The organism is Pseudomonas sp. DNDY-54 (assembly GCF_019880365.1).
GTDB lineage: Bacteria > Pseudomonadota > Gammaproteobacteria > Pseudomonadales > Pseudomonadaceae > Stutzerimonas > Stutzerimonas stutzeri_P.
Map to the genome: position 1 here is coordinate 4,288,274 of NZ_CP082271.1, position 115,343 is coordinate 4,403,616.

The 115,343-nt window shown below is 58.4% G+C and carries 100 protein-coding genes, 1 tRNA gene and 5 pseudogenes; 47 read left to right on the forward strand and 59 right to left on the reverse strand.

Annotated features, from left to right (window positions below; all coding sequences use genetic code 11):
* The first annotated feature begins 37 nt into the window (after positions 1-37).
* The 10 genes from K4O48_RS19855 (at position 38) to K4O48_RS19900 (ending at position 15,013) form a co-directional block, all read left to right on the forward strand.
* Positions 38-2,992, forward strand: a complete 2,955-nt coding sequence (locus K4O48_RS19855) for a PAS domain S-box protein (protein ID WP_222910095.1) — start codon at positions 38-40, stop codon at positions 2,990-2,992.
* 91 nt (positions 2,993-3,083) lie between these two features.
* Positions 3,084-3,491 carry a response regulator gene (locus tag K4O48_RS19860; RefSeq protein ID WP_222910096.1) on the forward strand — a complete coding sequence of 136 codons (408 nt, stop codon included), beginning with the start codon at positions 3,084-3,086 and terminating at the stop codon, positions 3,489-3,491.
* Positions 3,492-3,512: 21 nt separating this feature from the next.
* Positions 3,513-5,915: a PAS domain S-box protein gene (locus tag K4O48_RS19865; protein ID WP_222910097.1), complete on the forward strand. Its 2,403-nt coding sequence runs from the start codon at positions 3,513-3,515 to the stop codon at positions 5,913-5,915.
* Positions 5,912-6,301: a response regulator gene (locus tag K4O48_RS19870; RefSeq protein ID WP_222910098.1), complete on the forward strand. Its 390-nt coding sequence runs from the start codon at positions 5,912-5,914 to the stop codon at positions 6,299-6,301. Before K4O48_RS19865 ends, K4O48_RS19870 begins: the two co-directional genes overlap by 4 nt.
* Positions 6,294-7,934, forward strand: coding sequence for a diguanylate cyclase (locus tag K4O48_RS19875; protein ID WP_222910100.1), 1,641 nt, complete (start codon positions 6,294-6,296; stop codon positions 7,932-7,934). Before K4O48_RS19870 ends, K4O48_RS19875 begins: the two co-directional genes overlap by 8 nt.
* Before the next feature lie 166 nt (positions 7,935-8,100).
* Positions 8,101-10,977: a CHASE3 domain-containing protein gene (locus tag K4O48_RS19880; protein ID WP_222910101.1), complete on the forward strand. Its 2,877-nt coding sequence runs from the start codon at positions 8,101-8,103 to the stop codon at positions 10,975-10,977.
* The gene (locus tag K4O48_RS19885) at positions 10,974-11,363 is read left to right on the forward strand and encodes a response regulator transcription factor (protein WP_222910103.1); all 390 of its coding nucleotides are present in this window, start codon (positions 10,974-10,976) and stop codon (positions 11,361-11,363) included. The genes K4O48_RS19880 and K4O48_RS19885 overlap by 4 nt, the downstream gene beginning before the upstream one ends.
* Positions 11,360-12,502: a YaiO family outer membrane beta-barrel protein gene (locus K4O48_RS19890; RefSeq protein ID WP_222910104.1), complete on the forward strand. Its 1,143-nt coding sequence runs from the start codon at positions 11,360-11,362 to the stop codon at positions 12,500-12,502. Before K4O48_RS19885 ends, K4O48_RS19890 begins: the two co-directional genes overlap by 4 nt.
* The gene (locus tag K4O48_RS19895) at positions 12,492-13,616 is read left to right on the forward strand and encodes a HEAT repeat domain-containing protein (RefSeq protein WP_222910105.1); all 1,125 of its coding nucleotides are present in this window, start codon (positions 12,492-12,494) and stop codon (positions 13,614-13,616) included. The genes K4O48_RS19890 and K4O48_RS19895 overlap by 11 nt, the downstream gene beginning before the upstream one ends.
* Positions 13,613-15,013 carry a glycosyltransferase family 2 protein gene (locus K4O48_RS19900; RefSeq protein ID WP_222910106.1) on the forward strand — a complete coding sequence of 467 codons (1,401 nt, stop codon included), beginning with the start codon at positions 13,613-13,615 and terminating at the stop codon, positions 15,011-15,013. The genes K4O48_RS19895 and K4O48_RS19900 overlap by 4 nt, the downstream gene beginning before the upstream one ends.
* A 328-nt stretch (positions 15,014-15,341) precedes the next feature.
* On the opposite strand, the gene K4O48_RS19905 is transcribed toward K4O48_RS19900, so the two are convergent.
* Entirely contained in the window at positions 15,342-16,835 is a 1,494-nt protein-coding gene (locus K4O48_RS19905) for an aldehyde dehydrogenase (protein ID WP_222910107.1), read from the reverse strand.
* Positions 16,836-17,040: 205 nt separating this feature from the next.
* Between K4O48_RS19905 and K4O48_RS19910 the strand changes: the two genes are divergently transcribed.
* Positions 17,041-18,351 carry an aspartate aminotransferase family protein gene (locus K4O48_RS19910; RefSeq protein WP_222910108.1) on the forward strand — a complete coding sequence of 437 codons (1,311 nt, stop codon included), beginning with the start codon at positions 17,041-17,043 and terminating at the stop codon, positions 18,349-18,351.
* Between the two features lie 60 nt (positions 18,352-18,411).
* Here K4O48_RS19910 and rpmG read toward each other — a convergent pair whose 3' ends face one another.
* Positions 18,412-18,567, reverse strand: a complete 156-nt coding sequence (gene rpmG, locus K4O48_RS19915; protein WP_045423166.1) for a 50S ribosomal protein L33 — start codon at positions 18,565-18,567, stop codon at positions 18,412-18,414.
* A gap of 11 nt (positions 18,568-18,578) precedes the next feature.
* Entirely contained in the window at positions 18,579-18,815 is a 237-nt protein-coding gene (gene rpmB, locus K4O48_RS19920) for a 50S ribosomal protein L28 (RefSeq protein ID WP_019339373.1), read from the reverse strand.
* Positions 18,816-19,433: 618 nt separating this feature from the next.
* Between rpmB and K4O48_RS19925 the strand changes: the two genes are divergently transcribed.
* Positions 19,434-20,216: an IclR family transcriptional regulator gene (locus K4O48_RS19925; protein WP_222910110.1), complete on the forward strand. Its 783-nt coding sequence runs from the start codon at positions 19,434-19,436 to the stop codon at positions 20,214-20,216.
* Positions 20,217-20,326: 110 nt separating this feature from the next.
* On the opposite strand, the gene K4O48_RS19930 is transcribed toward K4O48_RS19925, so the two are convergent.
* On the reverse strand, positions 20,327-20,908 hold the full coding sequence (locus K4O48_RS19930) for a TetR/AcrR family transcriptional regulator (RefSeq protein ID WP_222910111.1): 582 nt from the start codon (positions 20,906-20,908) through the stop codon (positions 20,327-20,329).
* 98 nt (positions 20,909-21,006) lie between these two features.
* On the opposite strand from K4O48_RS19930, the gene K4O48_RS19935 reads away from it, so the two are divergent.
* Complete coding sequence (locus tag K4O48_RS19935) at positions 21,007-21,909, forward strand: alpha/beta fold hydrolase (protein WP_222910112.1); 903 nt, start codon at positions 21,007-21,009, stop codon at positions 21,907-21,909.
* A gap of 282 nt (positions 21,910-22,191) precedes the next feature.
* Here the strand turns inward: K4O48_RS19935 and K4O48_RS19940 are convergent, their stop codons facing one another.
* From K4O48_RS19940 to gabD, 4 genes are all read right to left on the reverse strand, one after another.
* Entirely contained in the window at positions 22,192-23,334 is a 1,143-nt protein-coding gene (locus tag K4O48_RS19940) for an acyl-CoA dehydrogenase family protein (RefSeq protein ID WP_222910113.1), read from the reverse strand.
* A 12-nt stretch (positions 23,335-23,346) separates the two neighbouring features.
* The gene (locus K4O48_RS19945) at positions 23,347-24,543 is read right to left on the reverse strand and encodes an acyl-CoA dehydrogenase family protein (RefSeq protein WP_222910115.1); all 1,197 of its coding nucleotides are present in this window, start codon (positions 24,541-24,543) and stop codon (positions 23,347-23,349) included.
* Positions 24,544-24,586: 43 nt separating this feature from the next.
* Positions 24,587-26,692 carry a 3-hydroxyacyl-CoA dehydrogenase NAD-binding domain-containing protein gene (locus K4O48_RS19950; RefSeq protein ID WP_222910117.1) on the reverse strand — a complete coding sequence of 702 codons (2,106 nt, stop codon included), beginning with the start codon at positions 26,690-26,692 and terminating at the stop codon, positions 24,587-24,589.
* 334 nt (positions 26,693-27,026) lie between these two features.
* Positions 27,027-28,475 (reverse strand): NADP-dependent succinate-semialdehyde dehydrogenase, encoded by a 1,449-nt coding sequence (gene gabD / locus K4O48_RS19955; RefSeq protein WP_222910119.1) that lies wholly within the window; start codon positions 28,473-28,475, stop codon positions 27,027-27,029.
* A gap of 425 nt (positions 28,476-28,900) precedes the next feature.
* Between gabD and K4O48_RS19960 the strand changes: the two genes are divergently transcribed.
* Together K4O48_RS19960 and K4O48_RS19965 are read left to right on the forward strand one after the other, a co-directional pair.
* Positions 28,901-28,977 (forward strand) — tRNA-Arg (locus tag K4O48_RS19960).
* A 420-nt stretch (positions 28,978-29,397) separates the two neighbouring features.
* Positions 29,398-30,548 (forward strand): IS3 family transposase gene (locus K4O48_RS19965; protein ID WP_222910120.1). Its coding sequence is split into 2 segments (ribosomal slippage): positions 29,398-29,641 and positions 29,641-30,548, totalling 1,152 coding nucleotides; the frame shifts between segments, so codons are not numbered across the junction.
* A gap of 1,017 nt (positions 30,549-31,565) precedes the next feature.
* Here K4O48_RS19965 and K4O48_RS19970 read toward each other — a convergent pair.
* The 4 genes from K4O48_RS19970 to K4O48_RS19985 form a co-directional block, all read right to left on the reverse strand.
* Positions 31,566-31,898, reverse strand: coding sequence for a hypothetical protein (locus tag K4O48_RS19970; RefSeq protein WP_231108010.1), 333 nt, complete (start codon positions 31,896-31,898; stop codon positions 31,566-31,568).
* A gap of 242 nt (positions 31,899-32,140) precedes the next feature.
* Entirely contained in the window at positions 32,141-32,425 is a 285-nt protein-coding gene (locus K4O48_RS19975) for a hypothetical protein (protein ID WP_222910121.1), read from the reverse strand.
* Between the two features lie 11 nt (positions 32,426-32,436).
* Entirely contained in the window at positions 32,437-33,597 is a 1,161-nt protein-coding gene (locus tag K4O48_RS19980) for a site-specific integrase (protein WP_222910122.1), read from the reverse strand.
* A complete protein-coding gene (locus K4O48_RS19985) occupies positions 33,590-33,823 on the reverse strand; it encodes a hypothetical protein (RefSeq protein WP_019341962.1) in 234 nt (77 codons plus the stop codon). Before K4O48_RS19985 ends, K4O48_RS19980 begins: the two co-directional genes overlap by 8 nt.
* Before the next feature lie 148 nt (positions 33,824-33,971).
* Here K4O48_RS19985 and K4O48_RS19990 point away from each other — a divergent pair, with 148 nt between their 5' ends.
* The gene (locus K4O48_RS19990; RefSeq protein ID WP_019341961.1) at positions 33,972-34,184 is read left to right on the forward strand and encodes a helix-turn-helix domain-containing protein; all 213 of its coding nucleotides are present in this window, start codon (positions 33,972-33,974) and stop codon (positions 34,182-34,184) included.
* Between the two features lie 17 nt (positions 34,185-34,201).
* Here the strand turns inward: K4O48_RS19990 and K4O48_RS19995 are convergent, their stop codons facing one another.
* A complete protein-coding gene (locus K4O48_RS19995; RefSeq protein ID WP_222910124.1) occupies positions 34,202-37,312 on the reverse strand; it encodes a hypothetical protein in 3,111 nt (1,036 codons plus the stop codon).
* Positions 37,309-39,810 (reverse strand): hypothetical protein, encoded by a 2,502-nt coding sequence (locus tag K4O48_RS20000; RefSeq protein WP_222910125.1) that lies wholly within the window; start codon positions 39,808-39,810, stop codon positions 37,309-37,311. Before K4O48_RS20000 ends, K4O48_RS19995 begins: the two co-directional genes overlap by 4 nt.
* A 379-nt stretch (positions 39,811-40,189) precedes the next feature.
* Here K4O48_RS20000 and K4O48_RS20005 point away from each other — a divergent pair, with 379 nt between their 5' ends.
* The 4 genes and pseudogenes from K4O48_RS20005 to K4O48_RS20020 all read left to right on the forward strand — a co-directional run bounded on the left by K4O48_RS20005 (position 40,190) and on the right by K4O48_RS20020 (position 43,170).
* A complete protein-coding gene (locus tag K4O48_RS20005) occupies positions 40,190-40,759 on the forward strand; it encodes a hypothetical protein (protein ID WP_019340971.1) in 570 nt (189 codons plus the stop codon).
* 152 nt (positions 40,760-40,911) lie between these two features.
* Positions 40,912-41,121: pseudogene (locus K4O48_RS20010) on the forward strand (type II toxin-antitoxin system HigA family antitoxin); the annotation flags it as partial.
* 433 nt (positions 41,122-41,554) lie between these two features.
* The gene (locus K4O48_RS20015; RefSeq protein WP_003291567.1) at positions 41,555-42,463 is read left to right on the forward strand and encodes a DMT family transporter; all 909 of its coding nucleotides are present in this window, start codon (positions 41,555-41,557) and stop codon (positions 42,461-42,463) included.
* 371 nt (positions 42,464-42,834) lie between these two features.
* Complete coding sequence (locus K4O48_RS20020) at positions 42,835-43,170, forward strand: YegP family protein (protein WP_003118434.1); 336 nt, start codon at positions 42,835-42,837, stop codon at positions 43,168-43,170.
* A gap of 922 nt (positions 43,171-44,092) precedes the next feature.
* Here K4O48_RS20020 and K4O48_RS20555 read toward each other — a convergent pair.
* Both K4O48_RS20555 and K4O48_RS20790 read right to left on the reverse strand, forming a co-directional pair.
* A complete protein-coding gene (locus K4O48_RS20555; RefSeq protein ID WP_260523675.1) occupies positions 44,093-44,614 on the reverse strand; it encodes a hypothetical protein in 522 nt (173 codons plus the stop codon).
* A 9-nt stretch (positions 44,615-44,623) separates the two neighbouring features.
* Positions 44,624-45,007 (reverse strand): annotated as a pseudogene (locus K4O48_RS20790) (hypothetical protein); the annotation flags it as partial.
* 734 nt (positions 45,008-45,741) lie between these two features.
* Between K4O48_RS20790 and K4O48_RS20030 the strand changes: the two are divergent.
* Positions 45,742-46,104, forward strand: a complete 363-nt coding sequence (locus tag K4O48_RS20030) for a histone-like nucleoid-structuring protein, MvaT/MvaU family (protein ID WP_014822230.1) — start codon at positions 45,742-45,744, stop codon at positions 46,102-46,104.
* A gap of 170 nt (positions 46,105-46,274) precedes the next feature.
* Here K4O48_RS20030 and K4O48_RS20035 read toward each other — a convergent pair whose 3' ends face one another.
* Positions 46,275-46,955 carry a heavy metal response regulator transcription factor gene (locus tag K4O48_RS20035; protein WP_014822231.1) on the reverse strand — a complete coding sequence of 227 codons (681 nt, stop codon included), beginning with the start codon at positions 46,953-46,955 and terminating at the stop codon, positions 46,275-46,277.
* A 417-nt stretch (positions 46,956-47,372) separates the two neighbouring features.
* Between K4O48_RS20035 and K4O48_RS20040 the strand changes: the two genes are divergently transcribed.
* The 7 genes from K4O48_RS20040 (at position 47,373) to K4O48_RS20070 (ending at position 54,075) form a co-directional block, all read left to right on the forward strand.
* A complete protein-coding gene (locus K4O48_RS20040) occupies positions 47,373-47,582 on the forward strand; it encodes a co-regulatory protein PtrA N-terminal domain-containing protein (protein ID WP_023444727.1) in 210 nt (69 codons plus the stop codon).
* A 604-nt stretch (positions 47,583-48,186) separates the two neighbouring features.
* Positions 48,187-50,040 carry a copper resistance system multicopper oxidase gene (locus K4O48_RS20045; protein ID WP_102845802.1) on the forward strand — a complete coding sequence of 618 codons (1,854 nt, stop codon included), beginning with the start codon at positions 48,187-48,189 and terminating at the stop codon, positions 50,038-50,040.
* 24 nt (positions 50,041-50,064) lie between these two features.
* Positions 50,065-50,355 carry a hypothetical protein gene (locus tag K4O48_RS20050; protein ID WP_178081553.1) on the forward strand — a complete coding sequence of 97 codons (291 nt, stop codon included), beginning with the start codon at positions 50,065-50,067 and terminating at the stop codon, positions 50,353-50,355.
* Positions 50,345-51,343 carry a copper resistance protein B gene (locus tag K4O48_RS20055; RefSeq protein WP_222910127.1) on the forward strand — a complete coding sequence of 333 codons (999 nt, stop codon included), beginning with the start codon at positions 50,345-50,347 and terminating at the stop codon, positions 51,341-51,343. Before K4O48_RS20050 ends, K4O48_RS20055 begins: the two co-directional genes overlap by 11 nt.
* A gap of 9 nt (positions 51,344-51,352) precedes the next feature.
* On the forward strand, positions 51,353-52,162 hold the full coding sequence (locus K4O48_RS20060; protein ID WP_222910128.1) for a cytochrome c: 810 nt from the start codon (positions 51,353-51,355) through the stop codon (positions 52,160-52,162).
* 478 nt (positions 52,163-52,640) lie between these two features.
* The gene (locus K4O48_RS20065; protein WP_041754615.1) at positions 52,641-52,970 is read left to right on the forward strand and encodes a four-helix bundle copper-binding protein; all 330 of its coding nucleotides are present in this window, start codon (positions 52,641-52,643) and stop codon (positions 52,968-52,970) included.
* A gap of 379 nt (positions 52,971-53,349) precedes the next feature.
* Complete coding sequence (locus tag K4O48_RS20070; RefSeq protein WP_014822238.1) at positions 53,350-54,075, forward strand: SDR family NAD(P)-dependent oxidoreductase; 726 nt, start codon at positions 53,350-53,352, stop codon at positions 54,073-54,075.
* Here K4O48_RS20070 and K4O48_RS20075 read toward each other — a convergent pair.
* The 11 genes from K4O48_RS20075 to K4O48_RS20130 form a co-directional block, all read right to left on the reverse strand.
* Positions 54,050-54,505, reverse strand: coding sequence for a DUF305 domain-containing protein (locus K4O48_RS20075; RefSeq protein ID WP_014822239.1), 456 nt, complete (start codon positions 54,503-54,505; stop codon positions 54,050-54,052). The two genes, K4O48_RS20070 and K4O48_RS20075, sit on opposite strands and share 26 nt — an antisense overlap.
* A 544-nt stretch (positions 54,506-55,049) precedes the next feature.
* Positions 55,050-56,717, reverse strand: coding sequence for a hypothetical protein (locus tag K4O48_RS20080; RefSeq protein ID WP_041754616.1), 1,668 nt, complete (start codon positions 56,715-56,717; stop codon positions 55,050-55,052).
* Positions 56,718-56,823: 106 nt separating this feature from the next.
* Positions 56,824-58,197, reverse strand: a complete 1,374-nt coding sequence (locus tag K4O48_RS20085; RefSeq protein WP_222910129.1) for a heavy metal sensor histidine kinase — start codon at positions 58,195-58,197, stop codon at positions 56,824-56,826.
* Positions 58,198-58,287: 90 nt separating this feature from the next.
* On the reverse strand, positions 58,288-58,518 hold the full coding sequence (locus K4O48_RS20090) for a hypothetical protein (RefSeq protein WP_222910130.1): 231 nt from the start codon (positions 58,516-58,518) through the stop codon (positions 58,288-58,290).
* 313 nt (positions 58,519-58,831) lie between these two features.
* Positions 58,832-59,149, reverse strand: a complete 318-nt coding sequence (locus K4O48_RS20100) for a co-regulatory protein PtrA N-terminal domain-containing protein (RefSeq protein ID WP_014822244.1) — start codon at positions 59,147-59,149, stop codon at positions 58,832-58,834.
* Between the two features lie 140 nt (positions 59,150-59,289).
* Entirely contained in the window at positions 59,290-59,646 is a 357-nt protein-coding gene (locus K4O48_RS20105) for a copper-binding protein (protein ID WP_014822245.1), read from the reverse strand.
* Complete coding sequence (locus tag K4O48_RS20110; protein ID WP_045423040.1) at positions 59,643-62,807, reverse strand: efflux RND transporter permease subunit; 3,165 nt, start codon at positions 62,805-62,807, stop codon at positions 59,643-59,645. The genes K4O48_RS20105 and K4O48_RS20110 overlap by 4 nt, the downstream gene beginning before the upstream one ends.
* Positions 62,804-64,255 (reverse strand): efflux RND transporter periplasmic adaptor subunit, encoded by a 1,452-nt coding sequence (locus K4O48_RS20115; RefSeq protein WP_064481002.1) that lies wholly within the window; start codon positions 64,253-64,255, stop codon positions 62,804-62,806. The genes K4O48_RS20110 and K4O48_RS20115 overlap by 4 nt, the downstream gene beginning before the upstream one ends.
* Entirely contained in the window at positions 64,252-65,505 is a 1,254-nt protein-coding gene (locus K4O48_RS20120) for a TolC family protein (protein WP_014822248.1), read from the reverse strand. The genes K4O48_RS20115 and K4O48_RS20120 overlap by 4 nt, the downstream gene beginning before the upstream one ends.
* 92 nt (positions 65,506-65,597) lie before the next feature.
* Entirely contained in the window at positions 65,598-65,978 is a 381-nt protein-coding gene (locus K4O48_RS20125; RefSeq protein ID WP_014822249.1) for a hypothetical protein, read from the reverse strand.
* 91 nt (positions 65,979-66,069) lie between these two features.
* A complete protein-coding gene (locus K4O48_RS20130; protein ID WP_064481001.1) occupies positions 66,070-68,433 on the reverse strand; it encodes a heavy metal translocating P-type ATPase in 2,364 nt (787 codons plus the stop codon).
* Between the two features lie 307 nt (positions 68,434-68,740).
* Between K4O48_RS20130 and K4O48_RS20135 the strand changes: the two genes are divergently transcribed.
* Positions 68,741-69,373, forward strand: coding sequence for an HAD family hydrolase (locus K4O48_RS20135; protein WP_036998676.1), 633 nt, complete (start codon positions 68,741-68,743; stop codon positions 69,371-69,373).
* A gap of 34 nt (positions 69,374-69,407) precedes the next feature.
* A pseudogene (locus K4O48_RS20560) lies at positions 69,408-69,533 on the forward strand (arsenic resistance protein); the annotation flags it as partial.
* Between the two features lie 193 nt (positions 69,534-69,726).
* Here K4O48_RS20560 and K4O48_RS20140 read toward each other — a convergent pair.
* Entirely contained in the window at positions 69,727-70,620 is an 894-nt protein-coding gene (locus K4O48_RS20140) for a cation transporter (protein WP_046163957.1), read from the reverse strand.
* A 94-nt stretch (positions 70,621-70,714) separates the two neighbouring features.
* Here K4O48_RS20140 and cadR point away from each other — a divergent pair, with 94 nt between their 5' ends.
* Complete coding sequence (gene cadR / locus K4O48_RS20145; RefSeq protein ID WP_082082189.1) at positions 70,715-71,119, forward strand: Cd(II)/Pb(II)-responsive transcriptional regulator; 405 nt, start codon at positions 70,715-70,717, stop codon at positions 71,117-71,119.
* 22 nt (positions 71,120-71,141) lie between these two features.
* Here the strand turns inward: cadR and K4O48_RS20150 are convergent.
* Positions 71,142-72,002, reverse strand: a pseudogene (locus tag K4O48_RS20150) (DUF4158 domain-containing protein); the annotation flags it as partial.
* A gap of 129 nt (positions 72,003-72,131) precedes the next feature.
* Here K4O48_RS20150 and K4O48_RS20155 point away from each other — a divergent pair.
* Positions 72,132-72,686: pseudogene (locus K4O48_RS20155) on the forward strand (IS3 family transposase); the annotation flags it as partial.
* Here K4O48_RS20155 and K4O48_RS20795 read toward each other — a convergent pair.
* Positions 72,683-72,952 carry a DUF4113 domain-containing protein gene (locus K4O48_RS20795; protein WP_409518913.1) on the reverse strand — a complete coding sequence of 90 codons (270 nt, stop codon included), beginning with the start codon at positions 72,950-72,952 and terminating at the stop codon, positions 72,683-72,685. The pseudogene K4O48_RS20155 and the gene K4O48_RS20795 overlap by 4 nt on opposite strands.
* A gap of 1,385 nt (positions 72,953-74,337) precedes the next feature.
* Between K4O48_RS20795 and K4O48_RS20165 the strand changes: the two genes are divergently transcribed.
* The gene (locus K4O48_RS20165; protein WP_260523752.1) at positions 74,338-74,541 is read left to right on the forward strand and encodes an MbcA/ParS/Xre antitoxin family protein; all 204 of its coding nucleotides are present in this window, start codon (positions 74,338-74,340) and stop codon (positions 74,539-74,541) included.
* 158 nt (positions 74,542-74,699) lie between these two features.
* Here K4O48_RS20165 and K4O48_RS20170 read toward each other — a convergent pair whose 3' ends face one another.
* From K4O48_RS20170 to K4O48_RS20180, 4 genes are all read right to left on the reverse strand, one after another.
* A complete protein-coding gene (locus K4O48_RS20170; RefSeq protein WP_197446095.1) occupies positions 74,700-74,936 on the reverse strand; it encodes an MbcA/ParS/Xre antitoxin family protein in 237 nt (78 codons plus the stop codon).
* Positions 74,937-75,402: 466 nt separating this feature from the next.
* Positions 75,403-76,167 carry an SIR2 family NAD-dependent protein deacylase gene (locus K4O48_RS20175; protein ID WP_031297248.1) on the reverse strand — a complete coding sequence of 255 codons (765 nt, stop codon included), beginning with the start codon at positions 76,165-76,167 and terminating at the stop codon, positions 75,403-75,405.
* Entirely contained in the window at positions 76,164-76,493 is a 330-nt protein-coding gene (locus tag K4O48_RS20605) for a BPSL0761 family protein (protein WP_307876490.1), read from the reverse strand. The genes K4O48_RS20175 and K4O48_RS20605 overlap by 4 nt, the downstream gene beginning before the upstream one ends.
* Before the next feature lie 40 nt (positions 76,494-76,533).
* Positions 76,534-76,713 carry a hypothetical protein gene (locus K4O48_RS20180; RefSeq protein ID WP_023444224.1) on the reverse strand — a complete coding sequence of 60 codons (180 nt, stop codon included), beginning with the start codon at positions 76,711-76,713 and terminating at the stop codon, positions 76,534-76,536.
* Positions 76,714-77,469: 756 nt separating this feature from the next.
* On the opposite strand from K4O48_RS20180, the gene K4O48_RS20185 reads away from it, so the two are divergent.
* Positions 77,470-77,715: an AbrB/MazE/SpoVT family DNA-binding domain-containing protein gene (locus K4O48_RS20185; protein ID WP_222910133.1), complete on the forward strand. Its 246-nt coding sequence runs from the start codon at positions 77,470-77,472 to the stop codon at positions 77,713-77,715.
* A gap of 805 nt (positions 77,716-78,520) precedes the next feature.
* Here K4O48_RS20185 and K4O48_RS20190 read toward each other — a convergent pair.
* From K4O48_RS20190 to K4O48_RS20205, 4 genes are all read right to left on the reverse strand, one after another.
* Positions 78,521-79,756 carry a CaiB/BaiF CoA transferase family protein gene (locus K4O48_RS20190; RefSeq protein WP_222910134.1) on the reverse strand — a complete coding sequence of 412 codons (1,236 nt, stop codon included), beginning with the start codon at positions 79,754-79,756 and terminating at the stop codon, positions 78,521-78,523.
* 208 nt (positions 79,757-79,964) lie between these two features.
* Positions 79,965-80,780, reverse strand: coding sequence for a TlpA disulfide reductase family protein (locus K4O48_RS20195; protein ID WP_222910135.1), 816 nt, complete (start codon positions 80,778-80,780; stop codon positions 79,965-79,967).
* A gap of 252 nt (positions 80,781-81,032) precedes the next feature.
* Complete coding sequence (locus K4O48_RS20200; protein WP_222910136.1) at positions 81,033-81,830, reverse strand: cyclic nucleotide-binding domain-containing protein; 798 nt, start codon at positions 81,828-81,830, stop codon at positions 81,033-81,035.
* Positions 81,831-81,876: 46 nt separating this feature from the next.
* Positions 81,877-82,314, reverse strand: coding sequence for a DUF6306 domain-containing protein (locus tag K4O48_RS20205; protein WP_222910137.1), 438 nt, complete (start codon positions 82,312-82,314; stop codon positions 81,877-81,879).
* 210 nt (positions 82,315-82,524) lie between these two features.
* Here K4O48_RS20205 and K4O48_RS20210 point away from each other — a divergent pair, with 210 nt between their 5' ends.
* The 4 genes from K4O48_RS20210 (at position 82,525) to ampC (ending at position 86,533) form a co-directional block, all read left to right on the forward strand.
* On the forward strand, positions 82,525-82,830 hold the full coding sequence (locus K4O48_RS20210) for a hypothetical protein (protein ID WP_222910138.1): 306 nt from the start codon (positions 82,525-82,527) through the stop codon (positions 82,828-82,830).
* 259 nt (positions 82,831-83,089) lie between these two features.
* Positions 83,090-84,844 (forward strand): potassium/proton antiporter, encoded by a 1,755-nt coding sequence (locus tag K4O48_RS20215; RefSeq protein ID WP_222910139.1) that lies wholly within the window; start codon positions 83,090-83,092, stop codon positions 84,842-84,844.
* A gap of 134 nt (positions 84,845-84,978) precedes the next feature.
* Entirely contained in the window at positions 84,979-85,347 is a 369-nt protein-coding gene (locus K4O48_RS20220; RefSeq protein WP_222912179.1) for a PH domain-containing protein, read from the forward strand.
* A 25-nt stretch (positions 85,348-85,372) separates the two neighbouring features.
* Positions 85,373-86,533, forward strand: a complete 1,161-nt coding sequence (gene ampC, locus K4O48_RS20225) for a class C beta-lactamase (protein ID WP_222910140.1) — start codon at positions 85,373-85,375, stop codon at positions 86,531-86,533.
* A 101-nt stretch (positions 86,534-86,634) separates the two neighbouring features.
* Here the strand turns inward: ampC and K4O48_RS20230 are convergent, their stop codons facing one another.
* The 4 genes from K4O48_RS20230 to K4O48_RS20245 form a co-directional block, all read right to left on the reverse strand.
* Positions 86,635-86,829, reverse strand: a complete 195-nt coding sequence (locus K4O48_RS20230; protein ID WP_222910141.1) for a hypothetical protein — start codon at positions 86,827-86,829, stop codon at positions 86,635-86,637.
* 274 nt (positions 86,830-87,103) lie between these two features.
* The gene (locus K4O48_RS20235; protein WP_222910142.1) at positions 87,104-87,541 is read right to left on the reverse strand and encodes a YqaA family protein; all 438 of its coding nucleotides are present in this window, start codon (positions 87,539-87,541) and stop codon (positions 87,104-87,106) included.
* 95 nt (positions 87,542-87,636) lie between these two features.
* A complete protein-coding gene (locus tag K4O48_RS20240) occupies positions 87,637-87,879 on the reverse strand; it encodes a hypothetical protein (RefSeq protein ID WP_222910143.1) in 243 nt (80 codons plus the stop codon).
* A gap of 241 nt (positions 87,880-88,120) precedes the next feature.
* Positions 88,121-88,549: a DNA methylase gene (locus K4O48_RS20245; RefSeq protein ID WP_222910144.1), complete on the reverse strand. Its 429-nt coding sequence runs from the start codon at positions 88,547-88,549 to the stop codon at positions 88,121-88,123.
* A gap of 372 nt (positions 88,550-88,921) precedes the next feature.
* Between K4O48_RS20245 and K4O48_RS20250 the strand changes: the two genes are divergently transcribed.
* The 4 genes from K4O48_RS20250 to K4O48_RS20265 all read left to right on the forward strand — a co-directional run bounded on the left by K4O48_RS20250 (position 88,922) and on the right by K4O48_RS20265 (position 93,373).
* Positions 88,922-89,875 (forward strand): TAXI family TRAP transporter solute-binding subunit, encoded by a 954-nt coding sequence (locus K4O48_RS20250; RefSeq protein WP_222910145.1) that lies wholly within the window; start codon positions 88,922-88,924, stop codon positions 89,873-89,875.
* 168 nt (positions 89,876-90,043) lie between these two features.
* Entirely contained in the window at positions 90,044-92,077 is a 2,034-nt protein-coding gene (locus K4O48_RS20255) for a TRAP transporter permease (RefSeq protein WP_222910146.1), read from the forward strand.
* Positions 92,074-92,475 (forward strand): DUF1850 domain-containing protein, encoded by a 402-nt coding sequence (locus K4O48_RS20260; RefSeq protein WP_222910147.1) that lies wholly within the window; start codon positions 92,074-92,076, stop codon positions 92,473-92,475. Before K4O48_RS20255 ends, K4O48_RS20260 begins: the two co-directional genes overlap by 4 nt.
* 373 nt (positions 92,476-92,848) lie before the next feature.
* The gene (locus tag K4O48_RS20265; RefSeq protein WP_222910148.1) at positions 92,849-93,373 is read left to right on the forward strand and encodes a DUF3617 domain-containing protein; all 525 of its coding nucleotides are present in this window, start codon (positions 92,849-92,851) and stop codon (positions 93,371-93,373) included.
* A 39-nt stretch (positions 93,374-93,412) separates the two neighbouring features.
* Here K4O48_RS20265 and K4O48_RS20270 read toward each other — a convergent pair whose 3' ends face one another.
* Positions 93,413-93,766 (reverse strand): NADH:ubiquinone oxidoreductase, encoded by a 354-nt coding sequence (locus tag K4O48_RS20270; RefSeq protein WP_222910149.1) that lies wholly within the window; start codon positions 93,764-93,766, stop codon positions 93,413-93,415.
* Positions 93,767-93,857: 91 nt separating this feature from the next.
* Here K4O48_RS20270 and K4O48_RS20275 point away from each other — a divergent pair, with 91 nt between their 5' ends.
* On the forward strand, positions 93,858-94,832 hold the full coding sequence (locus K4O48_RS20275) for a CobW-like GTP-binding protein (RefSeq protein WP_222910150.1): 975 nt from the start codon (positions 93,858-93,860) through the stop codon (positions 94,830-94,832).
* 6 nt (positions 94,833-94,838) lie between these two features.
* On the opposite strand, the gene K4O48_RS20280 is transcribed toward K4O48_RS20275, so the two are convergent.
* On the reverse strand, positions 94,839-95,213 hold the full coding sequence (locus K4O48_RS20280) for a DUF3301 domain-containing protein (RefSeq protein WP_029404713.1): 375 nt from the start codon (positions 95,211-95,213) through the stop codon (positions 94,839-94,841).
* Between the two features lie 85 nt (positions 95,214-95,298).
* The gene (locus K4O48_RS20285) at positions 95,299-95,706 is read right to left on the reverse strand and encodes an SMI1/KNR4 family protein (RefSeq protein WP_019340936.1); all 408 of its coding nucleotides are present in this window, start codon (positions 95,704-95,706) and stop codon (positions 95,299-95,301) included.
* 211 nt (positions 95,707-95,917) lie between these two features.
* Here K4O48_RS20285 and K4O48_RS20290 point away from each other — a divergent pair, with 211 nt between their 5' ends.
* The 4 genes from K4O48_RS20290 to K4O48_RS20305 all read left to right on the forward strand — a co-directional run bounded on the left by K4O48_RS20290 (position 95,918) and on the right by K4O48_RS20305 (position 101,685).
* On the forward strand, positions 95,918-98,176 hold the full coding sequence (locus tag K4O48_RS20290; RefSeq protein WP_222910151.1) for an ATP-binding protein: 2,259 nt from the start codon (positions 95,918-95,920) through the stop codon (positions 98,174-98,176).
* 13 nt (positions 98,177-98,189) lie between these two features.
* Positions 98,190-98,675: a response regulator gene (locus K4O48_RS20295; protein ID WP_222910152.1), complete on the forward strand. Its 486-nt coding sequence runs from the start codon at positions 98,190-98,192 to the stop codon at positions 98,673-98,675.
* A gap of 68 nt (positions 98,676-98,743) precedes the next feature.
* On the forward strand, positions 98,744-101,143 hold the full coding sequence (locus K4O48_RS20300; protein WP_222910153.1) for a hybrid sensor histidine kinase/response regulator: 2,400 nt from the start codon (positions 98,744-98,746) through the stop codon (positions 101,141-101,143).
* Positions 101,143-101,685, forward strand: coding sequence for a biliverdin-producing heme oxygenase (locus K4O48_RS20305; protein WP_222910154.1), 543 nt, complete (start codon positions 101,143-101,145; stop codon positions 101,683-101,685). The genes K4O48_RS20300 and K4O48_RS20305 overlap by 1 nt, the downstream gene beginning before the upstream one ends.
* A 50-nt stretch (positions 101,686-101,735) precedes the next feature.
* Here the strand turns inward: K4O48_RS20305 and glmS are convergent, their stop codons facing one another.
* The 13 genes from glmS to K4O48_RS20370 all read right to left on the reverse strand — a co-directional run bounded on the left by glmS (position 101,736) and on the right by K4O48_RS20370 (position 115,281).
* Positions 101,736-103,586 (reverse strand): glutamine--fructose-6-phosphate transaminase (isomerizing), encoded by a 1,851-nt coding sequence (glmS, locus tag K4O48_RS20310; protein ID WP_222910155.1) that lies wholly within the window; start codon positions 103,584-103,586, stop codon positions 101,736-101,738.
* Between the two features lie 2 nt (positions 103,587-103,588).
* A complete protein-coding gene (locus K4O48_RS20315; protein ID WP_222910156.1) occupies positions 103,589-104,371 on the reverse strand; it encodes a DeoR/GlpR family DNA-binding transcription regulator in 783 nt (260 codons plus the stop codon).
* Positions 104,372-104,446: 75 nt separating this feature from the next.
* On the reverse strand, positions 104,447-106,594 hold the full coding sequence (locus K4O48_RS20320) for a methyl-accepting chemotaxis protein (RefSeq protein WP_222910157.1): 2,148 nt from the start codon (positions 106,592-106,594) through the stop codon (positions 104,447-104,449).
* A gap of 108 nt (positions 106,595-106,702) precedes the next feature.
* Complete coding sequence (gene glmU, locus K4O48_RS20325; RefSeq protein WP_222910158.1) at positions 106,703-108,067, reverse strand: bifunctional UDP-N-acetylglucosamine diphosphorylase/glucosamine-1-phosphate N-acetyltransferase GlmU; 1,365 nt, start codon at positions 108,065-108,067, stop codon at positions 106,703-106,705.
* Positions 108,068-108,195: 128 nt separating this feature from the next.
* Positions 108,196-108,624 (reverse strand): F0F1 ATP synthase subunit epsilon, encoded by a 429-nt coding sequence (locus K4O48_RS20330; RefSeq protein ID WP_019340927.1) that lies wholly within the window; start codon positions 108,622-108,624, stop codon positions 108,196-108,198.
* An 80-nt stretch (positions 108,625-108,704) separates the two neighbouring features.
* On the reverse strand, positions 108,705-110,081 hold the full coding sequence (gene atpD, locus K4O48_RS20335; protein WP_222910159.1) for a F0F1 ATP synthase subunit beta: 1,377 nt from the start codon (positions 110,079-110,081) through the stop codon (positions 108,705-108,707).
* Positions 110,082-110,111: 30 nt separating this feature from the next.
* Positions 110,112-110,975 carry a F0F1 ATP synthase subunit gamma gene (gene atpG / locus K4O48_RS20340; protein ID WP_045422989.1) on the reverse strand — a complete coding sequence of 288 codons (864 nt, stop codon included), beginning with the start codon at positions 110,973-110,975 and terminating at the stop codon, positions 110,112-110,114.
* Positions 110,976-111,025: 50 nt separating this feature from the next.
* Positions 111,026-112,570: a F0F1 ATP synthase subunit alpha gene (gene atpA, locus K4O48_RS20345; RefSeq protein WP_222910160.1), complete on the reverse strand. Its 1,545-nt coding sequence runs from the start codon at positions 112,568-112,570 to the stop codon at positions 111,026-111,028.
* Positions 112,571-112,585: 15 nt separating this feature from the next.
* Positions 112,586-113,122 (reverse strand): F0F1 ATP synthase subunit delta, encoded by a 537-nt coding sequence (locus K4O48_RS20350; protein ID WP_222910161.1) that lies wholly within the window; start codon positions 113,120-113,122, stop codon positions 112,586-112,588.
* Between the two features lie 12 nt (positions 113,123-113,134).
* Entirely contained in the window at positions 113,135-113,605 is a 471-nt protein-coding gene (locus K4O48_RS20355; protein ID WP_222910162.1) for a F0F1 ATP synthase subunit B, read from the reverse strand.
* Between the two features lie 93 nt (positions 113,606-113,698).
* On the reverse strand, positions 113,699-113,926 hold the full coding sequence (gene atpE / locus K4O48_RS20360) for a F0F1 ATP synthase subunit C (protein ID WP_019340921.1): 228 nt from the start codon (positions 113,924-113,926) through the stop codon (positions 113,699-113,701).
* Between the two features lie 69 nt (positions 113,927-113,995).
* Complete coding sequence (atpB, locus tag K4O48_RS20365; protein WP_222910163.1) at positions 113,996-114,868, reverse strand: F0F1 ATP synthase subunit A; 873 nt, start codon at positions 114,866-114,868, stop codon at positions 113,996-113,998.
* A gap of 14 nt (positions 114,869-114,882) precedes the next feature.
* Entirely contained in the window at positions 114,883-115,281 is a 399-nt protein-coding gene (locus K4O48_RS20370) for a F0F1 ATP synthase subunit I (RefSeq protein ID WP_222910164.1), read from the reverse strand.
* Positions 115,282-115,343: the final 62 nt, after the last annotated feature.

Sequence of the window (115,343 nt, forward strand, 5' to 3'; positions counted from 1 at the left end):
GAGGTCAGGCAGCGCGGGCCGGTGCCCAAGAATGACCATGACTCCTACGCGTCCTCCGACTCACCCCTGCTGGATTCTCGGCCTCGGCAGCGTGATGTTGGCATTGCTATTCGGCGGCCTCGCCTTCAACGATTACCGAGCCCGGGACACGGTCTGGTCGTTGCAGGCCGCTCAGCAGGGTGAGCTGCAGGCGCTGGCCTTGCGCAGTGCCCAGCAGGGTCTGGAAGAACAGGCGCGGCTGATCGCCAGCACGCTCAGCGCCGGGCCCGAAACCCTGCGCCTGATCCGCCAGGCCGACCGTGCGGTTAAAGCCGGCGCTCAATGGCATGGTCCCCGCCTCACCCGTATTCGTCAGCAACTGACTCAGTCGCTCACGCCAACCTGGAAGGTGATGCAAGCACATGGCGCGCTTCAGCTGCAGCTGTTCTGGGGCGACGCCGGTATCGCGCTGTTACGCATGCAGGATCTTGACGCGTTTGGAGACGCCGTCGCGGATCGCAGACCGCTCCTCTACAAGGCCTTGTCACAGGGGCAGGTCGTGTCCGGCCTGGATGTTGGCCAGCACAGCGCCGGCAACCGCGCCATCGTGCCGATACGCGCCAGCAGCAACCCCGACAGCGAGGTCATCGCCGCCCTGGAGGTCGGATTCGGCATTCTTCCGGACCTGACCGATCTCGGCGAGCAGCTGAACGCCGGCCTGGGCCTGCTGGTTAACCGCGCCGAGCTGGAACACATGCTCTGGACACCCCCGGTCGGCATTCAGCTCAAGGGCCTGCGTGGCTGGCTGCTCGACACCCATTCAGCCCCGCAGATCCTGCATTGGGCACAGCAGCAATCGTTGCCGTCGCCCGAAGCTGGGCAAGCGCTGCGCATGCTCGAGTCGAACGGACGCAGTTTCCTGCTCAACCAGATCCCGCTGCATGACGTCATGGCCGAACACAACCCCGGGCGCCTGCCCATGGCGGTTGCGCTGGTCTGGCGCGACATCACCGCGGCACTCAGTGAGCAGCGGCAGGCGGAGCGGCATGTGCTGGTGAAGTGGACCTTGGCGTGGGCCATCGCCGAGGCTCTTCTGCTGGTTCTGACCTTTTTGCTACATCGCCGCGGCATCGTTCAGCGCATCCACCGCGTTCGCGATATTCGCCAAGAACGCAGCCGTCGACGGCTGCTCGAGCGGGGCCAGAAGATCGCCAGCCTGTTGCCGGGCATGGTCTACCAGTTGAAGCGTTCGCCGGAGGGCGTCTACAGCTTCGTCTATGCCAGTGACGGCGCCCGCGACCTGTACGGCATCACCCCGGAACAACTGATCGACGACGCCACCATCGCGTTCGCGGCTGTTTATGATCCCGATCGCCCGGGCTTGAGAGCCGCGATCGACCGCTCGGCCGCCACGTTGGGCAGCGGCACGACGCGCTATCGCATCCATAACCCGAACAAAGGCTTGATCTGGGTCGAAGTGCGCGCCACAGCCGAACGTCTACGCGACGGATTTGTGCTTTGGCACGGATTTATCGCCGACATCACGCCGCTGATGAGCACCACCATCGCGCTGCGCGAAAGCGAAAGCCGCTTCCGCAGCATGGTGAGCAACTTGCCGGGCGTGGTGTACCGCCGAGACGGTGACACCGACCGCACGATTCGCTACCTCAGCGAAGGGATCGAACGCCTGACCGGCTATCCCGCCCGCGACTTCATCGCACCGGGTACGCGCCAATACAGCGATCTCATTCACCCGGACGACCGCACGATTGTCCAGGACGGCGGTGCAGAGCAGCTCGAACGCACCTACCGCTTGATCAATGCGCAGGGCGAAACACTGTGGGTTCAGGAAAACAGCCGTGCGCTACGCGACGCGGATGGCCGGCTGCAGTGGTACGACGGGTTCATCTGGGACGTCACCGCCCGTGCCATGGCCGAGCAGGAAGCCCATGAACGTGAACGGTACGTGCGTCTGCTGATCGCGAATGTCATCGACGCCATCATCATCATCAACCAGCGCGGCCAGATCGAAACCTTCAACCACGCGGCCGAGCACATCTTCGGCTACAGCGAAGCGGACGTGCTCGGGCAGAACCTGTCGATCCTGATGCCTGAACCCCATCGCGCCGCCCACGACGGCTATCTCGAAGCCTATGAGCGGCGTGGGGAGGGCCGCAGCCTGGAGCAGAACCGGGAATTGCAGGCCGTTCGCCGCAACGGCGAACTGTTTACCATCGAACTGCGTGTCTCGCAGATCAGCCACCGCGGTGAACGCAAGTTCATCGGGCTGGTGCGCGACATTACCGAGCGCAAGCGCGTCGACCGAATGAAGAGCGAATTCGTCTCCATCGTCAGCCACGAATTGCGCACCCCGCTGACCTCAATCTCCGGCTCGCTGGGACTGATCGTCGGTGGCGCGGTCGGCGAAATCCCTCCCGCCATGGGACACATGCTCGGTATAGCGCAACAAAACTGTCAGCGCCTCGGCCTGCTCATCGGCGACCTGCTGGATATGGAGAAGCTGGTGGCCGGGCAGATGAGCTTTGAGCTCCTTCCCCAGCCGCTTTCGCCGCTGCTCGAAGACGCACTGCGCGCGAACCAGGCCTACGCGGATGCACTCGGTGTGCGTCTTGAGCTGGGCGATCAGGCGGCCGTCACGGTAATGGTCGACGCGCATCGCCTTCAACAGGTGCTGGCGAACCTCCTGTCCAACGCGGCGAAATTCTCCCCGGCCGGCGAAGTCGTACTACTGAGCAGCCGCCGTCAAGGCGATCAGGTACGGGTCAGTGTTCGTGACGTCGGCCCCGGCATTCCACAAAGCTTTCGCCAGCGGATATTTCAGAAGTTTTCCCAGGCCGACTCCTCGGATACCCGCCAGAAAGGCGGGACCGGTTTGGGCCTCGCGATCAGCAAAGACCTGATCGAACACATGAACGGGCGCATCGGGTTTGATTCGGAGCTGGGCCAGGGCGCCTGCTTCTGGTTCGAACTGCCTGCGCAAGACCTGCAATAGCGGACTATTTTCACAGTGACGCGCCCTACACGCAGCCAGCGGCCGAATTGCTGGCGCATGAGCGCGCCACTACTGTCGTTGGAGATCGCGCATGAGTGAGCTGAAACGGATTCTGCATGTCGAGGATGACCCCTCCATCCAGGCGGTCGTCAAGGTGGCGCTGGAGGCGATCGGTGGCTACCAGGTGCAACCTTGCTCGTCCGGTCAGCAGGCACTCGACGAGGTCGAAGCCTTTGCGCCCCAGTTCATCCTGCTGGATGTCATGATGCCCGGCATGGGCGGACCCGAAACACTTACGCGCCTCGGCGAGCGGGTCGATCTGACGCAAATCCCGGTGGTGTTCATGACCGCCAAGGTCCAGCCCGGCGAAATCGAGCACCTGCGTCAGCTCGGCGCCCATGACGTAATCGTCAAACCTTTCGATCCGATGCGCCTGGCAAGCCAGATTCAGGCAATCTGGGATGCCTGCGGCGCGCAAGCCGTTGGGTCAACCCCCTAATCCCGCACGAGAGCCCTGCAGATGGAGTCACCGAAGTCGATACCGGCGTTCTCCCCGCCCCGCGAGCTGTCCCGCCTCGCAGCATTGCTGCGGTACGAGATTCTCGACACGCCGGACGAAACCGCCTTCGATGACTTCACCCATGTCGCGGCGTACATCTGCAACACCCCGATCGCCCTGATTTCGCTGGTCGATGACCATCGCCAGTGGTTCAAGAGCCGCCTCGGCCTGGATGTCAGCGAAACCCCGCGTGAACTGTCGTTCTGCACCTATACCATCGAAGGCCAGGGCATCTTCGAAGTCAACGACGCGCAAGCGGATCAGCGCTTTCGCGACAACCCCCTGGTCACCGGCGACCCGAATATTCGCTTTTATGCGGGCGCACCACTCACGACCCCGGATGGATACAACCTCGGCACACTCTGCGTAATCGACCGCGAGCCGCGCCAGCTCAGCGAAGCGCAGCGTGGCGCACTGGTGCGGCTCAGCCGGCAGATCATGCGCCTGTTCGAGGAACGCCTGCAGGCCCACCGCTACGCGGAACAGGCGGCGCTGCAGCAAGCTCTGCTCAACAGCGCCGCCAGCGCCATGCTGGTCACCACCGCCGACGGGACGGTATCGGGGGTCAATCCGACCGCGGAGCGGCTGTTCGGCTACACCGAGCAGATGCTGGTCGGCCATCCGCTGACCTCGGCGCTGTTCCCTGTGGAGGCACTCGCCCGCCGCGCCGCCATTCTCAGCCAAGAACTGGGCGAGCGCATCGAGCCGGGCTTCGCCGTGCTGACCATGCCGCTACTCGAAGGGCGGCGTGAAATGCGTGAATGGCGTCTGCGCCATCGCAACGGTGACAGCGTGCCGGTGCTGCTAAACGTGTCGGCCATTCACGACGAGCATGAACTGCTGCGTGGCTACATCGTCAGCGCCTATGACCTGGCCCACCAGGAGCACTTGCAGCTGCGGCTTCAGCAGATCGCGGCGCAGGTGCCGGGCATGCTGTTTCAGTTCTGCTGGCGACCCGGCGGCGACAGCTCGTTTCCCTACCTCAACGAAGGGGTCGAGGACATTTACGGGCTGAGCGCGACCGAGATGGCACGGTCCATTGCGCCGATTTATGAGCGGGTGCATCCGGACGATCGCGAACACGTTCTGCAAAGCGTCCGCTACGCGGCGTCGACGCTTACTGCCTGGCATTTCGAACACCGTATCCAGCATCCGCGCAAAGGGATCATCTGGGTCGAAGCGCGCGCGACACCGATGCGGCAGCCCGATGGCTCAGTGCTTTGGCACGGGCTGGTCACGGACATTACCGAGCGCAAGGGCGAACAGTTCGAACTCGACAAACAGCAGGAAATGAACCGACGCCTGCTCGAAGCTTTATCCGAAGCGGTTGTGGCCTGCGATGCCGAGTGCAACCTGACGCTGTTCAACCACACCGCCCGGCGCTGGCATGGGCTCGATGCGCAACCGATTGCACCGGAGCAATGGGCGAGCGCTTATCACCTCTTCCACGCCGATGGCGTGACGCTCATGACCCAGGATGAGATCCCGCTGATCCGTGCGCTGAAGGGTGAACACATCCGCAACCTGGAAATGACCATCGTGTTGCACGGCACGCCCCGCTACGTGCTGGCCAACGCCGACCCGATGTATGCCTCAAATGGACAACAGAACGGTGCCGTGGTGGTGCTGCACGACATCACCGAGCGCAAGCAGATCGAAATCATGCAGCGTGATTTCGTCTCCACCGTCAGTCATGAGCTGCGCACGCCGCTGACGTCCATCACCGCGTCGCTGGGGTTGATCTGCGGCCAGGTGATGGGCGAAGTCCCGGAGCACCTGCAGGAGCTGCTGGATATCGCTCACCAGAACAGCAAACGCCTCAGCGCGCTGATCGACGACCTGCTGGACATCGACAAGCTGTACGCCGGCAAGATGCGCTTCGAGCTGCAGGAGCAACCGCTGCGCCCCTTGTTGGAACAGGCACTGCGCAGCAATCAGGGGTATGCCGAGAATTGCGCGGTCAGCATCGAGCTGGGCAGCTGCCCCGCGGTCGCGATCAATGTCGACGCGATGCGCCTGGAGCAGGTGATGAGCAACCTGTTGTCCAACGCCGCGAAGTTTTCCCCAGCGGGCGAAACCATCGATGTCTGGGCGGAAACGGTCGAAGGCCAGAAGGTCCGGGTTGCCGTACGGGATAAGGGCCCAGGCATCAGTGAAGGGTTCCGCGCGCGGATCTTCCACAAATTTGCCCAAGCTGATTCCTCCGATACCCGGCAACAGGGCGGAACCGGACTGGGCCTGGCCATCAGCAAAGAGCTGATCGAGCACATGGACGGCGAGATCGGCTTCGATTCGATACCCGGCGCCGGCGCCTGCTTCTGGTTCGAGCTGCCGTGCCAGCCGCTGCAAGAGCCTCTGCCATGAAGCCTCTCCAACGCATTCTGCATGTCGAAGATGTTCCCTCGATCCAGGTAGTGACCCGCATCGCCCTGCAGAAACTGGGTGGCTTCGAGGTCCTCAGCTGCGCGTCCGGTCAAGAGGCGCTGGCTAAGGTCCAGGCGTTCGGGCCGGACATGATCCTGATGGATGTGTCTTTACCTGAGATGGACGGCATCGAACTGTTACGCCAACTCGCCTCACTGATCGACTTGCAGCAAACGCCCGTCGTGTTGCTGACCGGCCAGGCGCAGGACCCCGCCGATCCAGCAGAGCTCCAGCGGCTCGGCGTCCGCAAACTGTTACAGAAACCCTTCGACCCGCTCCAACTGGCGACACAACTGACTGAGATATGGAATGCCGAGCATGAATGACAGCGCGGGCGACACGCTGCGGAGCCAGCTTCAAGCGCTGAACGAGAAATTCGCCGAACGCCTCAATGACGAGCTGACCGAACTCGACCAACGCGCCGAGCAATTGCCGCAGGCACGCGAGCAGGAACAGCGCCGGCACATGATGTTCGATCTGCACGAACGCCTGCACCGCCTGGCCGGGACTGCCGGCACCTTTGGCTTCACCACGCTGGGCGAGCAATCACGCGTACTGGAACAACGCGCTGCGCGCTGGCTGGACGCCGCCAAACCTAGTGGCCAGGCGCTATCCGCGTTCGTCAGTGCGGTCCGTCAGTTGGTCGCTGCCGAGCGCGCGGGCAGCCTCGAGCGCACGCCGGCGATGCACGCTGAGCGCCAGGACGCCATGGCCGCAGGGTGCCGCATCTACCTGCTCGAACAGGATGAAGAGGCCGGCCAGGCGATGTGTCAGACGCTCGGCAATTTTGGCTATGAGGTGCTGCTGTTTCCCGAGATCGCATTGCTGCAGACAGCGGTCCAGGGGCAGCTGCCGGATGCCCTCATCGTCAGCCAGCACGACGGCGAACTGGACGCGGTCAGTGCACTACAACAGAGCCTGGACGCGCCGTTACCGCTACTGGTGATCGGCCATCGCGTTGATTTCGTCAGCCAGCTCGCCGCTGTGCGCGCCGGCGCGAAAGGCTATTTCACGCGCCCGCTGGATGTCACCCGGCTGGAGAACAGCCTGGAAAATATCCTGAATCTGCAACTGAGCGAGCCCTATCGAGTTCTGATCATCGATGATGACGAGGACCTCGCCGCCCGCTACAGCCTGGTCCTGCGCAATTCGCAAATGCTGGTCGAGACCCTGAGCGACCCCAGTCAGCTGTTCGATGTCATGCGCGCGTTCAATCCGGAAATGGTATTGCTCGACATGAACATGCCGGAGTTCACCGGCATCGAGCTGGCGCAGATGATTCGCTTGAATGATGAGTGGCTGCGCGTGCCGATCATCTACCTCTCCGCCGAAACCGACATCAACCGACAGATGGCTGCGCTGCTCAAGGCAGGCGACGATTTCATTACCAAACCCATCAGTGACAACGCACTGGCCGCGGCAGTGTATTCACACGTGCAGCGTGCCCGCTCGCTGAGCATGGCGCTGTCGCGCGACAGCCTGACCGGCCTGCTCAAGCACGCCGACATCAAGGAGCAGGCAGCGTTGGAGGTCGAGCGCGCGCTGCGCAGCGGCAAGCCAACCAGCGTGGTCATGCTGGACCTCGATCACTTCAAACAGGTCAACGACCAGTACGGTCATGCCGCGGGCGACAATGTCATTCGCTCGCTCGCCAACTTGATGCGCCAGCGCCTGCGGCGTATCGACAGCATCGGCCGCTATGGCGGGGAGGAGTTCGTCGCGGTGCTGCCCGACTGCCCGGCGGACCAGGCCAAACGCATTTTCGATGAGATACGCGAGCGCTTCGCCGCGCTGACCTTTCATGCAGGCGCACGCACCTTCAGCGTGTCCCTCAGCGCCGGCATCAGCGAAACCAACGGAAGCGCCAGTGCCAGCACCCTGCTCGAACGCGCCGACCAAGGGCTCTACGCCGCCAAACACCGAGGGCGTAACCAGGTGCAGATCGCGCAACCGGACTGATCGCAGAACCGGCAGAGGCCAAGCGAACCGCGTCGTTATTCTCGACTCCAACTACACTGCAACGAACCCGAGACTGTTCGCGGGGTGCCTGGCGTGCGACGGTGCACGTCCGCTTTAGCCAAACGCCCCGCCGACCATGCCCTCAACCGGCGAAAGGAGTACCGGTTTGCCCGCAAAACACTCGATCAGCTGGCATTCGCTTGCCTTCCTGATTGCCTTTAGTTTGCTCGTCGCGCTTGGCTGGTTAAGCAAGCGCACGCAAGAAGCGGTGCTGACCACCAATCAGTCGGTTGCCCATCGCCTGGAAATCATCACGGCGGCCCAGGCGATTCTTTCCTCCTTGCAGGACATCGAGACCGGCTCGCGCGGCTTTGTTCTGACAGGCGACCCGGTCTACCTGGAACCCTACGAGCTCGGCCTGACACAGCTCGAAGTGCACCGCCGCAGCCTCGAGCACATCGTTGGCGACGGTGAGTTCCCAGATCAGCGTTGGTTCGACCAGTTGGATCGCAACATGGCCGAGCGCCTGATCATCACTGCCGGCAACATTCAGGCGCGCCGCGACGCCGGTCTGTTAGCCGCCGCCGAGCGCCTGCACCAGGCCGGGGGCAAACGGATCATGGATCGACTCCGAGGGCAGCTCAACGCGCTGGAACAGCGGGAACGCACGCAGCTCGCCGAAGCCAACCGGGCCGTCGCCGAAACCATTGAGCGCAGCCGACTGCTGGCACTGATCGGCACATTGATGGTCATCGCGCTGTTTCTTGCGGCCTTCTGGGCGATTCGCCGTAACCTGCAGATCCGCCAAGCGCTCACCCTCAAGGCCCAGGCGGGCGAGGCACGGCTAGCGGCCTTGCTGCAAGCCATTCCGGATGACCTCTACGCCATCGACGACCGCCGCCAGGTGTCTTCCCTTTCCCAGGCCAACGACACGCGAGGGCCGGCGCCGGAGGCTATCGAGCCCCTGCTGGTCGAGTTGCTGCAGCAAGCGGACGAAACGCACCAGCCGCGGCAGACCACCTGGTGCGAGCTGCAAGGGCGCGGGACCTTCGAAGTGCGCCTGGTGCCGACCGGGCTGGGCGATCACCTGGCCATCGCGCGGGATGTCACCGAACTCCAACGCAGCCGTGACACGCTCGAAGATCAGAAGGTATTTCTGCGGCGAGTGGTGGATACCGACGAGAACCTGATCTTCGTACGCGATCATCACGGCCGCTTCCTGCTCTGCAACAGCGCCTTCGCCGCCCTGCTCGCCGCTCGCCCAAGCGACATCGAGCAACGCCGCGCTGAGGACATCAACGACGCTCAACGGATATTGCCGCTGCTGCAAGGCGAAGCCGAGTTGCTGGGCGGCACAGGGGAGCTGCGGATCACCGAGGTCGGCCTGACCGATGCACAGGGTCATGAACGCTGGCTGCAACTGCTCAAGCGCCCCATGACCATGTCCAACGGTGCCTGTCACGTCGTCACCGTGGCCGTCGACATCTCGCTCCGGCGACGGATGGAGCAGATGAAAACGGAGTTCATCTCCACCGTCAGCCATGAACTGCGTACACCGCTGACGGCCATCCGCGGCGCGTTGAGCATGCTGGTTGGTGGCATTGCCGGCGACATCGATGCCGGCGCGCGCCCTCTGCTGGACATCGCGCACAAGAACAGCGAACGCCTGGTGCGGCTGATCAACGACATTCTGGATATCGAAAAACTCGAGGCCGGACGCCTGCCGTTCAACATCAGCCGCTGCGATGTAGCCGTGCTGATCGAACAGGCCATGAGCGATATCACGCCATACGGTGATGAGTACGGCGTCAGTTTGCAGCTCGCACTACCCGGCGGGCCGCTACACGCACTCGCGAATCTCGATCCGGATCGCTTTGCGCAGGTGATGGCTAATCTGCTGTCCAATGCGATCAAGCATTCTCCTGTCGGCGGCGTGGTCCGCGTCGACCTGCGCAGCGACGGCAGCAGCCTGGAGATCGGCGTTCAGAATCAGGGCCAGGGCATTCCGGACACTTTCCGCTCACGTATCTTCGAACGCTTCGCGCAGGCCGACTCCACGGACGCCCGCAAGCGTGGCGGCACCGGGCTCGGCTTGGCGATCACCCGTTCGCTGGTGCAGCAGATGCACGGTCGGATCGGCTTCGATTCCGAGGACGGCAAGGGCACGCGATTCTGGATCAGGTTGCCATTGGCACCTGCGCACCTCGCCCCTGAGCATCCGTCAAAGATGCTGCAGCCCACACCGGCTGGTGAGGCCTCCCGGCCCGTCTCCCGGATCCTGGTACTCGAGCCCGACGCGTCTGCCGCCGAGCAGCTGGCCAGTGCGCTGCAGCAACACGGCTACGCGACGCTGATCGCGGACACAGCTGCCCAGGCCCGCGACATGCTGGCCGAGTTCGACATCCAGGCGATGACGCTCAGCCCCACGCTGAATGACGAAGACAGCATCACGTTCCTGCAAAACCTGCGCAGCCAGAACACCTATCGCCATCTGCCGGTACTTATTGTCAGCCTGCAACCACAACGACGGGACAACGACGACGGTGAGTTGCGCGGCGGCGCGGTCGGCGTGGTCGACTGGCTGCATAAGCCGGTCGACCCATCACGCGTCATGGAAGTGGTGCGGGCCTGCCTTAACACCGGCCCGGTGCGACCGAAGGTGCTACATGTCGAGGACGATGAAGACCTGCGCATCTTGTTGGCCCGGCTGATCGAATCGATGGACATTGACCTGGACGGTGCCGCCACGCTGGCCGAAGCCCGCGGTTTGCTCGCCCGGGAACGCTACGATCTGGCGATCCTTGACCTGATGCTGCCCGATGGCGACGGTAGCCAGCTGTTCGATCAGTTGTCGCAGACGGTGCCGCCGCCACCGGTGATCATTTTTTCCGCGCTCGATTCACCTGTACAGGACAGTCGGCTGGCGCTGCGCCAGCTGGTCAAGTCACGCCATGACGGCGACGAACTGGCCGCGATGATTCAACAATTGCTTCAGCACTGGCCGCCCGGCCAGAACCCGAATTCTGATGAGGTCAACGCATGAGCGATTCCGCCAACCCGCGCATTTTGATGGTCGAGGACGAAGAGGACATCGCGTTCCTGATCCGCTTCATGCTCGAGCGCCACGGCTTCGTGGTCGAGCACGCCGCGGATGGCCGTCAGGCGTTGGAAAAAATCGCGAACGCCAGCCCGCCGGACCTGACCCTGATGGACATCATGCTGCCCTACCACGACGGCCTCGAACTGATCGAGCGGCTGCGTGCACAACCTGGCTGGGAAAACGTGCCGGTCCTGATGCTGACGGCCAAGGCGCGCGAAGTCGATATCGTTCGTGCGCTTGAGCTGGGTGCCGACGATTACGTGACAAAGCCCTTCCAGCCGGAGGAACTGCTGGCGCGTATCCGCCGCCTGCTGAGGAGGTCCCGATGAGTCGGTTCCACCTGGCATTGGCAGTGACAGCCGCCGCCTCATTTATCCCGTCGCTGGCATTGGCTGACATCGCGTCCGCCCAACGCCAGATCGACGCGCAGCAATTGAATGCAGCCGCAGCGACCCTCGAAGCCCACCTGGCCGGTCATCCAGAGGACAGCGAAGCGCGATTTCTGCTGGCACGGGTGCGGGCCTGGCAAGGGACGCCAGAGCTGGCGTTACCGCTCTACAGGCGACTCCTGCAGCAAGAGCCAGACAACGCGGACTATCTGCTCGGCCAAGGGCAGGCATTGTTGTGGGCGGGCCGCCCGCAGGATGCGCTGGATTCGCTGGAACGAGCGGCGGAGATCGCACCAGACTACGCCGACGTTCAGCAGGCCATTCAGCACGCCCGCGCGGCGCTGAGGTCTCCGGTGACCACGGCAACCCCCATCACGCACGCACCGGCGCAGCGCCGTCATGAGCTCGAGCTGTCGGCCCGCCAGGATTGGCTGGATAACGGCTTCGACAATTGGCGCAGCCAGCGCCTCGATTACGCCTCGACCCAACCAGACGGGCTCGGCTGGTACGGTGCGCTGCTGCGTGAACAACGCTTCGGCGAATGGGACCAGGGCGTCGAGGCGGGCGCCGTGGTCGCGCTGGACGATAACTGGACGCTGCAACCGGAAGTCGGCTATCAGCCGTCACCGTATTTTCTGCCCGAATGGCACGCTGACCTGCGCCTGCAACGACTCCTGCCCGATGGTTTTCTCGGCGCCGTCAGTGTCAGGCGCACCGACTACGAAACCACTCGCGTCGATCGACTGGCCCTCAGCGCCGAGCGCTACTGGGATTCCTGGCGCGCGGGGTACACCCTGAATATCACCGATGTGGCCAACGCCGGGACGCCGATCGGTCATGATTTGGCGTTGGACTACTACTACGCCGGTCTCAGCTATGCCGGCCTGCGCGCCACGGTTGGCGAGGAAGAGGCCGTCGAAGAGCAGCAGCTGATCACGAGCGATGTGCGCGCCCTCAGCCTGCAAGGCCGTCACTGGCTCGATAGCCGCTGGGCGCTGACCTGGGAGCTCGGCCACCACCGTCAGGGCGATTACTACACGCGTCGATGGCTGCAACTCGGCGTGCGACATGCTTTCTGAACCCTCCGTAAGCTGCCCCGTCTGGCTCTGCGACGTACCGCGCAACGCGTGGCAGGCCATCTGGCCGGAAGACGCTATGTTGCAGCTCGCGTTGTATTGCGCGTTGGGCCTCGCGATTCTCACTGTGCTGGTGATGGTGCAAGTCATGCTGCTCGGTGAAGTGGCCCGTCGCCGAACGGCACGGCGCCAGCAGTTCAATGACCAATGGCGCCCCTTCTTTGCGCTCTGCAGCCTCGACGATGCGCTGCCAGAGCCCGCGCCGGCGTTGCCGCGAAGTCGACAGCTGTGGTTTCTCCTGCAATGGAACCGCACCCAGCTGCAGTTGCGCGGCGCGGCGCGCGCGCGCATGAACCGCGCGCTTGTCGCCCTCGGCATGGATCGTCAGGCCTTGGCGCTCCTGCGCGGCCGGGTACGCAGCAAGCTGATCGGCCTGACCTGCCTGCGCCACCAGGCCGATCCGGCACACTGGGACGCCGTTCAGCCCTTGCTGATGAACCGCAACGCAATCGTTTCGCTGGCCGCCGCGCAGACCCTGATCGCCATAGACGCGCCCCGTGCAATGCAGGTGATTCTGCCGGCTGCCGTGTCGCGCATCGATTGGGCCCTGCCTCGTCTGGCCAGCCTCTGCCAGCAGGCCGGCGAACAGGCCGTGACCATGCCGCTGCTGATCACCCTTGCCGGTTCCGAAGACCCGCGGCGTGAGCGTTTGATCGGCCTGCTTGTTCACGGCGAACCCCGCCACGCCGCTCCGTGGGCCCGCGCACGCCTGGAAGAAGACGCCGCACCGGAGCAGCTTCAGGTCGCGCTACGCTGCCTCTGCGAACTGGGCGACCCCCGTGATCGGGGCCGATTGCTGCATGCGCTGCGGCACAGCCATGCCGACGTGCGACTGGCCGCACTGCAAGCCTTGCACAAACAGGCCGGAAGTGAAGACAGCGGCGTGTTCATGCCGTTGCTTGCCGATACCAGTTGGTGGGTCCGTCAGGCCGCGGCAGACAGTTTGGCAACACTGCCGGGCGCCACCCCCGAGCGGCTGCAGGCCTTACTCGGCCAGGTCGAAGATCGCTATGGGCGGGACGCACTGAGCCGAGCGATCGCGGAGGTTCGGCGTTGAGCATCGACTGGCTGTGGTGGTTGCAACTGGGCTTTATCCTCTACTTCCTGCTGCTCAACGGGATGTACCTACTGCTCAATGTGCTGTCGATGGTCAGCCTCATGGGCTATATCCGTCAGCGGGCCGAAACCGGCGAAATCGCGGCGTATCTGGGCGTCGAGCCGCCCGTTTCGGTGCTGATGCCTGCCTTCAACGAACAGGCGACGATCCGAACGTCGGTGCGCTCCATGCTGCAGCTGCAGTACCCCGAATTCGAAGTGGTGGTGATTAACGACGGTTCAAAAGACAACACCCTCGCGGTGCTGATCGACGAGTTCGAGCTGGTGCCACATCCCGAGCCACTGCGTCAGGCGGTTCCTCATCAGCCGGTGCACGCGATCTACCGTTCGCGGCGCTACGCCAACCTGCGTGTAATCGACAAGGCCAACGGTGGCAAAGCCGACGCGCTGAACGCGGGCATCAATGCGGCGCGGCACGGGCTGTTCTGCGGTGTCGACGCCGACTCTATTCTGCAGCGCGACAGCCTGTTGCGTGTCGTTCAACCCTTCCTTGAAGACGAACGCACCGTTGCGGCGGGTGGTACCGTGCGCATCGCCAACGGCTCGGAGGTACGGGGCGGCTTCCTGATCCGCGCCGGGTTGCCGAGCAACTGGCTGGCGCGCTTCCAGATCGTGGAATACCTGCGCGCCTTTCTATTCGGCCGCCTCGGTTGGTCACCGATGAACGCCGTGCTGATCATCTCCGGTGCCTTCGGCCTGTTCGACAAGGAGCGGGTCATGACTGTCGGCGGCTACCGCACCGACACGGTTGGCGAAGACATGGAGCTGGTGGTGCGGCTGCATCGCTATCATCGGGAACACCGCATTCCCTACCGCATCCGCTACCTGCCCGATCCGATCTGCTGGACCGAGTGCCCGGAAGACCTTGGCACGCTGGGCCGTCAGCGCAGCCGCTGGCAACGTGGCCTGGCGGAAAGCTTGGGTCGTCACGCCCGCCTCGCCTTCAGCCTGCGCGGCGGCGCGCCGGGCTGGCTGGCCTGGCCGTTCATGGCATTGTTCGAGTGGGTGGGCCCGCTGATCGAGCTGGTCGGGTACGCCTTTATGATCGGTGGGTTCGCGCTCGGCGTGGTGTCCTATCCCGCACTGGCCGCCTTCCTGCTGGTAGCGGTCGGCATGGGCATTCTGCTCTCGGTCAACGGCCTGCTCTTGGAGACCCTGTCGTTTCGCGTGTACGAACGGCGCCGCGACATGCTGCGGCTGTTTCTCATGGCCGTGCTGGAGAACGTCGGCTATCGCCAGCTGAATACGCTCTGGCGTTGCCGCGGGCTGTGGCAATGGTTTTCGCGTCGCAAGCATCAATGGGGAGCCATGCGCCGCAGCGGAACCTGGGGGCAGTAGGGTGGATCACGTTCTATCGATCCACCGCGTGCCGCGTGCAGCCATCGGTGGATGTAAAAGGCGACATCCACCCTACGCATGGCCAGCTCTTCATTGGGGCTTTGATGACGCACGGATCGTAGGGTGGGTCGCGCTTTACCGATCCACCGCGGTGCCGCGTGCCGCCATCGGTGTATGTAAAAGGCGACATCCACCCTACGCATGGTCAGCTCCTCACTGGGGCTTTGATAACGCACGGATCGTAGGGTGGATCACGCTCTACCGATCCACCGCGGTGCCGCCATCGGTGGATGTAAAAGGCGACATCCACCCTCGGCATGCTGATGGTTTACAGCTTGATCCAGGTGGCTTTCAGTTCGGTGTACTTGTCGAAGGCATGCAGCGACTTGTCGCGCCCGTTGCCGGACTGCTTGAAGCCGCCAAACGGTGCGGTCATGTCACCGCCGTCGTACTGATTGATCCAGACGCTACCGGCCCGTAGCGCCTTGGCGGTCAGATGGGCCTTGGACAGGTCCGACGTCCATACCGCAGCGGCGAGACCGTAGGGTGTGTCATTGGCGATGGATACGGCTTCGGCTGCGGTATCGAAGGTGATGACCGACAGCACCGGCCCGAAAATCTCTTCCCGCGCGATCTTCATCGCATTGCTGACGCCATCGAAGATGGTCGGCTCAACAAAAAGCCCGCCGGTTTCCTGCAGGGTCCGCTGACCTCCGATGAGCACCTGGGCACCATCATTACGGCCGGCCTCGATGTAGCCGAGCACCGTATCGAGCTGCTGGGTATCGACCAGGGCACCCACATTGGTCGCTGGGTCCAGCGGGTTGCCGGGCTTCCAGCCTTTGAGCGCCTCGACCACCAACGGCAGGAAGCGCTCCTTGATCGAACTCTCGACCAAAAGCCGCGAGCCCGCCGTGCAAACCTCGCCCTGGTTGAACGCGATGGCGCTCGCGGCCGCCTTGGCGGCGGCCTGCAAGTCCGGTGCATCGGCAAAGACGATGTTCGGGCTCTTGCCGCCAGCCTCCAGCCAGACGCGCTTCATGTTCGACTCGCCGGCGTAGATCATCAGTTGTTTGGCGACGCGGGTAGAACCGGTGAACACCAGCGTGTCGACGTCCATGTGCAGCGCCAGCGCCTTGCCAACGGTGTGGCCATAGCCCGGCAGCACATTGAGTACGCCCGCGGGGATGCCGGCTTCGATAGCCAATTGAGCCACACGGATCGCAGTCAGCGGCGACTTCTCGGATGGCTTGAGTATCACTGAGTTACCGGCGGAAAGCGCCGGACCGAGCTTCCAGCAGGCCATCATCAACGGGAAGTTCCAGGGCACGATCGCCGCCACCACCCCGACAGGTTCGCGGGTGACCAGGCCCAGCTGGTCATGCGGCGTCGCCGCGACTTCATCGTAGAGCTTGTCGATCGCCTCGCCGGACCAGCGCAACGCGTTGGCCGAACCGGGGATGTCAATGTTCAGCGAATCGCCGATCGGCTTGCCCATATCGAGGGTTTCCAGCAACGCCAGTTCTTCGGCATTGGCCTGGATGAGATTGGCGAAACGGATCATCGTCGCCTTGCGCTTGGCCGGGGCCATGCGCGACCAGACGCCAGACTCGAAGGCCATGCGCGCGCTAATCACGGCGCGGTCGGCGTCGGCCTCGTCACAACTCGCCACTTGCGCCAGCACGCGGCCGTCGACCGGGCTGATGCAATCGAACGTAGCCGCCGAGCTGGATGCGGTGTATTCGCCCTGGACGAAAGCCCGTCCTTCAATGCGCAGGTCACGGGCACGCTGTTGCCAGTCGGCGAGAGTCAGGGTGGTCATGAGGCGTCCTCTGGTGTGCGTCGAATGTTCAGAATGGCACCCTAAACCAGCAGCGCCAGGCCTATCAATATTTTTTACGAAGGGGCCGTTTCTGCCTTGTTTTGTTCGTTTTATTAAACATAGACTCGCCGAAACTGCTGGCCACACGCGGGAATATAGGCCGCGTCACAGCATAGCCGTCGAAAACGCCCTGCCGGAGCGAGTCATGACCCACGATTCCACCGAACATTTCTGGATGCCGTTCACCGCCAATCGTCAGTTCAAAGGCAACCCCCGGCTGCTCGAAAGCGCTGAGGGCATGTATTACACCGACACCAACGGACGCAAAGTGATCGACGGCACGGCGGGGTTGTGGTGCTGTAACGCCGGGCACGGGCGACGCGAAATCACCGAGGCAGTCAGCAAACAGATCGCTCACATGGATTTCGCACCGACGTTCCAGATGGGCCATCCATTACCGTTCGAACTCGCCGAGCGGCTGGCGCAGATCAGCCCCGCCGGGCTCAATCGCGTCTTCTTTACCAATTCCGGCTCGGAATCGGCCGACACCGCCTTGAAGCTTGCGCTCGCCTACCAGCGCGCCATCGGCCAGGGCAGCCGGACGCGGCTGATCGGGCGGGAGCTGGCCTATCACGGTGTGGGTTTTGGTGGTATTTCAGTGGGCGGCATGGCCAACAACCGCAAGGCGTTCGGTGCGCTATTGCCGGGGGTCGACCATCTGCCGCATACGCTCGACATGGCACGCAACGCCTTCAGCCGTGGCCTGCCGCAACACGGTGCGGAAAAAGCCGACGAGCTGGAGCGACTGGTTACGCTGCACGGCGCGGAAAATATCGCCGCCGTGGTTGTGGAACCCATGTCCGGTTCAGCCGGTGTGATTCTGCCACCTGAGGGCTATCTACAGCGCTTGCGCGAAATCACCCAAAAGCACGGCATCCTGCTGATCTTCGACGAGGTGATCACCGGCTTTGGCCGCGTCGGCGGGGCCTTTGCCGCGCAGCGCTGGGGCGTCACGCCGGACATCATCACCTGCGCCAAGGGACTGACCAACGGGGCAATCCCGATGGGTGCCGTGATCGTCGACGAGAGGATTCACGACGCGTTCATGCAGGGCCCTGAAAGCGCCATCGAGTTTTTCCACGGCTACACGTATTCCGGTCATCCGGTGGCCTGCGCCGCAGCGCTGGCGACACAGGAGATCTATCAGCGCGAAAACCTGTTTCAGAAGGCCATCGAGATGGAAGGCTACTGGCAGGACGCGCTATTCAGCCTCCAGGGCCTGCCGAACGTAGTGGATATCCGGACCGTGGGGCTGGTGGCCGGCATTCACTTTGCGGCCCACGCCGATGGCGTCGGCAAGCGCGGCTATGAAGTGTTCCGCCAGTGTTTCGAGGACGGGCTGCTGGCGCGTGCCAGCGGCGACACCATTGCGTTGTCGCCTGCGCTGATCGTCGAACGAGAACATGTCGACGCCATGATCGAGCGGCTGGCCGACGCGATTCGCAAAACATGCTGATCTAGCACCAGAAACGAAAAAACCCGCCGATTGGCGGGTTTTTCTTCAAGGGCCGATCAATTACTTGATCTTGGCTTCCTTGTACATCACGTGCTTACGCACGACAGGATCGTACTTCTTGATCTCGATCTTGTCGGGAGTGGTGCGCTTGTTCTTGTCAGTGGTGTAGAAATGGCCGGTACCGGCGCTGGACACCAAACGGATCAGGTCACGCATGATAGTTCTCCTTAAACCTTTTCGCCGCGAGCGCGGAGTTCAGCCAGAACGGCGTCGATGCCGCGCTTGTCGATAACGCGCATGCCTTTGGCAGTCAGGCGCAGACGTACGAAGCGGTTCTCGGACTCGACCCAGAAGCGGTGATGCTGCAGGTTCGGCAGAAAACGACGACGGGTTTTGTTGTTCGCGTGGGAAATGTTGTTCCCGGTTACCGGACCCTTACCGGTAACTTGACAGACTCTCGACATGCCTCAGCCCTCTAAAACCACATGCCCAACCCGGCATGGGTTGGCCGCTTGAATTCACTAGTCATTTGGCGCTCAGCGCCACGTTTCGTTGGGGTCTTACCGGCTACGCGACAAGCGAAGAAACCGGGCCCCTAGAAAAGAGCGCTGCTTTATATCAGAAAGGCCCTGGAGCAACAAGCGCGGTGTGCTTTTCTCGTTCCTGCCTATTCGAGGGTGAGCGTCGCAAAGACCGCCGCTGCGCAGGGCCGCATGGTTTCGCCGTTCGTCGACCTACACGCTGCGACATCCGCTTCATATAGAGGTATCTACCGCCATACTGACGCCGGTGCGCAGAGAGGCCGCATGACGCCCGCGTTCTCGGTGCGAAGACTTGTTATTGGCACTGAGAGCATCCACCGGCTTTTATGAGGCTCGCGAAACACCATTCGCGAACTTTTGTTTTGCACTGCGGAATGCAAGGCCGTTTTTTTCCGCTACTATGGAATGAACGCACGCGGTCCGCCGATTGCCATCCTAGCTTGGCGTCCAAAACGGACCTTTATACGGCACGCTGCCGGCTTACAGGCGATCTGCTATCGTTCGCGCCCGCTGCCCCACAACCAGACAGACCGACACCCCATGAGCGACGCTGAAGACATCGAGAACCCCAAGGATCGTAAATTCGTCGAGGCCCTGTCACGTGGGCTGGATGTGCTGCGCGCCTTCACCCACGGCTCGGTGGTGATGGGTAATCAGGATATCGCTCGTATCACCGGGCTACCCAAGCCTACGGTGTCGCGCATGACCTACACCCTGACCAAGCTCGGCTATCTCAGCTACTCGCAGCAACTGGAGAAGTATCAACTCGACTCCGGCGTGCTCGCCTTGGGTTATGCCTACGTGTCCAACCTGCGTGTTCGCCAGCTGGCCAAGCCGTACATGGACGAGTTCGCCCGCCGCACCAATACCTCCGTTGGCCTGACCTGTCGCGATCGGCTATCGATGATCTACATCGAAAACTGCCGCCCCGCCGAGGTCTCGACATTGCGCATGGATGTTGGGGTGCGCCTGCCACTGGCGACGACCTCCGCAGGCCGCGCCTTTCTGGCCGCGACGCCCGAAAAAGAGCGCGAGCATCTGATGGCCGCATTGGAAACCAAGTACGGCGACGACTGGCCTGCCATGAAGCGATCGCTGGAAGACTCCTTCGAGGAGTTTCGTCAGCACGGTTTCTGCCTGTCGCTAGGCGACTGGGACCGGAACGTGAAGGCGGCCGGCGTCCCGCTGCACCTGGCTGACGGCAGCATCATGGCGCTGACCTGCGGCGCGCCGTCGTTCCAGCTCAGCGAAGAGACCCTGCGCGGCTCGCTGGCACACCAGCTGGAGATGCTCGCTCGCGACATCGAGAGTCTGGGCGTCTGACCGTCTGCTGGCCAAGCCGGCCCTGTTGTCGTGCCCATACGAGCAGGCCGTGCACATACGCCGCTTTCACGCGGCAACCGCCGGATCAGGCAGGAACGAGCGTTAAGTTTTCACTGCGCCCTGACGCTGGCCCAGGCGATGTCCGCCAGCAGGTCTCTGCAATCCACCAACGCGGTACGTGATCGTCCAGCCAGCCAGTTGCGCGCCATGTCATGGCAAGGCCCGATCACCACGGCCAGAAAACAATCACCCGGCATCCGTCGAAAGGCGCCGCTGTCGCGGTGCCGACGCAAGATGGCGCTGACCCGCTCGCCATGGGCCTGATTGACGTCGCGCAGCCGTTCACCCATTTCCCCCGCCTCGACCCGTCCGCGGTTGTGCAGAACGAAGCGTGCCCAGTCGGGATTCTCCGTGACCCAATCGATGTAGCTCGTGACGAACAGCCTGACACAGGCCTCGGCATCCAGCGTTTCGATCAGCCCAGCCTCAAGCCGCGCGGCGTATTCACCGATGCCCTCCAGATAAAGCGCGGCGATGATTCGCTCGCGGTTACCAAAATGGTGGTAAAGGCTACCGATGCTGGCGCCGGAACGGTCGCGAATCATCTCGATGGTGGTCGCCTCAACCCCAAACTCGGTGAAGCAGGCGAGCGCGGCCTGGAGGATTTCCTGCTTGCGGCTACTACGGGCCATCCGACCTCCAACGTAACTAGAATTATTTTCTAGAATTATCTTCCACTGTTCGTATACTGCACCGATCGCGGCAATCCAAAAAGTGCGGAGAACTGAAGATGGCGACGATACAGGCTGGAGAGCGTTGGATCGATAACGGCAATGGTCACCTTTTGTCCAGCTACTGGTACCCACCGAGCGGTGCGCCACGCGGCGCCGTTTTGATTGCACCGGCCATGGGCGTCAAGCAACGCTTCTACGCCGCGTTCGCCAGTTGGCTGGCCGACCGTGGCTATTTGGTCGTCACGTTCGATTATCTGGGCATGGGCCGCTCGCGCCAGATTCCGCTGCGCCAGCTCAAGGTGGACATCCTCGACTGGGCTCGCCACGACTGCAGCGCGGTATTGGCAACAGTTGCGGAGGAGGCTGGCGCGCTACCGCTCTATTGGATTGGCCACAGCGTCGGCGCGCAGATCCTGCCTCTCGTCAAAGGCCACGAGCGGCTTACCCGAATCGTCACCATTGCGGCCGGCAGCGGTTACTGGCGCGAAAACAGCCCGCAGATCAAGCATAAGGCCTGGTTGCTCTGGCACGGTCTTGCCCCGGCCCTAACCGCCATAGCCGGCTACTTTCCCGGCGACCGCATCGGCGCAGTGGGTGACTTGCCGGCCGGCGTCATCCGCCAATGGCGCCGCTGGTGCCTGCATCCGGAATACCTGATCGGGGTGGAGGGCGAACCCATGCACCAGGCGTTCGCCGCGGTACGGACCCCGCTGACGTCGCTGTCATTCACTGATGACGAGATGATGTCGGCGCGCAGTACCGAATCGCTGCACGGCTTCTATACCGGCGCACCGAAGAGCATGCAACGCATAGCCCCGAGTGAAGTGGGCGCGGATCGTATCGGTCATTTCGGCTTCTTCCGTGAAGCTTTCGCACCGACGCTCTGGTCGGGCTATTTGCTGCCAGAACTTGAACAATGCCAGCACAACCCGCCTGATGCGCTCGTCAACGCGAGTTAGGCTAAGAGGCGCACTGGCCAGAGGAAGGCACTTCCCCCCGTAGGGTGGGCTTCAGCCCACCACCAACACCATCTCGGGGGGCTAAAGCCCCACCCTACGCAGCAATTTAAGCGCTGCTCTCTTCGCCTTGCATCGCGCTCGGGTGGCAGGTCCGCTTGCCCTTCGTCATCACCTTCACCACAACGGTGAGCTAAAGCGGAGCGCCGGTCAGCCCGTCATATAGAGGGATGCCTGCAAAGCAAAACCGGGCCATATGGCCCGGTCGTGTGTCGCGATTGCGCGTTACGCCACCTGCATCAACTTCGCGTACGCCTTCAGGTGATGATCATCGTCACCGAACTGGTGGGCGATCATGACCAGGCGCTTGGCGTGGTGGGCGAGGTTGTATTCCCAGGTCATGCCGATGCCGCCGTGCAGCTGGATCGCTTCCTCGGCCACCTTGCGTGCGGCGCGGGCACAGATGTACTTGGCAGCGGCGATGATGCGGCGGCGGTCGTCGTTGTCTTCGCCGTCGGCAAAGGTCGCAGCGAGGATCGCCATGCTGGTGGCCTGTTCCAGCTCGGTCTGCATGTCGACCATGCGGTGCTGCAGCACCTGGAACTTACCGATCGGCACGCCGAACTGCTTGCGCGTCTTGAGGTAGTCGAGGGTCAGCTTGCAGGCCTCGTCCATGCTGCCCAGCGCATCGGCGCACTGCGCGGCAATGGCGCGGCCCTGCTGGTAGCGCAGGGCAGGCAGTGCATTGCCGATCTCGCCAAGCACGGCGTCAGCACCGACCTGCACGTTGTCGAGGAACAGCTCGCAGCCCTTGCGTCCGTCGATGGTCGGGTACACGCGGCGGCTGACGCCTTGAGCATTCGGATCGACCAGGAACAGGCTGATGCCGGCCTCATCGCGGCTATCACCTGAACTGCGTGCGGAGACGATGATCTTCCCGGCGCTGTGCCCGCCAATCACCACAGCCTTACGGCCGGACAGGCGATAACCGCCGTCGGCCGCTTCGGCTTTGGTCTGTACATCGTGAAGATTGTAGTGGCTCTGCGGCTCGTCGAATGCCACCGCCAGTTGCAGCGAACCGGCCGCGACCTGCGGTAGCAGATCCTCTTTCTGCGCGTCGCTGCCCAGCTGGTTGAGCAGGCCGCCGCCATAGATAACCGATTGCAGGTAGGGCTCCAGCGTCAGGCCGCGACCCAGTTCGGTCATCACCAGCATGGTTTCCACACCACCGCCGCCAAAGCCGCCGATCTCCTCGGCAAACGGCACGGCGGTCAGGCCTAGCTCGCCCAGCTGCCCCCAGAACTCGGAGGAAAAGCCCAGCTCCGACTCGCTGAATTTCTCGCGCTGCTCGAACGGGTAGGCGTCGCGCACCAGACGCGCCGCGGTGTCTTGCAGCATTTGCTGCTCTTCAGTCAGTTTGAAGTCCATTGCGGTGCCCCCTTACAGCTCGAGAATCATCTTCGAGACGATGTTCTTCTGGATTTCGTTGGAGCCGCCGAAGATCGACAGCTTGCGCATGTTGAAGTAGTCGCCAGCGAGCGACGCGCTGTAGTCGGCGTGCAAGAGATCGCCTTCGTAGTCCAGCTGCATTTCCTCTTCAAGGAACGGCAACGCGTAAGGGCCGATAACCTTGCGCAGCAGGCTGGTGATCGCCTGGCGGATCTCCGTGCCCTTGACCTTGAGGATCGAAGACTCGGCACCAGGCACGCCGCCCTCCTTCGCCGCCGCGAGGATGCGCAGGGTGCTCATCTCGATAGCCATCAGCTGCATCTCGACCTCCGCCACCTGAGCGCGGAACAGCGGGTCTTCGAGCATCGGTTTGCCATCGCAGACTTCCTTCATGGCGATGCGCTTGAGGTGCGCCAGCGCTGCCTTGGACGCGCCGATACCGGCCAGGCCGGTGCGCTCGTGGGTCAGCAGGTATTTGGCGCAGGTCCAGCCCTGGTTTTCCTCGCCGACGAGGTTTTCCACCGGCACGCGGACGTTATCAAAGAAGACTTCGTTGACCTCATGGTCGCCGTCCAGGGTGATGATCGGCCGCACGCTGATGCCCGGCGTGCTCATGTCGATCAACAGGAAGCTGATGCCGCGCTGCTGTTTGGCTTCAGGGTCGGTGCGCACCAGGCAGAAGATCATGTTGGCGTGCTGGCCGAGGGTGGTCCAGGTCTTCTGGCCGTTGACCACGTAGTGATCGCCGTCGCGCACGGCGCGGGTCTTCAGGCTCGCCAGGTCGGAGCCGGCGCCCGGTTCGGAGTAGCCCTGGCACCACCAGTCTTCACCGGAAAGAATGCGCGGCAGGTAATAGTCCTTCTGCTGTTGGGTGCCGAACTTGATGATCACCGGGGCGACCATGTTGACGCCGAAGGGCACGCTACGCGGTGCGCCAAACGCGGCGCACTCCTCGTCGAAGATGTGCTTTTCCACCGGGCCCCAGGTGGTGCCGCCCAGTTCCACCGGCCAGCCCGGCGCGTACCAGCCGCGCTTGACCAGGATCTGCTGCCAGCGCTGATGGTCTTCCTTGGACATATGCTTGCCGAGCTTGACCTTGGCGGCGATGTCCGCCGGCAGCTCGTTTGTCAGGAAGGCGCGCACTTCATCGCGGAAGGCGAGCTCTTCGGCCGTGTAGTTGACGTTCATGGGAAGGTCCTCATGGTGCGTTCGGATTGCAGGCGGGTCGCGCTCATTGCCCGGCCTGCCATTCGGTAAAGGTGCGGCCTTCGGCGGCCAGTTTTTCCAGCAGCGGCGCTGGCTTCCACCAGTCGCCGCAACGTGCGTGCAGTTCCTTGACCCGCGCCAGTACGGTGTCCAGGCCAACGCTGTCGGCATAGAACATCGGCCCGCCGCGGAAGGCCGGGAAGCCGTAACCGTTCAGGTAAATCACGTCGATATCGCTGGAACGCTGGGCGATGCCTTCTTCGAGGATCTTCGCGCCCTCGTTGACCAAGGCGAAGATGCAGCGCTCGACGATGTACTGCTCGTCCAGCGCCTTTCGCTCGATGCCTTTCTCCTGCGACGCTGCTTCCAGCATAGGCACGAGTTCGGGGTTCTCCAGTGGCGTGCGGTTGCCCGGCTCGTAGCGGTAGTAGCCGGCGCCGGTCTTCTGCCCGAGCATGCCGGCGGCGCAGAGCTTATCGGAGACCGTGGGGAAATCCAGATGCGCCGGCAGGGTCGCGCGCTGGCGCTTGCGGATCGCCTGGCCAATATCGAGACCGGACAGATCGCGCATGGCGAACGGCCCCATGGCCATGCCGAAGTTGCGCAGAGCGCCATCGACCTGCTGCGGTGTGGCGCCCTCTTCCAGCAAAAATTCCGCCTCGCGGCCGTACTGGAAGACCATGCGGTTGCCGACGAAGCCGTCGCAAACGCCAACCACCACCGAGACCTTTTTCAGCTGCTTGCCGATGGCCATGGCGGTGGCCAGCACTTCATTGCTGGTCTTCTCGCCACGCACCACTTCCAGCAAGCGCATGACGTTGGCCGGGCTGAAGAAATGCAGGCCGACTACGTCTTCAGGGCGCTTGGTGAAGGCGGCAATGGCATCCAGATCAAGCGATGATGTGTTGGAGGCGAGAATTGCGCCTGGCTTGCACACAGCGTCCAGCTTTTCGAACACCTGCTGCTTGACGCCCATTTCCTCGAACACGGCTTCGACCACCACGTCCACGTCTGCCAGTGCAGCGTAGTCAGTGACGCCTTCGACCAGCTTGAGGCGCGCTTCCATCACCTCCTCGGTCAGGCTGCCGCGCTTGACGCTGGCGGCGTAAGTATCACGGGCGCGCTGCAAGCCGCGCTGCAGCGCCTCGTCATTGATTTCCAGCAGCTTCACCGGCACACCGGCATTGGCAAAGCTCAGGGCGATACCGACACCCATGGTGCCGCCGCCGATCACCGCGGCGGTCTTGATCGGCCGCGGTTTCACATCGGATGGCAAATCGTTGATCTTGCCCGCCTGGCGTTCGGCGAAGAATGAATGAACCAAGGCGCCACGCTGCGGCGAATCCAGGCACTCGGCGAACAGCTCACGCTCACGCTTGAGACCTTCGGCCAACGGCAGTTGGGTGGCCGCCTCGACCGCCGCGATGCAACGCAGCGGCGAGAACAGCCCGGGCATGCGCTTGGCCACCTCGGCGTGCTTGGCGCGGATCAGGGCCTCGTTGTCGGCGCCCTCCAGACCTTGAGTCTGTTCGCCCGTGCGGCGTGGTGCGCGGCCTTCCTCAACCATACGACGGGCATAAGCCAGGCCGGCGTCCACCAGATCACCCTCGAACAGCTCGTCGACGATCTTGTGCTCGACCGCCTCAGCAGCACTGATCGGCGTGCCGCTGACAATCATGTCCAGCGCCTTCTCGACACCGGCCAGACGCGGCAGCCGCTGGGTGCCGCCGGCGCCGGGCAACAAACCCAGCTTCACTTCCGGCAGACCGACCTTGGCGTCCTTGCGGGCGATGCGGTAATGACAACCCAGCGCGACCTCAAGTCCGCCGCCCAGCGCAGTGCCATGGATCACCGCTACGCTCGGCTTGCTGCAGCCTTCGATAACCTCGATTACCTCCGGCAGGCTCGGCGCTTGCGGAGGCTTGCCGAACTCCTTGATGTCGGCACCTGCAATGAAGGTGTTCCCTTCGCAGACCAGCACCACCGCACGGACCTGCTCATCCGCCTCTGCGCGCTGAAAGGCCTGCAGCAAGCCCTGACGCACCGCTTGCCCCAGTGCGTTGACCGGTGGGTTATTGACCGTAATCAGAGCAATCTCGCCCTGACGTTCGAGCCGTACGACATCCGTCATGACAGGCCTCCGCTTGTGAAATGGTGATTGGATTTGTTATTTCACGGAACTACGTTTCGCACAGCAGAATAGTTGAGTCATTTCTGCATGTCGAGAGACTGGCTGCAAACGTCCCGACTGACAAGGCTTGGTCGACGATCAAACGGGCTCGAAGCGCAACGTGACCCGTTTGGCGGCAGATCTAGACCAATCGCTGTGGTACCAGCCCATAGACGACACCAAACAGCCGCTGTAACTCGGTAACCGCGCCCGTCATAGGCGAGCGGGATACCCCTTCATAAATAAGAAAGGAGCCGGCTCCGGGACGGGAACCGACTCCTTGCAGCGCTCGGGATTACAGTCCGAGACAGAGGTACTTGATTTCCAGATAGTCCTCGATGCCGTACTTGGAGCCTTCACGGCCCAAGCCGGAGGATTTCACGCCGCCAAATGGCGCCACCTCGGTGGAAATCATGCCGGTGTTAACGCCAACCATCCCCGACTCGATCGCTTCGGCCACGCGGAATACCCGTCCCAGATCGCGGGCATAGAAATAGGCTGCCAGCCCGAACTCGGTATCGTTCGCCAGCGCGATGCCCTCGGCCTCATCCTTGAAGCGGAACAGCGGCGCCAGCGGTCCGAAGGTCTCTTCCTTGGCCACTTTCGCATCGTGCGGCACGTTGACCATCAGGGTCGGCTCGAAGTAGCTCCCGCCGAGGCTGTGCGCCTGGCCGCCGGTAACGACCTGAGCACCGTTGGCCACCGCATCTTCGATATGCTCCTTGACCTTGGCCGCGGCGCGGTCGTCGATCAACGGTCCGATGTCGACGCCTTCATCCAGTCCATTACCGACCTTCAGCTTCGCCACGGCCGCCTGGAATTTCTCAGCGAACGCGTCGTACACACCCTCCTGAACATAGATTCGGTTGACGCAGACGCAGGTCTGACCGGCATTGCGGTACTTGGACTGCATGGCCCCCTTGACGGCCTCATCGAGGTCCGCATCGTCAAACACCAGAAACGGCGCATTGCCGCCCAGTTCCAGCGACACCTTCTTGATCCGCGGCGCACATTGGGCCATCAGCTTGGCACCGACCTCGGTAGAACCGGTAAAGCTGATCTTGCGGACCGTCGGATTAGCCGTCAGCTCGTTGCCGATATCGCCCGCCGAGCCGGTGACGACGCTGAACACGCCTTTAGGTATACCGGCCCGCTCGGCCAGTTCCGCCAGCGCCAATGCGGAGAAGGGCGTCTGGCTGGCCGGTTTGACCACCATCGTGCAGCCCGCTGCGAGTGCTGGAGCCGCCTTGCGGGTGATCATCGCCGCCGGGAAATTCCACGGCGTGATGGCCGCGGTCACGCCGATCGGCTGCTTGATCACAATGATGCGCTTGTCTTTCTGATGGCCTGGAATGGTGTCGCCATAGACGCGCTTGGCTTCCTCGGCGAACCACTCGATAAACGAGGCGGCGTAGGCAATCTCGCCCTTGGACTCGGCCAGCGGCTTGCCCTGCTCCAGGGTCATCAAACGGCCCAGGTCGTCCTGGTTCTCCATCATCAGTTCGAACCAGCGGCGCAGCTTCTGCGAGCGCTCCTTGGCTGTCAGGTCACGCCAGGCCGGCAACGCGCGCTCGGCGGCGTCGATGGCCCGACGCGTCTCGGCGGCACCCATCTTCGGCACGGTGCCGAGGATCTCGTTGCTGGCCGGGTTGTTGACCTTGATCGTTTGTCCGCTGTCCGCGTCCTGCCAGGTTCCATCGATATAGGCCTGCTGGCGGAACAGCGAGGTGTCTTTGAGTTGCATGGCAATCTCCTTCGAGCCGGCGCCGGGCGCCGATAAATGGACAAGGCCGACTGGCCGGATGTAAGGAAAACCCGCGAGGATGGGCCTACCCGTCAGAGCGAAAGGCCGCTGCCAGGTTCCTGAAGCGCATCGAGCGTTTGAAATCTCAAACGAAATCCTAGGCCCGGCGCCGGAACTCCCGCAACAACATGTTCGAAAAAACTAACGCTTCATAGCCTAGCCTGATAAGCGCATACGCTCGCGGCAGTCAAACCAGACGCCACTCGCCCGCCGAAGCGCCATGGACGACCGCCGGCGAGATGCGTATGATTGCGCCCGCGCCGCACCAGTAGCTCAGCTGGATAGAGTACTGCCCTCCGAAGGCAATACTCACCGAGTTGAGAAGGGTGTCAGCTAATGGTCAAATAGACCGCCGCAACACATGCGCACCAGTAGCTCAGCTGGATAGAGTACCGCCCTCCGAAGGCGGGGGTCGTGGGTTCGAATCCCGCCTGGTGCGCCATATCTCTTTGTTTTATAAACTTTTTTATAAAGCTCAAGCCGATTCAAATCTCGTGCTGGCCCACTCCTGCACGAACCTCCCGATGTCGGCCGTCAGACGCGACGAGCACTGCCCTGGCCACCGTTTTTGGCTGTATTTCGGGCTGTGCCAATTCTGTGCCTATACCGTGCCGCATCCTCTGACGGAGTGCCATCCCTTGCCACCTGCACGAGCACTAGCTCATCGCGCGACGCACATACGCTCAAAACAGCCGCGCTGCACTCAGCCGAATTCAGAAGCTCAGCCCTTACCCCACAAACGTAGCTCCCGATCCAGACCATGGAAAACGCAGCAAGTGATAAGACAGCTGAACATAATCTGAATCGCCCCTAGTTTCGTAGACACCTCCAGGCCTCATAATACGGCCCACTAGGAGGAGTCATGAGCAACCCGCGTTATCCCGAAGAATTCAAAATCGAAGCAGTCAAACAGGTGACCGAACGAGGTCTGCCAGTGGCGGAGGTAGCTGCTCGTTTGGGCATGTCGACCCACAGCCTGTATGCCTGGGTTAAGCGCTACAGCAAGCCCCAAGAGCGGCGCGCGCAAGAGGACGATCAGCAAGCTGAGCTGCGTCGTCTTCGTACCGAACTCAAGCGCGTGACCGAAGAGCGAGACATCCTAAAAAAGGCCGCCGCGTACTTTGCCAAGGAGTGCGGCTGAAGTACGCCTTCATCAACCAGCTATCCGCTGACTATTCGGTTCGCCGCCTGTGCCTGACGCTGAAAGTACATGCCAGTGGTTACTACGCGTGGCTGGCTGAACCGAAGTCGGCACGAGCCAAGGATGATCAACGCCTGCTTGGACTGATTAAGCACGCGTGGCTAGAGAGCGGCGGTGTGTACGGCTACCGCAAAATCCACGACGACCTGCGTGAGCCTGGAGAAGCATGCGGCAAGCATCGTGTTGCTCGACTGATGCGCTTGGAAGGGCTGCGCTCACAGACAGGGTATCGTCGCCGACCGGGCCGCTATGGTGGTAAGCCTCCAGCGGCTTCACCGAATCATCTGGAGCGCCGATTCAATGTCACCGAACCCAACAAGGTCTGGGTCACGGACATCACCTTCATCCGCACCTATGAGGGCTGGTTGTATTTGGCGGTGGTGCTCGATCTGTTCTCGCGGCAGGTAATCGGTTGGTCAATGAAACCGCAGATGACCAGCGACCTGGCTATTGATGCGTTGCTGATGGCAGTTTGGCGGCGTAAGCCAAAGCAGGAAGTGATGATTCACTCAGATCAGGGGAGCCAGTTCAGCAGCGGCGACTGGCAGAGCTTCCTGAAAGCCAACAACTTGCTTGGCAGCATGTGTCGGCGCGGCAATTGCCATGACAACGCAGTAGCGGAAAGCTTTTTCCAGCTGCTGAAGCGGGAACGGATCAGGCGAAAAATCTATAGCACCAGGCAGGACGCACGCGCTGATGTGTTCGACTACATCGAGATGTTTTACAACCCAAAACGCCGACACGGTTTCAACAACCAGCTGTCACCAGTAGAGTTTGAGAAGCGACATTTACTGAGCCTGGGAAGTGTCTAAGAAATCCGGGGCGATTCAATCTTCATCGCCCTTCTCCCAAGGGGTAATTAAACATGAATCCGCATAACACGCAAGATTACAGCTGTACGTATATGCGCCCGGCACATAAGTAGGCCTATTGTGTCGGTTGGTGACGGCGGGGCTGGTCTCAAATAGGCCAGCCACCAGCATAGCTTCCACAGCCCGCTGGATCAGGTCTCGCGCTCCTTGGCGCAGCAGGTCGGTCAATGGCTTATTCATGGCGGCGTATCTGGCTGATTTGTTTGGCGACTAACAATCAACCAGATACGCCGCTTTTTTCAATTCCTCAAACACTACATTCAGTTATAACTCGGTTAGGCGCCATATAGGCCTCAATGACCTTCATTCCCACATAAAACACGCTAGCCGGGTGAGTGACTCGCAGCGCTGATCCGTCGCGAAATTTGTACACTTGGTAAAATTCTTGCTCCCCACGTCCCCATAAAAACTGTGAATCTAAGTACCCCCATTCAAATTCTGCTGACCGAACTTTTTCGCTCACTAAGATCTCGATCTCCTCTCGTGGGAGACCATCTGTTGCAGCCAGAATCCTGTATGCATCAAGGGGCTGCAGCTCACGCGCCCGGTTAGCCCTAAGCGCCTCCTGAGCACTCTTGACGTCTTGCCCCATAAAGCAGCCCAGCCACTCGCACGGCCCTTCGAGATAGGAGATCATCCATAAATCTCCATCCGCATCACGCCAAAGCTGCGAACGGCTAGAGCATCTGTCCTGCCCAGGCTCTACTGATGTCAGACTGAACGGCAGGACCAAGCCGGTTCCATATGGCGATTCCCATCCTCTACACAAGGTAACGCCTAGCCTGCCAGACCGCCCGGGGAAGAATTCAGTGTGCCCATTTTCCAGTATCATACCGCGCTCCTTATATCGGTAACCGTTACTCCCTCCAGCATAAGCGACTGAAATTTCTGAGCAGCCGAAGTCGTTGCACTTACCCCAACCTAGGCTGAGCAGAGCCGCTGGCCTAAGCATGCCCTTCATAGCGAACCGCCAGGGCTGAGCAGAATGGAGAGCTGATTGGCGGAAGTATTCAGCCGCTTTAAATGCTGACTGGCGGCCTGGTAGATCTCGCCGAAATGAACGGGGGAAGACAGGAAAAAGTAATGCGCGGTGATGGGTACATCGACCTGCTGGCGCAGCCAGGCCAGGTAGGGCTCCACTAGCTCGGAGGGGTATGAGCAGAGCAGTTCGACGCTATCGAAGGACACCGTGTTCAGCGTCGCCAGAATCGGGCCTGCCTCAGCACCTGCAACTGCCTTGAGATCATTCCCGCCAACCCAGCTGGCCAATACGCACTGCTTCTTTACCACTGTCCCTGTACTCCCGACCTCCCTATTGCCCATCAACGGGCAGGAGAAAAAATGTGCTCTGGTTCGCGCCTTGGATAGTAACCAATACGCTGATCCGGGTCTTTAACTGCCTGACTGGATGTTCAAGTTGCGCTTTGCCGACAGTGGAACCGTTGATCCAAACGCAGCTCGGCGGGTGAATGGATCACGCTCGCCGCTGCCAGGGGGAGAACAATGAAGGGGCCTTTCGGCCCCTTCTGCACTTAGTTAGCCAATAAGCTTTCAAGCTTCTCGATCAGAAAGTCCAGCGGGCTACGGCCCTCCAGGCGCTTTTCGAACACGTCATTACGGCGGTAGGCGACCCAGGTTTCGAGGGCATGCCGATTATCTTTCTCGTAGCCGGAGCCGAGGATGCAAACAAGCTCTGTGCCATGGGGGTTCTCAAGGTAACGACTCATGGCTGAGGCCAGATGCTTGAGGTACTTATGCTCGCGGGCCTCCATAGATAGATGAAGAGGGCTCACGTTGTCGCATTTGATCAGTTTCATGGTGGAACTCCTCAGGCCTTGAGATTGGCTTTGATCAGGTTGTCGAAGGCACTGCCATCACGGCGAGTCAGGTTGGGCACATAGCGCGAATAGACACGGAACAGCATCTCGGTGGTGGTATGCCCCATCTGCCGGGCGATCCACTCCGGGTTTTCACCAGCCGCCAACCACAGGGTCGCGGCTGTATGACGGGTTTGGTAGGGGCGCCGCCTACGCAAACCCAGATGACGTAGCAGCGGATACCAAACCCGGTCGTTGATGTTGCGGTATGCGTGCGGCGTACCTTCGCGGGTGCAAAAGACGAACTGTCCGCTGCCGGTTTTCTCCCGCTGGCCGAGGAGCGCCTGGTAAACAGGCTCGGACATATCGATCTCACGCTGCGAGCCGTCGTTCTTCGTGTAGTCGAGCTTGCCGCCCACCCAGGTTTCACGGATCAGAATCTGCCGCCGCTGAAAGTCGACGTACTTCCACTGCAAACCATCAATTTCGGCCGTCCGCATACCGGTGAAGAAACGCACCGTGTAGTAGTTGCGGAAATCGTCACGCACTGTGCCGAGGATCTGCAGCACCTCATCCAGAGTGAAGGGCTCCACGTCTGTCTTGGGGACTTTCAGTGATTTGATGTTAAGGTATGGCGAGGTAAACTCGAAGCGGTCAGCTGCCTCACTAAGGATCATGCGCAATGGCGTCATGATGTGGTTGATTCGCGTCGCTGTCAGACTCTGACCTTTCTGCCCGGGGACTTTGCCGAGTGCCGAGCGGAATGACAGAAGTTCTGCTTTGGTGATGGCGCTGACCTCTTTCTTACCGAACTCAGGCAGCAAATGCTTATCAAGGGTAAGGCGCACGGTTTTGGCGTGCGTATCACGCCATTCGACCTTCATCTCCTCAAACCACAGTTCTGCAAAATCCTTGAACAGTGGTGTTTTCAGCGATGCACAGCCAGCCTGCAGCCGACTGATCTCTAGCACTTTGCTGCTTTGGGGGAAGTAGGTGGCGTAGTCGAAGCTCCCAAGGGTAATTTCCGCTTCGATGCGCTCCAGGATCTTCTCGAGCTTTTTCCGGTTAGCGGGCGTATCAGGCAGCGCGGTCTGCTCACGGCAGCGCTGATCCAGATATGTGAAGTCAAAAAACAGCTTTTCGTTGTCGGAGCGGGCTCGAATTTTACCCATGGCAGATGCCTCCACCGGCCATCGGGACCAGCCCGGAAGTCCGCGAGAATTTCTGCATGTCTTCTTCGACGGCTTCCCAGATGAAAAGTATCTTGCGGCCGCCAAAGGGGCGGAAGTAGTGGATCCCCTCGAGCAGGACTGAATCTTTCAAGCGATTACGGATGGTGCGCGCGTCGTACTTCATGCGCGTGGCCAACTCTTCGGTAGTCAGGTATGTGTGAGACATGGCTATGCCCTCTCTGCTAAATTGAACGTCAGCGGATTCTTATGAGCTTCTGAATACTCATAATGATCTCCTACAGATCAATATAACGCTCATTTTGAGCTTTGCAAGAGCAAAATGATCTTCTGAAGATCATTTTTCGGAGATTAGAATGGTCAAGTGCCATTTATCTCGCTTACTGGGCGAGCGGAAGCTGAAAATCAGTGACGTAGTCAGGGACACAGGAATGAATCGCGGAACCCTCACGCGGCTCTATCACGAGACCGCGCAGCGCGTGGAGCTCAAGGACCTGGAAACGATCTGCCAGTACCTGAACTGCCAGGTGGGCGATTTGCTGGAACTGCAGGATGATCCGGAGGGCTGAACGCCCTCCGGACTTGGTCAGGCGCGGAAATGCCAGTCGATCGAAGTCATTAGAAAGAGGTAGCGCAATGCTGCGCCGGAATGATGGTTCCTTTCCTGATCAGTGAAACCCGCACCTGTAAGGCGTAGCCTAGCGCGGATCCCGAGGTGCGTATTCTCAACAAGCCTGTTCTCGGGCACCTGCTCTATAAACTTCAAACGGGGCTTCCGTAACACTTTTCGCCAAAGGCTTTTGGTTCGCTTGGGTGCGCGCTCATCGTAAATGATGAACTCAATATCGGCGGAGGGAATCCGCAGCTCAGACAGCACCCATAGGTATTCTCGGACGCTCTGCTCATGCTGCCCAGAGTTGAATCGCAACGTCGTATCGCTCGCCCAGCAGCGCTCGACGAAATCATCCAGCACCCTGTTTGTTTTTGCCTTATATCTGCCGTCAAGCAATCGGTAGAGTCGGTCAGCGTAGGCAGCTACGCCAGCTAAACCTCCGTGTCTGGGCGGCCTGGGCACCAGCTCAACTTTACCGTTCGGGTCGCAAGTCGCCGAACCGCTAAGGCGGTGCTTACCAAGCTGACGGATATACCTTGCCCGCTCCAGCATGGCCGATCGATCCGCATCGGAAAACTCCACCCAGTCCATGTTGACCGACTGTCCTGATGCTTCCTCGTACGCTTGGTATGCGAGCATAGACGAGATTTCATTCATCCTTGTCAGAGCCCACCCTTCGCCGTTCGATTCTATGGGGCTCATCGGGTAGCTAACTTTGCGACGTTTACTGCGTTTGTATACCCCGATACGACCGATGATGCGCCGCATATGGCGGATCTCAGCTGGCAACCCTGGCGCAGCCAAATCTTCTGGCTTACTTGGCAGGCTGACCCCGGCAATTTTTGCGATGACATGGCCTGGGGGCCAAAACTTGGGCTCCCATTGCCAGCACAACGCCGATAGCCAAGACATGCAATGCACATAGTGCAGCAGCGACGTCTTGGGGCTCGCATGGCCGAGCACAGCGCTGGTGATATGGATTACACGGCGGGTGGCGGCTTCCCGGGAATGGAAAAACGCACCATTTAACCTATCTGCATCCAGCAACCACGCCATCGTCTGAGATTGCTCACCGAAGAGAAGTCCAGCGTTTTCGCCTGCCCCTAACGCTGTGGTGACCAGCTTGAAGGTGAGCCAGGTTGCAGCCGAGTGCCGCAGGTGGTGGTAGTGCATATCCGAGCATCCCGTAACCCGGCGAAGGGAGGCATGGATTTCTGGTAACAAGGTCGATTCGGAAACCCATCGTGTCCGCAGCTCGGGGATACAGAACAGAAATTCCGAATATGGACTTTTCTCCTCTTCGTCATCACGCAACCCCGCCAAGCGCTCAATCAACTGCAGCTCATCTGGCTCGAGCAACACATGGAGCGGTAACGTACGCGTTGAGTTGCGCGTTTTGAGTGCACGCTGAGAGTGGGGGCGAATATGCAGAGCCGCGGGGAGGTTGAGCGCGGTTCGCTGCTCAGCCGATAGCGGCTTCAGGTTCGGATGCCGTCTACGCAGTGCAGCTGCACGTGCGGCAGATAACGTCGGTAACTGCAGATCGCGGCGCAGTAACTTCAGTGACTCATTACGCCGCAATCCCAGTCGGTATCCGAAAATCACCATAGCTTGCGCGACCATAGCGATACGCGGCGAGCGATGGCTTAGCGGACCTATGGCCAGGTCTCGCAGCACCTGACGATATTGCTCTTCATTGATGATCTGGGCATCAACGAACTGAGGCGTTTTCCCAATGCCCAATGCGGCATAGGGGCTGATTGGTGGATATGAGAAACTGTTTTGCAGGTATCCGTGGAACTCAAGCAAACCCTTGGCTAAGTTTCTTCTCATTGCAGCCGTGGGCTGCGTCTCCAGCAGCGCTTCATACAACTCCTCTAACGCGTCCGGCGGAACGTCTAGGATCGTCCCGACGGACAATAGATTGTCCAACCCAGCGCCGACGTCTCGAACGTAGTTGGCGACTGTTTTAGGCTGCAACGGGTTGCCATAAAACGAGCGGCCATGAAGCAGAGACGACGCCCAACCGGTTATCAACGCCTCGAGCGTCTTAGGTAACTGTTCCTCATCGCGTATTGAAACCCGTCTTTTACGGACGTTGCGACATAACGCCGTCAGCCATCCAGGAACACGTTGTTCGGCCCTACGCAGCTGGTGTTTCTTTCGATTTCGTTTTTCTTCGTGGTTCGGAGATGGTTCCCCATGTAGATGCAGCCATGAGTCCGTCAGAACAGAATGCGTCACGTAACCGTATCTGGTGGTGTAATTGATCAACAGCTGCGGCAGCTGCGTTTGGCGCTGGATACGCAGCAGCTCAAACAGTCGACTGAGAGACGCGGGTTGGCTCTGACGACCTACCCCACCTACGGCCAATGCCGCCTGAATACAATGCAGCTTGGCATCCCTCTTCGACAGAAAAGGTCTTATTTCGCGTAGATCTGGAGCGCAACGGGACATCAGTGCCAGTGTTATCGGATCTGGGAACCACTGCCGACTCTCAGCCTCGGGTTGCCCACGGATTGAAAGCTTGAGCCGGAACTCTGGTATCCCAGATACCCAAATAATCTGACCTACATCAAGCTGGGTCAGCGCATTTAGCTGGGGGATGTCCATCAGCGCGCCATAGTAGGCGGCGCTCAGCAGGAGTAGCCCAACCCGGCAGTGCGGGGTGAGTTGCTCAAGGTCTTGCCTGAGCGCCCGTTCCAGCGAATCGATCACGTCTCGACTGGCCGAGATGTTCTGTGCTGTGTACAGGTCTGGATTGATTGGATTTGCGGGACGCCGCGTGTCGATCGCTATGTGAGCAAGCGGAAGGCTGGGGTTGAATCGCCGCGCCCGGCTTGTTACGTCTCGCAGTGCATTGCGTAATGTCGAGCTTTCCAGCTGATTCTCAAGCTCACGCATCTTTCCGAGAGGAAAATTTCTCAGCGAACGTTTACCGCAGAGCCATTCTCCGATGACATTGTTGGAGTCTTTGCAGCGCTCATTGAGCGTCTGGAGAAATTCGCTCTTCCACTCTGGATCGTATTTTTCAGGGCTCCATATTGCTGAAAGCATTTCCTCAGAAAGGGTCGAAATGGTCATTTAGCCTCCTTAACTAGGTGGCTGTTGCGAACCATCCAACCGAGCTCTCTCATCAGCGGCAATAAATACGCATGGAGGCTCTGGACATAAGCGCCAGGACAAAAGCTTGAGAACGACTCTTGGGGCGCCTCGCCATGCAGCCAGTGCCCCATGAATGCGGCAAGCGTTTCAGGCGGGCACCCACGCTCTGCGAGCTCAGTCCTCAGCAACTTGCGGAAACCGTTCACTGGATGGGGTGTAAAACCAACCACTTGCCGCATGTATGCGTCGATATGTGACGGACGGATTTCCTCGTAGTACAGCCGGTTGTCATCAGCAAACCGCAGGAAAAAACCGGACTTAGGAGGAGTCTGTGCAGGTAGTCCGTATTTGAACTTCACACGAATTGCACAGCAGTGCGCGTCGTAGGCCTCTAGCTGCCGACGCAGTAGCTCAGGCATCACTACCAGACGGCTCATGTGACCGTCATCTGCGCCTTTATCGCCCAGTGCGCCGTGGCCACTTCGTTGCTCGAACTCTTCCACTGCTTTTAGCGGGTTGCGGATGGCTCGACACGCGGTCGCCATTAGGAACATGAGGATGGTCCAGAGCGTCAGGCAGTTGTGCCAATGAATCAGCTCTTGAATATCTTTTCGTGGGCGTTTGCGCAGCACTGCGAGCAATGCTTCAAGATTGTTTTTTAAAGCGCTAAGTTTTAGACAATTTCGGGCACCAACCGCCATCTCTGAAGAGCTAATGACGTTAGTAACTGGCGCCTCCAAACCTACTGTGCCGTAAATAGCGGTTAATACATTTCGCACTGAATGACAATAGAGGCTGCGTAGGTGATCAACGCTGTATTGGGTGTAATAAAGCGCAGTATTAGCCGACAGGCAAGGCAGCCCGGACAACATCGTGGCCGCAACCACATCGTGTGTATCGGTGATTATTTGGCGATGTAAATAGGAACGAATCTTGTGAACTGTATATCGCGGGTCACCTCCCCCCAATTCTTTCAAGAGGACACGAACTTCGCTCTCAATTTTCTTAACTTTCCCGGCAAATACGGCCGTTCCGGTCGTAGATGGCAGCGCTCTGACTCCCAATACTAACGTCGCGGCTCCCACCATATCCGGTACTGAAACTGCCGCCCCCCTCTTTCGAACCGTTGCAGGGGGCAGTTGCTCCTCCGCAGCGTAGTCTGGTGTAGGTACTAAAAACCTGAACTCAGCAGACTCCAAGTCTTTAGCAGGTATAAGCTCAAACGCCACCCGCGGGCGCGCGCCGCCCTCAGAGATCTGTAGTTTTGTGCAATCCTCAAGTGACCTGCCGAACCAGAGCATGAGATGTAGGGCGAGTAGCGCCTCCATACGCGTACGGATTCCTACCTGCTCTGATAGTGGCGCCGTGCGGAACCGCTCCCGGCAATGCAAAAACTCGTCAGTGACGCTAAACAGTAAATTTGCTAGCTCGGGCAACGTCAGCAGGTCGTATCCGAACGGCAGGAACTGCCGACTACGCGCAATATGGGCGAGGATGCCCTGATGACTGAGCAACTCGGCGACAAATGGCCTCACCTCGCCGCCGGTATCGATCAAACAGAGTTCATCTGGCGCCGTGATTTCGCCGCCGGGCAATTCTTCGTCGAAATCATGGTCTAGCCGTGGAACAACAAAACTAATATGGCCTGGCAGTAGATCGGGATCGTCCGGATCATCAAGAGGGAACTTGGTTACCCCTTGACTTACTACCACACCTAATCCGGAGCGGACTGGCATCCTGCCTCGATGATTGCCACCACCACCACGACGCTCAGGTGGCTGATCGCCCCCGCAATAACGAACTAGCCGGGTAACAGCAGGAAAGGCCTCAGCATGGACGTCGACTGAAATACTGGGATCGAAAACTGTGCAGCTCCGCATAAATATGGCTGGACTAGACCAAATATTTAGCTCTGCAGGGACGGTCAGTAGTTCCTTCGCGCAAAGCGTACGCAGCTTGAGATATGCATTGTATTTCTGGCCGCGAAGGTCCGATGCACCAGAGCTCTCCTGATGCGCCACCAGTAGCTGTCCTACAAGCCGGTAGTAATCTGGCGCGCCATCAACATCGGCCGGCTCATGCCATAACATTGCATACGGGAAAGCGTAATCCTGGACGCCCTGTCCAATGATTGGATTACGCCTGCGCGCCTCATCTCCGGAAAAAAAACGAGGGCCCAGGGCTGAGATGAACCGCGGATTGCTCCTATTAGAAATTATCCAGTGACACTCATGCCGCCAGACCACGGGATCAAAATCACCGACGAACAGAACCGGCGGCTTTTCCATTTCATTCAGCGCGTTTAACAACCCTTGGATTATTCGGGGAAAATCTATGAGCTGAGGATGAGCATCTATAAATTTCAGAATCTCTGTTATGACAGTTACGTCACGCCCGGACCCTGCTGCCAGCTGTAGCAGCTCTTTGAATGTGGTTTCGCAGCCGGCATCCCTTGGCTGGCTTAGTGAGTTCGACATCAGCTAGTCCTATCGTGTGAGTACTAGCTAATAGTGCTAAGCCGAAGTCCCCCGATTCGGGCATGCCATGGAAATCCAGAAGCTGGTTCTGATTTTTCAGAATCGGCTGACACCACACCTGGTTTTCCGCGCATGCGCGGAAAACCAGGTCGATACACCGAGTATTCTCACACGGATTCCGCGCATGCGCGGGTTGGAAGCGCTGCAGCTTCCAAAGTCGAGATCATCCCCCTCCAGGCACTAGACATAGAGCCGCCCGCTCACTATTCGATAATATTTTCGGTGCCTAGGCATATCGAACTGGAATCGGTGCACTTGCTCTGAGCACTACCTCATAGAGCGGTGAATTTCTCGCCTGCTCAAAATGGAGGAAATGCACATGCGTAAAAGCGACTGGAAAGCCCAGGTCGGCCAGTTCAGCGACCGCGAAATAGCGAGGAGGTTTGGGGTGGGAGCGACTACCGTCCGCCGGTATCGAAAGGCCAACGGTATCGCCGAATTCAGCTTCAAGCTAGAACTTACACAATCGCTGATTGAGCGGCTGGCAGTACAGACGGACTACAGCCTATCCAAAGACCTCGGTATTCCCGCAAAAAGTATTAAGGAGGCTCGAACTGAGCTTGGTATTCCGGAGCCAAAACCCCTCCGGCCTAAGTTCCAACCGCTTGAGGAAATTTGGAACGAGCAAACGATCGCGCTTCTTGGCACTATGCCCGACTACGAGTTAGCCGATAGGCTAAAAGTTAGTAACTACCCAATCAAAGCGAAACGAAAAGAATTGGGAATAAAAGCATTTGAAAAATCATATCCAAAAATCACTGCTAAAATTGCAGCCGAGTTTGGTTTGACCTCTGACCGTATTTTAGCCGAGCGCCTAGGCGTTTCCCCCAGCTATATCCGTAGAGCGAGACTTAGATGGCTGGCGAAAGACGAACGACCTACCGTATAATTTTCATTAACTAGCTAACCCAAAGCGCCGTATGCTTTGCATAGCGGCGCGACTATCAGGTGTTATCCAGCCCGCCTCGGGAGCACCTAATTTAAAAATAGCGCTCTGGCTTATGCAGGTACAGTGCATCCATTAATGTCGAGGCAGTTTTAATGAAGATCAAGCCGATTCGTACTGATGGTGACCTAGCTACCGCTTTGGCGCTTTTGGAGCAACTGTGGGGTGCCCCGATCGGTACGCCAGAGGGTGATGCGCTAGAAGCGCTCGCAGCGTTGATCGAGAAATATGAAGACGAACACTATCCGATCCCACGTTCTGATCCCGTCGAGGCCATCAGATTCCGAATGGAACAGCATGGGCTCGGAGTGATCTAGCGCTCCCTGGGCATTCGCTCCAACCGACGCCATCCAGCCGCGCGAATCCCGCAATCGACAAGATGCTAGAAGCCTAGGGTCCGTAAGCCTCGCGATGGAGTAACAGGCTGATCACGACGTCCGTGATGACATCCATTTGATGTGCTCACTTCCAAGCAACCTACGGCTGCTTTCGGCCAGAAGCGGAAGCTGGCGACAGTGCATCGGGTGCCATGTTGTAGCCATCTGTCGATGGCAGCTTGCTGCAGACTGGTTTGTAGCACCTGTTGACAGCCTGCTGCCCCAGATTGATTAATAGCGGCAGATGAAAGCGCTTTACCGACTTGCCTTAACGTTAGAGAAGAGATTGAAGGCAAACTCGGGCTTTCTTGCGGCCTCTCCGCATGCTCTAACCACTCCAATTTGAATGGATGGTTTTCGCATGCCTGTTCGTCAGACATATCTATGCCTGTTAATCCTCGGAACCGCGTTCTGGGGGATTTCGTTTGCCTTCACCAAAGTGGGTGTTGCGGACGGGTCACCCTTCGTATTCCTGGGGTACAAGTTCGCACTCGCTACGCTAGTGCTTTGCGTGATCTTTTTCAGACGGCTGAAACTGATCAACAAAGAAACGCTCCTGGCCGGCGTGGCCATAGGTCTACCCTTGTGTTTGGGTAACATTTTCCAGACTGTCGGGCTTCAGCACACCAGCATCACCAACACCGCCTTCATCACTGGCCTGGATGTATTGCTCATCCCGGTCTTCAAGTGGGCTCTCTTTCGGAAGCGCGTCGAGCCTCGAATCTGGCTCTGCTGCGCCGTCGCGCTGACAGGGCTCTATCTGATCGTTACGAGGGCCGGGCTTACTCTGAATCCAGGTGACATCTGGATCATGTGCTGTGCAGTCTTTTTTGCCGCATATGTGCTCACGGTTGGCTTCTTCTCGCATAAGTACGACTCGATGCTTACGGTCATCACTGCGCTGGCTACCTGCGCTACTGGATGCCTTTTTGCTGCACTTTTCGACGCTAGGGCCGAATGGGCCCCAATGGATTCCTCCTTCTGGGAAGGAGTTCTGTTCTGCGCGTTGCTCGCCACAGCCTTCATGTACGCGGTTCAGAGTGCTGCGCAGAAGTATCTCGAAGAAGAAAAAGTAGCCCTGACCTACCTGTTCGAGCCCATCTTCGCAGCATTCGCGGGAGCGATGCTCCTTGGCGAAACCTTGGATGGAAGAACCCTGGCCGGTGCAGCTCTCATCTTTTCAGCTCTGCTGATCGCCGAGATTGATGTACCCAAGTTCTTATCCCGCCTGCTGCGCGCCCTGTTTGCCCCGTGGGCTAGGCGCCAATGAGTATTTGGATGGAATTCTGTGGAGGCTTTGGTCGGTAGCTGCCGGAGGCAGCATTTGGCCGATTGCAGCCGGTGACGACAGGCACCTGTCGGCCAAAAGCAGCCGCTCGGATATCTCTGCAAAAGCTGGGCTCTTCACTCGACGAAGAAATCGAGCCGTGTTGAGATCTGTGTCTATACTTTGACTGTTCAAAAATCTGGTTTAGCTCTTGGGGTATGGTGCATTTGTCATGCAGTTCTACTGAAGCTGGAGCATCGATTTTGCCTGGCTAGCATCACACAGAAACCATATTTCTAATGGGCAAACAGTCATTTTTTGGACCGCAGCGATATCGATGGATCTCATGAAAGCCAAAAATAAGGAATAGCTATATGTCTGGGACGTTTGAAATATACAACGACAAAGCGGGTGAATTTCGTTTTCGGCTCAAAGCCAACAATGGCCAAGCAATTCTGGCCAGCGAGGGCTACAAGGATAAGTCTGGATGTCTAAATGGAGTCGAGTCAGTCAAAAAAAATGCGCCTGATGATGCACGCTACGAGCGTAAGGCCAGCGGGGCTGACAAGTTTATGTTCAACCTTAAGGCGGGTAATCACCAAGTAGTCGGGACGAGCCAGTCATATGCCTCCGAAGCCTCACGCGACAAGGGTATCGAGTCGGTGAAAAACCACGCACCCGACGCTAAGGTTGTTGAGGTGGGCAATTAATCGCTTCAGTCTGTTCAAAATCACTTGGGCATTTCGTTGAGATGGGCGGCTGAGTATTCTTAATAGCCGCTTTTCCCTGCTCGGATGTGATCGACCGCTTCTGGCCGGTTGCAGCCGGTCAGACGTCTAGCTCGGTCTGTTACATCAGCGTAGGTTCTGAACCCTTTCGAGATGAAACGCATGGTAAAGATAGCCGGTGCAGGCAGCAGATCTACGATCTGCCTTCCACCGCGCGGAAGGTCAGCTTGCGAAGTATTTATTCCTTTACCTCACCACCCGAGGTGCGTAGTGATCGCTTAGTGCGGCCTCGTACCGCCCTAAGCAAATTTCGCAAATTTATTTAGGTAAATTACTCAGAACCCAGACGTTGAGAGCTTGCCGCAGTTCTTCATTCATATTTGAGTATGCCTGCTGCAGCATAGCTATTAGTCTTTCTTTATCAGACATTTTGGGTAGCCAATCATCAATGCATAGATGATCCACATTACGCCCAATGCGGATTGCAGCGATAACTAGGTCCGCTACAGCTCGTGTGTGGTTTGCAGAGTATGCCGCATCGCCTACGAATTCTATATCCAAGCTCTTTAACAGCTTAGAGCATTCGAACACACCGACATCACCTAGAAAGGCTGTCGTATCTATTTCGCAACCCAAGCCACATATGAAGCCAGTTGAACGTCTAGACCTCTGTACAAAGAAAGTTTGTAGGAAGTGCCAGTCCCCAGTTCCTGCGGCAGACGGAAGGTTTAGAGCGGCAATCCCACTGAGATACCTGTTCCGCGTGGTTTGAGGGATAACAATGCTAGACATAAGATCGAATCCATCACTAGCGTCATGTTCTGATCAATGAAGCCTTGCGCAGCATAAGACTATGATTGGTATACGCCTCACTGCATCCGGCGAGAGTGAGTACACGACGATTTCATAAGCCCCGCATATTGCTCTTATCATTCACTGAGCTAATAGGAGCAGAGTCATCTAGAAAGATTATTTTGCCAATAAATTCATGCATTTTCTCAAAGCTCCCAAAGAGAAGATGTAACACCCTCAAACTAACAGAAAGCTCATCTTCTAATGAATTGAATTTGGTACCAATTAAGCTTCGCTGGATATCCGAAATAGCTCGTTTTTTTAATTCTAGTAGATAATTCTTGTCATATCCAAGCTGTGAAGTGGTGTAGTCCGCGAGCCCTTCGAAACCGATGCCTAGCCATCTTTTCTCGCTTTGATAAATACCCGCTATAAAACTTGAGTAACGGTGCTCATTAATATCAAATTTTTCAAATTCTTCCCAATCATTAAAACTCAGACCACACTTGCAGTTATGCCAAAAACCGTCATCGGTTTCATTAAAAATTGAAAAACTTTTTGCACATGCTTGGCATTTATCTACCAAACGTACATTACAGTGTGAGCAAACAGTTACACGATGAAACTGATGCACTTTTCTCCAATAGCTAAATCCGTTTTGTTCCATGTCGTGCTTAGAGCATCTAAGGCAGATTTTAATGCTATGGTGAGCTATGTAGGAGTTTCTAACGGATCTGGTGGCTGAACTGTAATTGGACAAATATTCTACGTTTTTACCTGTAGTTAAATAAGCATGGACATCGTACCCAGTGCAAGAGCTTAGCAACAATTCTAAGCTATTAGCTGTGGTTCCAGTATTTAGTTCGGATAGTTTGGCAATGCTTTGCTTATTTATATGCCACTGGTTTATGCCGAATTTGGCATCGTGAAAATGTCTACTAACCGAACCGCTGACAATTCTGTCTCTAGCTAGAAGCGAATTTATCGTCTCGCCTGCCTGAGGTCTTACGACCAAACTGGATAACATCTATCACATCCGAAATAGCGATGGCCGAACGAGCTAGCCTTCGTGACCAGACCTTGAAACAGGTTTTATCCCCCAGAGACAGTTTTTATCCCTGAGGAACACTTCTTGGTGGTTTACAAATAATTCTGACAATTTCAGCCCCTTGGATCAGGGGCTGGGCCCGCTTTGAAGTTAGCATTGAGATAATAATATTTCGACAATTCGCATGGTGAGAACGATTAGATGCAGGATTTTTGCCAAAATATTCTGACAAATCTCAACACCCAAAGAGCGTAAACGGTTGGCTACCAGAATTTCCCGCCAGAGTAAGCTCACTACGGTAAGCAGTTTCGCGGGATTCGGATGCACCCGCTCTGAGGCCAGCGAGTGTTTACGATCAGCTCGCAAATCGTCTGCTGGGTCTGTTCTTCGGAATCGCGCCGGATGATAAACCTTCCACCGTTGCAGATTTTGTCATCGTAGGGCCACGCTTCGAAGGCTGCTTCCTCGCATCACTTGAATATTCTAGCGTCTGTTACTCCACAGGCCTTCGCTGTACACATACCGACCCATGTCATGGCGATTTGCTGGTCACTTAGGAGCTCGGGCTTCGACCTGCGGACCTCCTTCATTCCTCCCGCAGCCTCGGGGTACGCAAACATCCCACCGAATTTCGTCACGCCATGCTTGAAGTTGAAAGTATTGATATCATATGGACCAAAATGTCTAAACACTGACCTTAGAGGTAATGATAAATGTCCCGACTGGCAGAGTACCGTAAACTGGAAGAGCAATTGAAGTCGCAAATGGCCGAACTTGAGGCCATGAGAAACGACAAGAGCCTTAAAAAGGATATGGAATTTGAAGATAAGCTTCGCTCGCTGATGGGTGAATACAGCATTACTCTACCTAGTTTGATCAATATTCTTGACCCGCAGTTTGGGACTCGTCGCGCTCCGGTTCAGCAAGGCCCGACACCACGCCGTGCTCGTCAGGTCAAGACATACAAGAACCCTCACAGCGGTGAAATAGTTGCGACCAAAGGTGGCAATCACAAGGTCCTGAAAGGCTGGAAAGCAGAATATGGAACGGATGAGGTCGAAAGCTGGATCCAGTGATAGCTTAGATCCCTCTGGTTTCAATAAGAGGTCTAATTAAGGCCTCTTAAGTTACGCATGAATATGCATTGGCCGATCCGCCGAGCAGCACAAAGCAGTACGCCACGGATTAGCAGAGGTGGCCCGCTAGTTATATTGGCCATATCGCAAATCGCTAAATAGCGTGATTTTTAAAAGCCTGGCGCCTCGATCAGATAGCCCATTCCGCGAGCAGTTTGTATCAGCTTCGGCTCGAACTCATCATCAATCTTTGCCCTTAACCGGCGTACCGCCACCTCGATTACATTGGTATCGCTATCGAAGTTCATGTCCCATACTTGGGAGGCGATAAGTGACTTTGAGAGCACTTCCCCGCGACGCCTAAGCAATAGCTCAAGAAGTGCGAATTCCTTTGCAGTTAGGTCTATGCGTTTCCCCGATCGCGTAACCCGTCGTCTCAGCAAGTCCATCTCAAGGTCGAGGAGCTTGAGTATCGTTTGGTTGGGAGCATGGCTGCCGCGGCGAAGCAGCGTGCGTATCCTGGCAAGCAGTTCGGAGAAAGCAAACGGCTTGATGAGATAATCATCAGCGCCCAACTCCAATCCCTTTACTCGATCCTGAACCCCGTCTCGGGCGGTAAGGAATAGCACTGGAACGTCATTACCGGCAGCGCGGACATTCTTTAAAACCTGCCACCCATCCAAGCCAGGCATCATCACATCTAAGATGAGCAGGTCGTATTCCCCGTGAAGCGCATGCTGAGCAGCATCAGTCCCGTTCTCTACTCGATCGACAGTGAAGCCGGCCTCCGTGAGCCCCTGCTGTAGGTAGGTGCCTGTTTTCGGCTCGTCTTCAGCAACAAGAAGCTTCATAAGGTACTCCTGCAAGCATTTAGAACAGTGTGGCGGTTGTCGGTCCTTGCATCCAGTACCTTACAGAAACGTAATGCTCGCATCATCTGTCTGACAGCTTCTAGCGTTAACGTCTACACCAGCAGTTGCCCCCACACTCTGCTTTTTGGCCATTTCCATGCTCCTTTGGCCTATTGGCGCCTTGATGGCGCCTTTTTTTTTGCATGCTGGAACAGAACCTATTTACAGCAGGTAAAGATGCCATACACGCAACCTGCGCTTTCGCTTGTACTCACTTCTTCTGCGTTACTGACGAAACCGTAATGTTTCGATCAGGTTTCTGACAGGGACACTCGGTTAGCTTACACACAAGCCCAAGCCTCTGTTAATGGAGCTGCGCTGGGTCTCCCGTATCTTCGTAAACAAAGGTAAAAAGTCATGAAACTTTTCAAATCCCTTTCTGTACTGCTCGCCATCGCAGCAAGCTCTTCCTATGCAATGGCAGAAGGTGGTGGTGATCGTACCTTTGCTCGTATGGAGCAGGCTCGCCAAGTAGCGATCGCTAGTTATCAGGCTGACCAGAACGACCAAGCCCAGGAGCTAGCCGCGAAGGAAACTTCAGCGAAGCACGCTCATGCTAATTGCTGAAGCGAAACCGTACGCAGATTTGACTGCGCAGCTCTTAACTGTGGCAGCTTCTGCGATGTTATAGCTGCCACGGTGCTGGTATAGGCAGAAATGTTTGTAGAACCGGCGAAGCCGTTATAGCTACTTCGAACCATGGCTCGTCAAAAACCTAACCTAATATCTTCGCACCGAGCAGACCAAGTTTATACTGGCTAGTAGGTTACAACCCTCTTGAGCGGCTAAGATTTGATAATTATCCAATCTCATGAGGCCTTCTAGACTGCCCGCAAAGCCTGGAAAGATCCGCTGAAAAGCAGTGAATGAGCAACAAACTGCTAATGAACTGCTAGATTATGGCCGGACCTTTTTAGCGGCTCTTATCCAGCCCGCGGTTTAAGTAAAGCCAGCTAAAGTGACCGGAACTCTGATCGCAGACGTTTTCGGGGCGCTTTAAACTTACAAAAATGTAATCACGCGTTTTTCTTCGGCATGCCATATTTACGAATAATGGCGAGTCGCTTGATAAGACAGACCGTGCGCGAGCTTCTAAGATCGATTAACGCTGGCAACACCAACCCTAAAGGCTGGTTTCGGCTTGGCTCCTTAGCTTGATTGGAACGTACACATGCAACGTAAAACCTCTAGGCGAACCTTTGTTAAAGGCTTGACTGCCGCAGGCCTCCTTGGCGGTCTTGGCTTGTGGCGAGCTCCGGTCTGGGCAGTGAGTAGCCCAGGCCAGCCCAGCGTACTAACCGGCACGGAGTTCGATCTGCTGATTGGGGAGACGCCGGTCAATATCACCGGCGCGGCCCGGACAGCGATGACTATCAATGGGACCATCCCAGGGCCGCTTCTACGTTGGCGTGAAGGGGATACCGTCACGCTGCGCGTCAGGAATAAGCTGAGCGAAGATACATCGATTCACTGGCACGGCATGATCCTGCCGGCCAACATGGATGGCGTGCCTGGATTGAGCTTCCACGGCATCGCTCCCGATGGCATGTATGTATATAAGTTTCAGGTTAAACAAAACGGTACTTATTGGTACCACAGTCATTCAGGCCTACAAGAGCAGGTTGGTGTCTATGGCCCGTTGGTCATTGATGCTAAGGATCCCGAACCGTTCAGCTATGACCGCGACTATGTCGTCATGCTGACCGATTGGACCGATGAGGATCCCGCTCGAATCCTTTCTAAGCTCAAGAAGCAGTCAGATTATTACAACTTCCACAAGCGCACCGTCGGAGACTTCATTAACGACGTGAGCGAAGACGGCTGGGCCGCTACGATTGCGAATCGGAAAATGTGGGCTCAGATGAAGATGAGTCCCACCGACCTCGCCGACGTAAGCGGTTACACCTATACCTATCTAATGAACGGCCAAGCACCAGACGGGAACTGGACCGGTATCTTTAAGCCCGGCGAGAAGCTTCGCCTGCGGTTCATCAATGGCTCGGCCATGAGCTATTTCGATGTCCGCATTCCAGGGCTGAAGATGACTGTAGTCGCAGCCGATGGCCAATACGTCAACCCAGTTAGCGTCGATGAATTCCGCATTGCCACGGCAGAAACCTACGATGTGATTGTGGAGCCTGCTACCAAGGAGGCTTACACGATCTTCGCTCAATCGATGGACCGCACAGGGTACGCCCGAGGCACGCTGGCGATTGCCGAAGGGCTAAGCGCTGCTGTTCCAAAAACCGATCCTCGACCAATAATCACTATGGACGACATGGGAATGGATCACGGCAGCATGGGCGGTATGGCGGGCATGGACCATGGCGAGGGCATGCAGGGCGACATGAGTGGGATGGACCATAGCAACATGTCCAGCATGAACCACGGTGACATGCAAGGGATGGGCGGCATGGGCGCAATGGCCGGAATGGATCACAGCAAAATGGCTGGGATGTCTGGGATGGACCACTCTGCAATGGCCGGGGTGAGCGCAGCTATGCAATCGCACCCGCTCTCTGAGTCCAATAACCCGCTGGTGGACATGCAGACCATGAGCCCAACGCATAGGCTGAATGATCCAGGTATTGGCTTACGAGACAACGGCCGCCGAGTCCTGACCTATGGCGACTTGAGAAGCACTTTCCCGGATCCGGACGGCCGTGAGCCAAGTCGAACAATAGAACTCCATCTCACCGGCCACATGGAGAAGTTCTCCTGGTCATTTGACGGCATAGAGTTCTCTGATTCGGAACCCCTGCGGCTCAAATATGGAGAGCGGGTACGCATCACTTTGGTCAACGACACCATGATGACCCATCCAATTCACCTCCACGGTATGTGGAGTGATCTTGAAGATGAGAATGGGCAGTTCATGGTTCGCAAGCACACGATCGACATGCCTCCAGGTTCGAAGCGCAGCTACCGCGTAACAGCTGATGCGCTCGGTCGCTGGGCCTATCACTGTCACCTACTGCTTCACATGGAAATGGGCATGTTTCGTGAAGTCCGAGTGGATGAATAAGAGGAACCTTATATGGGAAATTCTATGAAGCGTAAAACTCTTATCGGCAGCGCTCTTATGTTTAGTTTGCTGGGCGTAATGAATATGTCAGCTGCGTTTGCAGAGCAAAAGCATGATCAGCACAAGCAATCATCGGCTTCATCGCAGAATCAAGGCAACAAGCCGGCATCTCAGACACAAGGCACCTCTAACTCAAAAATGAACCACGGCGACATGGATCATGGCTCGATGGACCATGGAGAAATGGAGCACGGCAAGATGGATCATGACCCCAAGGCCACTGATACTGAGGTGGATTCGCACCATGACCACTAGACTTTCTCGCTTTGCTCTGATTGCGCTCGGAGTTTCGTTGAGCGCAGCGGCTGGAGGGACAGCCAACGCTGCCGAGATGATGGATCACTCGATGCATCAAACCCCTCCCACTGAGGCAGCTCAAGCCCCTGCATCTTCAGCCAAGCCCGCAGCTAAGAATCATGGCTCCGGTGGGCAAATGGACCACTCCGCAATGGGTCATGATGCGATGGACCATAGCAAGATGAACCATGGCCAAATGAAGCATGACGATACGCTCGAAATGCCCGGCATGGTTCATCCCTCGTTCATTCCAGTATTGACCGATGCGGATAGAGAAGCGGCTTTCCCTGGTCTTCAAGGTCATACGGTCCATGACAAGTATCTGGCCTGGTTTCTTCTGCTAGATCAACTTGAGTACCAGAACGCAAATGAAGGTAGCACCCTCAGTTGGGAAGCTACTGCCTGGGTTGGTGGCGATATCAATCGATTCTGGTTTCGCTCGGAAGGTGAGCGAACGAATGGCGTTACTGAAGACGCGGAAATTCAGGCGCTCTACGGGCGTGCCATCAGCCCCTGGTGGGATGTGGTAGCAGGTGTTCGCCAGGACTTTAAGCCAGAGTCGCCGCAGACGTGGGCGGCTTTAGGCGTCCAGGGGATGGCTCTGTATGGGTTTGAGGCGGAAGCCACCGCCTTCGTCGGTGAAGGTGGGCAGACAGCAGCACGTTTTGAAGGCGAGTACGACATTCTCCTCACTAACCGGCTCATCCTCCAACCGACTGCCGAGCTCAATTTCTATGGCAAGGACGATCCTGCACACGGAGTGGGCGCTGGTCTCGCAAATACAGAGGTGGGGCTCCGCCTCCGATACGAAATCGTTCGTGAGTTCGCACCGTACATCGGCGTCACGTGGAGCCGGGCATACGGTAATACCGCTGATATGGCGAGAGATGACGGCGAAGACCTAGATGAGGCGCGGTTCGTTGCTGGCATCAGGCTTTGGTTTTAAGGTCCCTCGATGAAAAGAATAATTATTAGCTTCGCTGCCTTCTGTGCTCTAGGCCTGTTGGTAGTGGCCGGAGTTGTTTTCTCAGGACTGATTAGCGTTGCCGCGGATGATCCTCATACGGGAGTCGTGCACGCATTCCTGGAAACTGCTCGCAATCGCTCGATTGAGGCTCGCTCCGAAGACATAGCCGTGCCATCTCTCGACGATGAAGACCAAATCCGCGCCGGGGCGGGGAACTACGACTCGATGTGTGTGGGTTGTCATTTGGCGCCAGGCATGGCTGAGACCGAGCTAAGCAATGGCCTTTATCCCCCTCCTCCCAGCCTGGCTGAGGCGGGGCTATACGATGACCCAGCAAAAACATTTTGGGTCATCAAGCATGGCATTAAGGCCACTGGGATGCCCGCGTGGGGTAAAAGCATGGCTGACCCGTACATCTGGGGAATGGTGGCTTTTCTGCAGAAGCTTCCTGAGTTAGATGAAGGAGCGTATCGAGCACTCGTTGCGTCTAGCGGTGGTCACCAGCATGGTGGTGGGGAGACCCCAGCTGGGCATAGTGAGCAACACGGCGAGATGGCCTCGGGCGACCACCATCAGGGCGACAGTGGCGGCTCGGATCACCATGGCTCCAGCAGCACAGGTGGAGCATCCGGCCAATCAGGCTCCGGTCATCATGGTAATAACGAAAGCGATGACCATCATGCGTCCGAGGAGCCCCAGGCGGTTGAGCACAGCAATGGCAGTGACAGTGCCGATGCGGAAGGCAAATCCCCTTCAAAAAACCATGTGCACGCAGACGGGAAGCAACACGAGCACTAACATCCGGTATATGTGTGCCTATGCGGTTCTGATCGAGGCTCTAAGAAAGGCGGTTCAGCAAGCAGAGGATCGGCCCTAGGCCATCCTAGTCGACGCAACGGTACCGGAGGGCTTTGCAATTGCTTCCTTCCTAAAAGTTAGGCCGCAAGGCCAGTAACTTACCTAGTTAAGCGGCTTGCGCTCCGGCCGTTCCCCAACGAATACTCCCAGTCGTGGCGACAGGGAGCTCCCTCATTTTCAACTCAATCATCTCGAACAGACTAGCGAAGCCGTACAGGCAATCTGACGGCCACATCGCCACCAACTGCGCCCGCAGATCCCCGGTGCGGTTGGACTTACCTTACAACATTGTAATGAGGTTTTTCGAAACGGGCTCGGTAGGAGCGTGTCGTAATTCAGTGTCTGCTAACAGGCTGATGAGCCATATCGGCCAGTAAGCAAACGACGAAATACAACTATCGAACCCTGGAGAACGTAAATGACAAACTCAATGTTCGCATCCTGTATCCAAGCTTGTTCGAACTGTGCCCTAGTGTGCGAAATGTGCGCCTCTGCTTGCCTACGCGAGGATGATGTAAAAATGATGGCTCGCTGCATCGAGCTTGACCGCGACTGCGCGGACATTTGCAGGTTGGCTGCCACACTGATGAGCCGCGAAAGTGAATATGCTAAGGAGTTCTGCGCCCTTTGCGCCAAGATCTGCCGTGCATGCGGAGAGGAATGCGCGAAGCATGAAATGGATCATTGCCAAGAGTGTGCGAAGGCGTGCATGAACTGCGCTGAGGAATGTGAGCGAATGGCAGGATAACATCCGTAACTCACTGCTCTGGCACTACTAAATTGGGAGTGTCAGAGCCCCTCGAAGAATAAGAAAAGCCATGGTGCGCTTAATGTTCGCGCCTCCATGACATATCGAAAAAGTGCGTACGATACCCGCAACTGCCAAGAGCGAATCAATCCCTGTCCAGCAGCATTTCATTCCAAAGCGAAATACGAATAGTTACGCGCTAGCAACTCTTACTTAGCCACCGATGATCGCCACCGTAACGGTCTATTCTCTTGCCACTGTCTCCCGATTGAGCGCTGAAAACTAATTGAGTGAATTAGCATGAAAGCTCCTGGCAAAAAGGCGGTCCAACAACAACCAAGCGGGCCATGCGACCTTATTTTGCTGGGAGAAAACGAAAATGGTTTTGCGAATATTCCCATCGCAGCGATTGGCTTTGCTGCTAGTACTGCTCGCCGTTCTGCAACTCAGTGGCTGCGCCGTTTCCCCGCGCCTGAAACCAAGCGACCAGCCAAGCGTTGCTCGCAAAACCTTTGTCATCACTGGTGCCTCCAGTGGCTTCGGCCGCGGCGTGGCGCTCAAGCTTGCCGCTCTGCAAGGCGACGTGGTGCTAGCGGCCCGCCGGACCGACGTGCTCGAAGAACTGGCCGCGCAGATACGCATGGCTGGAGGATCGGCACTGGTGGTGACCACCGACGTGAGCAACCCGAACGAGATGCAGGACTTGGCACGAGCCGCCATCGAGCGTTTCGGCAGGATCGACGTTTGGATTAACAACGCTGCGGTCGGAGCGCTGGGTCGTTTCGAGGACGTTCCCGTCGAGGACCATGCGCGGATCGTGGATGTCAATCTTAAGGGCATGATCTATGGCAGCCACGCAGCCATGCGCCAGTTCAGAGCTCAAGGCTTCGGCACGCTTGTCAACGTGGGCTCAGTCGAGAGCGAGATACCGCTGGCTTATCATGCCTCCTCCGCAGCGACCAAAGGTGGCGTCATAAATCTCGGCGCGGCAATCGCTGAGGAGATTCGCCTGAGCGGTAGCGAGACCATCAATGTCGCCACCGTCATGCCCTGGGCTGTGGACACACCGTTTCTGGTAATCAATTTGCCCTTTCTAGTTCATTGATCAGGGACTTCATTTCTGCGATTTCTCGGCGCTGAGCGTCGATGATTTCGTCAGCTAACTTGCGGACGCGAGGATCTGAAATCTGAGCTCGTTCACTTGTTAGGATTGCTATGGAATGGTGGGGGATCATGGCCTTCATGTAGTCCGTGTCGTCTACCGTCGCTTGCCCACGTACAAGCCATAGTGCAATGGTAAAAGCTACTGCACTTCCTGCCAATATCGCTAGGTTTATTGACTTACGCTTATACATGTTGAGCATGAATGCGAGCATGACTACTGCCATTACCGCGCCCATCACTAATGCCATCCAAGCGCGAGTCTCGCTCCAAAAAACATGCTCGAACGAGTAAGTATTTAAGTACATCACGCCATACATAATGATCGTAGACGTGGCTACCATCGCTGCAAAGCGCCAGTAAGACATTTGCATAGTTAGACCTCTTTAATGATTGCTGCTGGATCGGCGACTCAACGTGTTCGCGCAGCCCTGCTTAGAAGTGGCTTTCGAATGCTCTCCTAAAAACGGACAAGCCGAAGATGATGAGGTTTCGATTTTTTGAGAAGCTTACAAAAATGTAATCATCGACCGCTTTAAGACCGGCTTAAAGCGCTGCCAGCGCTGTACTACGCGTAATGTTCCCCTGAACTAATCAATCGCTAATAGCTTATAAGCAGACAATACCAACGTCGCGCTATGGACCACTGCGCGAAAGAGCGGGCCCACTAAGATGGCCTTCAAGCCTTGAGACCCGACTACTCGGCTTAGCAAGCCCAAAGAGTTATCGTGAGCAATAGAACACTCGGAGAGAACAATTCAGCACCCAGCATATGCCACGTTCTTGTCGAGTGTGACCGCAGGGTTAGTATTCGCACATTAGATGTGTGGCGGCTAAGACGGCTGGGTGTAGCTGGCTCCAAAACTGAGCGGCGAGGTTATTCTGTCCCAAGCCGCGCCTTTCGTGGCGCGCGGGACCTCACTCACTTTGAAACAACAGACCTTCGATTCGATCATGTTCTTCCGGTGTTGGCAGGGCAGATGAGTCAACATTGCCAATACTATTTGGCTGACCATTTTCTGGTGGGCCAACTTCAGGGTGGTAGGCGCCATCTGCGTCGAAAGCAACCCAGCCGTACAATTCTCGGATGACTTCGGAAGGATGGCCATCTTCCATTGCCACATACCAGTCCGCCAATCGGAAACGCTTACCGGCAAGCTTAGAAGTAGCCATTTCGGCTCGAACCAGCGCCAGATATAGCGGGTGCGGCAGTTCCTCTACGGCGCCGGTTTCGTCGAGCAAGAACGTGAACGAGGCGTGCGACCGTTGCTCTGTAGAACCGGCTCGCTCCTCTTCCTCGCCTAAGGTAAAAACGGGAGCAAAACCGCCCCCCTCTGTTCTGAAGTTGGTCGTCTGGCCTTGGTAGACCCTGGCAGCGTTCCACTGCACCTCGCCAGCATAAGCGTAAGCGCGCAGATCAAACTTCATCGATCGTACCTGAGGGTCGGCGACGATTCTACGCTCGCCAGGAGCTACAAGGGACTGGGCCACGTAGTTTCCGCCAACGATTTCTTCCCAAACGCGCTTGGTGAGCTTGTCTCCTCGGTATGCACCGCGACTACCATACCCGCTGACAGGCTTGAAAAAGAGGCTACGGCGGTTTTGCCACAGGTGCTCTGCATTACCATGCCCGACAGGAACGGTAAGCGGGACGTATTGGGCCAATACGGTTCGGATTTGCTGATCAACGCCAATCTCTTCCAAAAAACGTGCGTTGGTTAGGTCAACCAACCTGCGTTTGTCGGCGTAAAGGGCATAGGCCTGAGGGTGTGGCGTTACCGTCACGACATCAGCCAAATAAGCGCTGCGCAGCGCGCTGCAATTGTCGCCTTCCAGATAGAAATCGGTGAGTCGGTTGTAGACGAGATCCACAGGCTTTCCGTCGACCAAGAGGGACTCGTTGTGAAAGGCCAGATCGGCTGGGTCTGCGATTAGGCAGTCGATTCCTGCTGACTCGAATAACCGCTGAAAAAGAAGGAACTCCGGATACAGATATTGGGCTTGTGGGCTTTCATCCAAGATCACCACGCGCGTGAGCGGACGTTGCTCGCCGCTCGTAGACCATTCCTGGGCGAACATATCCAGAATCGAACGCTCGAAGCCGCCGGGTCCATCCTGACCTGGCGAAAGCCCGACTACGCCGCTGCAACAACTACGCTGCGCGCGGGCGAGCAATACGTTTAGCATCGCTCCGCCCGCATTTGTGTTTATTTCGATGAGCCCAAGCTTGTCATCATCCAGATGGAAGTCGTAGCCAAAGAAGACGCCGCGCGCACCCCGAGGATCATGTCGTGCAATAGGAGGTGCAGAATCCAGAGCATGCTCACGCCAACCGGGCGAACTCACGGTCTGCTCGATGGCCTGAATAACCTCATTAACCTGGCGCAGCCGCAAGGATGAAACAAAGACCGGTCGTGCTGCAAACACATGGGGGCAACGTGACTTCAATAGCTCCGACAGCTCTGAATTCCCAAGCTGTTCGGTCAATGAGTTTACGAGCGCAGCTTGATCTAGGCTTACGCAGAAGCACGCTTCGTTGAGCGCTGCGGCTGTCGAACCGCATTTTCTTGATGAGGACGCTTGCACGTGAAACCTCCAGAACCAAATATACAGGTACGAAAGCCTTGGCCTCCTCCGGTTCAGCCGGGCATTTGTATAAGCGTAGATCAGCGTCGTTGCCAGCACTTTGCCATTAACTAGACATCAGCCTTGGAAGCGTCATTGTGAAAGTCGTGTGCCCCTCAGCTGATTCGCAAGCGATGCGCCCCTTGTGGGCCTCAACAATCGACCGTGTGATAGCCATGCCGAGGCCCGCATTAAGGGTAGTACCTTCGCGCCTTGCGGTATCCACCCTGTAAAATCTGTCGAATATTCGAGTGTGAAGCTCGGCTGGAATAGTAATGCCGCGGTTGGTTATAGCTGTCGAAACCGAGTTACCACTCTCGCTTATTTCAACCCTGATAATGCTGCCTTCCTCTGCATACCGAACTGCGTTCGAGACTATGTTTGAGATGGCCCGTCTTAGCATTGATTTATCGCCATGTACCGACCCATCGCCTGAAAGCGCGATTTCGACCTTCTTGTCCTCGGCTGCGAGCTCGTAATATTCGATAACACTCGTGGTCATCTCAGCCATGCTGGCCCCTTCGGCACTGGGCGTAATCTTCCCATTGTCCGCTTTGGCGAGGAACAGCATGTCATCGACCATCTTTGACATGCGCCTAAGTTCTTCGAGGGCGGAATACAAGATATCCTTGTAGTCGGTATTTTCGCGGTCGCGCAAGAGCGCGACCTCCATTTGGGTCAGCATGCTGTTCAGCGGCGTTCTTAGCTCATGCGCGATGTCCGCTGAGAAACCTGACAACCTGAGGAATGAGTCATCCAAGCGCGAGAGCATTTCATTGAAGTTGTCTACGAGTTTATGAAGCTCGCCTGGCACTGACTCGGTTGGAATTCTGGTATCCAAACAATTGGCAGTTACTGTAGAGGAAGTCTTAGAGAGTTCATCGATCGGTTTTAAACCCTTCCTGATCAGAACCACACCTAAAGCGCCACTCAAAAGTGCACTGACCACCAGCGTATAAGCGAACCATTGCTGAATCATTTCGAAGAAGTGGACTCGATGCGTTACATCCAAAGCCAGATAGATGACTGTGTCTTGCCCTTCGACCCACTGGTTTACTTTTCTGGTAATGCCACTGTACTGATGCCCAGCGAAATTTACTGTCCAACGTTCCTCTTGGATGTCCGTGACAAGTGGTAGCAAGCTCTCAGAGAGATTGTGATGTGAGTAGACTGTCTTGCCGTCTACTACAACTGCAGTTGCGAAGCCAAAGGAGTGCTCAATAACGGCATCGATCCTTGAAGCGGTCTCAGGCCCAAATGCTGAGCTGTTGAGCAGCGTACGCTCTACTGCAGCGGCCTTTTCATTAAGCACTTGTGCATCTTTGCGTTCGAAATGGAGCTGACAAAAATAATTAAAGCTGATTGCGGCCGCCAGCAGCACAACCGTAACCACGAGCATGAAAGCTATCGCCATTCTGCTCGTCAGTGACACTTTTCCCATCAGTACGGTCCTGGTTAGGCCATCAAGCACAAAAAAGCAGGTGGGGCACCCCCCACCTGCTTCGATCATTGTTACTCACACCCTCATATCCTATGCTGCGTCTGGATTTTCGCCATTTTGCGAGTGGTCGGCTTTGGCGGCCCCCATCATCTCACGACACTCTTTCATCATTCCACGCATGTCACCCATCATTTCCATATGCTTGTCGCCGCTCATCATGCCGGTTTCTGAATGGCTTTGGTCCGATTTATCTACCGCTGCGAAACTCAGTCCGCTCGCCAGGGTGATTGCGATTGCTGTAACGGTGATGGCCTTTCGCATGTTAAATCTCAAAGTTCAGTGGGTTATTCGCTTTTGCTTGATAAGGTGTTTTCGCCAACGTTGGGCTCCTCGGGCTTGTCGCATTTACCGCTAGACATATGCTTCATGCATACGACCATCATCAACAAGCAGGGCAAGAGAAAGAGCAGGCTTGGCAGCGTTGTTGCCAACGCCGCAGTGCTTTGGTTCAGTAGCATGTAGCCAACCACAGCTGCGGTTAACCCCGTTACGACCGGATTGCGCTGCAGTACGCTTTTAATCTTGGATATTATGCCCCTCATCTAACTATCCCTCGGATATTAAGCTTGGCAGATTAGCCATTGTTCACGCCAACTGGGGTGCTCAGAAACTCTACCGTATGGATCTTCCCGTCAGGGGTCTTGACCGTCATCTCATACGTCTGGACTTGGGCGCTTGTTCTATAGTTTTGAATCATTCGAGTCGTGCCGGTCGCGCCAGCAGGTGCGATGCTCAGCACTTGGCCTTCTTTTACAAGCTCCTTAAGGGTGGGCTTTGCTCCTGCCGAGTCATTTAAGCGATTCAGCGTACGTTCGCTTCCGCCTTCGGCCATTGCAAGCGAGGAAGCAACGGTCAGAATAAAAGGAACGATTACTTTGGTTATGCGGTTCATGGTTTGCACCTCTTGGTTAGTTGATGCCTGTAGATTAAAGGCTTGCTACTTACAAGAAGCTGTTGCCAAGGTTACAAAGCTGTAATCCCTCATTTTCGTGTTGGTACGACCGCCGCGCCTGCGGCAGTCGTTTTCAACTTCTACTGCTTTTCGATGCGGGTAATGGTGGAATCCATGCCCTTCGAGGAGAACTCGAATTCGACCTGGTCCCCTTCTTTCAACTTTTGGAGCTGATCAGGCTTCGCTTTGAAGCCCATCGTCATAGAAGGCCAACCCAGCGCTTCGACCGGGCCGTGTGCAATGGTCACGGTGCCGCTCTCGGTGTTCACTTCCTTGACCGTGCCGATGGCTGTAGCGGTCTGTCCCGCCGACTTCTGGTCCATTGGCATGTTCATGCCTTTGTGATCCATCGGCATGCCGTCCATTGGCTCCTTGTCGGCGGCATAGGCGACTGGCACCAGGAAGAGTGAGGCAAGGGTGATGTGCTTAATGTTCATGGATGTTCTCCAGTGGGGTTGGTTGCTTGCTGGGTGGTAACTCGCAATTGCCGGCGGCGCATCAGCAGGTAAGCTGCCGGCAGAACGAACAGGGAGAGCAAAGGGGCGGTGATCATCCCGCCCACCATGGGCGCGGCGATGCGGCTCATGATTTCGCTGCCGGTTCCGCTACCCCAGAGGATGGGCAGCAGACCGGCGATAATCACTGCTACGGTCATGGCCTTGGGGCGCACCCGCTGCACAGCGCCTTCGCGGATTGCGTCGAGCAGTACGCCTTCGCCATGGGCTCCAGCGTTAACCCGATCTGTCCATGCGTTCTTCAAATACAGCAGCATAATGACGCCGAACTCAGCAGAAACGCCTGCCAGTGCGATGAAACCGATTCCTGTCGCTACGGATAGGTTGTACCCGAGCAAATAGAGGAACCAGACGCCACCGGTTAGGGCGAATGGCAGCGTGGCCATGATCAGCAACGCCTCCCCAAAGCGCCCAAACGTGAGGTAGAGCAAGACAAAAATGATGAGCAAGGTAGCCGGCACGACGAGCTTCAGCTTCGCGTTAGCTCGCTCCATGAATTCGAATTGGCCGGAATAGCTGATGCTCATGCCGGATTCGAGCTGGACCCCTTTGCTGATCTTTTCCCTCAGATCGCCCACCACAGCCGCCATGTCGCGGCCACGAACATCGACGTAAACCCAGCCCGACAGCCTTGCGTTTTCGCTTTTAAGCATTGGCGGCCCGTCGGTCACCTGTACTTTGGCCACGGTCCCCAACGTGATCTGGCTGCCTTGCGGCGTGTAGATCGGTAGGTTGCGCAGATCGGATATCGAGTCGCGCCACTCGCGGCCATAGCGGAGGTTGATCGGATACCTGGCGAGCCCTTCCACGGTTTCACCAATGGTTTGACCACCGATGGCACCGGCCACGATCGATTGCACGTCCGCGATATTCAGGCCGTAGCGTGCGGCGGCGACACGATCGATATCCACATCGATATACCTGCCGCCGGTCAGTCTCTCAGCAAGCGCCGAACTGACCCCAGGCACCGTTTTGGCGATTTTTTCCACTGCCTGGGTGGCTTTGTCGATCTGTGCCAAGTCAGTGCCATACACTTTCACCCCGATCGGGCTCTTGATACCCGTCGCCAGCATATCGATACGGTTTCGAATCGGCGGGATCCACAGATTGGCCAATCCAGGTACCTGTACGGTGCGATCCAACTCCTCAACCAGCTTGTCAGGCGTCATCCCAGGGCGCCATTGATCCTTCGGCTTGAACTGAATGGTCGTCTCGAACATTTCCAGCGGGGCGGGATCGGTAGCGGTGTCGGCTCGACCAGCCTTACCGAACACGTGTGCAACTTCTGGAACCGTTTTTATGAGCCGGTCCGTCTGCTGCAGTAGCTCAGAAGCCTTCTGAGCGGAGAGGCCTGGAAGCGCAGTGGGCATATAAAGGAGGTCACCTTCATCCAGCGGGGGCAAGAACTCCCCACCAAGGCGAGAGGCCGGCCACAAGCCTGTCAGGAAGACCAGAACAGCCACCAGCAGAGTCATCTTGGGCCAGCGCAGTACCGCGTCCAGGGCCGGCTTGTAGATCCAGATGAGGCCACGGTTGAGTGGATTACGGTGTTCGTCAGGGATTTTGCCCCTGATCCAATACCCCATGAGCACCGGAACCAGCGTGACAGACAGGCCCGCGGCGGCTGCCATTGCATAGGTTTTGGTGAACGCCAGTGGACCGAACAGCCGGCCTTCCTGCGCCTCCAGGGTGAACACTGGAATGAACGACAGCGTGATGATCAGCAGGCTGAAGAACAATGCCGGCCCCACTTCAACAGCCGCGTCAGTAATGACCTTCCAGTGCTCCTGGCCCTTCAAGGTGGAGTCAGGATGCCGCTTGTGCCAGGCCTCAATGTGCTTGTGGGCGTTTTCGATCATGACGATTGCTGCATCGACCATCGCTCCGATGGCGATCGCGATGCCACCCAACGACATGATGTTGGCGTTGATGCCTTGCCGCTGCATGATCACAAAAGCAATCAGGATGCCGATCGGCAACGACACGATGGCGACCAACGACGAGCGCAGATGCCACAGAAAAATCGCGCAAACCAACGCAACGACAATGAACTCCTCGATGAGCTTGTGCGTGAGGTTTTCAACGGCACTGTCGATCAGCTTGCTACGGTCGTACGTCGTGACGATTTCGACGCCTTGGGGCAGGCTCGCTTTCAGCTCATCCAGTTTGGTCTGAACGGCAGCGATGGTTTCCCGAGCGTTCTTGCCGCTCCGCAGGATCACCACGCCGCCGACTACCTCACCTTCACCGTCAAGCTCGCTGATGCCCCGGCGCATTTCCGGGCCGAGCTGGATATGCGCAACGTCCCCTAGCGTCACTGGCACGCCGCCGTCGAGACGCAAAGGAATGGCTCGAAAGTCTTTGAGTGTCTTGAGATACCCGGTCGCACGGACCATGAACTCGGTTTCTGCGAGTTCCAGAACACTCCCGCCGGTTTCACGGTTGGCTTCATCGATCGCCTTTGCAATCTGCTGCTGCGTCACGCCCCTGCTTGCCATGCGCACGGGATCCAGTACGACCTGATACTGCTTGACCATCCCGCCTATGGGCGCGACTTCCGCCACGTTGGGCAGTGTCTTGAGCTCATAGCGCAGGAACCAATCTTGCAAAGAGCGCAGCTGCGAGAGGTCATGTTTGCCCGTTCGGTCTACCAAAGCATATTGGTAGATCCAGCCGACACCTGTGGCGTCAGGGCCCAAAGCGGGTTTGGCGGCGGCGGGAAGCCGACTCTGCACCTGACTCAGGTACTCCAGCACCCGAGAACGGGCCCAATAGAGGTCGGTGCCGTCCTCAAACAGGACGTACACGTAGCTATCCCCGAAGAAGGAGTAGCCGCGGACCGTCTTTGCGCCGGGGACAGACAGCATGGTCGTCGTCAGTGGGTAGGTGACCTGATTCTCAACGATCTGGGGCGCCTGCCCGGGGTATGGCGTGCGGATGATGACCTGAACGTCGGAAAGGTCTGGCAATGCATCAACAGCGGTGTTTTTGACCGACCAGACACCCCAAGCCACCGCGAACACAGTAGCCAGCAGGATCAGAAAGCGGTTGGCCACTGACCACCGAATTATGGCTGCGATCATGGCTGGCCCCCCAGCTTCTCGATGTGCTCAATGACCAGGCCCTCTTCGCTTTCACGCGCGCCGACACGAACGCGATCGCCGGTCTGCAAACTTGTTAGGAGCGATTGATCGGCAACCGGAAAGGACATGGTCATGCCGGGCATGTTCAGCGTCTTGAACGGCCCATGCGAGAGGCCAACCATGCCATCTTCCAGGCTGACGATCGTACCTTCAGCCTCGTGCAGCGCAGGTTCTGTAGAAGTTGCAGGCTTCTCCAAGCCCTGAGCGGTCAGCCCGCGTAGGCTCGCCTCTGAATCGAGGAGAAACTGACCGGACGCCACGACCTTCTGACCGGCTTCCAGCCCTTCAAGCACCTCTGTCTGGTCATTGAACTCTCGGCCGATGCGGACCTCAACGGGGCGGTAACGGCCTTCATTCTCAGCCAACATCACCAATGCTCGCCGGCCGGTGCGAATGACCGCCTCGGATGGGATGACCAAGACATCTTCAACGTTGCGACTCAACGTCACCTCGGCCGTCATGCCGGGGCGAAGCCGCTGCTGCGGGTTAGGTAGTTCGACCCGGACACGCACAGTGCGGCTATTCAGGTTGGCTTGCGATAGTACGGCCTGGATCGTGCCTTCCAGAGATTCACCTGCAAAGGCGGGGAGGCGCGCGGTGACTGAGTGCCCTGGCGCCAGATTGGTGATCTGCGCCTCAGGCACAGCTATCTCTAGCCATACCGTCTCCAGTCCATTGACGCGTGCGAGAGATGCGCCGGCGGGTACGGTCATGCCCTCGCGAACGTCGAGGCTGTTCAGCACGCCGCCGATTGGGCTCGTTACGGTCCAAACGGGGCGCGCTTTACCGGTTCGTTCCAGTTGGGCAATGACATCCGACGGCATGCCGGCGAGGCGTAACCGCTGTCGGGCCGCTGCGAGCAGTTGGGGTTGGCCGACCCCTTTGAGCGCCAGGTACTCTTCCTGTGCGGCAGCCCATTCGGGAACCAAAAGATCGGCTAACGGCGCGCCTTTTTCGATGACATCCTCCGGTGCTCGGTCGTAAACGCGCTCGACAAAGCCACCGGCACGCGCCTGCACAACCGCCACGTCTCGCTCGTCAAACATCAACGCGCCTGTCGCTTCGAGCGACTGGCTGATCGATTCACGCGTTACGGTTGCCAAGCGCACGCCGAGATTCTGCGTCACGCTCGGGTCGATACTGATCGATGCCCCGTCGCTTCCCTCATCTGCATAGCGTGGAATCAATTCCATATCCATGAATGGCGACTTGCCCGGCTTATCGAACTTTTGCTGGGGTACCATAGGGTCATACCAATAGAGCACTTCCTTGTCTTCTTCTGCAGGCGATTGTCCGAAGGCTGCGGTAGGCAGACCGATTAGCGCTGCAGCGCTAATCATCAGAGGCAGACTGAAGGCGAGTACCAGCCGCTTGTGTTGGAATGTCATGGTCGGGTATCTCCAAAGGCGAAATGCAGGCGGGCATTGCTCAACGATCGATCGCGGGCGACGTCAATACGCCGTAGCCGGGTCTCCACAAGCTGTCGTCGCGCTTCGATCACAGCGGTCAGCTCACCGCTTCCGGAGCGGTAATCGGCCATGGCAAGGCGGACCTTCTCTTCAGCGAGGGGTAGTAAGGTTTTGTCGAGGCGGATGAGTGCGCGGTCCAGACGCTGATACTCAGCGAGGTCAGTACTCAGCTCTTGGTTGTACAGGCGCAAGGTCGCTTGGCGCTGAGCCTCGATCTGGGCAAGGCGAGCTCGTTCGGCCGCGATCTTCGGATCCTGCCGAGAGCTGGTAAACAGCGGCAGGTCGAAGCTGACGCTGAGGTTCACCATGTCGCCGTACTCACGGCCACGTCGCAGGTAGTCGACCCCCCAACTCCAATCCGGTGTTTTCTCTGCGATGGCCTGGTGAACCTTTGCCTCCGCTTCACGAGTCATCGGGTCGAAGGCGAGTAACGCCGGGTGCCGGTTCAGGTTGTGCTGATAGTTATCAACGGCGGCAAGCCATTGCGGCCAGTCACCTGTAAGCGGCTGGCCTGCTAGCTCGCCTATCCAGCGCCGGAGGCCGGCCCGCGCAACAGCCTGGTTACGCAGCAGCTCATCCTCTTGTTCAGCCAGCAATGCTGCCTCTTGCCTCGGAAGTACGCTGTCTGCGGTTTGTCCGCTGCCGCCAGCAATGCGGGCCTGAACAGCCCGCGAAAGGAGCTGATTCTCGCTGTAAAGCTGCTTGAAAAGGCTTAGCTTCTGCTCGACCGCGAAGCTAGCGATCCATGCCTCGGCGGTTGCTTGGCGCACACCGAGACGTTCAACCGTTTGCTGGGCGTTTGCGAGCGCAACACTAGCCTGCGCGGCCTCGACACGAGCGCGCCTTTTCGCTCGGTTTGGCACATCTTGCATGACCCCAACCATTTGCATGGTCATGGCCTCTTGCTCCAACTGCCAGCGAGCGTCACCTTCGATGGGCACGCTTTGCAGTCCAAGCTTAAGTTTAGGGTCAGGAAGCTCGCCGGCAGGGATTGCAGCGCTGCGTGCGGCCACCAGGTTGGCGGCTTGCGCATGCAGCGAAGGCGCGTCTTGCTCGGCCACGCTCAGAGCTTGTTCTAAGGTCAAAGCGGACGCTAACCCTGGAAACGAGAGCGCGCCCATGATCAAGGCGGCCACGTACGGCGGCGCCCAATAAATACGGGGTTTCATTTGCGAAGGATTCCTGATCTTTCATGCGAGCCAAAGGCGCGCGGTAGCCGGCCCGAATGCTCACTCGGGCGGTTCCTATAATTTGATCGGAATTAGACGCGGGGTGGATGCCAGACGGCGTCTAAAAGGCTAGAGGGGATCAGGCCGTTATAGGGAGTGGTCACGGGTTTAGCAGCAGGCATCAGCTGGGCTTTTATTGAGACAAGCTGAAGGATACTTGCAGTTTTGCATTCTTGGCCCGTCTTGCAGACGGTCGCCGTTCCATGCTCATTCGCTTCACAGCACTCGTGTTCAGCACCGTCATCGGCGCCAACCATCGAAGCGTGGTCGGTCGTCATGGCGCCCACACCTTCCATATCGGACATCACGTGATGCCCGGACGATCCAACCGGCATGAGCATTTCCGCTATCCCATTGATCGGAAGCGCAAGCACTAGCAGCAGGATAAGGAAGGAGCGCATGTAGGACTTCATATTTCCAGCTTACGGGGCAATTCATGAGCAATCAATGAGGCTTCGGTCGCTTCGCAACCGAAGCCTAAGCCTAAGCCTAAGCCGACAGGCTTCAAACTACACGCGTTTGACGGAGCCGGAGTGCGTTGAACACAACCGATGCTGAGCTGAGGCTCATGGCCAGGGCAGCAATCATCGGAGACAGCAACAGTCCGAAGAACGGATAGAGCAGACCTGCGGCAATCGGGATGCTCAACCCGTTGTACATAAAGGCAAACAGAAGGTTCTGACGCATATTGCGAACCGTCGCCACCGAAAGCGTGCGCGCGCGCAGTATCCCCATCAGGTCACCTTTAACGAGCGTAACTTGGGCGCTGTTCATGGCGACGTCAGTGCCCGTGCCCATCGCTATGCCGACATCAGCCCTGGCGAGCGCCGGCGCATCATTTATTCCGTCGCCTGCCATGGCGACTACTTTACCTAGGGCTTGTAGCTTAACCACCAGCGCCTCCTTGTCCTGCGGCTTCACTTCGCCATGCACCTCATCGATCGATAGCTCACGAGCCACCGCGCGGGCAGTGGTAAGCCCGTCGCCGGTGGCCATGATGACTTGCACGCCCTCCGCTTGGAGCCGCGCTACAGCTTCCTTGGAAGTCGGTTTGATTGGGTCCGATACGGCCAGCAAGCCGGCAAGTGCCCCATCAACAGCCAGGTACACAATGCTGGTACCGCTCTCGCGCATTTTTTCTGCCTGATCTCTCAACGGCTCGACGCTCACACCCGTATCTTCCATAAGCGCGGTGTTGCCTAGTTGTAGCTGCTTGCCTTCCACCAGACCACGGACTCCGATACCTGACCCTGACTCGAAGGTCTCTGGCTTCGCCAGCTGGATACCTTCGCTTCTGGCATGGTCTACGATCGCGTGGGCTAGGGGATGCTCACTACCTTGATCCAAGCTGGCAGACAAACGGATGACTTCCTGCGAGTCAAACGGCGTGACGCCTATGGCCCGATCGAAGACAGGTCGGCCCTCGGTCAAGGTTCCTGTTTTATCGACAATCAGCGTGTCTACCTTACGGACGTTCTCGATGGCGCCTGCGTCTCTGAAAAGCACTCCGCTTCCAGCCGCTTTGCCTGTGGCAACCATGATCGACATAGGCGTTGCAAGGCCAAGTGCGCAAGGGCAAGCAATGATCAGAACCGCAACTGCATTGATCAGGCCGAATACCCAGCCCTGCTCGGGTCCAAACAGGCCCCATGCAAAGAATGTCAGCAAGGCGATACCAATGACCGTCAGCACGAAATAACCCGCAACCGTGTCCGCCATTCGCTGCATGGGTGCTTTGGAGCGTTGCGCATTCGCAACCATCTGGACGATTTGTGAAAGCATAGTCCCGGAGCCAACCCTGGTGGCTCGCATGACAAGCGAGCCGCTCGTGTTCATCGTCGCGCCGATAAGCGAATCGCCTGTCCGCTTCGTCACCGGGACGGGCTCGCCCGTTAGCATGGATTCGTCGACGGCGCTCTCGCCCTCCAATACTTCTCCATCCACCGGTACCTTTTCACCAGGACGAACGCGCAGATGGTCACCCTCGTGAACATGTGTAAGCGGAATGTCCTCCTCGGAACCATCCTTGGCGATACGGCGAGCTGTTTTGGGCGATAGGCCAAGCAAGGACTTGATTGCCGAGGACGTCTGGGAGCGGGCCTTCAATTCGAGCAGCTGCCCTAAAAGCGTCAGGGAAATGATGACCGCGGCGGCTTCGTAATAAACGCCTATCCGGCCGCCCACAGTGAATGACTCTGGAAATATGCTCGGTAAGACGGTTGCTACGATGCTGTAAATATACGCAGCCCCTGTGCCAAGCCCGATCAACGTCCACATGTTTGGGCTGCGATGCTTAACTGATGCGAAACCGCGCACGAAAAATGGCCAACCTGCCCACAAGACAACCGGGGTCGTAAGGGCTAGTTCAACCCAGTTCTGGCTAGCGCCGTGAAACAGCGGTATCGCATGTCCCGCCATTGCCAACAGGGTTACTGCTACGGTCAGGGGCAGAGACCACCAGAATCGCTTCGAGAAGTCCTTGAGTTCGGGATTCTCCTCCTCGTCGAGTTCAGGGATCAGAGGTTCCAATGACATCCCGCAGATAGGGCAATCACCTGGACCCATTTGGCGGATCTCAGGGTGCATCGGGCAGGTGTACTCGGTCGTTGCATCACCGGCGGACGCCTTCTGTGCGGGCGGCGTGGATGCCTGAGGCGATGACCCATGAGCCTGCTGTGCAGCAAGATATCTAGCAGGATCAGAACGGAACTTGGTCCGGCACCCCTGGCTGCAGAAGCGGTAAGTGGTTCCTTGGTAATCCTGCTCATGCTCGCTGTTCTCTTTCACCTTCATCCCGCAGACCGGGTCTGTGAGCGGTGCTGATCCTTTCGTTTGGTCAGGCTGATGGTGGCAATGCGAGGAGGTCATGCGGGCTCCTTATGGATTGGTTAGCAACGAACAGCCTACTGCGGGGACGTTTGTGGTTTTTCCGATGCTTACAGCGTCCGACAACCAATATATGCAAAGCGTCCTGACCAAAGGCTGAAGTAACCATTACATTTCTGTCAGGTTCTCCGGTATGTCAGGTCGTACGAATGCTGAAGCGAGCTGCTGAAAAAAGTAGCTCGCGCGAATACCGCTTGCTGGCCTAGCCTATGCCTCCCTTATCCGAAGCCCGGCCGCTTTCTTTTAATGAATACCGAACCGTGCAAAGCCTAAGCGCAGGTGCTCTGTTTTGATAGAAGCCGTAATTTTTGATGTCTATGGCACACTCCTGCAAATCAGTGAACGACGGCGGCCATTTCGCAAGCTCTTAAAACAGGTACGCAGCCAAGGTCGTCAACCTAGGGCCGATGATGCCAGGACATTGATGACACGAAACTTGGGGCTGGCCGGCGCCGCCGACCTGTTTGGTACACAACTAGGTAACGATGAGCTTGCTATTTTGGAGCTTGATCTCTACGCGGAACTGGCCAGCGTGCGTCCCTATGATGATGCCCTGCGGGCACTGGAAAGCCTTAAGAGAGCGGGGCTGAAAGTGGCGCTGTGCTCCAACTTGGCTACCCCCTATGCCATACCTGCCAAGTTGCTACTGCCTGAGTTTGACGCCTATGCCTGGAGCTTCGAGGTGGGCGCGATCAAACCGGAGCCAGCGATCTACGAACATCTGCTAAAGCGGTTGGGTTGCAAAGCGTCTTCCATTGCAATGATCGGCGATACATTGGAGGCCGATGTGTTCGGTCCCGAAAGGCTGGGAATGCATGGCTTCCACCTCCAGCGCGATGCCATCCGTGGTCCTGACCGATTAGCTAGCCTGATCGAATTTGCAGACCACATTTTGGGCACGGGGACTGTCACTAGAACGTAGCACTAGCGCACATCGAGGTCGCCTCCAGCTATCGGCCTTCAGTTCAAGCACTCACAACTCGCTTGTAGTGCTTTTCCTGACGATGGCGCTCCCAAAGTCCGTTCGCGCATTGGCCGCAGCGGTTGTGATCACTCAGGCATTCGTAGAGCTGATTGGTTAAGCGGGGCTACCACCAACAGCGTGAAGGAAAGCCGATCAGTGCGGCTTCGTCTCGCTGATGGACTTTGCAGCCCACGTTCTACAATACCCACCATCCGCTAACGGCTAAAGCTGCGTCGCCAGTTTTAGCTGACGCCGCTAGACCCGGATGGCTTAGAGGCATGACGACGCCTTTTTCTGTAACGGGAGCTTCTTTAGCTCTTGAGCGCCAGAATACGCCGAGCGCCGTTTAGAACGATGAATCCCACAACGGTACCGATAATCAGGTCTGGGTAGTTTGACCCAGTCCAAGCGACGAGCGCTCCGGCGACTATAACCCCCATGTTGATGACCACATCATTGGCGGAGAATATCCAGCTCGCTTTCATGTGAGCACCACCTTCCCGGTGTTTGGAAATAAGCAGCAGACAGCCCGTATTGGCGAGCAATGCCAGGAACGCAACGGCGATCATTATCAGCGACTCGGGCTCACTACCGAATACAAAGCGCCTAATCACCTCTACGAGCACGCCGAGTGCCAAAATTAGCTGGAGAACACCAGCAAGGTGTGCAGCACGCACCTGCAGACTGACGCTACGTCCAACTGCATAAAGGGCTAGGCCGTACACTGCCGCGTCAGCGAACATATCGAGCGAATCGGCAATCAGGCCCGTGGACCTGGCGATCAGGCCAGCGGTCATCTCTACCACGAACATGAAGGCGTTGATGCCTAACAGTAAACGCAGGGAGCGGGATTCCTGTGTAGAGTCCGCCGAATTCTCGGCGGCTTTGATCATCTCTGGGTCGGCAGCGACGGTTTTCTGAAGAGTGGCGCCTAGCCCTAACGTCGCCAGCTTTGTGGTTATGGGCTCAACGGCACCGCAATGCATGACATCTAACCGACGGTCCGACAAATCAAAAGTCAGCTTCCGAATTCCGTCCAAACCACTCAGGGCCAAGCGGATCATTCGCTCTTCTGATGGACAATCCATTTTTGGCACGGCGTAAACACTGACCCATTGTGCTGTCGTATCGGCAGGGTTTTGCACACCGGCATCGGCGGCTGGTGTCGCATCGCAGCCGCAACGATCGCCATCGGATTTGCTCATGATACGGCTCCACTTGAAATCGAAGATGGGATCATTAAAAACCTTATAGCTACCATAAGGTCAATAACGCAGAGAACCGAAGAGGATTCGCGCGATGCGCATTGGTCAGTTAGCAAGGCTAGTAGGGATTGATACACAGACGATCCGCTTCTATGAGCAGCAGGGATTGTTACCTCCGCCTAATCGTCAGCCGAACGGCTATCGGGTTTACAACGAGAAGCATGGCGAGCGGCTAGCGTTCATCCGACGCTGCCGAATTCTGAATCTTTCACTTCCAGAAATTCATGCACTCCAAAGTTACCAAGATGACCCTGGCCGGCCTTGTGCGGCCGTTAATGCCTTGCTTGATGATCACATTTCTCAAGTCAGGTCTCAGATAGCCGCTTTGCAATCACTGGAACGACAACTCGTTTCGCTGCGGGCAAATTGCAACGATGGGCGGGAAGTTAAGGCTTGTGGAATTCTCGCGGGAATAAGCGAGGACGCATGCGTTAAATGAATGGCGTTCGGCGCGCGGGGCTGAACATCTCGGCCATATGATCCCGGGTCCGCATGCGCATGCGGTAGATTAAGGCCAGCATCAGCGTGTAGCGCTTCGGCAGTAAGCAGTCCTTCAACTCGGCTACGTCCGACGCCGCGGCTTGGGCAGCAAAGTGGCGGATCTTAGTGTCGACAATTCCTTCAAAAATGGAACCCAGATCCCCGAAGCTCTCTAGCTAAGCCAGATGGTCGATCAGTACCTCTAGGTGCTTGCGAGATGGCTTCTTGGGTGACTGCTTCAGCGTATTGAAGTCACTCTGGCGTCGGCCGAAGTCAGTGTCGAGCAGATCCTTTAGCTTGTGGATCACCTCGACTGGCGTTCTGGTTACTACGAGGTTGAATATTGCCTCTTGGGATTCGGCATGAATTCGCTCAGCGAGATCATTTAGAGTCGAGTAATCTAGGCAGATCAGCTCTTCGATTACGGAGTTGATGATGTCGGCGCGCTGGTCAAGCACAAACGACATCGCTTTGGCATGCCGCTCGGCGAGCTCCATGGCATCGGAGCCGTAGAATACCGTCACACCGAGGCGAGCTCGGATCGCGTTCATGTGGCGATATTGCTGGAACCACTTGTATTCCGCGAGTTTCACCTTGCTACGCTGACCTAACTCTCCGCGAATGAAGTCCACCAGTTGACCAGGGACGTCGGTGATATCAGGAAAATATCGGAGCACCTGAAAGGTCTTGAGAAGAACGGCGAGATTGAGGTGAAAGGGGGCCTTGGACTTGCTCCGTACCCACTTAATCTCATCATCTGAGAACGAAAAATCACGCTGCAGTTCAGCTTTTGAATACGCCTTTGGCAGGGTGGGATACGCCGTACGCTCTAATGAAGCCATAGGAACTCCTTTTCTGAGGAGTCAGAAAAGATAGTCCACGATCAGAGGCTGTGCGGTCTATTTGGTAAACTCGTTTGGCATCAACACGTTACGAGCGGAGTGAGTGAATTTTCCCTTTATCTCGGCATGACCCCTCCAGTGGCCTCACCAAATCATCTTGAGCGTCGATTCAATGTCACCGAACCCAACAAGGTCTGGGTTACGGACATCACCTACATCCGCACCTATGAGGGCTGATTATTTTTGGCGGTGGTACTCGATCTGTTTTCGCGGCAGGTAATCGGTTGGTCGATGAAGCAGCAGATGACCAGCGACCTGGCTATCGATGCATTGCTGATGGCGGTTTGGCGGCGTAAGCCAAAGCAGGAGCTGATGATTCACTCAGACCAAGGTAGCCAGTTCAGCAGCGGCGACTGGCAGAGCTTCCTGAAAACCAACAACTTGCTTGGCAGCATGAGTCGACGTGGTAACTGCCATGACAACGTGGTAGCGGAAAGCTTTTTCCAGTTGCTGAAGCGAGAGCGGATCAGGCGAAAGATCTACAGCACCAGGCAAGATGCTCGCGCTGATGTGTTCGACTACATCGAGATGTTCTACAACCCAAAACGCCGGCATGGTTTCAACAACCAGCTGTCGCCGGTAGAGTTTGAAAAACGCTATTTCCAGAGCCTGGAAAGTGTCTAGGAAATCCGGGGCGATTCATGCACCATCATTTGCCTCCCCCTCACGCAAGGATTGGTCTCACCGCTTTCGATCTCTGCTGAGTCTGGGGAAGTTCCAGCAAAGCAATGAAAAGCCTTTTTAGACATACTCGATTGACCACTTCTGGCCGATAGCTGCCGCTCATCCCACCGCGTCGTGTACCGCTGCGACGGCATCTCGCGCCGCATCGCCCACTTAGGGGCTGCAGGGATACGACCGAGTCGCACTGTACCCCTGCCCTCGGGCATTAATCCGGTCGACTACAGCCATCAGCCGATCGGTACCCGGGCGTGTTAACGGGGTAAACCCTAACCCAGCACGACGTGGGCTGGAGCGATGGCTCAGCCTCGACTGCATTCTCGGGGCGCTCGCCAGTTTCCGGTCAGCGCTCAGCTAATTCCGGTCATGTAGTCGACCATTCTTTTCGGCTCTGGCGGGCAGCCGGTGCCCTCGATAGCGCCTGTGGAATACTGCACGAGATGTTCGCAACCCAGCAACGACGTGGGCTGGAGTAGTAGCAAAACCTCAACTGCATTCTCGGGGCGCTCGCCAGTTTCCGGTCAGCGCTCAGCTAATTCCGGTCATGTAGTCGACCATTCTTTTCGGCTCTGGCGGGCAGCCGGTGCCCTCGATAGTGCCTGTGGGAATGCTGCACGAGATGTTCGTAACCCAGCAACGACGTGGCAGGAGTAGTGGCAAAGCCTCAACTGCATTCTCGGGGCGCTCGCCAGTTTCCGGTCAGTGCTCAGCTAATTCCGGTCATGTAGTCGACCATTCTTTTCGGCTCTGGCGGGCAGCCGGTGCCCTCGATAGCGCCTGTGGAATACTGCACGAGGTGTTCGCAACCCAGCAACGACGTGACAGGAGTAGTGGCAAAGCCTCAACTGCATTCTCGGGGCGCTCGCCAGTTTCCGGTCAGCGCTCAGCTAATTCCGGTCATGTAGTCGACCATTCTTTTCGGCTCTGGCGGGCAGCCGGTGCCCTCGATAGCGCCTGTGGAATACTGCACGAGATGTTCGCAACCCAGCAACGACGTGGGCTGGTGTAGTAGCAAAGCCTCAACTGCATTCTCGGGGCGCTCGCCAGTTTCCGGTCAGCGCTCAGCTAATTCCGGTCATGTAGTCGACCATTCTTTTCGGCTCTGGCGGGCAGCCGGTGGCCTCGATAGCGCCTGTGGGAATGCTGCACGAGATGTTCGTAACCCAGCAACGACGTGGGCTGGAGTAGTGGCAAAGCCTCAACTGCATTCTCGGGGCGCTCGCCAGTTTCCGGTCAGCGCTCAGCTAATTCCGGTCATGTAGTCGACCATTCTTTTCGGCTCTGGCGGGCAGCCGGTGCCCTCAACAGCGCTTGTGAGAATGCTGCACGAAAAGACCGTAACCCAGAAATGACACGGGCTGGAGCCATGGCAAAGCCTCAACTGCACTCTCGGGGCGCTCGCCAGTTTCCGGCCAGCACTCATGGAATTCCGGTAGACGCGACTTGGCTCCGTCAAGGTCGTGCGTTGAAATCTTGAGTCAGTGCGTAGTGCTGGCCACGCTCGTTATAGTGAAAGGGGTCATACCCATAGCAAAGCCGAGGTCTAACGTGACTATAAAAAATGAAGATCAAATGGCAGCCACAGATACTCCGCATGCAGGCAAGGTTGGGGATCCACAGGTCCTTGAGGGTGATCTTCAGTAACCACGCCGACTACGGTTACCATTGGGTAAGAAAACCCAATAAAACACCTCCCTTCAATGGCCAAAGCGCTCTGCAGTTAATGCTGTCTGGCCGTACTGCTGAACTGGCCGAGGTGCGCCGCTATCTAGATTCGGTACGAGAACCACCTTTCTAAATAAAGTTGTCGTAACGCATCGAAAGCATCCGGGAATTCCTGGCGGCGCAGCCACGTCTCTTGAGCGCGATTCACAAAAAAAAGCAGCGTTTAACTGAAGGGCGGCACCCTGCTGAATTTCGAAGTCGGGAGCCTTGGGGCAGGCATCGGCTGCAATTTCACTGGTATACGCCGTGCTCGATGCGCTGCAAGTATGCCTCGACAGCCTGCAACCCTACCGGATCAGTGATAATTGCCGATGGCATCTCACCATTGAAGTACCTGCAGGGTCGGCCAAGCCATTCCTCGGCCAGTTTCTGGTTACCAAAGACGCTAATCGCCCGCTCCAGCACTTTGTTGTACTGGCCAGAGCTTAACGGAACCGATTGTTTCCTTACTGAAGGCTTTTTGCGCATCACGACCTCTTTCGAATTGGAGAAACTTCACGAGATCTTTTGAGTTGAAAGCTGCAGCGCTTGTGCCGCCGGAGGATGCAAGGTGCATCCATTCACAATCAATGCGCGCCATCACGATTACGCCCCTTTTAGAGTCCCGGGTTCTAGCCGGGTTCTACCCCGAGAGCACGCGCGCTGATGGGTATGGATTGCAGTTTGCCACTCTTCACGCTAGCTGGGGTTATGGCTCGGCTGAAGAATCTCAGCGATTCTAGACGCGTTGCCCGGGATGGCTTTTTCTACGACGGCGGTACCCTACCTCTGGAGCTCAGACTGGCGCAGTATCTTAGGCCTTTCCAGGATTCCCTCTAGAACGGTGAGATCAACGTCAGTGAAAAACACGCCGCTCATTACGGCAGGACGCTTTCGGAATAAAACTAAGGACGCGAGACTTCTACATCTTGCCGATCGGCTTTGATGTCGTGAATTAAACCGTAGGAAAAGCGGCTTTCAAAAGCGCTGGCAGCACCTCGGATGCTCGGCCAATCAACATCAGCTCGTTGGCATTGCCGAGGGAGACGTCCGCAAGATTGACATGGATTACGGTAGCTCCCGCAGCGAGTGCTATTTCCGGGATGTCCGCCGCAGGCGTAACGATGCCTGAGGTACCTACAGAGATCAGTACCTGGCACGTTTTCACCATATGCATGGCTGCTTTCCAGGGAGCCATGGGTAAATCCTCTTTGAACCAGACGACAGCGGGCCGCAATTTCCCATTGCAGCGTCTGCAACGAGGGGGCTCTACCTCCTGTCCATCACCATGTACCACTAGCTGCTCCTCACTCAGATCGGCAGGCCGATGGCAGGCGAAGCATTTCGGCTGCGCAAGACTCCCGTGTAGATGAACCACGTCCACCGACCCAGCGCGCTCGTGAAGGTCATCAATGTTCTGAGTCACTACGAACACCTCCCTGCCTGTGGCAGCAAGTCGCGACGGCACTAGATGAGCTGCATTCGGTTGGGCTTGTGTAGTCTGATGCCTTCTCCACAAATACCATCCCCAAACGAGCGCAGCGTTGGCACGGAACGCCTCTGCGGTCTCCAATCGCTGGGGATCGTACGTTGCCCAAAGCCCGGTAAGCTTGTCGCGGAAGGTGGGAATACCACTTTCCGCGGAAATACCAGCGCCCGTGAAGAACACCACGCTACGGGCGGATTGCAAGGCGAAGGATGCTTGCTGCATGTCGCTCATGAGGGACCTGTCTGATGATGCTTTATGGCTGGATCGTTAGAGCAGGTGTCATAGCTCGATGGTCGAGCGCCCGACTCTAGCGATGAGCAGAGCAGCGGCTGGTGGAATGCGATTACCCTCCTTCGGTATTCATCCTCAGGCGCCTCGTTCACCAGGCATTCCTCAAGACGCCCCAGCGAGAAAACTTGAGCGGCAGAGAGGTAGTGCCTAAGCAGACTTTTGGCAGAACGGCGGATACCCTGCGGTAAATCTTCGTCACGAGAGAGCTCACGCAGGAACGCCTCTGTTTTGACGATTGCGCGCGTTCGCTCATAAGGAAGGGTCAATCTCGTTATCTCCTGATCATGAACTAAAAGCCCCGGCTAGCTAGCTCACCAACGCCGACCATCCAGTGCGCAGTTCAGCGCCTCGGGCATCGAAGCAAAAGTGGTGAAGCCGTACCAAGTAGGGGGCGATGTCCACTAGCGTTTTACGAGCTGAAAGCTGCAGAGCTTGTAACGCCGCAAGATTCAAGGTGGTCCAATCCTGATCAGAGCGCGTGATCATGATTACGCTCCTTTTTGGCCTCCCTCCATTCCATCCACTTGGCAAAACCCCACGCCGCGGTTCCCATTGTCAGCAAGGCCCAGAGTAGCCATTGCGGAAATTGGTACTGGCCGCTTAGCCAAAGACCTGCGCCTCCGCTAAGCATCGCCATACAAAACCATCTCATCAGCCTGTTCCCCGATTACATACGAGATACCACGATAACCGCATGCTCTCCTGTGCTAACGCCAGTGCTGAAAATTTTGTCGGCTCCGAGATTTGGAAGTGAGAATGGAAAGCCTCCGAATTCCCGACGCAGCCTTCATACTGCCGAAAAACCTGGTCGCCTGGGAACAGCGTGAGCATGCGATTTGGTGGAGGTTTCCCAGTGAGCGCTTGTGGCGGTCCTGTGATTTTTTGCAGGACCGCCACCGACATCTTGCGGTAATCGAGTGCAGCGACACTGGCTACAAGAGCGAAGTCTCGATGACAGATCAGTGAACTGCTGATGGATTAGCTGAGTGCGGCATGGGAATAGTGAATTTGCCCGGTGGTATTGCGGGATTTTCAGCTCAGCAACGGCGGTGGTAGCTGGCAGGCCTGCGGCGAATTTAAATATCAGAAGCTGCGGATAGAGATGAGGGGCGTCGTCGTTACAACGCTCTGGGCCTAGGAGCTTTTTGCTATTCTGTCGGCCTGCGCCGCGGGACTTCGTTGGCAACGGCTCGCCGTTGCTTCCCCCTGCGGACACCCATTCAACCGTTTCCTGAGGTCACGATGCGAAATCATGTAGTGATTGAGGACTGGGATGGCGACGGTGCTATTCGCCTACCCGACGAAGTTCTGCAGGAAATGGGCGTCGACGTTGGGGACACGCTCTATCTGCTCGAGGAGTTCGTAGGCACTACTCGTTGCCTCGTGCTCAGTAAATCGCCGCGTATCCCTGATCGTGTAGATGAGCTGGTTGGCCATTGGGAGTCGTTTGGCAAAGACTCCGCCGAGATAAACGCCAAGGACGAGTGAGCTGACTACCCAGCCTGCTGCCCGCGAATCCTGTTTGACGCTCTACCATTGGCCCCAGCAAAGAGCAGAGACCTTCATGCATAGACAAGGGCCGATAGCTTTTGGCCAACCACGTTCCTAGGTTGCGCAAAGGTAACAGCCCAGGACAAAAAGCAGGTTTTACGAACTCAAGCGCAGCATGATTGTAGTCATGCATCCCAAGCGCTGATGGAGCCGGGGCGGCGCCAGGTACCAGCGATCTATTAACCTCACTGAGCTACGATGCTCGCTGCAGGCCGCGAGGAACTCCGGCTCAATGAGACGACAGTAAGACGCGTCAGGGTCTAGCTAGTGGTCAAAAATCGATATTCCGGATTTCGTTTTTTGTGCCAAAGGTAACTGCCCTCAGACGCCGCTATTAGCCTTAAACTGCAGACACGGTAAAAGACGAAATCCTTGCAGTACGGCACTTAGAGCCATTTTTGAACGCTTGCCGCCAATCAAGATTTCTGTACCGCATTGCCCTCCGAAGGAGGGGTCGTGGGTTCGAATCCCGCCTGGTGCGCCATCTCTCTTCGAATGATCGAGTTCTGCTTAGACACTCGATCATTGTCTGATAAGCCCCACCGTTTACCCGCGAGCTCTCAGCCGTGCTCCCCGTCAGGAGCTGTACGCGTGCGGGCATGCTGACGGCACTGTCTTTAGGTTTTCTGCCAGCTCCCTATGCGTGGAGCCATCCGCTGCGCCTGAACCGTGCGGGCCCAACATGGCCCTGGCGCGACAGACGCGCTCTGATCGAGACCAGCAGCACGCAGCGAATGACACGCTAGTCTGCTTTCAGCTGCTCGATGATCCCTTTCTGTTTGAGTTCATCAAGCGCACTGGTGTCCAGCCCTAGCTGTGACAGCACTGCGTCGGTGTGCTCGCCCAGGCGTGGCGCCGGTCGGTTGTATTCAACCGGTGTATCGGACAGCTTCAGCGGGCTGCCGACCATCTGGAAGTCCGGGTTCATGGGATGCGGGATGTTCACCAGCATGTCGCGCGCCAGTACCTGCGGCTCGGCTAACGCGCGACCGATGTCGTTGATGACACCCACCGGCACTTTCACGGCGTGGATCTTCGACACCCAGCGGTCGGCGTCGTCCGTGAGAAAGTGCTCGGCCAGGAGCGCAACGAGAGGGTCGCGGTTGCGCACGCGGTCAGCGTTGCGGGTGAAGCGCGGGTCCAGCGGCAGATCCGGCAGGCCGATGGCCCCACATAGCGCCACGAACTGGGCGTCGTTGCCACAAGCAATGATGAAATCCATGTCGCGTGCACTGAACACCTGATACGGCACGATGTTGACGTGGGCGTTGCCCTGCCGTCCCGGCGGCTTGCCGGTGCTCAGGTAGTTTTGGCTCTGGTTGCCGAGTGTTGCCACCTGCACGTCCAGCAGCGCCATGTCGCAATGCTGGCCGCGGCCGGTCTTTTCACGCGCCAGCAACGCCGCCTGAATGGCGATCGTGGAATACAGACCCGACATCACATCGGCGACGGCCACGCCGACCTTCTGCGGGCCAGCACCCGGCACCCCGTCTTTCTCGCCGGTGATGCTCATCAGCCCGCCCATGCCCTGGATGATGAAGTCGTAGCCGGGCTCCTCGGCGCGCGGTCCTGTCTGCCCGAAACCGGTGATCGAGCAGTAAACCAGGCGGGGGTTGAGCGCCGACAGGCTGTCGTAATCGAGGCCGTACTTGGCCAGCGAGCCGGCCTTGTAGTTTTCGATCAGCACGTCGGACGTCGCAGCGAGCGCGCGTACCAGTTCCTGCCCCTCTGCGGTGGCGATGTTGATGGACACCGACAGCTTGTTGCGGTTGGCGGACTGGTAGTAAGACGCCTCGGCGCTGTTCCCGCCTTCCGGGGTCTTCATGTAGGGCGGGCCCCAGCCACGGGTATCGTCGCCCACACCCGGCCGCTCTACCTTGATCACTTCCGCGCCCAAGTCGGCCAGTATCTGACCGCACCAGGGGCCTGCCAGTACTCGACTCAGGTCCAGCACCCGAATCCCACTCAATGCACCCATATCGCTCATCCTTTCAACGCGGCCGCCCGTTGGCCTTCGGCCTGGATTGATTGCCGTGCTCGGTCACGCTCAGTATCAGGACCGGTCCCCAACCGATGCCGATGCACAGGTGGATGACCGTATCACTCTTGCTCCTGTGCTGCAGACCACACCAAACGGCCACAAGGCTGACCGGACGGCCGCACGGCATATCGGGCGGTCTTAGGTGTTAGGGCTGCGCACGCAACGTTAGTTGTTCAAGGGCACGCGCGAGACTGGCGCCAGACAGTTCGCCGAGGTGGCTGCCAACCTGGCGCCCTTCGGCGTCGTAGAAAAGCGTGGTCGGCAAGGCAGACGACCCAATGTGCTGGCCAAGCCGTCCGCCCGTATCGAGCAGGACGTTTTTCAGGTCGGGCGCTTCGGCCTTGAGGAAACCGGTAATAACTTGCTCGCCTTCCCCCTGATTGACGAACAGGAAGGTCACGTCCGCCTCTTTACGCTGCGCCTCGGCCAGCACCGGCATTTCCCGGCGGCAAGGCGGACACCACGTCGCCCACAGATTGACGACCAAGGGTTTGCCGACATAGTCCCGCAAGGCAACCGGCTTGCCCTGGCTGTCGCGCAAGCCCATGTCCGGCAGCCGTGTGCCCTGCTCGAATGAGTGAACGGCAAAGCTTGCGAAGCCCCAGCTCAATACACCAACCACCACTGCGGAGATAAGCGGTTTGCGCACGTCACGGTCGCGCCAGCCGAACCACCCGCCAAGTAGAACGGCGGCCAGCACACCCGGCCACGCGATAAACCCCCCGTCACGAATGTCGATCACGCGCCAGGGTTCGTCACGAAAATACTCGGCGTATACCAGCACGAAGGCCAGGCGTGCGACGAACAACGCGACCAACAGCATTCTGAACACGTGCTGTTCGGGATTGCGCTCGCTGCGCCGGCCGACCCACCACCCCGTGAGCATTGCCAGAAACAGGCTCACCAGTAGCAGCACGTGCGGAACCGCCAGAGCCAAGGGCCCCAGATTGATCGTCAACATCTGCCTCGCTCCATTCTTCGCTATGGATGCCGGGGTTGGCATAGCCGTCACCGAACAACAAACGAGCCCATCGTCTCGTCAATGCGTGTTGAGCAGAAGCGTTTTCATGGCGCGCCCCTGTCGCGGGCAATTAGGCGGTGGGGTGTGCGGCAACGGACGTGGCGGACGGCGAGCGTGGCGGACGGATACGAGTGCGCGTAAATGGTGGGCTGTAGAGGGTGGGCTTCAAGCGAACCAGACGTTGTGGGCGGCTTAAACCCGGCGACCGGCGTTTGCGACCAATCGCAGAACAGGCGAGCCTTCACCGCCTTCCGGGGCACCTTCGAATAATAGGCCGTCCGCCAATTGTTGAAGGCGAACGGGATCGTGTACGACCACTTCCCGGTTTCTGACTTCAACGATGCCCTGCGCGCGAAAGCTGGCGAGCACACGGGACAGGGATTCGATAGCCAAGCCCAGATGGTTCGCTATCTGCCAACGAGCCATGGGGAGGCGGAAGTGCGTGGCCGACAAACCGCGGCCGGCCAGCGTGGACATCAACTGTGAAATGAACTTGGCAACACGGGTTTTGGAGCGCGGGGCAGCCAGTCGCAAGCGCGCTTGCCGGCAGGCCTGCAGTTCACGGCCGAGCAATCGAGCCAGGTACCGATCCAGCGACGGATTGCTTGCGCTCAACTGCGCCACTGCATCAAACGGAATCCTGCAGACCGACGAGGTTTGCATCGCCATGGTGGTCGTCATGTAAACGCCGTCATGGAGCGCCGTGACGCCGACAAAATCACCGGCCAGCAAGAACGCCATGATCTGCTCATTCCCATAGCCGTTGATTGTCGAATTTTGCAGCGCGCCGGAGCGCAAGACATACAGGGCATCGGCGGGCTGTCCTGCCGCGAACAGCTGATCACCCTTGTTCAGCATTGGCACATTTGTCACCAGCCGCTCCAGGGTGTTCAGGTCGCGCCTTTTCAAGACGCTGGGCAGGCACTGGGCCGCTCGAATGCAGCGCCGGCAATGGGCCCGATCGGCGCCGGCCAGTTCAATCAACTCCACTTCATGCTCCCTTCCCCGTCGCGACAAGCACCCTGGATAACAGCCACTAACGTAACTGCACGGCCTTGGCCGCATAGTCGTCGCTGTTGATCTCATGGGTCTGGAGCACGGCTTCGAGTTCCTGCCGGATGCCGGGATGCGTGACCACCTCGAGGAGCGCCTGCAGCTTACGAATCACCCACTTCTGCCCGCGATCCACCAGCGCGAGACGATCACCCAGATCCGTGATCGCCATGCATTTCTCATAAAACGCGCCGCGCCCATGGGCAGGCTCGGCGTCGAGCATGATCAGGCAATCGCGAAGCCGCTTGCAGCTGTCGGCTTCGCCACGGTGCACTTGTTGAAGGACGCCTTGCTGGATATCCGATGTCGCTTCACGGAGGCTGGCATTGGCCACCTGTGCGCCCGCGCGCTCCGCGGCCAAAAGCTCATTGAGTGCCGCGATCAATTCGTCGCGCGCGATACCTAGCTGATCCGCTGTCATGTTTCGTCCTCTTGGCTCTATGCCGAGTCACTGCGCCGAGTCGCTGCGTGCCGTACGATTGCATCCGAATCAATGGCACCGCGGATCTGGATGGGTTTGGTCAACCGCAGCGCACGGCAGCCATGCTAGGGCGCAGGAACCTATACGGAAAATGAAAGATAATGCGGCTATAACGCAGAGATTTTGTAGTCAATGAGATTTGGAGGACGGATGAGCTTCGCCGACGATCATATCCGGACGTTCAAATTCCGCCGTCGAACGTTCAGCCTGCTGTCTGCGCTGGTGGTTATTGGCAGTTTCGGAGCGCTGGCCTTTATGACCTTCGATGACGCTGTCTTTGGCAAAGCAGAGTGGCTGGTGCTTGTTCTTGCGATCGGCCTGCTATTGCTGCTCAAGCGCCACCTATGGCGTTGCCCTGCCTGCGATAGCGTGCTGGAAATGGGCGGGATCAACGTACAGGATCTGAAGCGATCCCATCAAATGCGCTGTAAACGATGCGGCGCATCGCTGCAATAGCACACGTGCAACAACCAATGCGCAAACGGGCTTGCCGGGTAGCAGACCGGCCAATGTCCCGGCGCTACAGCGGCTTCAGCGTTCTGCCACGCCTCGCAGCATCACGAAACACGCTTTCATGGCACGTCTTGCCACTGCGGCGGGTCTAGAGTCAGGCATAAGGTGCCGAACACATAAGCTATTGAAATGAAAGAGACGCTGCGTCCCGGCACGTGCAAACTGCCTCGTTATCCGGGATAGCCTCAGAAGGAAACCCACCGTGTTTGCGATCGACAAAGTGCTGCTGTTGGCTGCGATCCTCATCCTGTTCGGCGTGCTTTCCAGCAAACTCTCGGCCCGCCTGGGCCTGCCCGTGCTGGTGCTGTTTCTGCTTACTGGCATGCTCGCCGGGGAGAGCGGTATTGGCGGTATCGCGTTTGACAATGCCGTCGCCGCCCACGCGCTCGGTACGCTGGCGCTCGCATTGATCCTGTTCGATGGCGGGCTGCAGACACCCGCTTCGTCGATCAAGCTGGTGTGGAAACCCGCCTCGCTGCTCGCAACCGTCGGCGTGCTGGTCACGGCTGCCGTTGCCGGGCTCGCGGCGGCCTGGATGCTCGGCCTGCCGATCCTCGAAGGCATGCTATTGGGCGCGATTATCGGATCGACCGATGCCGCCGCGGTGTTCTCGCTGCTCAGAAACGCCGGCATTCACATCAATAAGCGGCTCAAATCGGTACTGGAAATCGAAAGCGCCTCCAACGATCCCATGGCGATTTTCCTGACCGTGGGCCTGCTCGAAGTGCTGGTGAACGGGATGCCGTTGGGGTGGGGCCTGCTCCAGCTGTTCCTGATGCAGATGGGGATCGGCGCGCTGGTCGGCTTGGGAGTCGGCTGGTCGGTGCTGAAGCTCTTGCACCGGATCAAGCTGGTCGCCTCCGGGCTGTATCCGGTACTGGTAACCGCCGGCGGGCTGCTGGCTTATGGCATCGCCGCCAACCTTGGTGGCAGCGGCTTCCTGGCCATATTTGTAGCCGGCGTCATGATCGGCAACCAGCAGTTCGTGTTCCAGCGCAGCACCTTTCTTTTCATGGACGGCCTGGCCTGGCTTGGCCAGATCACCATGTTCGTGGTCCTGGGGCTGCTTGTTCATCCCGCATCACTGCTGGAAGTCTGGTTTGAAGGGCTCGTTATTGCGGTTGCGCTGGTGTTGGTTGCACGGCCGCTGGCGGTTGCGCCGTTGCTGACGCTGTTCGGGTTCAATCTCAGGGAAACGGCGCTGGTGTCCTGGGTTGGTCTGCGCGGGTCCGTACCGATTATCCTCGCGATCTTCCCGCTGCTGTTCGGGCTGCCAAACGCGCCCCTGATTTTCAATGTGGTGTTCTTCGTCGTGCTGATCTCGGCCACGGTGCAGGGCTCGACGTTGCCCCTGGTTGCTCGCAAATTGGGGCTGACCGAGAAACCACCGGCCACGCCGGCCGCCACACTCGAGATCACTTCTCTGCAAAACGTGGATGCAGAAATTGTGGAATACACGCTGGGCAAGGACGCCCGGGCGATTGGCCGGTTGCTGTCGCAAATGGCGTTACCCGAGGGCGTTGTGGTGGCGATGATCACCCGAGGTGACTGCGTAATCCCACCGCGTGGCTCGACACCGCTTCAGCCAGGCGACCATCTGTTCGTGGTGCTCAAGGCCGATAGCCGGGCATTCGTTGATTGCGTCTTCTCACAGGCGCTGGACGCCGCGCGAGGGGATCTGCCTGACCACGAGCTTCGACTCAAGGGAAGCACCAAACTCGAAGACGTCTGGCGGTCCTACGGAATCGACCTCGCCGTGGACAAACATCAAACGCTCGACCGCTTCGTCAAGGACGCGCTGGGCGAAACGCTCCGCCCGGGTGCAGAGCTGCGCGCCGGTACAGCCCTGATCGCGGTGCGCGAGGAGCTTCACGGCCGCATCACGACCGTTGGTATACGGGCGATTCCCGACGAACCGACGACCCCTGGCGCTGCCCGTGCCCGCAGCAGGCATTGATATCAACACTGAGCGGTGATGGATGACTCGTCTCATCGGGACGTTTCGTTGCTTACGCGTCTGGGAGCGCTATGGCGGAGCGCAGCCTGTTGCGGCAGCATGCGCCGATACGGATCGAGAATGAGAGGCACGCGATGATCGACTTCAACAACAAGGGCTTTTTTAAACTAAAGCAGAACGACGAGTTCGCGGAGCGCGTCAGATCGCTGCTGTTGGACGACGAACAAGTCGTCGATGCTTACAAATCCATGCGTGACGGCGTGGTATTCACCACCAAGCGAATCATCGCGGTAAACGTGCAAGGCCTCACCGGTAGCAAGAAGGATTTCACGTCCCTGCCCTATAAGAACATCGTCGCCTATTCGGTCGAGACGTCTGGCACCTTCGATCTGGATTCCGAACTGGAAATCTATTTCTCGTCGCTGGGTAAGGTGAAGTTCGAATTTACGGGCAGGGCTGCGATGGTGGAGATATCGAAGCACATTTCGCGGCATTTACTGTGATCTAAACCGAATGGGTCGACCTGCGATGCGCTTAAGCCAGACGCTCCGCAACCGGATACTTGTCGTCGTGGCGACGGCAGTGCTCTGCCGTGTCGCAGGAGCCGATGTGGCAGCGGCGGACATCGACGCGACAATAGACGAAGCTGCGCAGACGTTGATGGCGCGCCACGCGATTCCCGGTCTTGCGATTGCGATCACCGCCCAGGGCACGCCGCGCTTCTATGAGTACGGTGTGGCATCGACGACGACGCAGCAGGCCGTGACACGCGAAACGCTGTTCGAGATCGGCTCGGTCAGCAAAACCCTGACCGCCACATTGGCGGCCTATGCCGAAACCCAGGGCAAGCTCTCACTCATCGACAGCCCGAGCCGCTACCTGCCCGCCCTTGCAGGCAGCGCGCTGGATCAGATCACGCTGATTGACCTGGCGACTCATACCGCTGGCGGCTTTCCGTTGCAGCTGCCCGATGAGGTTCGTGACGATCAGCAGCTGATCGACTACTTCAACGCCTGGCAACCGCAATACCCACCGCGCACCCACCGTACCTACGCCAATCCCAGCATCGGGCTGCTCGGCAGGGTTGCCGCGAAGAGCCTTGGGCTTCCCTACGCCGACGCGCTGCAGAGCGAGCTGCTACCGAAGCTCCAAATGCGTTCGACTTTCATTAAGGTGCCGGCCAGCGAACTGCTCCGCTATGCGCAAGGCTATGACAAGGACGGCAGACCGGTCCGACTGAACCCTGGGCTGCTGGCCGACGAAGCCTACGGCGTCAAAACCACTAGCGAAGATCTACTGCGGCTGGTCGAGATACAGCTTGGCGTTCGCGAGGTAGATGACGCGGTCCGACAGGCCATGGCTGCGACCCGGTCCGGTTATTACCGCGTGGGTGCCATGACGCAGGCGTTGGTATGGGAGCACTACGAATATCCAGCAGCGTTGGACGATGTGCTAACGGGAAACAGCAGCAAGATGGCGCTCGAAAGTCATCCCACGACGCCGATCAGACCGGCTTTGCCACCGCAGGAGGATGTCTGGGTCAACAAGACCGGATCGACCAATGGCTTCGGCGCCTACGTGGCGTTCGTACCGGCCAAGCAGCTCGGCATCGTCATCCTGGCTAATCGGTATTACCCGAATGAGGCGCGCGTAAAGTTCGCTTATCGCATCCTCGGACTACTGCACTGACCACCAAGCTCATTGCAGATGGTCAGACAAAGGCGGCTTGGGTGGGCTGAAGCCCACCCTACCGGTGGACCCGTCGCCTATCGCGCGGGTCGGAGGCTACCTTATCGATCAAGCTCTGCGCCGATCGCCTCATCCTGAGCAGTTTTAGCGACGGTTTCCGTTCGTTCCACCCGCGTTTCCGTTGTTTGGCCACTTTCCGACCGGATCCCAAGCGCCATCAGCAGCGTCTCAGTAACTTCCATAAAGGAATATCCATCGGCCCATATCTGCGTTTCGCCGTTCAGCCTGTTATCCATGTCTTTCCATTCCTCGACTGGAGCGCCCGTCCAGTCGTTCGTTCGAATTGTTTTGGGCGTTGCCGACTAGCAATACACAGCTACAGCACCGAGCGTGCCATTCGAGTCCTGAAACATTTTTCATTGAATTTCAATAAGTTATGAAACATGCCATTCAGAACCGCCTTGCAATTTGCATGGCAAGCGCAGAATTGCCGTGCGATGTGCACGTGACCGCTTCGGTTTCAAACGGGCCGGCTGTTTGCCAGCAGAGGGGACGGAATGCGGCGTTGGGCTACACCAAACCGAGCGTGAGCGCCGCGAGCACTAGGTAGCGGGCGCCCTTCGCCAACGTTACCAACAGAATGAAGCTCCAGAGCGGCTCACGCAGCATGCCGGCCACCACCGTCAACGGGTCGCCGATGATCGGCACCCAGCTCAACAGAAGAGACCACCGACCGTAGCGGTGGTAGCTGTCCTGCGCCCGTGCCAGCTGTCGCTCTGAGACCGGAAACCAGCGCTTATGCTTCAGCCGTTCGACCGATCGGCCAAGCAGCCAGTTGACCAGCGACCCCAGTACATTGCCGAGCGTCGCCACCAACAGCAGCGCCACGGGTGAAAAGGTGTTGCTGGCCAGGAGCCCGATCAGCACCGCTTCTGATTGCGCAGGCACCAGCGTGGCAGCCGCGAACGCGGCCAGGAACAGACTGAGATATGCGGCCAGGTCAGGCATGGACTACAGAAGTGCAAAAGGTGAACGGCCTCGAGCGCGGGCTTGCCAAAACACGCTGCGATGCAGCACTCACCGCTGTCGAACCGACAGCTTCATCAGCGCCCCGGCTGTGGCCGAAAGCCCGGAACCGCGCCCGGACGGTCCACCCGACCGGCCGGTTGCGTGCAATTGAGGTCCCGAAACGGTTGCCCATCAAGCAGTTCCCAGCCGTGACCTGGTGAGGTCTGCCGGCAGATGATCGTGCCGTCAGCCTTGCTTTGCCATTGGTAATAGGGTGCCGGGCCGGCCACCACCAGGTTCGGCATGAGCAGGCTTAGTAAAAGAAGGAGGAGGCGCATGATCGAACTTCTAGGTGAGCTGGCGCCACTTTAGCCGGATCGGCGCACCGTGCAAGTGCGGTGATTGCGCCATGGCTACGCTGCGTTGGTTGTCACGGCGGTATGGGCGTTTCGTCTCATGCCGCGTCATCCCACCGTAACAGGCTGTCGGCCGGATGGTGTCGGGCGGGGCGAGCAACGCAGGCGATTAATGACTGCGCACGGTGGTTCGCGTTTCCCTTGGTCCCGCCGATGGTCCTGTTCAGAACCAGACCTTCTCCGCCTCGCGCATGAAGATCTCCACGGTTTTCGGCCCGACGCCTTCGAACGCCGCCAGGCGCTTTTCCAGCTCCTCACGGTTCGCGCTCTGCTCACGCAGTGTGCCGAGCTTGCCGTCGTATTCACGGTTGAGCGTGTCGCACAACTTGAGCAGTCGCTCGGCAGTCGACTCGTCATAGCGAACGTAACGCGCCTCTCCGAGCATGTTCACCAGTTCCCGCCAACTGCAATGGCCAAGCTTGCGTGGCGTGTCGCGCCGATGCTTGTCGACGATCACTCGATAGGCCTCGGCGGCGATGTCCCGCTGGATACGTTTGCCGAACAGAAAGCTGGCGACGAACCACTTGAAAAGCTCACCTTCTCCCTTCTCGACGTCGATACCCAGGTCCTCCGCACTGATTTCGCGTGCCATCGTCACCTCGCTGCACAGCCTTCCTTATCCGACGGCATCCAGGGCAGCGGGTTTCATGCTCAGCCATCGCAATCGGCAAGATTCCGCCTAGTGCCGCTTTAAAGATGAGCAGTTTTCCGCCCATGCGCGGCGTTCGATAAAGTGCAAGCCGCTTGCCAAGGCCATCGCTGACACTGGCACGGCTCATGCTATGTCTACTCCTGCCCGATGCGATCAACGACAAGAAAAGCCGCACAGCGCACTCCTGCTTTCCCTCATGAAAGCCATTTCGTGTGTCTCCGCCTGTTCTTGTCCCGCTTGCAGCACAATGGCTGCAGCTGATCGGCTATCGTCTGTTCTGCGAAACCAATAACAACGAAACGGAGAAACACAATGAGATTGACCAAACGCTTCAGCCTGCTTGCTGCCGCAGCGGCGTTCACCGCCAGCACTGCCGCAGTGGCCGCGCCGACCTTCATCAATATCCTGACTGGCGGCACCAGCGGTGTGTACTACCCCATCGGGGTGGGCATTTCCCAGCTGTACAGCAAAGGCATCGAAGGCTCGAAAACCTCCGTGCAGGCCACCAAGGCTTCGGTCGAAAACCTCAACCTCCTGCAAGCCGGTCGTGGCGAGCTGGGCTTCGCCCTGGGCGATTCGGTCGCCGATGGTTGGAATGGCGTTGAAGACGCTGGCTTCAAGGCCCCGCTGAAGAAACTGCGCGCCATCGGCGGCAGCTACCCGAACTACATCCAGATCGTCGCCAGCAAGGATTCGGGCATCAAGACACTCGCCGACCTTAAAGGCAAATCCCTGTCCGTGGGCGCGCCGAAATCCGGTACCGAACTCAACGCTCGCGCCATCCTCAAGGCAGCCGGCCTGAGCTACGAAGACATGGGCAAGGTGGAATACCTTCCGTTCGCCGAGTCGGTCGAACTGATCAAGAACCGCCAGCTCGACGCCACGCTGCAATCGGCAGGCCTGGGCATGGCTGCCATTCGTGACCTGGCGGCTACCATGCCGCTGAACTACGTTGAGATCCCGGAAGACGTGGTCGCCAAGATCAATAACGCTGCCTACCAGGCTGCAAAGATCCCGGCCGGCACCTATGACGGTCAGGAAGCGGACGTTCCCACCGTCGCCATCACCAACATCCTCGTGACCCACGAAGGTGTGTCCGACGACGTTGCCTACCAGATGACCAAGCTGCTGTTCGAAAACCTCGATCAGCTGGGCAACGCTCATTCGGCAGCCAAGGACATCAAGCTGGAAAACGCGACCAAGGCACTGCCAATCCCACTGCATCCGGGTGCCGAGCGTTACTACAAGGAAGCGGGCGCACTCTAAGTACGCCGCGGGCAGCGTCCTAGCTGCCCTGTTCCTGAACCGTGGGCGCTTTGCGTCCACGGCTCCACCGACCCGAATCTAAAGAGGCGCTAGTAAAACCAGCGTGTATTCCACGGCAGGTTTTGTTAGCGGCTCTACGCGACCACGCATATCAGCTCGAGGCATTTCATGAGCGAACTACAACAAGAACAAGGCTTGGCAGGCAGCGCCGCCGATTGGCCCAAGACGCTGTTCTATGTGGCCCTGCTGTTTTCCATCTATCAGATCATCATGGCCGCCTTCCACCCGGTCTCGAGCCAGGTGCTGCGCGCCGGACACGTTGGCTTCCTGCTGATGGTGGTCTACCTGAGCTTTCCTGCCCGCGGCAACGGTCGCCCCTGGCAGCCGTTTGCCTGGGTCCTGGCGCTGGCGGGCATGGGTACGGCGTTCTACCAGTGGTACTTCGAGGGCGATCTGATTCAGCGCTCCGGCGACCTGACCACCATGGACTTCGTCGTCGGCATCGTGCTGATTGCGCTGATCTTCGAGGCTGCGCGCCGGGTAATGGGCATTGCCCTGCCGATCATCTGCGGACTGTTCCTGGCTTACGGACTGTTCGGCGAATACCTGCCAGGCGACCTGGCGCACCGAGGCTACGGGCTCGATCAGTTGGTCAACCAGCTGGCCTTTGGCACCGAGGGGCTCTACGGCACGCCCACCTACGTGTCGGCCACCTACATCTTCCTGTTCATCCTGTTCGGCTCGTTCCTTGAACAAGCGGGCATGATCAAGCTGTTCACCGACTTTGCCATGGGCCTGTTTGGTCACAAGCTCGGCGGCCCTGCGAAGGTGTCGGTGGTGTCCTCAGCATTGATGGGCACCATCACCGGATCGGGCGTCGCCAACGTGGTGACCACCGGCCAGTTCACCATTCCGCTGATGAAGCGCTTCGGTTACCGCCCGGCCTTTGCCGGTGGCGTCGAGGCAACGTCTTCGATGGGTAGCCAGATCATGCCGCCGGTCATGGGCGCAGTGGCGTTCATCATGGCCGAAACCATCAACGTGCCCTTCGTCGAAATCGCCAAGGCGGCGCTGATCCCGGCGCTGTTGTATTTCGGTTCGACCTTCTGGATGGTGCACCTGGAAGCCAAGCGCGCCAATCTGCGCGGCCTGCCAAAGGATCAATGCCCAAGCGCCATGGCCGCCGTGAAGGAACGCTGGTATCTGCTGATTCCGCTGGCTGTGCTGGTTTACCTGCTGTTCTCGGGGCGTACTCCGATGTTCGCCGGGACCATCGGCCTTGCACTGACCGCCATCGTGATTCTCGGCTCGGCCATCATCCTCAGAGTGTCGTCATTCGCGCTGCGGATCGCCTTCTGGATCGCCCTGGGGCTGCTATGCGCCGGGTTCTTCCAGCTCGGTATCGGGGTGATATTCGGTGTCATCGCCGCGCTGGTGGTGGCCTGCTGGTTCATCAAGGGCGGCCGCGACACCTTGGTGATCTGCCTGCATGCGCTGGTCGAGGGTGCACGTCACGCCGTACCGGTGGGCATCGCCTGCGCACTGGTGGGCGTGATCATCGGTGTGGTCTCGCTGACCGGTGTCGCCTCGACGTTCGCCGGCTACATCCTGGCCGTCGGCGAGAACAATCTGTTCCTGTCGCTGATCCTGACCATGCTGACCTGCCTGGTATTGGGCATGGGCATTCCGACCATCCCCAACTACATCATCACCAGCTCTATCGCCGCGCCGGCATTGCTGGACCTGGGCGTGCCGCTGATCGTCTCGCACATGTTCGTCTTCTACTTCGGCATCATGGCCGATCTCACTCCGCCTGTGGCATTGGCCTGCTTCGCAGCCGCGCCGATCGCCAAGGAGAGCGGGTTGAAGATCAGCATGTGGGCCGTGCGGATTGCGATTGCAGGCTTCGTGATGCCGTTCATGGCGGTCTACGAACCAGCGCTGATGATGCAGGGCGACAGCTACCTCATGACGCTGTACATGCTGCTCAAGGCGGCGTTCGCTATCGGCCTCTGGGGCGCCGTGTTCACCGGCTACCTGCAGCGTTCGTTGAGCTGGTGGGAGCGGATCATTGCCTTTGCCGCCGGCGCTGCAATGATCGCCTCGATCCCGATCAGCGATGAAATCGGCTTCGGTCTGGGTGCGATCTTTCTGATCCAGCACTACTGGCGGGCCCGCCGCGCTGAGCCGGCAACCGCGTGATCGGACTCTGTCTGGGCCTGGCCGGGGTGGTATGGGCAGAGGTGCCTACCGACGATTTCACCCTGGCCTGGAACCACACGATCGAGAAGATTCGCTGGGAAGAGGATTACCGCGTGACGCCGGACGGGCTGCTGCTCGGCGAAGCGCGGGTCAAGGGTTCAGGTGCCGGGATGGAAATCCCGGATGATGCCGAACTGCGTGACGGGGCCTGGCACTACCAGCGCCAGATGCCGCCGTTACAACCCTTGCGAGTGGGGCGAACCCCCGAAGCAGGGGACTACCAACTGTGTTTCAACCAGCGTTGCCACGCCTTGAGCGAATGGCTCGGTCCGCCAAAAGCGGAGCAGCCCGCGCTGGAACTCTGGAGCTGCGCCGCCTCGGCGGTCGGCTCCTCCTGATTCTGTGTGATGCTTTGCCGCGTTAGGGGCGCATAGATCGCCCGGCGGATCGGTGAAGTGTGCCCGCCGTTAGCTGGACGTCTTGCCGCGCTCGGGATCACGTCGCGGTGGATCGGTAAAGCGTGATCCACCCTACGTTGGGCTCAGCGCCGAGGTCGCTTAAACACCGCCTGCACCGCTGCGCGCAGGTTGATACCAGCGAAACCGCCGGTTTGATCACCTGTTCGGGCAGGTTCATGGCGATGCTGCTGACCACTACCGGCGTGAGCAGCCACAGCCACGATCCGCCTGCCCGAGGCACGCTGCTGTCCGTTCGGTCTTTGTCGCCCGGCTCGTCTAGGCTCAACTAAAAGATCGACTTAGGAGGCAGCACATGAAACACATCGCCGCGCTGACCGCTACGGCACTGCTGATAGGCGTATCGCCAGCCTATGCGGAGGCTTTATTGCCTGGGCTATGGGAGTTCTCAAGCGACAACATTGAGGTGAACGGCATGGAAATGCCCGGCGTCGCGGAGATGATCGAACAGATGGACAGCCTGCCGCCCGATCAGAAGAAAATGATGGAGGACATGCTCGCCGCACAAGGCGTCGAACTGGGCGCCAACGGCATGCGTATCTGCCTGAGTGAGGCGCAGGTGAAATCTCGCAAACTGCCATTCCAAGACGAACCGGGATGTAGCCAAACGATCACCGAGCAGACCCCTAGCCGCTGGTCATTTACCTTTGAGTGTCCGGACGCGAAGGGCCGCGGTGAGACCCGGCTGATTAGCGAGCGTGAGGTGGCGAGTTCGATTGAAAGTGAATACCGGGTCGGTAGCCAGCAAGGCAGCAGCCGCATGCAGTCGCGAGGAAAGTGGCTTAGCGCAGACTGCGGCGGCCTGGAACCGCGAAGCTAAACGCGAGGTTTCACGTGGAACCTCGCGTTTAGGCTCGCCCTACTCCGTAACCCACTCGCCGCTGCTGGTTTGTTCGCACGCAGGCTGCAGAAAGCGTGCATCGCTGGCGACACCGTAATAAAAAATGTCCTGCCGATAGGGCATGTTGGACACCTGCGCGTTGCGGCAGATACCGAAGGCGCCGCCTGGGCACTGCTCAACGAAGGTAACCTCGACCTTCTGATCTTTGAGCTGGGGCTGGCAAAAGCCTGATCGGAACAGCTCGGCCGGAATCGTGCGGTTCTGCTGGCAAAGCTTCACCTCGATCCGCTCATCCTGGCTGTGAATAATGCAGCCCTCCGCCCACGCCTGGCCCACGCTCCCCAGCAACAGCAGAAAACACATTGAACGCATCGATCGTCACCCTTGATCTAACCGCCGCGACTCTAGCATGCAGCCATGAAAACCGCTTTCAACCTGCTCACCGAAAACGCACCATGTCGCGATGCTGAATCAGATACCCACCCACGTGATTTGTGGCCCTCTCGGCGCCGGCAAGACCAGCCTGATTCGTTCGTTGCTGGCGCAGAAACCTGCAGCCGAGCGCTGGGCGGTGCTCATCAACGAGTTTGGCCAGATCGGGCTCGACGCCGCATTACTGAGCACCGACGACGCAGGGGTCAGCCTGGCCGAGATCGCCGGCGGCTGCCTGTGCTGCGTCAACGGCGTGCCGTTCCAGGTCGGTTTGGGCCGGTTGTTGCGCAGGGCTACGCCGGATCGGCTGCTGATCGAACCGTCCGGACTCGGACACCCGACCGAGCTATTAGCGCAACTTGTCACGCCACCCTGGCGCGACGTGCTGGCGCTTCAGCCTGCCGTCAGCGTGCTTGACGCCGCCGCACTTGCTCGTGGAGAGCCGTTGCCGCAAAGCCAGCAGCAGGCGCTCGAGCACTGCGGCCTGGCGGTGCTGAACAAAAGCGAAACGCTTGACCAGGTGCAACGTCAACGCGTCGCAGCCCGTTTGCCGTCGTTAACCCTGCACTGGACGCAACAGGGCGAGCTGCCGATTTCCAAGCTGCCCGGTATCGACAAACGCGCCGGTAACGACGTCGATCGACCCATACCGGACCCCGCGGCCTACACACCACTCGCGATGTCCGGTGCGGTCTGGCTGGATCCGCAACAGCCGTTCTGCCAGAGCCAGGGCAACGCAGACGGCTGGAGCATTGGCTGGCGTTGGCACCCGAGCCAGCGTTTCGATCTAGCGCTGGTTACACGATGGCTCAGCGGATTGAGCTGGCGCCGGGCAAAACTGGCGCTCCACACCGCCGATGGCTGGCGGTCGGCCAATGCGGTGGCCGCGGAGGCGCTGGCATTCAAACCCAGCGAATGGCGGAAAGACTCCAGGTTGGAGCTGATCTTTGCCGAGCCACAGGACGATAAGCAGCTGACCGCTGACATGCAGGCTTGCCGTCAGTAATCAGGTTCAATCGTCCCGCCGTCGCCAATCGTCGATCTGAATGACTTGCCCTGAATCAGGTGGTGTGCGGAAGGGGTGCGCATCCATTTCAATCGGGCCCGGCCGGGCGCCGAACATGACGATGCTGCCCTGATGACGCTGCTCGCCGGTCACGGTGAACTCGAAACCGTAGACCCGTGCGAAACGACGTTGCCCTCGCCCATCGCGCAACAGCCCCAGCCGCCGAAACGCGACGTTGCCGTCAAGCAGTGCGACATCCATCTTTTCGCAATGGCGCCGTACCGTTGCCAGCGCTCGCTCGCGGATGCCATGGGAATGCCAAAGCCAGGCCGCCGCCGTCATCAGCAAGAGTAAAATAAACAGATTGCCGAGGGTTATCATCCGCAGTGCGTCCTGCGCCAGCCTAACGAGAGCGACTCGCATCGACCCGACGCTGCCGGCGTCAGCCATACGTCAGCCACGCGGCTCAACTTTCCAGCCAGACGTCACGCGCCCAATGCCAGACCGTCTCCCAACTCTGGTCTGTCATCTCATGCTCGCTACCATCGAACAGCATGACTTCCCCTTCCAGGTCGACGACATAAAAATCAGGACCGTCCTGACAGATCGGCAACAGATCGCGCTCGACACCGGCATCCCACGCGTTGGCCGCTACTTCCGGCAAATAAGTGTGCGATTGCGGGTCGGCAGCGGTTACCGGCTCCAACCGGCCGTACACCACGTCACTGACGGTCAGCAGGAATTCGCGCAGGCCGAACGGCAAGTTGATCAGCAATTCCTCTTCGACTTCGACCAACCGGTCATCGTCAGGCAGCTCCAGCGGTACCGGCACCGGTTCGTTGAGTTCACGCAGTTGTTCGATCACCTCTTCCATGGCAGGCCCCCTTTCGGTCATCAGGAAATGCGCCGTTTATACAAGCCCTCGCATTGGCTAGCCAGTACCAGTCGCGCTAAAGTGGCGGCCGCACGAAAAAACGGCGTTTCTCACGCCTTGCAAACGCAGCGCCGCAGGCACCAACCTGGACAACAGCCGCACGGATGCCGGCTCGTAGCGCTCAGTCGCTCGAGCCTGACGAGGAGATAACGTGGCATCCACCGTAGAACAACAACGGCTCGCGGAGGCTTACGCCCAATGCGGTGAAGAGCCCATCCATATCCCCGGCAGTATCCAACCCCATGGCTTTCTGCTGGTGCTTGACGAGCCGCAGCTGACCATCATCCAAGCCAGTGAGAACGTTTCGAAGTGGCTCGGCGTCAATGCCCAAGCCTTGCTCGGCCGCCCTTTGACCGACCTCATCGGCGAGTGCGGCTTTGCCGATCGCTTGGCCACCCTGGCCGAGGATGACCACAATCCGTTTCATCTAAGGGATATCAGCTTCACGCTGCCGGATCGCACCGATCGTCCCTCGTTTGCCTTGATGGCTCACCGCTTTGCTGGGCAACTGATCGTCGAATTTGAATCCGCAGGCAGCTCCGGCCAAGCCTACGATACGCTTTATCCACTGATGCGCACCTTTGTTGTGCAGCTCCAGGAGGCGCAGGAGCTCGAGCTCATTTGTCAGCTGGCCGTGCGCGAGGTCAAGCGCATCACTGGCTTCGGCCGGGTCAAGGCATACCGTTTCGATGCACAAGGCAACGGTCTGGTGCTGGCCGAAAATGCTGACGAGGGTTATCCGCGCTACCTCGGGCTGTGCTTTCCGGCCACAGACATTCCGCCACAGGCACGCCAGCTTTATAAGAGCAACCTGATCCGGGTGATTCAGGACGCGAACTACCAGCCCTCCCCGCTGGCTCCGCCGCTCAATCCGAACACAGGGAAACCGCTGGACCTGAGCTTCGCCTCGCTTCGCAGCGTGTCGCCCGTCCATCTGCAATACATGCGCAACATGGGCACCCTCGCGTCCATGTCGATTTCCATCGTCATTCGCGACCAGCTCTGGGGCATGATTTCCTGCCATAACGCCTCGCCGCGCGCGGTGAGCTACCAGACCCGCACGGCCTGCGAGCTGCTGGGGCGAATTCTTTCGTTGCAGATCGAGGCCAAGGAAGGTGCGGTACTGGCTCAACGCAAGCTGGAACTGCGGCGGCAGATCGTCGAGCTGCTTTCGGCGATGGCTGATCGCGACAGCGTGATCGAAGGCTTCAAAAGCCTGCCCTCGGTGGCGCTTGCGTTTGCCGGCGCTACTGGCGCTGCGATCGTTTCCGGCGAAAGTCACGAAACGGTCGGTGAGACGCCGCCGCCCGAGCTGCTGACCCGTTTGACGTTGTGGCTGTCGCAACAGCATGAGCGGCTGTCGTTCAGCACCGATTGCGTCTCGCGCGATATCGCCGCTATTCCGGAACTGGCCGAGCACTGCGCCGGCCTGTTGGCGGTATCGATTTCGCGCCTGCACCCGCACTACTTGCTTTGGTTCCGCCCGGAACAGATCAAGACGGTGAACTGGGCAGGCCAGGCGGATAAGCAGAGCGACGCGCACGGCCGTTTGTCACCGCGCGACAGCTTCGAAAGCTGGCGCGAGACCGTCCGTGGCTACGCCGAGCCCTGGCAGCAGGTCGAACTGGAAGGCGCCCTCGAGCTGCGTACCGCCGTGCTCGGCATCGTGCTGCGCAAGGCCGAGGAAATGGCGCAGCTTGCCGGGGAGCTACGCGAAAGCAACAAGGAGCTGGAGTCGTTTTCCTACAGCGTTTCGCATGATCTGCGCGCCCCGTTGCGGCACATCGCCGGCTACACGGAACTGCTGGGCGAGCTTGAAGGCAGCAAGCTCAGCGAACGCGGCTTGCGCTTTCTCGACAACATTGGTGACGCGGCTCGGTTCGCAGGGACGCTCGTCGACAACCTGCTGAGTTTTTCCCAGATGGGCCGCGCCGCGCTGCGCCTGTCTGACGTGAACCTCTATGCGTTGGTCGAATCCATTCGTCAGGAGATGGCTCCGGACTGCGAGGGCCGGCAGATAGAATGGCAGGTCCATCCGATGCCGATTGTGGTAGCGGATGCCGCTTTCATTCATATGGCCCTGCGCAACCTGGTCTCCAACGCGATCAAGTACAGCCGCAAACGCGAGCTCGCGGTCATCGAGATCGGCGCCGAAGAGCGGCCCGAAGAAATTATCGTCTACGTCCGTGACAACGGTGTGGGCTTCAACATGCAGTACGCCAACAAGCTGTTCGGTGTGTTTCAGCGCTTGCACCGAATGGAAGAATTCGAGGGCACCGGCATCGGTCTGGCCAGTGTGCGCCGGATCATCGAGCGCCACGATGGTCAGGTGTGGGCCAACGGTGAGGTCGGCCAGGGCGCAACTTTCTTCTTTTCGCTGCCCAGACTCAGCTACGCGTCATCCATTTAGTACGGGACCCTAAATGCTCAAACCCATTCTGTTGGTCGAGGATAATCCTCACGACCTGGAGCTGACACTGGTCGCGCTTGAGCGCAGCCAGTTGGCCAATGAGGTGATCGTCATGCGTGACGGTGCCGAGGCGCTCGACTACCTGCTACGTCGTGAAGATTATGCAAGCCGCGCCGGTGGCAACCCGGCCGTGCTTCTTCTCGACCTCAAGCTGCCCAAGGTGGATGGCCTGGAAGTGCTCAAGACCGTACGTGAGACCGCCGAGCTGCGCAGTATTCCCGTGGTCATGCTGACCTCTTCGCGCGAAGAGCCCGATCTGGCAAAAGCCTATGAACTCGGGGTGAACGCTTACGTCGTCAAGCCGGTCGAATTTCGGGATTTCGTGGCGGCCATTTCGGATTTGGGGATTTTTTGGGCGGTGCTCAACGAACCGCCACCGGGCTCGTTTCGGCTGAAGCGCCAACGCCGCGACCGTCCAGACGACGACACCCGTGACTGAGAAGCCTGCGCTTCATACGATCTCAACTGAACCACGACACGCCGTGCGACTCCCGCGACAGGATGGTTATGCCGCCGAAAACTACTATCAGCGTCCTGTTCGTCGAAGACAGCCCGCACGATGCCGAACTGGCATTGCTGACCCTCGAGCGGTGTGGTTACACCATCGACACGGAGATCGTCTTCGACCGCGCAGGCGTCGTCGAAGCCTTGCAGCGTCGGCGCTTCGACCTGATTCTTTCGGATTACATCCTGCCAGGCTATTCCGGTAGCCAGGCGTTGCAGGAAGCCAGACAGCTGGCCCCTGACACACCCTTCATCTTCCTATCCGGCGTATTCGGAGAGGAACATGCCGTCAACATGATGCGCTCCGGCGCCATCGACTATGTGCTCAAGCAAAACCTCGGATTCCTGCCCAAGGCCGTCGAGCGTGCCCTCAGCGAAGTCCAGGAGCGCCGAGGCCGCCTGCGCGCCGAAGAAGCCCTGCGGGAAGTGGAGGTGCGCGCTCGTCTGGCGATCGATGCTGCCGGCCTGGGCATGTGGGATTACGAGCCGGAGAGCGGCACGATGATCCTTGATCGACGCTGCCGCGCAATGTTCGGTCTGGCAGACGATGTGCCCGTCAATATTCGTGAGTTCGAAGCGCTCTGCCATCCGGACGATTTGCAGCGCATCCGCGAAGAGATTTGGGCCACCCTCTCCTACGCCGACGACAAGGAGTTCACTGTCGATTACCGGATTCTGCTCGACGACGGGCAGGTGCGTTGGGTGGAAGTCCGTGGCCAAGGCTTCTTCGAAGACGGAACAGGCAAACGTTTCATTGGCGTGGTGATGGATGTCACCGAACAAAAGCAGGCCACCGAGGCGCTCAAGCGGATGAATGAGACGCTTGGCGAGCGCGTCGAGGCGCGTACCCGCGAGCGCGACCGCACGTGGGAATTGTCGCGCGACCTGCTCGTGGTGATGCGCTTCGATACGACGGTCGTCGCCCTCAACCCCGTCTGGGAAACCACCCTCGGCTGGCCCCGTAAACAGCTGGTGGATCAACCTCTGTGGTCCTTGGTGCATCCCGATGACCTCAGTGCAACGCTCGAGGAAACCGCTCGCATCCGCCAGGGCGATGTGACCGATCGCTTCATCAACCGCATGCAGCACAGCGACGGTGGTTATCGCTGGTTCTCCTGGACGGCCGCGCCTGAAGGCGATCGGATGTATGCCGCCGGGCGAGACATCACCAGTGAAATCGCAGCGGTCGACCGGCTCGCCGCCGCGAACCGCGAGCTGACCGAGCAGATCAAAGAACGCGAGCGCATTGAAGCCACTCTGCAGCAGATGCAGCGTCTCGAAGCCGTCGGCCAGCTCACCGCCGGGGTTGCCCACGACTTCAACAACCTACTGACCGTCATACTCACCAGCGCCAGCTTCCTCAAGAACGACCTTGAGCGAGGCGCACCGATTGCCAAGTCACTGAGCCGCCTGCAATACATCCAGGAATCCGGCGAGCGTGGCGCAACCCTGACCAGCCAATTGCTGGCCTTCGCCCGTCGCCAACAACTGGCGCCTAAAGCGGTAGATCTCAACGACACACTGGTGGGTCTGCTCAGCCTCTTGCACAGCACGCTCGGCGGCGCCGTCACCATCGAAACCGATACCCGCGCCGGGCTCTGGCATGCGTTGGTCGACCCAACCCAGATCGAGATGATCATCCTCAACCTGGCGATCAATGCCCGCGATGCCATGGGCTCCAGCGGTACGCTGACCCTCAGTACGGCCAATGCAGTAGTCAACACCCCCCCTCTGCGCGCCGAAGAGCCCGTTCCCGGCGAGTACGTGGTCCTGTCCGTCACCGACACGGGCACAGGCATGAGCGATGAGGTTCTGCAGAAGGCATTCGAACCTTTCTTCACCACAAAAGAGGTGGGCAAAGGTTCGGGACTCGGATTGGCACAGGTGTTTGGCTTCGCCAAGCAGTCGGGTGGCGGCGCACGAATCGAAACCAACCTGGGTGTCGGCACGACGGTGAAGGTCTACCTGCCCCGCGTGATGGCACCGGAACTGCCGACCGGTACGCCCGAGCCCGATCACAGCACGCCCATCGGCGACGCGTCCCACACGGTGCTACTGGTCGACGACGATAACAGCGTGCGAGAAGTAACCGCACAGATGCTAGGCAACCTCGGATACCTGGTCATCCAGGCTGACAGTGGCCAGGCGGCATTGGACCTGCTGCAAGATGGCGCAAGCGTGGACCTGCTATTGGCCGATTTCGCCATGCCGGGCATGAATGGCGGGGAACTGGCACGCGCTGTCCTGTCGCGTTATCCAAAGCTGCCTGTGGTATTCGTCACCGGTTATGCCGAGCTCGGTGAACTTGGCATGGGTACCTCGACGATTATTCAGAAACCGTTCCGCGAAGAGCATCTGGCCGCAAAGCTCAACATGGCCCTTAAAGAAAGTGTGCCGGCCTGATGGAGTCGCTCCGTTCTCGCCTGCGAGCGGCTACCGCACCGCACCATCAGCGCGTCGATGCCGCCTTTTCTGCGTTCCCGCTGGAGCAAATCGACGGCTACCGTGACTTTCTTCGAGCACATGCCCAGGTCGTTGACCCGCTGGAAGTCGCGCTCGAAGCATCCAGAATCGAAACCATGGTCGGCGATTGGCCGCAGCGTCAACGACGCCACGCGCTGTCTGCGGATCTGGCGGAGCTGGAAGGCCGGCCACCGGTAACGGAATCAATCTCCTATCCACTTCGGCCTGGCTGGTGTTTGGGCGCGGCCTACGTCATTGAAGGGTCACGGTTAGGCGGGCGCGTGCTGGCTAAACGCGTCGCCAGCAGCAACCCCAACGCGCCGTTGCGCTATCTGGCTGGCCACGGCACGACGCCGTCATGGGCGGCTTTCCTCGAGCAGCTCGAGCGGCACGGTAAAACCCACCCGTGGGAGGATGTGCGGGCCGGCGCGATGGATACCTTCGAACGCTTCCTCGCTGCCGCAAAAACCCAACGTCCATAACGCAGAAAAGCCCTTTCGGGCTTTTCTTCTGACTTCAACCGCTGTCGCCTTTATTCCACCGTCACACTCTTGGCCAAGTTGCGGGGCTGATCGACATCGGTTCCGCGCAGCACCGCGACGTAGTAGGAGAGCAGCTGCAACGGCAGGGTATAGAGGATCGGGGCCAGCACATCGTGAATGTGCGGCATGCTCACGATGAAGGTGCCCTCGCCGTTTTCGATGCCGGCTTCTCGGTCGGCGAATACAATCAACTCGCCGCCCCGAGCACGGACCTCCTGCAGGTTGGACTTGAGCTTTTCCAGCAGCTCGTTGTTAGGCGCCACCGTCACCACCGGCATGTCCGCATCAACCAGCGCCAACGGGCCATGCTTGAGCTCACCGGCTGGATACGCCTCGGCATGGATGTAGGAAATCTCTTTTAGCTTGAGCGCGCCTTCCATCGCCACCGGATACTGCGCGCCACGGCCCAGAAACAGCGTGTGATGTTTCTCGGCGAAGTGCTCGGAGATTTTCTCGACCGTGGTATCCATTGCCAGGGCCTCGCCCAAACGGGTCGGCAGTCGGCGCAGCTCGTCGATCAACTCCGCTTCCAGTGCCGGGGCCAAGGTGCCGCGCACTTGCCCTAACGACAGCGTCAGCAGCAGAAGGCCGACCAGCTGCGTGGTAAAGGCCTTGGTCGAAGCCACCCCGATTTCGGGCCCGGCCTGTGTCAGCAGCGTCAGATCGGACTCGCGCACCAGCGAGCTGATCCCAACGTTGCAGATCGCCAGGCTGGCGAGATAGCGCCCCTCCTCGTCCGTACGCGCCTTGGCGTTTCGCAGCGCCGCGAGCGAATCGGCGGTCTCGCCGGACTGAGAGATGGTCACGAACAGGGTGTTGGGCTGCACCACCACCTTGCGGTAGCGGAACTCACTGGCGACCTCGACCTGGCAAGGGATGCCAGCCAGTTCTTCCAGCCAGTAACGGGCCACCATGCCGGCGTGGTAGCTGGTACCGCAGGCGACGATCTGCACGTTACGCACCTCGGCAAACAACTCGGCAGCCTGCGGCCCGAACGCCTGCACCAGCACCTGATGCTCTCCGAGGCGGCCTTCAAGGGTGCGCTGCACAACCTTGGGCTGCTCGTGAATTTCCTTGAGCATGAAGTGGCGATACTCGCCCTTGTCAGCGGCTTCGGCGCCCTCGTGGTACTGCACGCTTTCGCGCTCCACCGGCTGACCATTCACATCCCAGATCTGGACGCTCTCGCGGCGGATCTCGGCGATGTCACCTTCTTCCAGGTACATGAAACGGTCGGTCACCTGGCGCAATGCCAGCTGATCGGACGCGAGAAAGTTCTCGCCCATTCCGAGACCAATAACCAGCGGGCTGCCGCTGCGCGCGGCGAGCAGGCGATCCGGTTGCTTGGCGCTGACCACTGCCAGACCGTAAGCGCCATGCAGCTCCTTGACCGCCGCCTTGAGCGCGACAGTTAGATCGCCGAGCTCGTCGAGCTTGTGTCGCAGCAGGTGGACGATGACCTCAGTGTCGGTGTCGGAGACGAAAACGTAGCCCAGGCCCTTCAATTCATGGCGCAAGGCTTCGTGGTTCTCGATGATGCCGTTATGCACAACGGCCAGATCTTCACCGGAAAAATGCGGGTGTGCGTTGCGCTCGCAGGGAGCCCCGTGGGTGGCCCAGCGGGTGTGAGCGATGCCCAGGCGCCCGTTGAGCTGTTCCTGCTGTTGCGCCTGTTCCAGCTCGGCAACCTTGCCAGAACGGCGCAAACGATTGAGCGCGCCATGGCCATCCAGCACCGCAATGCCGGCGCTGTCGTAGCCGCGGTATTCGAGGCGCTTGAGGCCTTCAAGCAGGATTGGAGTGATGTTACGTTCAGCGACGGCGCCAACAATGCCACACATGTTCAGGTCTCCAGATGGGTTTCGACGGCCGCGCAGATCAGCTTGACGCCGCGGGCCTGAATGCTTGAACGCGCCTCGGCGGTGAGGCGATCGTCCGTTATAAGGGTATGAATGTCGGCCCAGGGCAATTCCAGATTGGGTATGCGCCGGCCAATCTTGTCGGACTCGGCGAGCACGATGACCTCGCGCGCCACTTCGGCCATGACGCGCGACAGGCCGAGCAATTCATTGAACGTCGTGGTGCCACGCTGCAGGTCGATGCCGTCGGCGCCGATGAACAGCTGATCGAAATCGTAGGAACGCAGCACCTGTTCGGCCACCTGCCCTTGGAAGGACTCAGAATGCGGGTCCCAGGTGCCGCCGGTCATCAGTAGTGTGGGTTCGTGTTCCAGCTCGCGCAGGGCGTTAACCACACCCAGCGAATTAGTCATGACCAACAGGCCGTGCTTGTGGCCCAGTTCGGGAATCATCGCGGCCGTGGTTGTGCCGCTGTCGATGATGATGCGGGCGTGCTCGCGGATGCAGCTAACGGCCGCTCGAGCGATGGCTTGCTTCCAGGGCGAGACCGGCTGGGCGCTGTCGCCAATCAGCTCCTGCGGCAAGGGCACCGCACCACCGTAACGGCGCAACAGAAGACCGTTTTTTTCCAGCGCGGCGAGGTCCTTGCGTATGGTGACCTCGGACGTCTCGAAACGCTTGGACAGCTCATCGACGCTCACTTCGCCTTGCGCATTGAGCAAGGCGAGAATGGCGTGGCGTCGTTGCGGTGTGTTGCGTTTCGACATTGCTTAAGTTTCGATTCGAAAGATAATTCGCGAATCAAAACTTATCTAGTCGCCCTCGTCAACCGCCGTGAGGCATCAAACGCGGAAATAGCCCATGAGACTCTGCTGATGGTTCGCCAGCTGGTTCAGCGCCTGGCTGACCCGCGCAGATTCATCCGCCTGTCCGGAAAGCGATTCAGTAACGTCCCGTATCCCCGCCACATTACGGTTGATTTCCTCAGCGACCGCGCTCTGCTCCTCAGCGGCGCTGGCGATTTGCAGGTTCATGTCGGAAATCACCGCCACCGCATCCCCAATCTTACGCAACGCCGCGACAGCATTGCCCACCTGGTCGACGCTGCCCTGAGCCTGACTACGGCTGCCCTGCATGGCTGTTACCACATCGCGGGTACCGCTCTGCAGGCGCTCGATAACCTGGCGGATCTCTTCAATGGACTCCTGGGTGCGCCGGGCCAGGCTGCGCACTTCATCAGCCACGACGGCGAATCCACGCCCGGCTTCGCCAGCCCGTGCCGCCTCGATCGCCGCGTTAAGGGCCAGCAGATTAGTCTGTTCGGCAATCGCGCGGATCACCTCCAGTACCGATCCAATCTGCTCGCTGCTGGCTGCCAGACTCTCCACTTGAGTCATGGCACGGTTGAGTTCATCCGCCAGACTGCCGATGCTGTGCGTGGTGTTGTCGATCACGCTAAGCCCCTCGTGGGTGGCCTGGTCCGCGTCCCGTGCCGCTTCAGCGGCTTGCGCGGCGTTGCGCGCGACGTCTTGTGCAGTAGCGCTCATTTCCTGCGACGCGGTCGCCACCTGATCGACCTCGCGGAATTGCTGCTGCATGCCGGCGCTGGTCTGGCTGGCGATAGCAGCCGACTGGTCAGCACTGCTGCGCGCGTCCTGCACCGAGCGCTTCACATCTGCAATGGTCGGCTGCAGCTTATCGAGGAAGCGGTTGAACCATCCCGCCAGCGCCCCGAGCTCATCATCACGGCTGTATTCCAACCGGCGCGTGAGATCGCCTTCTCCACTCGCGATGTCTTTAAGCATCGCCGCCACCCCTTTGATTGGCCGGGTGACGCCACGCGCGGTCAGCCACATCAGCACAAGACCCACCAAACCCGCGCCAAGCCCGATGGCCAGCGCAATGATGCTGTCCTGTCGGCTCTCCTGTTGCAGTGTCTGTTCGAGGCGCAACGCCGGACTTAGGAGCACTTGGCGCGGTACTTCCAGCAGCACACCCCAGGGCGCCAGCTCAGGGATCGGCTGTACAGGCTGTAAAACTCTCAGCATGTCGCCGTCTTCAAGCATGGCGAGCCGGCCGGCATCTACCGCGCGAGCGATGGTCTCGCTTTCATCGCCAAAGGCGGCGCTGAGCGGCTTGCCCAGCAGTCCGGCATCACGACTGTGCCCACCTAAAAGCTTCGCTGGGCTGATGACGCTTAGCTGGCCTTCGCCTTGGTAAAGTTCCTGATGGGCCTGTTCGCTCAGTTGCTGAAGCGAGGCAAGACTGATGTCCACGCCCACGACACCGATGACCTTGCCGTTGTCGATAAGCGGAAACGCGACACTCGTCATGAGCAGCGGCTTGCCCTCGACCTCGTCGAAATAGGGATCCAGAAGACAGACCCGCGCGCTGTCGCGCGGGCAGCTGTACCAGGCGTTATAGGGCGCGCCACTGATACCGGGCGTGGTATCCGCTATCTCCGACTCGGCCATGGTTTCAGCGCTGAGCTCGCCGGGTGTGCGTTGTGACCAATACAGCGAGAAACGCCCGGTGTCATTTCCCCCCATCTCCGGGTTACCGATGAACATGCCGTCCTTGTCATCCAGCGCATCCGTCTCGAACACCACGTAGAGCCCGATGAGAGACGGATTGGCCCGCAACGCCGTTTGAATTTGATGGTGAAGGTCTTCGCGGAGTTCGAACGCATTGGACATCCGTTCTATGGACTGCTCGCGCAACGACAGCACTTGCCTCGCAAACCCCAGACCATACTGATAGGCGTCGTTGAATTGCCGCTCGATGCGCAGAGCCTGGGACAATCCACGTGCTTGCAGGTTATTGCGTGCCGACTCCTCGAGCATTGCGCTGCTCGAGGCGTTGACCAGCGCGACAGTCTGATGCGACTGATAAAGCGATGCGCTGACCAGCAAACCGACGATCAGCAGCAGGCATAAGCCTGCCAGCAGGGTGAGCTTCCACTGGATAGACAGGCGGTTCAGGGAGGGCATGTTGGCGTCCTGTGTGGTTATGCCCTTCTATCGACCAAACCCCCGATCACTTGAGTACCGCTGGTAAGAACACGACTCGCCCGAGCACAGGGCGAGCTTCAGTAGGCGTTACTTGCGGGATTTTTCTGGTCGCTTCCAGCCACTTATCAGTGCCTGGCGAGCACGTCCTAGCGCTAGCGTGCCGGCTGGTACATCAGCCGTGATAACTGAGCCCGCCCCTGTTGTCGCTCCATCACCCAGCGTCACCGGGGCCACCAGCGAACTGTTCGAGCCGATAAAGACGTCTTCGCCCATGACCGTGCGGAACTTGTTGGCGCCGTCATAGTTGCAGGTGATGGTGCCGGCGCCGATATTGGTTCGCGCGCCGATTTCCGCATCGCCCAGATAAGCCAGATGTCCAGCCTTGGCGCCCTCACCCATGTGTGAGTTTTTCACCTCGACGAAATTTCCGACGTGCGCCTTCGCGCCCAGTACCGCACCGGGACGCAGGCGTGCGAACGGTCCGCAGTCTGCACCCTCGCCCAATTCGGCGCCTTCCAGATGGCTGTTGGCCTTGACCACGGCCCCGCGGCGCAGTGTGCTGTCTCGGATAACGCAGTTCGGCCCAATCTCAACGCCGTCCTCGATGACGACGTTGCCTTCGAGAATCACGTTCACATCGATTAGCACGTCACGCCCAACGGTGACCTCACCACGCAGATCGAAACGCGCCGGATCACGCAGCGTCACCCCTTGGCTCATCAAGCGGCGTGCGGCCCGCTGCTGAAAATGGCGCTCAAGCTCAGCCAGTTGAATGCGATCATTCGCACCTTGCACCTCCATGGCATCCAGCGGTTGCTCGGTCGACACGACCAAGCCATCACAGACCGCCATGGCAATCACATCAGTCAGGTAGTACTCGCCCTGCGCGTTGCTATTGGACAGCCGCCCCAACCAATCGCCCAAACGCTCGCCCGGCACCGCAAGAATTCCCGTATTACCTTCGGCAATCAGCTTTTGCTCAGGCGTGGCATCTTTGTGCTCAACAATCGCCTGAACCGCACCCTGCCCATCGCGGACGATTCGACCGTAACCGGTTGGATCAGCCAGCTTCACCGTGAGTAGCGCAAGCTGTTGCGGACCGACTTTTTGCAGGAGGCGCTCGAGCGTTGCGGCCCCGATCAGCGGCACATCACCGTAAAGAATTAGCACCCGCTCGGCCGTGAGAGCCGGCAGCGCCTGGGCCACGGCATGTCCGGTCCCCAACTGCTCGGCCTGCACAACGAAATTCAGATCGTCCGCAGCCAACCGTTCACGAACCTGCTCGGCACCATGGCCAATCACCACGTGTATGGCTTTCGGCTTGAGTCCTCGAGCGGTATCGATGACGTGCCCCAGCATGGACTGTCCGGCGACCGGGTGAAGTACCTTGGGCAGAGCAGAACGCATGCGCGTGCCCTGGCCAGCAGCGAGAATGACGACATCGAGAGACATGGCAGATCCTGAACAATCGTGACCCTGTGGGCCGACGTGAGAGGTTGATATCGGAATACGGAAAAAGAAAAAGAAAAAGGGTAGCCAAGGCTACCCTTTTACTCGTTCGCGATGAAGCAGTCAGCAGATCAACCGCGGCCGTACTTCTTACGCATCGCCTCGATGGTCCGAAGCTGAGCGGCAGCCTCGGCCAGACGAGCAGCAGCAGAGCCATAATCGAACTCTGCGCCTTTCTCATGCAGCGCCTTCTCGGCGGCTGTCACGGCAGCTTTCGCCGCCGCTTCGTCCAGGTCCTTGGCGCGCGTAGCGGTGTCTGCAAGCACCTTCACCATATTCGGCTGGACTTCAATGAAGCCGCCTGAAATGTAGAAGATTTCTTCGCCGCCACCCTGCTTGATCACTCGCACCGGACCGGGCTTGAGATCGGTCAGCAGTGGGGCGTGGCCCGGCAGAATACCCAGGTCACCCAGGTGACCATGAGCGACAACCATCTCCACCAGCCCCGAGAACAGCTCTTCTTCCGCACTGACGATGTCACAGTGGACTGTCATAGCCATACTTATGCCTCGGTAATGAGCTTGGCTGGCAGCGGTGGCCGCCAGCTGAGCTTATTGGCGCCCGCAAGCGGGCGCGCCAGTTACAGTTTCTTCGCTTTCTCGATGGCTTCGTCGATTCCGCCAACCATGTAGAACGCCTGCTCCGGCAGATGATCGTAATCACCATTGAGGATGCCGGCGAAGCCACGGATGGTTTCTTTCAGCGAGACGTACTTACCCGGCGAACCGGTGAAGACTTCTGCCACAAAGAAAGGCTGGGACAGGAAGCGCTGGATCTTACGAGCACGGGATACCAGCTGCTTGTCAGTTTCCGACAGTTCGTCCATACCGAGGATCGCGATGATGTCCTTCAGTTCCTTGTAGCGCTGCAGCACGTACTGAACGCCGCGAGCGGTGTCGTAGTGCTCCTGGCCAATCACGTTGGCATCCAACTGACGCGAGGTAGAATCGAGTGGATCGACCGCCGGGTAGATACCCAGGGAAGCGATGTCACGCGACAGAACCACGGTAGCGTCCAAGTGAGCGAAGGTGGTCGCCGGAGACGGGTCGGTCAAGTCATCCGCAGGGACGTAAACGGCCTGGACGGAGGTGATCGAACCGCTCTTGGTGGAGGTGATGCGTTCCTGCAGAACGCCCATTTCCTCGGCCAGTGTCGGCTGATAACCCACCGCAGATGGCATACGACCCAGCAGCGCGGACACTTCGGTACCGGCCAAGGTGTAACGGTAGATGTTGTCAACGAACAGCAGAACGTCCTTGCCTTCGTCGCGGAACTTCTCGGCCATGGTCAGGCCGGTCAGTGCCACACGCAGACGGTTTCCTGGTGGCTCGTTCATCTGGCCATAGACCAGTGCAACCTTGTCCAGAACGTTGGAGTCCTTCATCTCGTGATAGAAATCGTTACCTTCACGAGTACGCTCACCCACACCGGCAAACACGGAGTAACCGCTGTGCTCCATGGCGATGTTACGGATGAGCTCCATCATGTTCACGGTCTTGCCAACACCGGCACCACCGAACAGACCGACCTTACCGCCCTTGGCGAACGGGCAAACGAGGTCGATAACCTTGATACCCGTTTCCAGCAGCTCGTTGCCGCCGGCTTGCTCAGAGTAGCTCGGAGCGGCGCGGTGAATACCCCAGCGCTCTTCTTCGCCAATCGGACCGGCTTCGTCGATGGGGTTGCCCAGCACGTCCATGATCCGACCCAGCGTGGCGGTGCCCACTGGAACGGAAATCGCAGCGCCCGTGTTGCTGACGTCCAGGCCACGCTTGAGGCCTTCGGTCGAGCCCATGGCGATGGTACGGACAATGCCGTCGCCCAGCTGCTGCTGGACTTCCAGGGTGGTTTCAGCGCCCGTGACTTTCAGCGCGTCATAAATGTTCGGTACCACATCGCGCGGAAATTCCACGTCGATAACGGCGCCGATGATTTGAACGATACGTCCGCTACTCATGTTTGGTTCCTCTGAATATTTGAACCGTTCTTAAACCGCGGCAGCGCCGCCGACGATTTCCGAAATTTCCTGGGTGATCGCAGCCTGACGGGCCTTGTTATAGACCAGTTGCAGGTCGCCGATCAGCTCACCGGCATTGTCGGTTGCGTTCTTCATGGCGATCATCCGGGCAGCTTGTTCAGCGGCACCGTTTTCGACCACGGCTTGGTAGACCTGGGATTCCACGTAGCGAACCAGCAGCGCATCCAGCAACAAGCGGGCGTCGGGTTCGTACAAATAGTCCCACTTACCTTTCGGCGCGGTCTGATCGTCACTCGCGGCCAACGGCAGCAGCTGGGCGACGGTCGGTTTCTGCGTCATGGTGTTGATGAACTTGTTCGACACCAGGTAAAGACGGTCCAGACGGCCTTGATCGAAGGCGTCCAACATGACCTTGACGCTGCCGATCAGATCATTGATCGACGGCTCTTCGCCAAGACCGTTGACTGCCGCGACCACGTTGCCGCCAAAGCTGCGGAAGAAGCTCGCACCTTTGTTACCGATCACGCACAGGTCGGCTTCGACTTTGCTGTCGTGCCATTCCTTCATGTTCTTGATCAGCGCCTTGAACAGGTTTGTGTTCAAGCCGCCGCACAATCCACGATCGGACGACACGACGATGTAACCGACACGCTTGACCGGACGCTCAACCATGAACGGGTGGCGGTACTCCGGGTTGGTATTGGCCAAGTGGCCGATTACCTGCTGGATCCGCTCCGCATAGGGGCGACTGGCAGCCATGCGCATCTGTGCCTTGCGCATCTTGCTGACCGCCACCTTTTCCATGGCGCTGGTGATCTTCTGCGTGCTTTTGATGCTCGCAATCTTGCTGCGAATCTCTTTTGCGCCTGCCATTTGACACCTATCGGGTTAGCAAGCGAGAGCCTTACGGCTCTCGCTGCGGCTTACCAGGATTGGGTGGCCTTGAACGACTCGATACCGGCTTTGATGCCCGCGTCGATTTCGTCGTTGAAGTCGCCCTTCACGTTGATCTTGTCCAGCAGAGCAACGTGCTCATGATGGAAATAGGCAATCAACGCCTGTTCGAAGGCGCCAACCTTGGCCACTTCGATGTCCTGCAGGTAGCCACGTTCAGCTGCATACAAGGACACCGCCATGTCGGCGATGGACATCGGCGCATACTGCTTCTGCTTCATCAGCTCGGTGACGCGCTGACCATGCTCGAGCTGCTTACGGGTCGCTTCATCCAGATCGGACGCGAACTGGGCGAACGCCGCCAGTTCACGATACTGAGCCAGCGCGGTACGGATACCGCCGGACAGCTTCTTGATGATCTTGGTCTGGGCAGCACCACCCACACGAGATACCGAGATACCAGCGTTAACGGCTGGTCGGATACCTGCGTTGAACATGGACGATTCGAGGAAGATCTGGCCGTCGGTAATCGAGATCACGTTGGTCGGAACGAACGCAGATACGTCACCAGCCTGGGTTTCGATGATCGGCAGAGCGGTCAAAGAACCAGTCTTGCCCGTCACGGCGCCATTGGTGAATTTCTCTACATACTCCTCGGAAACGCGCGAAGCACGCTCAAGCAGACGGCTGTGGAGATAGAACACGTCACCTGGGTAGGCTTCGCGTCCTGGCGGACGGCGCAGCAGCAGGGAAATCTGGCGGTAAGCAACAGCTTGCTTGGACAAATCGTCATACACAATCAGCGCATCTTCACCACGGTCGCGGAAATACTCACCCATGGTGCAGCCGGCGTAAGGAGCCAGGAACTGCAGCGCAGCGGATTCGGATGCCGAAGCGGCGACGATGATGGTGTTAGCCAGTGCGCCGTGCTGCTCAAGTTTGCGAACCACGTTGGCGATAGTCGATTGCTTCTGACCGATCGCGACGTAGACACATTTGATGCCGCTGTTGCGCTGGTTGATGATGGCGTCGATGGCCAGGGCCGTCTTACCGATCTGGCGGTCACCAATGATCAGCTCGCGCTGACCGCGACCAACCGGGATCATCGCGTCGACTGACTTGTAACCGGTCTGCACCGGCTGGTCGACCGACTTACGCCAGATCACGCCAGGGGCGACTTTCTCAACCGCGTCAGTTGCCTGCGCGTTGACCAGACCCTTGCCGTCAACCGGATTGCCCAGTGCGTCGACGACGCGGCCCAGCAGTTCCGGACCTACCGGTACTTCCAGGACGCGACCGGTGCACTTCGCGCTCATGCCTTCGGTCAGGCTCTGGTAAGCGCCCAATACCACGGCACCTACGGAGTCTTGTTCCAGGTTCAGGGCCATACCGAAGACGCCGCCAGGAAATTCGATCATTTCCCCGTACATCACATCGGCCAGGCCATAGATGCGAACGATACCGTCAGAAACGCTGACGATGGTGCCTTCGTTACGCGCTTGGGCAGACACGTCGGAACTACCGATGCGCTGCTTTATGATTTCACTAATCTCGGAAGGATTCAGTTGCTGCATGCCACGACCCTCAAATCAGGATTTCAACGATTCGGCCAACTGGCTCAGTTTGCCGCGGACCGAACCATCGACAACCACATCGCCGGCGCGGATGACAACGCCGCCGATCAGCGCAGGGTTCACGACCTGCTGGGGGTTGACGGTACGATCTAGCCGCTTCGACAAGGCGGCAGCCAAAGTTTGGAGTTGCGCAGGAGTCAGCTCGAAAGCTGTCTGCACTTCAACGTCGAGTGTCTTTTCGGCCTCAGCCTTGAGCTCCTCGAACAGCTCCCGAATGGTCGGCAACACGTCCAGGCGATCGTTATCGCCCAAGGTGGAGACGAAATTTCGGAACGCTTCATCGATGTCGCTACCGAACAGCTGAACCAGCGTCTGAACTTTGCTTTCGCTAGTCAGACGTGGGTTCTTGAGCAGTTCGGCAACTTGGGGAACGTCAACGGCGACCGCAGCCAGGCTCAACATGCCCGACCAGGCATCAATTCGACCAGCCGAGCTGGCGAATTCAAAAGCGGCCTTTGCGTATGGCCGAGCAAGCGTCTGGGTATTGATCATCGCTTGCCTCGCTTAGAGTTGGGAGGCCAGTTTTTCGACCAGATCGTTGTGCGCCTTGGCGTCCACCTGGGACTCCAGAATCTTCTCCGCACCCATGACGGCCAACACGGCTACCTGGTTGCGCAGTTGGTCCTTGGCACGATTCACTTCCTGCTCGATTTCAGCGCGGGCACCGGCAACCAGTCGCTCGCCTTCGGCGCGCGCTTGTTGCTTGGCTTCTTCAACGATTGCATTGGCCTGCTTGTTGGCTTGCTCAAGAATCTGGGCAGCTTGGCCCTTGGTCTCACGGAGGGTGTTGGACACCTTTTCCTGAGCCAATTTAAGGTCTTGCTGCGCACGGCCTGCGGCGTCCAGCCCTTCGGCAATTTTCTTCTGGCGTTCTTGCATGGCCTTGGTGATTGGCGGCCATACGTACTTCATGCAGAACCAGACGAAAATAGCGAAAGCGAACGTTTGACCGAACAGCGTCAAGTTAATGTTCACAGCGATATACCTCGTGCTATCTCGTTCGACGCGGTTGTCAATTCCACGGCAACGGGGCTCGACAAGCGAACCCCATCAGGAACCGGAAAAGTCTTAAGCAGCGACAACGAAGATGAGGTACATCGCGATACCAACACCGATCATCGGTACGGCGTCGAGCAGACCAGCCATCAGGAAGGTCTTGGTTTGCAGCTGAGGAGCCAGCTCGGGTTGACGAGCAGTGGATTCCAGCAGCTTGCCACCCAGCAGGGCGAAGCCGATGCCAGTGCCCAGGGCACCCAGACCAATCATGATGGAGGCGGCGATGTAGACGAGTTCCATGTAAAGCTCCTGAAGCTAAGGGTTAAGGTTTTCTTGGTTGAAGCGAAACAGATTGAACCGGATCAGCGGTTACGGCGTGAGTTCGGCATGACCATGATCTTCATGCGCTGAGCTCAGGTACACCACGGTCAGAACCATGAAAATGAACGCCTGCAGCGGGATCACCAGAATATGGAAGATCGCCCAGGGCACATTCAGGGTCCACTGCACGTAGAACGGCAGCAGCGCGATAAGGATGAATACCACCTCACCGGCGTACATGTTGCCGAACAGACGCAGAGCCAGGCTCAGCGGCTTGGTCAGCAGACCGAGGATCTCAAGGAACAGGTTGAACGGAACAAGCGACCAATGGTTGAACGGCGTGAATGCCAGTTCCTTGGTGAAGCCGCCCACGCCCTTGACCTTGAAGCTGTAGAACAGGATCAGAATAAACACACCCAGCGAGAGACCGAAGGTGCCATTCGGGTCGGCAGTCGGAACGATCTTGAAGTACGGCAGGCCCATCAAGCTGGCTAGGCCAGGGATGTAGTCGACCGGAATCCACTTCAGGCTGTTCATCAGGAACACCCAGACAAAGATGGTCAAGGCCAACGGAGCAATGAGCGCATTGCGGCCATGGAAGGTGTCCTTCACGACACCTTCGACAAACTCGACGCACATCTCAACGAAGTTCTGCAGACGGCCCGGGATACCGGCAGTTGCACCTTTGGCGGCCATGCGGAAGATCAGAATGAAGATCAAGCCCATGAACAGCGACCATCCGAGCGTGTCGAGATGGACTGCCATGAAACCCATGTCGCGAGCCTCTAGACCGGACTGAGCAATGGTCCAACTAGCCTGATCGACTACCGAGCCATCTGCACGCACGTAGCCTTCCGGCAGTTTTCCGTAAGTCAGATTCTGCAGGTGATGTTGGATGTATTCCGCCGGGGTACTCGCCATAAACGCCTCAGTGCTCAATGCTTCGGATTATTTTTCATCAGCAGGAGGGCGCTCGCTCCAGCGCCTAAAACCAAGAGGTAACCGACGAACAAGGCTGCCGGTTGCAGTGGTTTCACTCCCACGAACACCAGCGCAAATAGCGCTGCTGCCAGAATCTGTTTACCCATTTCACCAGCCCAAAGGGACTGAACGATGGCTCTAGCCGATCTCGCGCCAAAATAGCGAAACGCTTTGAACGCGAAGTAAAGATTGGCCAAAAACGCGATCAAGCCACCGAGCAATGCCGAATAGCCGGCGACCATACCAAAAAACAAGAAACAAAGAACGCCGGCAACCACTGCTACAAGTACTTGTACCGCTAGTACGCGTACGACCGGTAACCGATGGAGAGGTGTCTTGTTGCGAATATTCACCGTGCATCCATCAATAAGGCGCGTTCGCTATCCACATTTGATTGCAGTCAAAAAAGCGCCGC

Coding starts and splice junctions, on each gene's coding strand:
- K4O48_RS19855 (WP_222910095.1), top strand. CDS start 38: ATGACTCCTACGCGTCCTCCGACTCACCCCTGCTGGATTCTCGGCCTC.
- K4O48_RS19860 (WP_222910096.1), top strand. CDS start 3,084: ATGAGTGAGCTGAAACGGATTCTGCATGTCGAGGATGACCCCTCCATC.
- K4O48_RS19865 (WP_222910097.1), top strand. CDS start 3,513: ATGGAGTCACCGAAGTCGATACCGGCGTTCTCCCCGCCCCGCGAGCTG.
- K4O48_RS19870 (WP_222910098.1), top strand. CDS start 5,912: ATGAAGCCTCTCCAACGCATTCTGCATGTCGAAGATGTTCCCTCGATC.
- K4O48_RS19875 (WP_222910100.1), top strand. CDS start 6,294: ATGAATGACAGCGCGGGCGACACGCTGCGGAGCCAGCTTCAAGCGCTG.
- K4O48_RS19885 (WP_222910103.1), top strand. CDS start 10,974: ATGAGCGATTCCGCCAACCCGCGCATTTTGATGGTCGAGGACGAAGAG.
- K4O48_RS19890 (WP_222910104.1), top strand. CDS start 11,360: ATGAGTCGGTTCCACCTGGCATTGGCAGTGACAGCCGCCGCCTCATTT.
- K4O48_RS19895 (WP_222910105.1), top strand. CDS start 12,492: ATGCTTTCTGAACCCTCCGTAAGCTGCCCCGTCTGGCTCTGCGACGTA.
- K4O48_RS19905 (WP_222910107.1), bottom strand. CDS start 16,835: ATGACCACCCTGACTCTCGCCGACTGGCAACAGCGTGCCCGTGACCTG.
- K4O48_RS19910 (WP_222910108.1), top strand. CDS start 17,041: ATGACCCACGATTCCACCGAACATTTCTGGATGCCGTTCACCGCCAAT.
- rpmG (WP_045423166.1), bottom strand. CDS start 18,567: ATGCGTGACCTGATCCGTTTGGTGTCCAGCGCCGGTACCGGCCATTTC.
- rpmB (WP_019339373.1), bottom strand. CDS start 18,815: ATGTCGAGAGTCTGTCAAGTTACCGGTAAGGGTCCGGTAACCGGGAAC.
- K4O48_RS19925 (WP_222910110.1), top strand. CDS start 19,434: ATGAGCGACGCTGAAGACATCGAGAACCCCAAGGATCGTAAATTCGTC.
- K4O48_RS19930 (WP_222910111.1), bottom strand. CDS start 20,908: ATGGCCCGTAGTAGCCGCAAGCAGGAAATCCTCCAGGCCGCGCTCGCC.
- K4O48_RS19935 (WP_222910112.1), top strand. CDS start 21,007: ATGGCGACGATACAGGCTGGAGAGCGTTGGATCGATAACGGCAATGGT.
- K4O48_RS19940 (WP_222910113.1), bottom strand. CDS start 23,334: ATGGACTTCAAACTGACTGAAGAGCAGCAAATGCTGCAAGACACCGCG.
- K4O48_RS19945 (WP_222910115.1), bottom strand. CDS start 24,543: ATGAACGTCAACTACACGGCCGAAGAGCTCGCCTTCCGCGATGAAGTG.
- K4O48_RS19950 (WP_222910117.1), bottom strand. CDS start 26,692: ATGACGGATGTCGTACGGCTCGAACGTCAGGGCGAGATTGCTCTGATT.
- gabD (WP_222910119.1), bottom strand. CDS start 28,475: ATGCAACTCAAAGACACCTCGCTGTTCCGCCAGCAGGCCTATATCGAT.
- K4O48_RS19975 (WP_222910121.1), bottom strand. CDS start 32,425: ATGAAACTGATCAAATGCGACAACGTGAGCCCTCTTCATCTATCTATG.
- K4O48_RS19980 (WP_222910122.1), bottom strand. CDS start 33,597: ATGGGTAAAATTCGAGCCCGCTCCGACAACGAAAAGCTGTTTTTTGAC.
- K4O48_RS19985 (WP_019341962.1), bottom strand. CDS start 33,823: ATGTCTCACACATACCTGACTACCGAAGAGTTGGCCACGCGCATGAAG.
- K4O48_RS19990 (WP_019341961.1), top strand. CDS start 33,972: ATGGTCAAGTGCCATTTATCTCGCTTACTGGGCGAGCGGAAGCTGAAA.
- K4O48_RS19995 (WP_222910124.1), bottom strand. CDS start 37,312: ATGACCATTTCGACCCTTTCTGAGGAAATGCTTTCAGCAATATGGAGC.
- K4O48_RS20000 (WP_222910125.1), bottom strand. CDS start 39,810: ATGTCGAACTCACTAAGCCAGCCAAGGGATGCCGGCTGCGAAACCACA.
- K4O48_RS20005 (WP_019340971.1), top strand. CDS start 40,190: ATGCGTAAAAGCGACTGGAAAGCCCAGGTCGGCCAGTTCAGCGACCGC.
- K4O48_RS20015 (WP_003291567.1), top strand. CDS start 41,555: ATGCCTGTTCGTCAGACATATCTATGCCTGTTAATCCTCGGAACCGCG.
- K4O48_RS20020 (WP_003118434.1), top strand. CDS start 42,835: ATGTCTGGGACGTTTGAAATATACAACGACAAAGCGGGTGAATTTCGT.
- K4O48_RS20030 (WP_014822230.1), top strand. CDS start 45,742: ATGTCCCGACTGGCAGAGTACCGTAAACTGGAAGAGCAATTGAAGTCG.
- K4O48_RS20035 (WP_014822231.1), bottom strand. CDS start 46,955: ATGAAGCTTCTTGTTGCTGAAGACGAGCCGAAAACAGGCACCTACCTA.
- K4O48_RS20040 (WP_023444727.1), top strand. CDS start 47,373: ATGAAACTTTTCAAATCCCTTTCTGTACTGCTCGCCATCGCAGCAAGC.
- K4O48_RS20045 (WP_102845802.1), top strand. CDS start 48,187: ATGCAACGTAAAACCTCTAGGCGAACCTTTGTTAAAGGCTTGACTGCC.
- K4O48_RS20050 (WP_178081553.1), top strand. CDS start 50,065: ATGAAGCGTAAAACTCTTATCGGCAGCGCTCTTATGTTTAGTTTGCTG.
- K4O48_RS20055 (WP_222910127.1), top strand. CDS start 50,345: ATGACCACTAGACTTTCTCGCTTTGCTCTGATTGCGCTCGGAGTTTCG.
- K4O48_RS20060 (WP_222910128.1), top strand. CDS start 51,353: ATGAAAAGAATAATTATTAGCTTCGCTGCCTTCTGTGCTCTAGGCCTG.
- K4O48_RS20065 (WP_041754615.1), top strand. CDS start 52,641: ATGACAAACTCAATGTTCGCATCCTGTATCCAAGCTTGTTCGAACTGT.
- K4O48_RS20070 (WP_014822238.1), top strand. CDS start 53,350: ATGGTTTTGCGAATATTCCCATCGCAGCGATTGGCTTTGCTGCTAGTA.
- K4O48_RS20075 (WP_014822239.1), bottom strand. CDS start 54,505: ATGCAAATGTCTTACTGGCGCTTTGCAGCGATGGTAGCCACGTCTACG.
- K4O48_RS20085 (WP_222910129.1), bottom strand. CDS start 58,197: ATGGGAAAAGTGTCACTGACGAGCAGAATGGCGATAGCTTTCATGCTC.
- K4O48_RS20090 (WP_222910130.1), bottom strand. CDS start 58,518: ATGCGAAAGGCCATCACCGTTACAGCAATCGCAATCACCCTGGCGAGC.
- K4O48_RS20100 (WP_014822244.1), bottom strand. CDS start 59,149: ATGAACCGCATAACCAAAGTAATCGTTCCTTTTATTCTGACCGTTGCT.
- K4O48_RS20105 (WP_014822245.1), bottom strand. CDS start 59,646: ATGAACATTAAGCACATCACCCTTGCCTCACTCTTCCTGGTGCCAGTC.
- K4O48_RS20110 (WP_045423040.1), bottom strand. CDS start 62,807: ATGATCGCAGCCATAATTCGGTGGTCAGTGGCCAACCGCTTTCTGATC.
- K4O48_RS20115 (WP_064481002.1), bottom strand. CDS start 64,255: ATGACATTCCAACACAAGCGGCTGGTACTCGCCTTCAGTCTGCCTCTG.
- K4O48_RS20120 (WP_014822248.1), bottom strand. CDS start 65,505: ATGAAACCCCGTATTTATTGGGCGCCGCCGTACGTGGCCGCCTTGATC.
- K4O48_RS20125 (WP_014822249.1), bottom strand. CDS start 65,978: ATGAAGTCCTACATGCGCTCCTTCCTTATCCTGCTGCTAGTGCTTGCG.
- K4O48_RS20130 (WP_064481001.1), bottom strand. CDS start 68,433: ATGACCTCCTCGCATTGCCACCATCAGCCTGACCAAACGAAAGGATCA.
- K4O48_RS20140 (WP_046163957.1), bottom strand. CDS start 70,620: ATGAGCAAATCCGATGGCGATCGTTGCGGCTGCGATGCGACACCAGCC.
- cadR (WP_082082189.1), top strand. CDS start 70,715: ATGCGCATTGGTCAGTTAGCAAGGCTAGTAGGGATTGATACACAGACG.
- K4O48_RS20795 (WP_409518913.1), bottom strand. CDS start 72,952: ATGCCCGAGGGCAGGGGTACAGTGCGACTCGGTCGTATCCCTGCAGCC.
- K4O48_RS20165 (WP_260523752.1), top strand. CDS start 74,338: ATGCAGGCAAGGTTGGGGATCCACAGGTCCTTGAGGGTGATCTTCAGT.
- K4O48_RS20170 (WP_197446095.1), bottom strand. CDS start 74,936: ATGCGCAAAAAGCCTTCAGTAAGGAAACAATCGGTTCCGTTAAGCTCT.
- K4O48_RS20175 (WP_031297248.1), bottom strand. CDS start 76,167: ATGAGCGACATGCAGCAAGCATCCTTCGCCTTGCAATCCGCCCGTAGC.
- K4O48_RS20180 (WP_023444224.1), bottom strand. CDS start 76,713: ATGATCACGCGCTCTGATCAGGATTGGACCACCTTGAATCTTGCGGCG.
- K4O48_RS20185 (WP_222910133.1), top strand. CDS start 77,470: ATGCGAAATCATGTAGTGATTGAGGACTGGGATGGCGACGGTGCTATT.
- K4O48_RS20190 (WP_222910134.1), bottom strand. CDS start 79,756: ATGGGTGCATTGAGTGGGATTCGGGTGCTGGACCTGAGTCGAGTACTG.
- K4O48_RS20195 (WP_222910135.1), bottom strand. CDS start 80,780: ATGTTGACGATCAATCTGGGGCCCTTGGCTCTGGCGGTTCCGCACGTG.
- K4O48_RS20205 (WP_222910137.1), bottom strand. CDS start 82,314: ATGACAGCGGATCAGCTAGGTATCGCGCGCGACGAATTGATCGCGGCA.
- K4O48_RS20210 (WP_222910138.1), top strand. CDS start 82,525: ATGAGCTTCGCCGACGATCATATCCGGACGTTCAAATTCCGCCGTCGA.
- K4O48_RS20220 (WP_222912179.1), top strand. CDS start 84,979: ATGATCGACTTCAACAACAAGGGCTTTTTTAAACTAAAGCAGAACGAC.
- ampC (WP_222910140.1), top strand. CDS start 85,373: ATGCGCTTAAGCCAGACGCTCCGCAACCGGATACTTGTCGTCGTGGCG.
- K4O48_RS20230 (WP_222910141.1), bottom strand. CDS start 86,829: ATGGATAACAGGCTGAACGGCGAAACGCAGATATGGGCCGATGGATAT.
- K4O48_RS20235 (WP_222910142.1), bottom strand. CDS start 87,541: ATGCCTGACCTGGCCGCATATCTCAGTCTGTTCCTGGCCGCGTTCGCG.
- K4O48_RS20240 (WP_222910143.1), bottom strand. CDS start 87,879: ATGCGCCTCCTCCTTCTTTTACTAAGCCTGCTCATGCCGAACCTGGTG.
- K4O48_RS20245 (WP_222910144.1), bottom strand. CDS start 88,549: ATGGCACGCGAAATCAGTGCGGAGGACCTGGGTATCGACGTCGAGAAG.
- K4O48_RS20250 (WP_222910145.1), top strand. CDS start 88,922: ATGAGATTGACCAAACGCTTCAGCCTGCTTGCTGCCGCAGCGGCGTTC.
- K4O48_RS20255 (WP_222910146.1), top strand. CDS start 90,044: ATGAGCGAACTACAACAAGAACAAGGCTTGGCAGGCAGCGCCGCCGAT.
- K4O48_RS20265 (WP_222910148.1), top strand. CDS start 92,849: ATGAAACACATCGCCGCGCTGACCGCTACGGCACTGCTGATAGGCGTA.
- K4O48_RS20270 (WP_222910149.1), bottom strand. CDS start 93,766: ATGCGTTCAATGTGTTTTCTGCTGTTGCTGGGGAGCGTGGGCCAGGCG.
- K4O48_RS20275 (WP_222910150.1), top strand. CDS start 93,858: ATGCTGAATCAGATACCCACCCACGTGATTTGTGGCCCTCTCGGCGCC.
- K4O48_RS20280 (WP_029404713.1), bottom strand. CDS start 95,213: ATGATAACCCTCGGCAATCTGTTTATTTTACTCTTGCTGATGACGGCG.
- K4O48_RS20285 (WP_019340936.1), bottom strand. CDS start 95,706: ATGGAAGAGGTGATCGAACAACTGCGTGAACTCAACGAACCGGTGCCG.
- K4O48_RS20295 (WP_222910152.1), top strand. CDS start 98,190: ATGCTCAAACCCATTCTGTTGGTCGAGGATAATCCTCACGACCTGGAG.
- K4O48_RS20300 (WP_222910153.1), top strand. CDS start 98,744: ATGCCGCCGAAAACTACTATCAGCGTCCTGTTCGTCGAAGACAGCCCG.
- K4O48_RS20305 (WP_222910154.1), top strand. CDS start 101,143: ATGGAGTCGCTCCGTTCTCGCCTGCGAGCGGCTACCGCACCGCACCAT.
- glmS (WP_222910155.1), bottom strand. CDS start 103,586: ATGTGTGGCATTGTTGGCGCCGTCGCTGAACGTAACATCACTCCAATC.
- K4O48_RS20315 (WP_222910156.1), bottom strand. CDS start 104,371: ATGTCGAAACGCAACACACCGCAACGACGCCACGCCATTCTCGCCTTG.
- K4O48_RS20320 (WP_222910157.1), bottom strand. CDS start 106,594: ATGCCCTCCCTGAACCGCCTGTCTATCCAGTGGAAGCTCACCCTGCTG.
- glmU (WP_222910158.1), bottom strand. CDS start 108,067: ATGTCTCTCGATGTCGTCATTCTCGCTGCTGGCCAGGGCACGCGCATG.
- K4O48_RS20330 (WP_019340927.1), bottom strand. CDS start 108,624: ATGGCTATGACAGTCCACTGTGACATCGTCAGTGCGGAAGAAGAGCTG.
- atpD (WP_222910159.1), bottom strand. CDS start 110,081: ATGAGTAGCGGACGTATCGTTCAAATCATCGGCGCCGTTATCGACGTG.
- atpG (WP_045422989.1), bottom strand. CDS start 110,975: ATGGCAGGCGCAAAAGAGATTCGCAGCAAGATTGCGAGCATCAAAAGC.
- atpA (WP_222910160.1), bottom strand. CDS start 112,570: ATGCAGCAACTGAATCCTTCCGAGATTAGTGAAATCATAAAGCAGCGC.
- K4O48_RS20350 (WP_222910161.1), bottom strand. CDS start 113,122: ATGATCAATACCCAGACGCTTGCTCGGCCATACGCAAAGGCCGCTTTT.
- atpE (WP_019340921.1), bottom strand. CDS start 113,926: ATGGAACTCGTCTACATCGCCGCCTCCATCATGATTGGTCTGGGTGCC.
- atpB (WP_222910163.1), bottom strand. CDS start 114,868: ATGGCGAGTACCCCGGCGGAATACATCCAACATCACCTGCAGAATCTG.